Source organism: Gilliamella sp. B2911 (assembly GCF_026536965.1).
In the GTDB taxonomy this organism is placed as follows: Bacteria; Pseudomonadota; Gammaproteobacteria; order Enterobacterales; family Orbaceae; genus Gilliamella; species Gilliamella apicola_E.
On record NZ_JAFNNA010000004.1, the window covers coordinates 57,672 to 173,014 of the forward strand.

General features: G+C 33.8%; 112 protein-coding genes, 3 pseudogenes and 1 other annotated feature (2 of these 116 cut by a window edge). Of the genes and pseudogenes, 40 read left to right on the forward strand and 75 right to left on the reverse strand.

Going from position 1 to position 115,343, the window contains the following annotated elements:
* Positions 1-959: pseudogene (locus J3U27_RS11615) on the forward strand (bifunctional transcriptional activator/DNA repair enzyme AdaA); it begins 93 nt to the left of the window's first position.
* Positions 960-1,181: 222 nt separating this feature from the next.
* On the opposite strand, the gene J3U27_RS05060 reads toward J3U27_RS11615, so the two are convergent.
* From J3U27_RS05060 to J3U27_RS05070, 4 genes are all read right to left on the reverse strand, one after another.
* Positions 1,182-1,532 carry a hypothetical protein gene (locus J3U27_RS05060; RefSeq protein ID WP_267330336.1) on the reverse strand — a complete coding sequence of 117 codons (351 nt, stop codon included), beginning with the start codon at positions 1,530-1,532 and terminating at the stop codon, positions 1,182-1,184.
* Between the two features lie 573 nt (positions 1,533-2,105).
* Positions 2,106-2,783 (reverse strand): hypothetical protein, encoded by a 678-nt coding sequence (locus J3U27_RS05065; RefSeq protein WP_267376983.1) that lies wholly within the window; start codon positions 2,781-2,783, stop codon positions 2,106-2,108.
* A gap of 56 nt (positions 2,784-2,839) precedes the next feature.
* Positions 2,840-3,058 (reverse strand): RHS repeat-associated core domain-containing protein, encoded by a 219-nt coding sequence (locus J3U27_RS11620; protein WP_416380541.1) that lies wholly within the window; start codon positions 3,056-3,058, stop codon positions 2,840-2,842.
* A 124-nt stretch (positions 3,059-3,182) separates the two neighbouring features.
* On the reverse strand, positions 3,183-4,370 hold the full coding sequence (locus tag J3U27_RS05070; protein ID WP_267376984.1) for a CHC2 zinc finger domain-containing protein: 1,188 nt from the start codon (positions 4,368-4,370) through the stop codon (positions 3,183-3,185).
* A gap of 209 nt (positions 4,371-4,579) precedes the next feature.
* On the opposite strand from J3U27_RS05070, the gene J3U27_RS11625 reads away from it, so the two are divergent.
* Both J3U27_RS11625 and J3U27_RS05075 read left to right on the forward strand, forming a co-directional pair.
* Positions 4,580-4,741 (forward strand): helix-turn-helix domain-containing protein, encoded by a 162-nt coding sequence (locus tag J3U27_RS11625; RefSeq protein ID WP_416380536.1) that lies wholly within the window; start codon positions 4,580-4,582, stop codon positions 4,739-4,741.
* A complete protein-coding gene (locus J3U27_RS05075) occupies positions 4,707-4,877 on the forward strand; it encodes a hypothetical protein (RefSeq protein ID WP_267376985.1) in 171 nt (56 codons plus the stop codon). Before J3U27_RS11625 ends, J3U27_RS05075 begins: the two co-directional genes overlap by 35 nt.
* Before the next feature lie 36 nt (positions 4,878-4,913).
* Here the strand turns inward: J3U27_RS05075 and J3U27_RS05080 are convergent, their stop codons facing one another.
* The 20 genes and pseudogenes from J3U27_RS05080 to J3U27_RS05165 form a co-directional block, all read right to left on the reverse strand.
* On the reverse strand, positions 4,914-5,441 hold the full coding sequence (locus J3U27_RS05080) for a hypothetical protein (RefSeq protein WP_267376986.1): 528 nt from the start codon (positions 5,439-5,441) through the stop codon (positions 4,914-4,916).
* On the reverse strand, positions 5,441-6,109 hold the full coding sequence (locus tag J3U27_RS11575) for an RHS repeat-associated core domain-containing protein (RefSeq protein ID WP_324170004.1): 669 nt from the start codon (positions 6,107-6,109) through the stop codon (positions 5,441-5,443). Before J3U27_RS11575 ends, J3U27_RS05080 begins: the two co-directional genes overlap by 1 nt.
* A gap of 392 nt (positions 6,110-6,501) precedes the next feature.
* A complete protein-coding gene (locus J3U27_RS05090) occupies positions 6,502-6,849 on the reverse strand; it encodes a hypothetical protein (protein WP_267376987.1) in 348 nt (115 codons plus the stop codon).
* 353 nt (positions 6,850-7,202) lie between these two features.
* Positions 7,203-7,715, reverse strand: coding sequence for a hypothetical protein (locus tag J3U27_RS05095; RefSeq protein ID WP_267376988.1), 513 nt, complete (start codon positions 7,713-7,715; stop codon positions 7,203-7,205).
* A gap of 12 nt (positions 7,716-7,727) precedes the next feature.
* Entirely contained in the window at positions 7,728-7,994 is a 267-nt protein-coding gene (locus tag J3U27_RS05100; protein ID WP_267376989.1) for a hypothetical protein, read from the reverse strand.
* 77 nt (positions 7,995-8,071) lie between these two features.
* Positions 8,072-8,737: a hypothetical protein gene (locus J3U27_RS05105; RefSeq protein WP_267376990.1), complete on the reverse strand. Its 666-nt coding sequence runs from the start codon at positions 8,735-8,737 to the stop codon at positions 8,072-8,074.
* Between the two features lie 266 nt (positions 8,738-9,003).
* Positions 9,004-9,204 carry an RHS repeat-associated core domain-containing protein gene (locus J3U27_RS11630; RefSeq protein ID WP_416380538.1) on the reverse strand — a complete coding sequence of 67 codons (201 nt, stop codon included), beginning with the start codon at positions 9,202-9,204 and terminating at the stop codon, positions 9,004-9,006.
* 85 nt (positions 9,205-9,289) lie between these two features.
* Entirely contained in the window at positions 9,290-9,628 is a 339-nt protein-coding gene (locus J3U27_RS05110; RefSeq protein ID WP_065734834.1) for a hypothetical protein, read from the reverse strand.
* A 4-nt stretch (positions 9,629-9,632) separates the two neighbouring features.
* Complete coding sequence (locus J3U27_RS11635; protein ID WP_416380542.1) at positions 9,633-9,755, reverse strand: colicin E3/pyocin S6 family cytotoxin; 123 nt, start codon at positions 9,753-9,755, stop codon at positions 9,633-9,635.
* Positions 9,728-10,195, reverse strand: a complete 468-nt coding sequence (locus tag J3U27_RS05115; RefSeq protein ID WP_267376991.1) for an RHS repeat domain-containing protein — start codon at positions 10,193-10,195, stop codon at positions 9,728-9,730. The genes J3U27_RS11635 and J3U27_RS05115 overlap by 28 nt, the downstream gene beginning before the upstream one ends.
* Positions 10,196-10,544: 349 nt before the next feature.
* Positions 10,545-10,901, reverse strand: a complete 357-nt coding sequence (locus J3U27_RS05120; RefSeq protein WP_065734836.1) for a hypothetical protein — start codon at positions 10,899-10,901, stop codon at positions 10,545-10,547.
* 14 nt (positions 10,902-10,915) lie between these two features.
* Positions 10,916-11,395: pseudogene (locus J3U27_RS05125) on the reverse strand (RHS repeat-associated core domain-containing protein); the annotation flags it as partial.
* A 125-nt stretch (positions 11,396-11,520) separates the two neighbouring features.
* Positions 11,521-11,943, reverse strand: a complete 423-nt coding sequence (locus J3U27_RS05130; protein ID WP_267376992.1) for a hypothetical protein — start codon at positions 11,941-11,943, stop codon at positions 11,521-11,523.
* Position 11,944: 1 nt separating this feature from the next.
* A complete protein-coding gene (locus tag J3U27_RS11580; RefSeq protein WP_324170005.1) occupies positions 11,945-12,517 on the reverse strand; it encodes an HNH/ENDO VII family nuclease in 573 nt (190 codons plus the stop codon).
* Positions 12,518-12,587: 70 nt separating this feature from the next.
* The gene (locus J3U27_RS05140; protein WP_267336855.1) at positions 12,588-13,253 is read right to left on the reverse strand and encodes a hypothetical protein; all 666 of its coding nucleotides are present in this window, start codon (positions 13,251-13,253) and stop codon (positions 12,588-12,590) included.
* Between the two features lie 306 nt (positions 13,254-13,559).
* Positions 13,560-14,030 carry an SMI1/KNR4 family protein gene (locus J3U27_RS05145; protein WP_267376993.1) on the reverse strand — a complete coding sequence of 157 codons (471 nt, stop codon included), beginning with the start codon at positions 14,028-14,030 and terminating at the stop codon, positions 13,560-13,562.
* 22 nt (positions 14,031-14,052) lie between these two features.
* The gene (locus J3U27_RS05150; protein WP_267376994.1) at positions 14,053-14,415 is read right to left on the reverse strand and encodes an HNH endonuclease; all 363 of its coding nucleotides are present in this window, start codon (positions 14,413-14,415) and stop codon (positions 14,053-14,055) included.
* 370 nt (positions 14,416-14,785) lie between these two features.
* Entirely contained in the window at positions 14,786-15,469 is a 684-nt protein-coding gene (locus tag J3U27_RS05155; protein ID WP_267376995.1) for a response regulator transcription factor, read from the reverse strand.
* Positions 15,450-16,916 carry a sensor histidine kinase gene (locus tag J3U27_RS05160; RefSeq protein WP_267338610.1) on the reverse strand — a complete coding sequence of 489 codons (1,467 nt, stop codon included), beginning with the start codon at positions 16,914-16,916 and terminating at the stop codon, positions 15,450-15,452. Before J3U27_RS05160 ends, J3U27_RS05155 begins: the two co-directional genes overlap by 20 nt.
* Positions 16,917-16,918: 2 nt before the next feature.
* Entirely contained in the window at positions 16,919-18,271 is a 1,353-nt protein-coding gene (locus J3U27_RS05165) for a vWA domain-containing protein (RefSeq protein ID WP_267376996.1), read from the reverse strand.
* A 250-nt stretch (positions 18,272-18,521) separates the two neighbouring features.
* On the opposite strand from J3U27_RS05165, the gene apt reads away from it, so the two are divergent.
* The 6 genes from apt (at position 18,522) to J3U27_RS05195 (ending at position 26,197) form a co-directional block, all read left to right on the forward strand.
* Positions 18,522-19,067: an adenine phosphoribosyltransferase gene (gene apt / locus J3U27_RS05170; protein ID WP_267330328.1), complete on the forward strand. Its 546-nt coding sequence runs from the start codon at positions 18,522-18,524 to the stop codon at positions 19,065-19,067.
* A 168-nt stretch (positions 19,068-19,235) separates the two neighbouring features.
* Complete coding sequence (locus J3U27_RS05175) at positions 19,236-20,069, forward strand: PRD domain-containing protein (protein WP_267330327.1); 834 nt, start codon at positions 19,236-19,238, stop codon at positions 20,067-20,069.
* A 329-nt stretch (positions 20,070-20,398) separates the two neighbouring features.
* Positions 20,399-21,847, forward strand: a complete 1,449-nt coding sequence (locus J3U27_RS05180) for a glycoside hydrolase family 1 protein (RefSeq protein ID WP_267376997.1) — start codon at positions 20,399-20,401, stop codon at positions 21,845-21,847.
* 4 nt (positions 21,848-21,851) lie between these two features.
* Positions 21,852-23,723, forward strand: coding sequence for a beta-glucoside-specific PTS transporter subunit IIABC (locus tag J3U27_RS05185; RefSeq protein ID WP_267376998.1), 1,872 nt, complete (start codon positions 21,852-21,854; stop codon positions 23,721-23,723).
* Between the two features lie 256 nt (positions 23,724-23,979).
* Complete coding sequence (gene ddaH / locus J3U27_RS05190; protein ID WP_267376999.1) at positions 23,980-24,750, forward strand: dimethylargininase; 771 nt, start codon at positions 23,980-23,982, stop codon at positions 24,748-24,750.
* 37 nt (positions 24,751-24,787) lie between these two features.
* Positions 24,788-26,197, forward strand: coding sequence for a basic amino acid/polyamine antiporter (locus J3U27_RS05195; RefSeq protein ID WP_267377000.1), 1,410 nt, complete (start codon positions 24,788-24,790; stop codon positions 26,195-26,197).
* Positions 26,198-26,208: 11 nt separating this feature from the next.
* Here the strand turns inward: J3U27_RS05195 and J3U27_RS05200 are convergent, their stop codons facing one another.
* Both J3U27_RS05200 and nfi read right to left on the reverse strand, forming a co-directional pair.
* Positions 26,209-26,955 (reverse strand): tRNA1(Val) (adenine(37)-N6)-methyltransferase, encoded by a 747-nt coding sequence (locus J3U27_RS05200; RefSeq protein WP_267377001.1) that lies wholly within the window; start codon positions 26,953-26,955, stop codon positions 26,209-26,211.
* Entirely contained in the window at positions 26,945-27,610 is a 666-nt protein-coding gene (nfi, locus tag J3U27_RS05205; protein ID WP_065563507.1) for a deoxyribonuclease V, read from the reverse strand. Before nfi ends, J3U27_RS05200 begins: the two co-directional genes overlap by 11 nt.
* 60 nt (positions 27,611-27,670) lie before the next feature.
* On the opposite strand from nfi, the gene J3U27_RS05210 reads away from it, so the two are divergent.
* Entirely contained in the window at positions 27,671-28,249 is a 579-nt protein-coding gene (locus J3U27_RS05210) for an IMPACT family protein (RefSeq protein ID WP_267342705.1), read from the forward strand.
* A gap of 270 nt (positions 28,250-28,519) precedes the next feature.
* Here the strand turns inward: J3U27_RS05210 and J3U27_RS05215 are convergent, their stop codons facing one another.
* Together J3U27_RS05215 and J3U27_RS05220 are read right to left on the reverse strand one after the other, a co-directional pair.
* Positions 28,520-29,245: a serine/threonine protein kinase gene (locus J3U27_RS05215; RefSeq protein WP_267377002.1), complete on the reverse strand. Its 726-nt coding sequence runs from the start codon at positions 29,243-29,245 to the stop codon at positions 28,520-28,522.
* Between the two features lie 88 nt (positions 29,246-29,333).
* On the reverse strand, positions 29,334-30,527 hold the full coding sequence (locus J3U27_RS05220) for an MFS transporter (RefSeq protein ID WP_267377003.1): 1,194 nt from the start codon (positions 30,525-30,527) through the stop codon (positions 29,334-29,336).
* A gap of 216 nt (positions 30,528-30,743) precedes the next feature.
* Between J3U27_RS05220 and J3U27_RS05225 the strand changes: the two genes are divergently transcribed.
* From J3U27_RS05225 to J3U27_RS05235, 3 genes are all read left to right on the forward strand, one after another.
* On the forward strand, positions 30,744-31,652 hold the full coding sequence (locus tag J3U27_RS05225; RefSeq protein ID WP_267377004.1) for a LysR family transcriptional regulator: 909 nt from the start codon (positions 30,744-30,746) through the stop codon (positions 31,650-31,652).
* 172 nt (positions 31,653-31,824) lie between these two features.
* Positions 31,825-32,349 carry a GNAT family N-acetyltransferase gene (locus J3U27_RS05230; RefSeq protein WP_267377005.1) on the forward strand — a complete coding sequence of 175 codons (525 nt, stop codon included), beginning with the start codon at positions 31,825-31,827 and terminating at the stop codon, positions 32,347-32,349.
* A 54-nt stretch (positions 32,350-32,403) separates the two neighbouring features.
* Positions 32,404-33,129, forward strand: coding sequence for a rhomboid family intramembrane serine protease (locus J3U27_RS05235; RefSeq protein WP_267336865.1), 726 nt, complete (start codon positions 32,404-32,406; stop codon positions 33,127-33,129).
* Between the two features lie 50 nt (positions 33,130-33,179).
* Here the strand turns inward: J3U27_RS05235 and lolE are convergent, their stop codons facing one another.
* Genes lolE through lolC form a run of 3 tightly spaced genes read right to left on the reverse strand, consistent with a single transcriptional unit; the run spans position 33,180 to position 36,319 of the window.
* On the reverse strand, positions 33,180-34,418 hold the full coding sequence (gene lolE / locus J3U27_RS05240; RefSeq protein WP_267377006.1) for a lipoprotein-releasing ABC transporter permease subunit LolE: 1,239 nt from the start codon (positions 34,416-34,418) through the stop codon (positions 33,180-33,182).
* A 13-nt stretch (positions 34,419-34,431) separates the two neighbouring features.
* On the reverse strand, positions 34,432-35,124 hold the full coding sequence (gene lolD / locus J3U27_RS05245) for a lipoprotein-releasing ABC transporter ATP-binding protein LolD (protein WP_065563449.1): 693 nt from the start codon (positions 35,122-35,124) through the stop codon (positions 34,432-34,434).
* On the reverse strand, positions 35,117-36,319 hold the full coding sequence (gene lolC / locus J3U27_RS05250; protein ID WP_416380076.1) for a lipoprotein-releasing ABC transporter permease subunit LolC: 1,203 nt from the start codon (positions 36,317-36,319) through the stop codon (positions 35,117-35,119). The genes lolD and lolC overlap by 8 nt, the downstream gene beginning before the upstream one ends.
* Positions 36,320-36,472: 153 nt before the next feature.
* Here lolC and mfd point away from each other — a divergent pair, with 153 nt between their 5' ends.
* From mfd to mmuM, 6 genes are all read left to right on the forward strand, one after another.
* Complete coding sequence (gene mfd, locus J3U27_RS05255; RefSeq protein ID WP_267377007.1) at positions 36,473-39,922, forward strand: transcription-repair coupling factor; 3,450 nt, start codon at positions 36,473-36,475, stop codon at positions 39,920-39,922.
* Positions 39,923-39,947: 25 nt separating this feature from the next.
* A complete protein-coding gene (locus J3U27_RS05260) occupies positions 39,948-41,474 on the forward strand; it encodes a DUF945 family protein (RefSeq protein WP_267377008.1) in 1,527 nt (508 codons plus the stop codon).
* Positions 41,475-41,577: 103 nt separating this feature from the next.
* A complete protein-coding gene (locus J3U27_RS05265; protein ID WP_267377009.1) occupies positions 41,578-42,963 on the forward strand; it encodes a DUF945 family protein in 1,386 nt (461 codons plus the stop codon).
* 250 nt (positions 42,964-43,213) lie between these two features.
* Positions 43,214-44,734, forward strand: a complete 1,521-nt coding sequence (locus J3U27_RS05270) for a DUF945 family protein (RefSeq protein ID WP_065734859.1) — start codon at positions 43,214-43,216, stop codon at positions 44,732-44,734.
* A gap of 150 nt (positions 44,735-44,884) precedes the next feature.
* On the forward strand, positions 44,885-46,276 hold the full coding sequence (gene mmuP / locus J3U27_RS05275) for an S-methylmethionine permease (protein WP_065734860.1): 1,392 nt from the start codon (positions 44,885-44,887) through the stop codon (positions 46,274-46,276).
* Positions 46,276-47,202 (forward strand): homocysteine S-methyltransferase, encoded by a 927-nt coding sequence (gene mmuM, locus J3U27_RS05280; protein ID WP_267377010.1) that lies wholly within the window; start codon positions 46,276-46,278, stop codon positions 47,200-47,202. Before mmuP ends, mmuM begins: the two co-directional genes overlap by 1 nt.
* Before the next feature lie 269 nt (positions 47,203-47,471).
* Here the strand turns inward: mmuM and hxlB are convergent, their stop codons facing one another.
* The 8 genes from hxlB to J3U27_RS05320 all read right to left on the reverse strand — a co-directional run bounded on the left by hxlB (position 47,472) and on the right by J3U27_RS05320 (position 54,486).
* Positions 47,472-48,008, reverse strand: a complete 537-nt coding sequence (hxlB, locus tag J3U27_RS05285) for a 6-phospho-3-hexuloisomerase (protein ID WP_267377011.1) — start codon at positions 48,006-48,008, stop codon at positions 47,472-47,474.
* A gap of 10 nt (positions 48,009-48,018) precedes the next feature.
* Entirely contained in the window at positions 48,019-48,669 is a 651-nt protein-coding gene (gene rpe, locus J3U27_RS05290) for a ribulose-phosphate 3-epimerase (protein WP_267377012.1), read from the reverse strand.
* Between the two features lie 15 nt (positions 48,670-48,684).
* On the reverse strand, positions 48,685-49,200 hold the full coding sequence (locus J3U27_RS05295) for a YjbQ family protein (RefSeq protein ID WP_267330311.1): 516 nt from the start codon (positions 49,198-49,200) through the stop codon (positions 48,685-48,687).
* 97 nt (positions 49,201-49,297) lie between these two features.
* Positions 49,298-49,582 carry a PTS sugar transporter subunit IIB gene (locus J3U27_RS05300; protein WP_065563458.1) on the reverse strand — a complete coding sequence of 95 codons (285 nt, stop codon included), beginning with the start codon at positions 49,580-49,582 and terminating at the stop codon, positions 49,298-49,300.
* A gap of 14 nt (positions 49,583-49,596) precedes the next feature.
* Positions 49,597-50,934: a PTS galactitol transporter subunit IIC gene (locus J3U27_RS05305; protein ID WP_065563459.1), complete on the reverse strand. Its 1,338-nt coding sequence runs from the start codon at positions 50,932-50,934 to the stop codon at positions 49,597-49,599.
* A 29-nt stretch (positions 50,935-50,963) separates the two neighbouring features.
* Positions 50,964-51,419: a PTS sugar transporter subunit IIA gene (locus tag J3U27_RS05310; RefSeq protein WP_267330310.1), complete on the reverse strand. Its 456-nt coding sequence runs from the start codon at positions 51,417-51,419 to the stop codon at positions 50,964-50,966.
* Positions 51,409-53,379: a BglG family transcription antiterminator gene (locus J3U27_RS05315; RefSeq protein ID WP_267377013.1), complete on the reverse strand. Its 1,971-nt coding sequence runs from the start codon at positions 53,377-53,379 to the stop codon at positions 51,409-51,411. The genes J3U27_RS05310 and J3U27_RS05315 overlap by 11 nt, the downstream gene beginning before the upstream one ends.
* A 504-nt stretch (positions 53,380-53,883) precedes the next feature.
* Positions 53,884-54,486 (reverse strand): riboflavin synthase, encoded by a 603-nt coding sequence (locus tag J3U27_RS05320; protein ID WP_065734866.1) that lies wholly within the window; start codon positions 54,484-54,486, stop codon positions 53,884-53,886.
* Positions 54,487-54,672: 186 nt separating this feature from the next.
* Between J3U27_RS05320 and crcB the strand changes: the two genes are divergently transcribed.
* The gene (gene crcB / locus J3U27_RS05325; protein WP_065563463.1) at positions 54,673-55,050 is read left to right on the forward strand and encodes a fluoride efflux transporter CrcB; all 378 of its coding nucleotides are present in this window, start codon (positions 54,673-54,675) and stop codon (positions 55,048-55,050) included.
* Between the two features lie 106 nt (positions 55,051-55,156).
* Positions 55,157-55,555, forward strand: coding sequence for a cell division inhibitor SulA (locus J3U27_RS05330; RefSeq protein WP_065734868.1), 399 nt, complete (start codon positions 55,157-55,159; stop codon positions 55,553-55,555).
* A 116-nt stretch (positions 55,556-55,671) separates the two neighbouring features.
* On the opposite strand, the gene J3U27_RS05335 is transcribed toward J3U27_RS05330, so the two are convergent.
* On the reverse strand, positions 55,672-56,295 hold the full coding sequence (locus tag J3U27_RS05335; protein WP_065563465.1) for a TetR/AcrR family transcriptional regulator: 624 nt from the start codon (positions 56,293-56,295) through the stop codon (positions 55,672-55,674).
* Between the two features lie 414 nt (positions 56,296-56,709).
* Here J3U27_RS05335 and J3U27_RS05340 point away from each other — a divergent pair, with 414 nt between their 5' ends.
* On the forward strand, positions 56,710-57,126 hold the full coding sequence (locus J3U27_RS05340) for a DoxX family protein (protein WP_065734870.1): 417 nt from the start codon (positions 56,710-56,712) through the stop codon (positions 57,124-57,126).
* 366 nt (positions 57,127-57,492) lie between these two features.
* Here J3U27_RS05340 and J3U27_RS05345 read toward each other — a convergent pair whose 3' ends face one another.
* Together J3U27_RS05345 and J3U27_RS05350 are read right to left on the reverse strand one after the other, a co-directional pair.
* Positions 57,493-58,647, reverse strand: coding sequence for a hypothetical protein (locus tag J3U27_RS05345; RefSeq protein WP_267377014.1), 1,155 nt, complete (start codon positions 58,645-58,647; stop codon positions 57,493-57,495).
* A 140-nt stretch (positions 58,648-58,787) separates the two neighbouring features.
* Complete coding sequence (locus tag J3U27_RS05350) at positions 58,788-59,339, reverse strand: cysteine hydrolase family protein (RefSeq protein ID WP_065734872.1); 552 nt, start codon at positions 59,337-59,339, stop codon at positions 58,788-58,790.
* A 106-nt stretch (positions 59,340-59,445) separates the two neighbouring features.
* Between J3U27_RS05350 and J3U27_RS05355 the strand changes: the two genes are divergently transcribed.
* The 9 genes from J3U27_RS05355 to hisIE all read left to right on the forward strand — a co-directional run bounded on the left by J3U27_RS05355 (position 59,446) and on the right by hisIE (position 67,258).
* On the forward strand, positions 59,446-59,838 hold the full coding sequence (locus J3U27_RS05355; protein ID WP_065563469.1) for an Lrp/AsnC family transcriptional regulator: 393 nt from the start codon (positions 59,446-59,448) through the stop codon (positions 59,836-59,838).
* Between the two features lie 191 nt (positions 59,839-60,029).
* Positions 60,030-60,155, forward strand: a sequence feature (His leader region).
* Positions 60,156-60,187: 32 nt separating this feature from the next.
* A complete protein-coding gene (hisG, locus tag J3U27_RS05360) occupies positions 60,188-61,087 on the forward strand; it encodes an ATP phosphoribosyltransferase (protein WP_065563470.1) in 900 nt (299 codons plus the stop codon).
* A gap of 4 nt (positions 61,088-61,091) precedes the next feature.
* On the forward strand, positions 61,092-62,390 hold the full coding sequence (hisD, locus tag J3U27_RS05365) for a histidinol dehydrogenase (protein WP_267330307.1): 1,299 nt from the start codon (positions 61,092-61,094) through the stop codon (positions 62,388-62,390).
* A 12-nt stretch (positions 62,391-62,402) separates the two neighbouring features.
* Entirely contained in the window at positions 62,403-63,461 is a 1,059-nt protein-coding gene (gene hisC, locus J3U27_RS05370; protein WP_267377015.1) for a histidinol-phosphate transaminase, read from the forward strand.
* Between the two features lie 8 nt (positions 63,462-63,469).
* Positions 63,470-64,537 carry a bifunctional histidinol-phosphatase/imidazoleglycerol-phosphate dehydratase HisB gene (hisB, locus tag J3U27_RS05375; RefSeq protein ID WP_065563473.1) on the forward strand — a complete coding sequence of 356 codons (1,068 nt, stop codon included), beginning with the start codon at positions 63,470-63,472 and terminating at the stop codon, positions 64,535-64,537.
* On the forward strand, positions 64,538-65,125 hold the full coding sequence (gene hisH, locus J3U27_RS05380) for an imidazole glycerol phosphate synthase subunit HisH (RefSeq protein WP_065563474.1): 588 nt from the start codon (positions 64,538-64,540) through the stop codon (positions 65,123-65,125).
* A 17-nt stretch (positions 65,126-65,142) separates the two neighbouring features.
* On the forward strand, positions 65,143-65,880 hold the full coding sequence (hisA, locus tag J3U27_RS05385) for a 1-(5-phosphoribosyl)-5-[(5-phosphoribosylamino)methylideneamino]imidazole-4-carboxamide isomerase (RefSeq protein ID WP_416380543.1): 738 nt from the start codon (positions 65,143-65,145) through the stop codon (positions 65,878-65,880).
* On the forward strand, positions 65,862-66,638 hold the full coding sequence (gene hisF, locus J3U27_RS05390; protein ID WP_065734876.1) for an imidazole glycerol phosphate synthase subunit HisF: 777 nt from the start codon (positions 65,862-65,864) through the stop codon (positions 66,636-66,638). The genes hisA and hisF overlap by 19 nt, the downstream gene beginning before the upstream one ends.
* On the forward strand, positions 66,632-67,258 hold the full coding sequence (gene hisIE / locus J3U27_RS05395) for a bifunctional phosphoribosyl-AMP cyclohydrolase/phosphoribosyl-ATP diphosphatase HisIE (RefSeq protein ID WP_267377017.1): 627 nt from the start codon (positions 66,632-66,634) through the stop codon (positions 67,256-67,258). The genes hisF and hisIE overlap by 7 nt, the downstream gene beginning before the upstream one ends.
* Positions 67,259-67,333: 75 nt before the next feature.
* Here the strand turns inward: hisIE and cysB are convergent, their stop codons facing one another.
* The 3 genes from cysB to matP form a co-directional block, all read right to left on the reverse strand.
* Positions 67,334-68,305 carry an HTH-type transcriptional regulator CysB gene (cysB, locus tag J3U27_RS05400; RefSeq protein ID WP_267336883.1) on the reverse strand — a complete coding sequence of 324 codons (972 nt, stop codon included), beginning with the start codon at positions 68,303-68,305 and terminating at the stop codon, positions 67,334-67,336.
* A 165-nt stretch (positions 68,306-68,470) separates the two neighbouring features.
* Positions 68,471-71,071 (reverse strand): type I DNA topoisomerase, encoded by a 2,601-nt coding sequence (gene topA / locus J3U27_RS05405; protein WP_267377018.1) that lies wholly within the window; start codon positions 71,069-71,071, stop codon positions 68,471-68,473.
* A gap of 29 nt (positions 71,072-71,100) precedes the next feature.
* A complete protein-coding gene (matP, locus tag J3U27_RS05410) occupies positions 71,101-71,565 on the reverse strand; it encodes a macrodomain Ter protein MatP (RefSeq protein WP_065563479.1) in 465 nt (154 codons plus the stop codon).
* 149 nt (positions 71,566-71,714) lie between these two features.
* On the opposite strand from matP, the gene J3U27_RS05415 reads away from it, so the two are divergent.
* Positions 71,715-73,397, forward strand: coding sequence for an amidohydrolase (locus J3U27_RS05415; protein WP_267377019.1), 1,683 nt, complete (start codon positions 71,715-71,717; stop codon positions 73,395-73,397).
* Between the two features lie 55 nt (positions 73,398-73,452).
* Here J3U27_RS05415 and J3U27_RS05420 read toward each other — a convergent pair whose 3' ends face one another.
* Positions 73,453-74,859, reverse strand: a complete 1,407-nt coding sequence (locus J3U27_RS05420) for a PTS fructose transporter subunit IIC (protein ID WP_267377020.1) — start codon at positions 74,857-74,859, stop codon at positions 73,453-73,455.
* Positions 74,852-75,286 (reverse strand): PTS sugar transporter subunit IIA, encoded by a 435-nt coding sequence (locus J3U27_RS05425; protein ID WP_267377021.1) that lies wholly within the window; start codon positions 75,284-75,286, stop codon positions 74,852-74,854. The genes J3U27_RS05420 and J3U27_RS05425 overlap by 8 nt, the downstream gene beginning before the upstream one ends.
* Before the next feature lie 769 nt (positions 75,287-76,055).
* Here J3U27_RS05425 and J3U27_RS05430 point away from each other — a divergent pair.
* Together J3U27_RS05430 and J3U27_RS05435 are read left to right on the forward strand one after the other, a co-directional pair.
* Positions 76,056-76,895 (forward strand): SDR family NAD(P)-dependent oxidoreductase, encoded by an 840-nt coding sequence (locus tag J3U27_RS05430; RefSeq protein WP_267377022.1) that lies wholly within the window; start codon positions 76,056-76,058, stop codon positions 76,893-76,895.
* Positions 76,892-78,421 (forward strand): AMP-binding protein, encoded by a 1,530-nt coding sequence (locus tag J3U27_RS05435; RefSeq protein ID WP_267377023.1) that lies wholly within the window; start codon positions 76,892-76,894, stop codon positions 78,419-78,421. Before J3U27_RS05430 ends, J3U27_RS05435 begins: the two co-directional genes overlap by 4 nt.
* A 179-nt stretch (positions 78,422-78,600) precedes the next feature.
* Here the strand turns inward: J3U27_RS05435 and J3U27_RS05440 are convergent, their stop codons facing one another.
* From J3U27_RS05440 to J3U27_RS05470, 8 genes and pseudogenes are all read right to left on the reverse strand, one after another.
* The gene (locus J3U27_RS05440) at positions 78,601-79,044 is read right to left on the reverse strand and encodes a hypothetical protein (RefSeq protein ID WP_267377024.1); all 444 of its coding nucleotides are present in this window, start codon (positions 79,042-79,044) and stop codon (positions 78,601-78,603) included.
* Positions 79,045-79,261: 217 nt separating this feature from the next.
* The gene (locus tag J3U27_RS05445) at positions 79,262-79,402 is read right to left on the reverse strand and encodes a hypothetical protein (RefSeq protein WP_267330298.1); all 141 of its coding nucleotides are present in this window, start codon (positions 79,400-79,402) and stop codon (positions 79,262-79,264) included.
* Between the two features lie 293 nt (positions 79,403-79,695).
* Positions 79,696-79,833 (reverse strand): SEL1-like repeat protein, encoded by a 138-nt coding sequence (locus J3U27_RS11640; protein WP_081299558.1) that lies wholly within the window; start codon positions 79,831-79,833, stop codon positions 79,696-79,698.
* Positions 79,834-79,854: 21 nt separating this feature from the next.
* Positions 79,855-80,016, reverse strand: a pseudogene (locus J3U27_RS11645) (tetratricopeptide repeat protein); the annotation flags it as partial.
* 6 nt (positions 80,017-80,022) lie between these two features.
* Positions 80,023-80,187: a hypothetical protein gene (locus tag J3U27_RS05455; protein ID WP_176701545.1), complete on the reverse strand. Its 165-nt coding sequence runs from the start codon at positions 80,185-80,187 to the stop codon at positions 80,023-80,025.
* Positions 80,169-80,780 carry a tetratricopeptide repeat protein gene (locus tag J3U27_RS05460; protein WP_065563485.1) on the reverse strand — a complete coding sequence of 204 codons (612 nt, stop codon included), beginning with the start codon at positions 80,778-80,780 and terminating at the stop codon, positions 80,169-80,171. Before J3U27_RS05460 ends, J3U27_RS05455 begins: the two co-directional genes overlap by 19 nt.
* 326 nt (positions 80,781-81,106) lie before the next feature.
* Positions 81,107-82,306 (reverse strand): tetratricopeptide repeat protein, encoded by a 1,200-nt coding sequence (locus J3U27_RS05465; RefSeq protein ID WP_267377025.1) that lies wholly within the window; start codon positions 82,304-82,306, stop codon positions 81,107-81,109.
* Positions 82,307-82,630: 324 nt separating this feature from the next.
* Complete coding sequence (locus J3U27_RS05470; RefSeq protein WP_267377026.1) at positions 82,631-83,830, reverse strand: tetratricopeptide repeat protein; 1,200 nt, start codon at positions 83,828-83,830, stop codon at positions 82,631-82,633.
* Between the two features lie 586 nt (positions 83,831-84,416).
* Between J3U27_RS05470 and J3U27_RS05475 the strand changes: the two genes are divergently transcribed.
* A complete protein-coding gene (locus J3U27_RS05475; RefSeq protein WP_065563489.1) occupies positions 84,417-85,799 on the forward strand; it encodes an APC family permease in 1,383 nt (460 codons plus the stop codon).
* 120 nt (positions 85,800-85,919) lie between these two features.
* On the opposite strand, the gene J3U27_RS05480 is transcribed toward J3U27_RS05475, so the two are convergent.
* From J3U27_RS05480 to J3U27_RS05515, 8 genes are all read right to left on the reverse strand, one after another.
* The gene (locus tag J3U27_RS05480) at positions 85,920-86,183 is read right to left on the reverse strand and encodes an HPr family phosphocarrier protein (RefSeq protein WP_065734887.1); all 264 of its coding nucleotides are present in this window, start codon (positions 86,181-86,183) and stop codon (positions 85,920-85,922) included.
* 147 nt (positions 86,184-86,330) lie between these two features.
* Positions 86,331-87,266: a phosphatidate cytidylyltransferase gene (locus tag J3U27_RS05485; RefSeq protein ID WP_267377027.1), complete on the reverse strand. Its 936-nt coding sequence runs from the start codon at positions 87,264-87,266 to the stop codon at positions 86,331-86,333.
* A gap of 38 nt (positions 87,267-87,304) precedes the next feature.
* Entirely contained in the window at positions 87,305-87,763 is a 459-nt protein-coding gene (locus J3U27_RS05490; RefSeq protein WP_267338567.1) for a hypothetical protein, read from the reverse strand.
* Positions 87,757-89,061, reverse strand: coding sequence for a phosphatase PAP2/dual specificity phosphatase family protein (locus tag J3U27_RS05495; RefSeq protein WP_267377029.1), 1,305 nt, complete (start codon positions 89,059-89,061; stop codon positions 87,757-87,759). Before J3U27_RS05495 ends, J3U27_RS05490 begins: the two co-directional genes overlap by 7 nt.
* Positions 89,062-89,063: 2 nt before the next feature.
* On the reverse strand, positions 89,064-90,815 hold the full coding sequence (locus tag J3U27_RS05500) for a bifunctional alpha/beta hydrolase/class I SAM-dependent methyltransferase (protein WP_267377030.1): 1,752 nt from the start codon (positions 90,813-90,815) through the stop codon (positions 89,064-89,066).
* A 3-nt stretch (positions 90,816-90,818) separates the two neighbouring features.
* On the reverse strand, positions 90,819-91,436 hold the full coding sequence (locus J3U27_RS05505) for a CDP-alcohol phosphatidyltransferase family protein (RefSeq protein ID WP_267377031.1): 618 nt from the start codon (positions 91,434-91,436) through the stop codon (positions 90,819-90,821).
* A gap of 20 nt (positions 91,437-91,456) precedes the next feature.
* Positions 91,457-95,731, reverse strand: a complete 4,275-nt coding sequence (locus J3U27_RS05510; RefSeq protein ID WP_267377032.1) for an acyl-CoA dehydratase activase-related protein — start codon at positions 95,729-95,731, stop codon at positions 91,457-91,459.
* A 161-nt stretch (positions 95,732-95,892) separates the two neighbouring features.
* Positions 95,893-96,609 (reverse strand): epoxyqueuosine reductase QueH, encoded by a 717-nt coding sequence (locus tag J3U27_RS05515; protein WP_065734181.1) that lies wholly within the window; start codon positions 96,607-96,609, stop codon positions 95,893-95,895.
* Positions 96,610-97,259: 650 nt separating this feature from the next.
* Here J3U27_RS05515 and J3U27_RS05520 point away from each other — a divergent pair.
* Both J3U27_RS05520 and J3U27_RS05525 read left to right on the forward strand, forming a co-directional pair.
* Positions 97,260-98,648: an EmmdR/YeeO family multidrug/toxin efflux MATE transporter gene (locus tag J3U27_RS05520; RefSeq protein ID WP_305082835.1), complete on the forward strand. Its 1,389-nt coding sequence runs from the start codon at positions 97,260-97,262 to the stop codon at positions 98,646-98,648.
* A gap of 224 nt (positions 98,649-98,872) precedes the next feature.
* A complete protein-coding gene (locus J3U27_RS05525; RefSeq protein WP_267330290.1) occupies positions 98,873-99,544 on the forward strand; it encodes an OmpW/AlkL family protein in 672 nt (223 codons plus the stop codon).
* A gap of 43 nt (positions 99,545-99,587) precedes the next feature.
* On the opposite strand, the gene J3U27_RS05530 is transcribed toward J3U27_RS05525, so the two are convergent.
* From J3U27_RS05530 to J3U27_RS05570, 9 genes are all read right to left on the reverse strand, one after another.
* Entirely contained in the window at positions 99,588-102,446 is a 2,859-nt protein-coding gene (locus J3U27_RS05530; protein ID WP_267330289.1) for a valine--tRNA ligase, read from the reverse strand.
* Between the two features lie 182 nt (positions 102,447-102,628).
* Positions 102,629-103,474, reverse strand: a complete 846-nt coding sequence (panC, locus tag J3U27_RS05535) for a pantoate--beta-alanine ligase (RefSeq protein ID WP_267377033.1) — start codon at positions 103,472-103,474, stop codon at positions 102,629-102,631.
* 18 nt (positions 103,475-103,492) lie between these two features.
* Entirely contained in the window at positions 103,493-104,335 is an 843-nt protein-coding gene (panB, locus tag J3U27_RS05540; RefSeq protein ID WP_065563502.1) for a 3-methyl-2-oxobutanoate hydroxymethyltransferase, read from the reverse strand.
* On the reverse strand, positions 104,332-105,177 hold the full coding sequence (locus tag J3U27_RS05545; protein ID WP_267377034.1) for a Rossmann-like and DUF2520 domain-containing protein: 846 nt from the start codon (positions 105,175-105,177) through the stop codon (positions 104,332-104,334). Before J3U27_RS05545 ends, panB begins: the two co-directional genes overlap by 4 nt.
* Positions 105,178-105,577: 400 nt before the next feature.
* Positions 105,578-105,886, reverse strand: coding sequence for a hypothetical protein (locus J3U27_RS05550; protein ID WP_267336902.1), 309 nt, complete (start codon positions 105,884-105,886; stop codon positions 105,578-105,580).
* Positions 105,887-106,025: 139 nt separating this feature from the next.
* Positions 106,026-106,544 carry a hypothetical protein gene (locus J3U27_RS05555; RefSeq protein ID WP_267342900.1) on the reverse strand — a complete coding sequence of 173 codons (519 nt, stop codon included), beginning with the start codon at positions 106,542-106,544 and terminating at the stop codon, positions 106,026-106,028.
* Between the two features lie 709 nt (positions 106,545-107,253).
* Positions 107,254-108,705, reverse strand: a complete 1,452-nt coding sequence (locus J3U27_RS05560) for a hypothetical protein (protein WP_267377035.1) — start codon at positions 108,703-108,705, stop codon at positions 107,254-107,256.
* Positions 108,706-108,986: 281 nt separating this feature from the next.
* A complete protein-coding gene (locus J3U27_RS05565; protein WP_065734189.1) occupies positions 108,987-109,445 on the reverse strand; it encodes a DNA polymerase III subunit chi in 459 nt (152 codons plus the stop codon).
* Between the two features lie 8 nt (positions 109,446-109,453).
* Positions 109,454-110,932, reverse strand: coding sequence for a leucyl aminopeptidase (locus J3U27_RS05570; RefSeq protein ID WP_267377036.1), 1,479 nt, complete (start codon positions 110,930-110,932; stop codon positions 109,454-109,456).
* A gap of 138 nt (positions 110,933-111,070) precedes the next feature.
* On the opposite strand from J3U27_RS05570, the gene lptF reads away from it, so the two are divergent.
* Positions 111,071-112,174, forward strand: a complete 1,104-nt coding sequence (gene lptF / locus J3U27_RS05575; RefSeq protein ID WP_267342904.1) for an LPS export ABC transporter permease LptF — start codon at positions 111,071-111,073, stop codon at positions 112,172-112,174.
* A gap of 10 nt (positions 112,175-112,184) precedes the next feature.
* On the forward strand, positions 112,185-113,249 hold the full coding sequence (gene lptG, locus J3U27_RS05580; RefSeq protein ID WP_220226138.1) for an LPS export ABC transporter permease LptG: 1,065 nt from the start codon (positions 112,185-112,187) through the stop codon (positions 113,247-113,249).
* Between the two features lie 191 nt (positions 113,250-113,440).
* Here lptG and msrB read toward each other — a convergent pair whose 3' ends face one another.
* The 3 genes from msrB to msrA are packed head-to-tail and all read right to left on the reverse strand — an operon-like array spanning position 113,441 to position 115,007.
* The gene (gene msrB / locus J3U27_RS05585) at positions 113,441-113,878 is read right to left on the reverse strand and encodes a peptide-methionine (R)-S-oxide reductase MsrB (RefSeq protein WP_065734192.1); all 438 of its coding nucleotides are present in this window, start codon (positions 113,876-113,878) and stop codon (positions 113,441-113,443) included.
* A gap of 53 nt (positions 113,879-113,931) precedes the next feature.
* The gene (locus J3U27_RS05590) at positions 113,932-114,456 is read right to left on the reverse strand and encodes a cytochrome b (protein WP_267330283.1); all 525 of its coding nucleotides are present in this window, start codon (positions 114,454-114,456) and stop codon (positions 113,932-113,934) included.
* A gap of 2 nt (positions 114,457-114,458) precedes the next feature.
* The gene (msrA, locus tag J3U27_RS05595) at positions 114,459-115,007 is read right to left on the reverse strand and encodes a peptide-methionine (S)-S-oxide reductase MsrA (protein ID WP_065562499.1); all 549 of its coding nucleotides are present in this window, start codon (positions 115,005-115,007) and stop codon (positions 114,459-114,461) included.
* 152 nt (positions 115,008-115,159) lie between these two features.
* Here msrA and J3U27_RS05600 point away from each other — a divergent pair, with 152 nt between their 5' ends.
* Positions 115,160-115,343, forward strand: partial view of a DksA/TraR family C4-type zinc finger protein gene (locus J3U27_RS05600; protein ID WP_065562498.1) — the 5' portion only. The gene runs 89 nt beyond the window's last position; the window shows 184 of its 273 coding nt (coding positions 1-184); its start codon is at positions 115,160-115,162; its stop codon lies beyond the right edge, outside the window.

The window sequence follows — 115,343 nt, forward strand, 5'->3', positions numbered from 1 at the left end:
GTTTTTTGTATTGCTACTTGCCGAGCCAGAAAACCAAAATTTGAAAATGTTGAATTTTTCTCTTCATTCAAATCAGCGCTTGATGCGGGTTATCGACCTTGCAAAATATGTAGACCCACTGAAAACGCTGCACCTGACGAAATAATTAAAGCAATATCATTAATTAGCAATACTCCTAAAAATAAGATTACCGATTATCAATTAAGACAAAATCAATTAAGCCCTGAAATTATTCGCAGATGGTTCAAAAAACACTATGGGATCACCTTCCATGCTTATCAACGAATGTATCGAATTAACAATGCTTTCCAAGAATTAAAATCAGGAAAAAATGTGATTAATACTGCAATGGATAGTGGCTACAACTCCTTAAGTGGATTTGGTTACACCTACAAAAAAATCATGAAAAAATCACCTTCAACTAGCAATCAACAAGACATCATTTTAATTGACCGTTTTACTACCCCGCTCGGCCCAATGTTTGTTTGCGCAACTAGTCTAGGAGTTTGTCTATTAGAATTTGTAGATCGAAGAATGCTAGAGAATTTGAACAACTACAATCTCTACTTAAAATGAAGATTATTTTTGGTGAAAATAAACATATTAAACAAACTAAAGTTCAAATTGCCGAATATTTTAAGGGAACAAGAAAAGATTTTACCATTGCCTTACATACCCCAGGTACGTTATTTCAACAAACCGTTTGGGATTGCTTAAAGCAAATTCCTTATGGCGAATTAACCACCTATAAAAAACAAGCGCAAAAGATTAATAAACCACAAGCAATCCGAGCCGTAGCCAGCGCAAATGGTTATAACCGAGTTGCGATCATTATACCTTGCCATCGAGTAATCGGAACAAATGGAGAACTTATTGGCTATGGTGGTGGATTAGAAAGAAAAAAATGGTTAATTGAACATGAAAATAGAATCATAAAATCAGATACACACTCAAATTAATAACTATTTTTATCTAAAAAATAGATTAATTTAACGAAGTTAAAAGAGTATATTAAAAGGATTGATGAGAACTGCAGGATTGAGGATTCTTAACCATGAAAATAATAGTTTCCTTCAAGTTTTATCGGGTCTTGGCTAATATATAAGCTGGTTGCAGAATTATAATATCGTAACTAATTATGATAAAGCCCCGTTTCATGTTCCAATGTTATAATTTAATTATTAACTTTCATCTTCTATTTCCTCTAAAAATATATCCTGTAGATTTCCATTAAGTTTTTTTCCTTTATATGAAAATTGGAAATCTTCCTCTTGCCCTTTCAGATAACTGACACCGTCAATAATACCTAATAAATTAGAAATTGTATCTGTAATTGATAATTTTAAAAAAGATATAAATTTATCTTTGTCTTTTACATCTAACTTATTATAAAGAGATACTCCATATTTCCATTCCCCTTCTGGTAATTCATCTTGTTTATTATCCAAATTACTTAAATTGTCTTTATAATGATCTAAATTATTTTTTAATACTTCTATAATTATATTATTTACAAATTCTACATCGTTCATATTTATTTACATTTTATTTTAGATTTTTTAAACGCTTCAGGACACACTTCTTTATTAAGCTCTATGAGCTCTTTTAGCTTTGAATTTGGAATATCTGGATATACTCTTTTAAGTTCCCTAATTTCTCTAGCTAATAAATTTTTGCCGTATTAATTCCTTTTATACTCCTTTAAACTACAGTGTTTGTTATAAGATTTTTTATTGTATAACCCTGCTTTAGGAACTAATTTTTAGCTGGTGCTTTTTCTAAATCGTATTTAGGTATAAATTTACTCATTAATCCTCAAGAATTCTTAACTAATTTACCAAAATCTTATTGATTCCTGATGACAAGAATTTAGGTTTTATGCTTAACTCTATTTGTATTATCGAGTAAACAGACCTTTTAGCGGAAACGGAGTGTAAAGGGCTTACGCTCTGCCATTCTACGTTAGATTTTTATAACCTTTTTTTGCTTGTTAAATCCTTACTCCCTAATTCGGAATGAGAACTTTTAGACCAGTTGAATAATATTCTAAATTTAAAAAGCCGACTCATTGAGTAGGCTTTTTTATTTAGTTATTAATGTATTATCTAATTTTCTAAAATAATTTCTCTAATTTCAAAACCAATAATATTATTTTCTTTTAATGCATAAATTAGGTCTTCTGAAAAAAACATACCTTTTCCTTGTATATTAATAATATCATAATGATACTTATTAAGTAGAAATAGATTCAATGCTACTAGATTAAAATTTATCTCGTTATAATCTTGATAACTTTTGAAGTTAACTTTTTCATTTCTTTGTGTGTCATAAAAAATGGATTTTTTTAAATCTATTTCGGTATCAGGAATCATCGGAAAACCTATCAAATAAAATTTATCATTTTCCCATCCTTCAATACCTATATTAATTTTATTTAATAATGATGGGATTTTATACATTTTAATTACATCATAAGCCTTTTCTGAAATTATATAATTTAATCCAAATTCATAAGGCAAATAACTTATAAAATCTGTTCTTTTTATTTTTTTTCGCGTTGGATAATATTTTATTGAAGATATTTGTTCCTCATTAATAGATTTGAAAGTTTTTAAAAAAACTCTGTCTCTATTTTTTAAATTCTCATCAATATATTTGTTAAATTTATTTTTTTCCTCTTTAGAGATGAAAGATTTATTTTCTTTTAATTCTAATTGTGCTCCACCATTATTAATTCCAGTAATTACTGGATCATAAGAAACATCGAATTTTTTATATTTCATTTTTTTCTATATTATTTAAATCTTGTGCTTTTTTAGATACATTTTGTATATAACAACTACCATTCTAAATTTTTTCTAAATTCCTTAAATATCAGATTGGGTATAATATGATGTAAATCCAACCCCAGAGGATCAACCATCGTATTCGAATCATACACATTTGCATAAAAATTTGGGTTGTATCCTTCAAGTTTTATCGGGTCTTGGCTTATATAAGTTCCTGTATTACTGTCGTAATACCTAAACCGATTGTAATAAAGCCCGTCTAAATAGATTTTAAAACAACTTAAATATCAGATTAAGCAAATAACACTATAGTTAAACTATTAAAAAAAAGAAATTCCAATTCGTTAATATTTATGTTGATTTTTTAATTGCGAGTTTTTTCATTTATAAATATTATTGTGAAATAGTTAAAATTTTTACTTCTCCAATTATTATGCTTGTTCCTTCATCAAATGTTATTATTTCTCCTTTGTGTATATCTAAATCATCAGTCAGAAATTCAATAATTACATTCACTTTCTCTCCAGGAAATAACTGTTCTTTGTTTTCTAATTTAATTCTTCCTGAAAATTTATTATTTTTAATATTAAATAAAGGACGGTAGCCATTTGAAAATGGGGATTTTCTTCCTTGTTTGCCTGCTGCATCATTGTCGAGCATAAAAATGATTTCATCCAGTTGCTGTAATTGGCTCACCGCTTCGGTGTGTTCGTCCGTTAAGCCGTTGGTTCCGTACAGGGCAAGGACTTCGACAAGCTCAGTCTGACAAGCATTTTGCACAGTTTCTTTTATCTGTATTAGCGAAGCTGCATCTATAATGCTTTCAGTCAGTATCAGCTTGGTAGTTTCCGGTTTGGGATAATTCGGATATAAGCCCCTGCGGTTCTTTAAGTAAAAATGTTTGCTCTCGCTGTTGTTGTGGATGCTCCGTCCGTAAAGACTTACAGGGTTTCCGGTTTTGTCCCGGAGCATAAAGGTAAGGTAGTGCTTTGCAAATACTTTATAGCTTACGTTTTCGCCTGTTTGGTTATTGGTTTTTTGCAATGGTTGCAGCATCCCTATGTTTACGCATTGTGCTATCAGGCTTTGGTCTTTTCTGCTGCTGTGGTCGAACTGCCCGCTATTGAAGCCGATAAAGCCTTTCAGCTTTTCTATGTTCAAGGCTCTTTGCTTGCAGTACTGCTTCGCCGGTTCGCTGTGCCATACCGATGAGGCAAAGGTTTTTTCTAAGTGCTGTAAGATGCTTGGGTCTGTTGGTGGTTCTTCTTTTAGTGCTGTTCCTTGCTTTACATTATTCAATATTAACCCGCTATTTATCATTGTTTTTGCTTTTTCTATGGCTTCGTGCTTGGTGCAGCTTTCTTTGTACAGGATAAAATCTATTACGTCTATTGCTTTGCCGTGTGTTTTGCAATTGCTACTAAAACAATATACTGTACCTGTCTTTTCATACACCTGCATACTGGGCGTTTTGTCGTTATGGAACGGACAGTTTAATCTTTGGTTCTTATCCGTTCTCAACCCGTAATGTGCCAGTACTGCCGTTATGCTTAAACCCAGTCTTATCGCTGATATGTCCATTGGAAAATTATTTTAAAAATATTTTTTAGACCGTTTACGGCTCAAAGATACTCTATTCGGATTTATCAACAAAATTTATACGGCTTTTTTAGTCCGTAAAAGAGTTTTATATTTGTACTATTAAGTTAAATCAGGAGTTTTATAACCCTTTTAAGTGTTTTTGTTATGGATAGTTTCGGTAAAAGAGTGGCTGCATTACGCAAAGAAAGATGACACAGGACGAGCTGGCTAAGCTCCTCAATACTTCTATCTCGGTAATAGGCAGGTATGAACGTGACGAGATGATACTGGGTATCGAAGTGGCTAAAAAAAATTGCAGGTTTCTTAAATACTACGGTGGGTTATCTGCTGGGAGAAACGGACAAAGCTGACCTGTTTAAAGACCCCGTAATGCTGCAACGGCTGGCGGAACTGGACAATATGCAAAGCGAAGATAAAAACCATATCCTGCACGTGCTGGACGGTTTTATAAAATCTGTAAAACTTAAAAATATCGCTACGCTGTAAAATATTAAAGCCACTCTTTTTGAGTGGCTTTAATTGTTATTCAATAATAGGGCGAATTGGAACAACTCCGCCATTATTATATAATTTATCCAAATAATTTTTCACTTCATCAGACCAATAATACTTGGCGAAAGTCTTGTTTAGTAATGTATACCGACTGTCTTCAGTGTGCATACCATAATTAAAATGTTTTTTAATTTCTTTTTGTAAAATAGAACCATAATGCTTAGCATTTGGACTACGGTTACGATACCATAAAAATGAAGTATTTGTTATCTTAACTTCATTCTTTGTCCAAAAGTTTGTCATATAAATAAAGTCGTTTTTGTCATCAACAAGTGGACGATGATTTAGTAATTTTATTTTTGCTTCATAATCTTCCTTAGTACCAATATTGATAAGGATATTACTATCAACAAAATCCAACATACTGATACTACTTGATACAACTATACCACTTTTCTCAAAGTTTTTATCATTAAAAAAGACAAGGTTATTATTTTCTAAAAAATTATTTACAAATTCAATTATGCATTTTCTGGATGCAACTATATTTAGTTCCATTAGTGACAACTTGTTTTTGGTTTCGGCTTCTTATTTGTTTCTGGATGAGTATAGGAGCGAAAATGCACCCTTTCAGGAACACCATTGGCGTATCTGATTTTATTCAAATCCTGCATAGCTAAAACCTCTCTGGTAACAGGCTTTCCTTTTGCATTAGTCTTTCCTACATTACTCCAATGTGTTTTACCGTCAGCATCTTGCCAAACAATATCAGGACGTATTCCTGATTTATGCCCTCCAGGAGTTTCAAATAATTTTTCTTTTTCGTATCCACCTCCGTATATAATCGTACCTCCATCGGATATTATTTCATCTGCCCAGGATTTGATTGTTTGATTATGAGGTCCTTTTCCTCCCGTTTTAGGTCCACGTTTTGCAAGCCCGAACGGGTCTATCCACGCATTCGTGTCATGGACGTAGCCGTAGAGCTGTATGCCTCCGTGTAATCCAATCGAGTCTTGGCTTATATAAGTTCCTGTATTACTGTCGTAGTATCTAAACCGATTGTAATAAAGTCCCGTTTCAACATCCTCATACTGCCCCAGTTGCCTGAACGGAATAAACAGCTTATTGTTAAAGATATCTTCCCGTATTCTGCCATAGATGTCAAATTCTACCTGCCAAACCTGCTCACCTTTATCATCATAGGCCTGAATCGGTCTGCCCAAATAATCCTATACAATTGAGTAAGACTTGCCCTCGCATAACTTAGCAGTAGGGAGATAGCTTTACACTTCTTAATTTTTAAAATTAAGAATTTAAAACAGCTCGAAAACACTGAAAAAACAAAAAAGCGCTAAATCGCCAAAAATACGTAAAAAAACATTCTCAAACCGCCAAATACAAATTGATAGTTTGTAAAAAGGTGGAAATGTTGAACAGTAAAGGGATTTAAGCAATTTTTATAAATGCGTGACTTTGCCACTCCTTTTTTTGCCCCTTTTTTATTCCGCTTTTAGAGCGGAAAGGAATTAAAAAAACCGCTTCAATCAAAGCGGTTGAACTATTCAAAGTCATTTCTTCTACGAAAAAAAGGTTTTTTAAATCTATTTATATTGTTTTATGGATATGTATCTAAAAAGCCTTTTGGAGTAGGATATTTTGAAAAAAAGGTAACGTAATTTTTATCTAATTCAATATCAAAAATTTTTATGTCTGAATATTCTAATGCAAAATTATACTCTTTTAACTTCTCTTCTAACTCATCTGAAAGTGATATACTAAATAGACTAACACACTCCCAATACTCTTTAATTACATTCTTTATTTCTAAAGAAAAATGATTTTCTATAATTAATGCTTTATAAAAATACTGGTTCTGCTGAACAATATCAGTTATCCTTAAATACTCATTTATATATTTCTTATTTAAAGATATAATTCTATCTTCTTTTCTTGTGATACTCATAATTCTATGAACATTTAAATTTACTTGACAAATTCTTTAAATTGCCATCACTAAATCCATCAGCACTATCAGAATGTATCAATGTTGCATGTGAATACCCTATACCTTTTGAAGGGTTATAAATTACATCAAAACCTTCTTCTCTTATACTTTTTGCATCTATTTCTGCAATATTTCCAGCATTAATAATATTATGTAATCGAGTAGTTTTAGTAAAGCTTCTTTAGTACTACTCGCTTGAACTATTTAAAATTTCAAACCTTATTAAGGTCCTTATCCCCGAGTATGAAGTCGAACTCATAGATAAGCTAAATGCATAGAAAAAATTCAATTCTATAAGTTGGATTTTTAGATTATTTTAAATATCTATCTAAATTTTCTAATAAATAAAAATCTTCTAGGTTTTCTTTATTGTATCCCGTTTTTTCTAAATCTTTTTTTATGTGATTTAATAACTTTAACCATTCTTTGATAAATGCATCTATATCGATAATTAGTTCATTTGATACTTTCTTTATTTCATTAAGTATTTCATTTCCCCCTCTTAATGCAGTCCAATCAGATTTTATCTTAATAGTGTTTTTATATTGCAAACACTCCCATGTTCCAAAGAAAATATTACTTCCCCAATTAATTTTGAATTGTTTCTGATTTTTTAAAGAATTAATTAACAATAAAATATCTTTGAAAATATCTGAAATTTCTGCACATAACCACAATTCTAAAATATAACCATTCCAATACATATAAATTGATGATTCTCTTGTATATGGATAAATTGTTTGTAAAGCTTCATTTATAGTACTATCCTCTTTGTCTCTAGTTAAAAGATTATTAGGGTGGCTTATTAATAATTTAAAATTCATTATGATATCATTTTAATGACAAGTTGATCTTAATTTAGCTTCTTTCCCTTGGGCTATAGGTTCAGCTGTGCAATCTATTGGAAAACCATGAAATGTACTATCTCCATTATTTCTAACACTATCAGCATTTACAGGAAAATCCTTAAATCCACCATGTTCTAATGTATCTGCTAATTTTCCCGCATAATTTAAATCAACTTTATTTCCCCATTTTCCGTGTGGTAAATTCTCTGTATTAACTAAAATTTGAGCATCTTTATTAGATAAACTTTGTAGCATGACATTTCATTCCAGCATATCCATTTTCAGGTTATAAATCCAACCCAAACAGATCAACTTCCGATATATTCTAAATCTTAGATAATAGATATGTTTTTTAATCCTATTAACTCAATTCCTTTTAAGTCCACATTCTTACATTTTTCTATGACTAAATTTTCAATATTCTTCATTTGTTTTATTGTTTCTTTTACGTGAATTAAAGAATTGCAACTTTGAATAAATATAGTTTTGAGTTTATCACATTTTTCAAGCCCCTTAAGTGTAGTAAACTTTCCTTTTATAAGACGTAAGTATTCTAAACTATCAGTTTTGTTTAGAAAATATAAATCTTCAGATTCCACACCACCAATCATTAATCGGTTTAACAACTTTAGATTTTCCCAACCCGTAACTCCAGAATAGTATCCAATATTAAGGTTCTCTAGTTTTGGAAAATTGGAAAGGTCAATAATATCAAAGTCCCAACGTAAATTTTTCAAATTTGATAAATAGTACAAACCTTCAATGTTAGATCTTTTAGTAAGCGGAACTAACCAATGAAAAGTTTCAATGAAGTTTCTATCGTTTAAAAAGTCAAAATTTACAGTCTTTTTTTGATTATCATTTATATCTGTACGAATACAAACATCTTTAATGTTATTTTGTTGAGCATAATCAAGGCCGTCTTTAAGATAATCAAATAAAATTGTTATCCCTTTAAAGATAGATGTTTCGGTAAGATTTACTTTGTATTTTTCCATAATTATATTAAATCAATGACAAGTTATTTGCGCTCTTGATTTTACGTCAGTTTCATAATCAGCTCGTAATTTATCTGCTAACTCTGTTGTTTTTCTTGTAAGTGTGAATTTGTATACCAAGTTGATTTACTAAGCATATAATTGTTTAATTCTCTTTAGGAATATTATGTTTATTTCCCTGTACATATTTATCTACTTGATTAGTTTTGATAGAAATGGAACACTTATTCACCCTGCTTAATCCTTTCCTGTGTATTTGTACCCACTTACGAACAAAAATAAATAAGCTCCTTTAATCCCAACGGTTTAAGCCAAACATGACTGTCATGCAAATACACATAAAAATTCGGGTTATTTCCTTGCAGACTGATGGGGTCTTTGCTGATGTATGCGCCTGTTTCAGAATTATAATATCGGAAATGAGTGTAATTTTTAATAGGAAAACATTTACACTTTTTAACAAGCAAGCGCTCACTATCTATATTATATTCTGTTGCTTAGTTTCTTTCTTCACACACATGCAATATACTTGATTTTGAAAGTTATTTTAGTTTACGCAAATATCACATCTTTTATTCTTAAGTATATATTAGTTATTTTTTCAGAATTTAAACATTCATCATAATTGACTATTTTATAAAAATCATCTGTAGAATTATTACAATAAAATAAAAATATAGTGTGCAAAAAAACATTAAATAATCCTTTTAAAATATCTATATATTCAGGATCATTTATTGAATTATTTTTTAAAAAAAAATCTGTTTTTTTCAATAAAATATTCAGTCTTTTTTCATCAAAATAATTTTCTTTGTCTAATTTATAAATAAAAGTGCTTTTCTTTTCGCCCTCTATTTCATCTAATAAATATTTTTTTAAATTTTCAGCCATTATATTATTTACATTTTCTACCTTTTACTGAGGATTTAATTTTCTCTCCAGTTTCTCCAGATAATGCTCCCTTATGCTTACCTAAGCTATCATATAGCTCTATTTCCGTAATGTATCTAAATGGAATAAATCACCTTTTTTAACATTAGGAAGATCAACCTTTTTAATAACTTCATAAATTTTTGCTCCTTTTAAACTACCCTTAGTAGGTCTAATAGAATCTTTGACCGTATTCCAAAAATAAGAGCTAAATAGTCTATTTCCTCCTGCCATCAACCCAAACGGATCAACTTCCGAATTAGAATCAAACGTATACGCATACAAATTCGGGTTATTTCCTTGCAGACCGATGGGGTCTTTGCTGATGTATTGCCCAGTTTCGGGATTATAGTAACGGAACCGATTATAATAAAGCCCCGTTTCAACATCCTCATACTGCCCCAGTTGCCTGAACGGAATAAATAACTTATTGTTAAAGGTATCTTCCCGTATTCTGCCATAGATGTCAAATTCTACCTGCCAAACCAGCTCACCTTTATAATCATAAGCCTGAGCGGGTCTGCCCAAATAATCCGAAACAATCGAGTAGGACTTGCCCTCATATAGCTTTGCAGTAGAAAGATAGCTTTACACTTCTTAATTTTTAAAATTAAGAATTTAAAACAGCTCGAAAAACACTGATAAAACAAAAAAGCGCTAAATCGCCAAAAATACGTAAAAAAACATTCTCAAACCGCCGAATACAAATTGATAGTTTGAAAAAAGGTGGAAATGTTGAACAGTAAAGGGATTTAAGCAATTTTTATAAATGTGTGGCTTTGCCACACCTTTTTTTGCCCCCTTTTTTATTCCGTATTCTGAAAGAAATAAAAAATTGGTTGGTGCAATACCAACCAATTAATAATAAATTTCAATATTAACTAATCCAATGCCAATATTCGAGAGAAAGCTCGTTATCAATATTTTCTCCAACTAATTGTGTTTTATCACTACTGTTTTGAATAGATAAGTCAAAAGCATAATCGCTTACGCCACTTTCAATAGTGCTTATCAATTTAAAAAGAGAAAGCTCTATACAATACTTTACCCCTTTTTGTAATTGATCAAACTGCTCGGCATCTAATGTTTTTATTAATTCCATTAATGCTTTTTGTTCTTCATCTGGACTTTTAGGAATTTCAATGTTGTTTTTGTAATTCGATACTATATCTAAACCAGTATCTCTACTTGTTTTTACTATTTTTCCAAATACTTCAATTAGATTGTTTTCCATTATTAATACTCTCTTTAATGACAAGTTATTCCATATTTCTGTTTATTCATATCTTTTAGCTTTTCAATAGAGGTTTCAGGTGCGTTTGTATGTGTACGTAACATATCAATATCGTCCTGTAACAACTGTGTTGCTGTCATTTGAGAACGTGCTACTTTATTTTGAGATTGTAGTTTTGTTATTGTGGCGTGTTCAGCATCAGGCAATCTAACTGCAGGAGCATCTCCTGCTAATGCTGTTTGAGGATAGCGTACAACTTGCGTTTTTGCCAATGCTTTTTGAGGTACGTGATGAATACCTAATTTATCTCCTACAACATCTTTTGCTTTTAAATTATCATAAGTATCTACTTCGTATGCAGATGATAATCCAAAAAAATCTACCCAAGCATTACTATCATGCACATAAGCATAAAAATTCGGATTATTCCCTTCAAGTTTTATCGGGTCTTGGCTAATGTATGAACCAGTTTCAGAATTATAATATCGGAACCGATTATGAAAAAGAAGTAAATAATGTAATTCAGAATTTTAAAACTAAAAAGACTTAAAGATAATTTATCTAACGCTTTAAATAGATTAGAAATAACAAGCCAACCTAAAAGGTTGGCTTGTTATTATCAATTTAATTCAAAGATATCTTCTAAAAATTCATTAAAACTATTCCATTCTTTATCAAAATTATTATTTTTTAGTTTATCAATATTTCCACCCTCTATGAGTACAACATGCTCATTTTCTTTATTATATAACAAATAATCTTCTGTCTCTAAGTTAAATAATGAAATATACTTAAAAGGGATTTGTTCTTTCTCATGCAATATCTGTGTGACATTATCATCTGTACTTAAATCTGCTGCTATATCATATAATAAACCATATTTACCATAATATTCATCACTATATTTCGATACAAATTCAAAAAATGCACTATTGGGATTAATGTGGTATTTTGATAAAGTATTTTTATATTTTTCTTGGAACTCTGGAAGAACAGTACCATATTCTTCATCTAAATAGTTTTTAATATTTTGTTTTAACATATTATTTACATCCTATTTTTAATTTTCTTGTTTCTATTTCAGCATTAGCTCTATCTTTCCAATATTGTTTTCTATCAACATCAAAGACTTTTCTATCAACTGGATCATACGGATTAAATTTAGTCCCATCAGGATTAGGAGTTACTCTATATGGATGTAAAGCATTTGTATGTCCATATTGCTGATGTGAAGTAGCTGACAATTCAAATAGAGGTCCATTTGCTTGTTGTTTGGAATGATGTAAATTTATAGATTTGCCATCTGCTCCTATAGGAGCTAGTCCTCCTAAAGCTCTATCTAAATTAGTTCTACCTTTAGAATCAATTAAATCCCAATTTACATCTTGTTGGAAAATTTTGTAAGTATACCCTGTTCCTCCTTTACTAGGATCAGGAGCCGTCCAATCAATAACACTAAAGATATCTAACCCAAACGGATCTATCCATATATTACTATCATGCGTATAGGCATAAAAATTCGGGTTATTATCTATTTTGGCTAATACATAAGCCAGTTTCAGGATTATAGTAACGGAAACGGTTATAATAAAGCCCCGTTTTAAAATTTTCTGAATTTGAAGACAGAATCAACCATTACCTTTAGTGGATAAATACACAAAATTTAGGATAGTAATTTTGAATTAGTTATTTAATAATTCTTATATCCACTTTATTTTTTAAGCTATCTAATAAAGTGTAATCAGAAATTTTTTTACACTTTTCAATCAGTAAATCGTTCAATTTTTTGAGTTCTTTTATGGCTTCTATATTTTCTAAAGCGTTGTTCCGAACCAAAGATAAGTTATTCAAAGGAAGTTTTTCTATTCCTGCTAACGTTTCTATTTTTGAGCTATAGATATGAAGTTTTTGTAACTTTTTTAATTCTGATAGTTCATTAAGATTTACATTGGGAAAGTTTAAAAGTAACAAACCTTGCAGAGAATGTGCTTTATTTATATTTATTAAGCCTTTCCAATATTCACTACCTAGATATTCAATTTTTGGGAACTTTGAAATATCTATTTTAAATTTTTGCTTTTGTTGAAAATAAAGTTTTTCAATCCTCTGTAATGAATAAATTGAATCTAAATTTTTAATATGATCTACTACGCTTACAAAGGATATTATTTTTAAAAAATCACCAACCTTTTCAAACTCTTTAAAATCTACTTCTTTTTTAGATACCCAAATTATTTGAACATGGTTAATTTTTAATTTAGAAGCATATTCTATTCCTTCTTTGAAAGAATCGCTATATATTGTTAGATACTTTCCATCTAAATTTTCTCGTATTTTTTTATCAAATGACATTTGATTCCTTTTACTTTTTAATTATTAAATTTAGCTTGTTTAATATAAAATTTCCTTTTTTATCAAGCACATAATACTAATTTATTTCCTTTGAAATCTTACCCGATGCACCATATATATTTGATCGGATTTTTGTGGATTGGAATACAAATTAAAAAAACAATCGTTCTAAAAACGAAATAATCCTTAAGAATTCCTAACTACTTTATAATATCTTTAATCTACTACTAAATAATAAGAATTTAGGCTTTACCACAAAATGACAAAAACAATCTAACTTTTGGATTGGCTTGTTGTTATTATTTATTATAAATTATAAGCTTCATCTTCTGTTTTCATCCCGTTGATAAATTTTATTAATGAATCTGATATAAAACGTATTGTTGATTCTGGACTATCATCATAGTCTTCTAAATATCCTATATATATCTTATCATCATTAGCATTAATGCAATATGGATATCCTCCATCATCAATAGCAAAAGGTATATAAGATAAAGGAATTAATTTCTTTTCAACCGCTAATGATTGATATAATTCTTCTAATAAAATATCGTTTTCAGATTGTTTATATTTCATGGGTAAAAATAGTTTAACACTAATATCTACATCGTTATCTTCATCTATATAAAAATATTTTTCTCCTTCAATTTCACCTCCGTTATATTGAATGTATAGCTCAACTAAATCTTTTGGAAATTTAAGATTCATTCTTTTACTTACATCCATAATATCAGACTCGGTTAATTTTATTCCTGTATTTATAAATTTTTGCATTATAATGTATCTTCAATATATTTTATTTACATGTAGGATGCCATCCTTGTTTCTTAGAAATTTCGACGGCTTCTTTACTATCATATTTCACACCAAAATGATCTGCAAATTGTCCTGCTGATCCCTTATGTGGATACGAATCAATATGTGTTTGTGTTTTTACTAATTGCATTGTAAATTTTCCTGTTGTTGGGTCAAAATCCGCAACATGATGCCAAGTATAATCTTTAGCATCTTTAGCAGATATACCGGCTTCTTTATAAGCCTGGGTAAAATCAGAGCTTCTTCTACCAGTTAGTTGTATTGTTACAATATTTTTTTGATTTCCTGTTGTTGGAAATAGATCAGCATGCCCAGTAAAATCAACAGTATTTGTTACAGTCATTAACCCGAGCGGATCAACTTGTACATTGCTGTCAAAAACATACGCATAAAAATTCGGATTGTTTCCTGCTAGCCCGATAGGGTCTTGGCTTATATAAGTTGCCTGAATGGAATAAACGACTGATTGTTAAAAGTATCTTCTCGTATTCTGCCATAGATGTCAAATTCCACCTGCCAAACCAGCTCACCTTTATCATCATAGGCCTGAGCGGGTCTGCCCAAATAATCCGATACAATTGAGTAGGACTTGTCCTAGCATAGCTGACAGACACCTATAAAAAACGGGTAACTGTCAGCTCGGGTTTGAGCTAATACATCTAAGATGTTACTTGCATAAAATAAAATTGAACTTCATAAAATTTATATTAAATTTAATGTTTATAACCAATCCCATGAACAGTTTTAATTAAAGTTGGTGTGCATGGATTAATTTCTATTTGTTTTCTTAATTTTGAAATATGTTGATCGAGCGTTCTGCTATTAGGTAAAAAATCATATCCCCAAACATAATCAAAAAGCATATCTCGAGTAACAACCTGATTTTTAAATTGATATAAACACTCTAAAATCTTAATTTCTCTTAAGGTTAATTCGATAACCTGATCGTTTCTTTTTGCATACAATTCGGAAGAATAGACATTTAAATCACCAAATTGAAAATAGTCTTCTTTAGAGCTATTTGAATATTTTGATTTTAAGTAACGTTTGGCTATTGCTTTGATTCTTGCCCTAAGTTCATGAATACCAAATGGCTTATTCATATAATCATCAGCACCGAGCTCTAATCCAATTACTCGGTCGATCTCTTCATCTTTAGCAGATAAAAATAGAATTGGCACATCCTCATTTAATTTACGAATTTCACAACAAACAGAATAACCGTCAAGTTCAGGCATCATAATATCTAAAATAATAAAATCGGGTTGATGTTGATTAAACATTTCAAGTGCAACTTTACCATCATTTGCTTTGATAATCGTATAACCTTCTTTTTCTAGAAGATCTGACATACCATTAAGAATATGCTTATCGTCTTCAGCAATTAAAATCTTCATTTTCTAACTCCATTAAAATAAGTGAAAACGCAATTCCTGGATTCTGATTCATAACTTTAATTTCACCATTGATCTGATTAGCTAACTGATTAGCAATCGTCAACCCTATTCCAGTACCTGAAACCCCTTCGGTTATGGATGAGCTAACCCGATAAAAAGGATCAAAAATCTGTTTTAATAAATGATTAGCAATGCCCTCACCATAATCTCGAACCGTAATTATCACCTGTTTTCCCGATTTAGTTAAAGATAAATCAACTTGCTTGCCCTTAGACGCATATTTTTCAGCATTACTCAGAAAATTATTGAGAATTTGCATTACACTGTCTTCATCCGTATTAACAATACAATCACTTGCAATATTAGTGATATTAAGATGTAACGATTTTGCCTCTAAAATAGGACTAAAGGTATGATATATCTGGTTGATTAGCTCGGTTAAATTAACTGGTTTTATATTGACACTAAGTGGTTTATTAAAACTTAAAACATTTTGAACTAGCCTAGTTAATCTCTTACTTTCAGCACTGATTACATGCAAATAATCAGGAATGGGCGCAGGCTCATCTTCTAGATACTCAGATAACATTTCAGAGTATAGTGTGATATTGGTTAGAGGTGTTTTAAATTCATGGGAAACTTGTCCAACAAAACTAACCTGCTGCTTTGCTAAGCGCAATGTTCGAGTATATTCTCGATAGCTATAGAAAATCAATCCAAGTATTACGGTAATGAAAAGACCAATAACAACAGAACCTAATAAATACAAATTAACAACATTTGGGGAGAAATAATAATAGGTTAAATGCCAATTTTGTAAAGGATAGTCAAGCGATATCAAAATTTCATTATCAGATTTTTCACCATTGGTATAAATCTGTTTATCGCCATCGGATAATTTAAAATTATCATCAAAAGCTTGCTTATCTAATAAATTGATCATATCAAAAGAAAGCTTGATGTTAGAAAGCTCAAAACCAATAATATTATCCGATTGAATTGACCAGTAAATTAAGTGGTTATACATTTGATACCAACCAGAACTTGGTTGAAACTGTTCAGTATGATCTTGTTGATTGAATAAAACAGAATTATCTAAAGCGATGGATTCTACTATCTTATGCCATTGCGAATCATACACATCACTTACAAATAAAATTTTATTTTTATTGATGATAAAAATATTTTTAATATCAGTTTCAGATCCTAATAAATCTTCCGCTTTATCGTTGTCGTCATTAATTTGAAGTGTCAAACTACTCAAATAAGATAGACGCTGATTTAGCAACGATTCAATCGATAACTTGATATTATTTATACGGCTTTTGGCGAGTAAGATTTGGTTGCTTTCTCGTAATAACACTTCGTGTTCTACACTTCGCCAACCTAAATAGCTTATAAACGCTATTAACATCATTAAAGATAAAATCGTTGCTAATCTTTTCATAATTATTTCTTAATTACATTGCTTTTTGACTCAAACTGCTTTTCAGCTGAAATTTTGTTGAAAACGTCTTTATCAGCTTTAGCAGCATCAGCCATAATATTATTTTTTTCAATTTGGCCTCTTAATCTTTGTTTTGCCTCTTCTGAGGATACTGAATTTGAAATTGAGCTAAGTTTTTTACTATTTTCCATAAGAATATCTTCTGCTTCTTGGAACCTACCTAGATTGTGATACTCTAAGGCTTTTTCATTCTCAATGGTTACCTTCTGGATCTCTGATTCAGCTAAAACTTCTTGAATCATTGAATCCTTGACCAACTTTTTATCATCGGTATACGCTACGCTTACAAATTGAGTTTCGTGTTCAGCTTTATTTTTCAATAAATTGTCATATGATAAATCAATTTGAGCTAACGTTTTACTTTGGCCAACTTTTCCTTCCTCAGGGATGACTTCTAACAGTACATATTTTTCTTGATTTGAAAACAATTGATTCATTTTAATCGTAACTTGATTACCTTTGATTACACCATCTCGACCAAGTAAACGCACTGGTTTAACGCCATCTTTCAATTGGATAGTAATCACAACATTTTGAGCAACCGTGGACATCACGTCAGTAAACTCGTGAACAAACATTTTTTCAAGATCAAAAGTATTATTAACAAATACATGATTACCATCACTATAACTTGCGATAGATGACATTAATATTTCATTATAATCTGAACCGATCCCCATTGTGGTAATAGCAATATTCTTTTTAGCCGCAATAATAGCTAATTGAGAAAGTTCAGCTACTGAACTAGGACCTATATTGGCTTGACCATCAGATAACAAAATAATACGATTAACTTTATCTTTCGTAAGTTGGCTTTCAACTTGTTTTATTCCCTTACTCAATCCTGCAAATAAGGCTGTTCCTCCACCTGCAACTAAATTTTTATTGATTAGTTTAATAATTTGTTCTTTATTCTTTACTTTAGTTGCTGGAACAATAACTTTCGCATCATAATCATAAGTAACAATAGATAATGTATCTTCTTCATTTAGCATATTAACCGCAAAAATAGCAGCTTCTCTCGCTTTTACTATGCGATCGCCTTGCATTGAACCTGATTTATCAATAACAAGCGCTAAATTGATCGGCACATGTTTATTAGAGTTCGCTTTTTCACCAGTTAATGAAACTTTTAAATAATTGGTTTCTTCACTTCCTGCCATAATAATAGGTGAAGACAATTCTGAACGGACGTTAATTTGTGAAACTTGTGAACTTGGTAGAATTGTCGTTGCATAGCTAAATAAACTAGACAAGACAAAACCTAACATGACAAATATTTTAATAAATTTCATAGTATTTTCCTTCCTATATAAAGTTTATTCAATTATTCATCAATCGCCAAATAAATTGTCTAAATAATGTATTTAATTGTAAAAAGTTGTAAAAAGTAAAACCGTGATAAAAAACACCTATTAGTACTTAAACTAACCAATCTCTCTATTTTACGGTGCGTTAACTGTTTGTTTATTGCCAGTCTAAAGTGCAAAGGTATATAATAAAAAATTAGTCGCTCTTGAAGAGAATAGTTAGAGAACATTTAAAATGACTCAATCAAAACTTGAACTTATTAAAAATAGCATTATCACAATACCAAATTATCCTAAACCAGGTATCTTATTTCGTGATATCACCAGTCTACTTGAAAACCCTATTGCATTTAAAACATCAGTCGATCTTTTAATTGAGCATTATAAAGATAAAAAAATCGACAAAGTGGTTGGCACCGAAGCTAGAGGTTTTATCTTTGCAGCGCCACTCGCGTTAGCATTAGGCGTTGGTTTTGTACCGGTAAGAAAACCAAATAAACTACCGCGTAAGGTATTTAAAGAAGAGTATCAACTTGAATACGGTACAGATACCTTAGAAATGCATTGCGATGCGATCAAACCTAACGAACGAGTGTTAATTATTGACGATTTACTCGCAACTGGAGGCACCGTTGCAGCTACCGCAAAATTAATCCAAAAAGCAGGTGGTATTGCTCAAGATGCGGCATTTGTAATTAATTTACCTGATTTACACGGGAAAACAAAATTAACTGATTTAGGCATTAATTGTTTCACTCTTATTGATTTTGAAGGTGAATAATAAATAGGGCAAATTATTGCCCTTTTCCCCTACTGTTCTAATTTACGATTTAAAACTAACCTTTTATTACTTCTTGTAACTAAGTAGATATATACTTATTGCATTATCATTGTTACTATAATTAAGAATAAGCAATACCTGTTAAATTATAGTTATTTAGGTAAAGTAATGATTATATTAAAAAAGTTTAACAACAATGCTGTCATGGTGAATAAAAACGGACATGAAGTTGTTTTAATGGGCAATGGACTGGGATTTGGCGTCAGTAAAGGCGATAGTGTTGATGAAAAACGAATCGAAAAAACATTTGTCTTAAATGATATGAATCATCAAATTCTAGTTAACACACTATCCGAAGTACCTGATAACTACATAAAATTGACCGAAAAAATAGTAAGATTTGCGGCAAAAAATCTCGATTGCCAGTTCAATGAATATTTTTATCTTACTTTAGCCGATCATCTTTACCACGCTATATTACGAAACAAATTAGGTAAAAATGTTATTAATCCATTGAAAAATGAAATCAAAAAAATCTACCCAAAAGAATATTCAACAGCGAAAAAAATCATTGACCTAATATTTGAAACGGAAAACATCATTTTTGATGATGAAGAAGCCACCTTTATTACCCTACACTTAGTCAATGGTCAACATAGTTTGTTATCATGTGAATTTGAAGCACAAAATATACCGAGAATGGTAAAAGAAATTGTAAAAATTGTAGAGTTTCATTTTTCTGTTGAACTGAAAAAAGATAGTGTTTATTATGATAGATTCATATCTCATTTGAAAACTTTTATTGAACGAATATTTAACGATAATCAATATATAGAGCACACTAATGATCTCGTTTTTTTCGAGGATCTGAAACAAAAAGATATTAAATGCTATGAGTGTGTAAATAAAATAGTAAATTATATTGAAAAGAAACAAAATATTCATGTAGCAGAGGATGAGAGGTTTTACTTATTTGTATACCTTTATAGAATAACACATTGATAGGATTGTTACTGTCGATAAGACAGGCGATACCAAAATCAATGTTGATAGGATTGTGACTATAGAAAAAAATAGGCGATACCTAAAGCAGATGTAATTTTACATCATGGTTTAGGTATTTTTTTTGATTTAAGGAAACTTAAAAGCTCTAAAATTAAATAAAAGCGCGATATAAATCTCATCTCGCTAAAGCGTTGAGATAAATTACCGATAGCAACGATCAAACTTATTAGGATTGTGACTATATAAAATAGGCGATACCTAAAGTGGATGCAATTATGCATTCTACTTTAGGTATTTTTTTTGCAAAGATAAAAAGGAAAAATAACATGAAAAAAACAGTATTTCCAAATGACTTCTTATGGGGTGGCGCTATTGCCGCAAATCAAATTGAAGGGGCATGGAACGAAGATGGTAAAACGATTGGATTATCTGATTTATTTATTTATAACAAAGATAAGGACAACACAAAATTACATGCAAGTGATATGACCTCACAACAAGTTGAATTTGCTAAAAATGATAAACATGGTTATTACCCAAAACGACACGGTATCGATTTTTATCATACTTATAAAAGTGATTTAAAATATTTAAAAGAAATGGGATTTAAAACACTTCGCATATCAATCAACTGGGCTAGAATCTACCCCACTATCGACACAACAAAACCCAATGAATTAGGATTGAAATTTTATGATGATTTGATTAATGAAATAATAAAAAATGGAATGGAGCCAATTATAACCATTCTGCATTATGAAATCCCCTTATATATCACTGAACAACTTGGTGGTTGGGAAAACAAAAAAACGATTGCACTATATGAAGTCTTTGCAAAAACCATTCTCGACAGATATCACGACAGAGTTCGATACTGGATACCAATAAATCAGATTAACTTAGTCCATATAGAACCTTTTATTTCAATTGGAACCTGCATTGATAAAACCGATAATTATGAATTATCAAAATTTCAAGGTGTCCATAACCAAATGGTCGCAAGTGCATTAGTAAAAAAATATGCTAAGCAACAAAAATTCAACATCAAGATTGGTTCTATGTTAGCCGATTTAACCGCATATCCAGAAAATGCACACCCTGATAACATACTATTAGCTTTAAAACATAATAGGCTGAACTACTTCTATACCGATGTACAATTCAGAGGAGAATATCCCGGATATATTAACCGATATTTTGCTGATAATGACTTAACAATTGAAGTGTCTGAACAGGAAAAAACATTATTAAAAGATAATACATTAGATTTTTTAGCTGTCTCTTACTATTTTTCACAAATGGTATCAGTCGATCAATCAAGAGAATTCTCGACATCTTATGCATCATCAAAGAAAAATCCATTCATTGATGCAACTCCATGGGGATGGGCTATTGACTCAAAAGGATTATACAACTGTTTATCTTGTTACTGGGATAGATACCAAAAACCTATATTAATTGCGGAAAATGGTTTAGGAATGCATGACAAATTAATCAATGAAACCGTAAATGACGATTATCGAATTACTTATTTAAAAGCCCATCTCATTGCCATTAACGAATGCTTAAAAGATGGTGTTGATGTATTTGGATTCTGCGCCTGGGGACCTATTGATTTAGTTAGTGCATCCACTCAAGAAATGGAAAAACGCTATGGCTTTGTTTTCGTCGATATTAATAATACTGGTGAAGGAAGCAAAAAACGCTATCGTAAACAATCATTTCACTGGTACAAAAAAGTCATAGCTACCAATGGGAAGAGTTTAGGAGAATAAAGCAATGGATAATAAAAAACTAGCAGAACAAATTATCGAATTTGTTGGCGGTAAAAATAATATAATCCGAGTTTGGAATTGCATGACACGAATTCGATTTAACTTAAATGATGAAAAGCTAGTTCAAATAGATAATATAAAAAATTTAAACATCGTTATTAATATACAAACAACGCCCTCACAGTTTCAAATAATTATCGGAAAAAATGTAGATGTAATTACAAAAGAAATCAACACCATTTTAGGAAATATAACTAAAGAAAACTACATTTCAAAACCTCAACATAACAAACCTAAAATAACCTTAAAAGGGGTATTTAATAACATTATCGAAACTATTACTTCAATTTTCTCCCCGATTTTACCCGCTATCATCGGTGCCGGAATGATGAAAGTAATATTCTCACTCATCACAATATTCAATTGTTTTCCGCCTACAAGCGGAGTATTTCAAATTTGTAAATGGATTGGTGATTCAGCTTTCTATTTTCTTCCCTTTTTACTAGCGGTTTCAAGTGCAAGAAAATTCAATGTCAACGAATTTGTCGCTCTGTGTTTAGCGGGCGTGCTAATGGCGCCAAATCTACTCGCTGGTGCTGAAAACAATTTGCCATCATTAAATTTTATAGGACTAGCTGTACCCTATATGAACTATAGCGCATCAATCATACCAATTATTCTTTCGGTTTTTCTCATGCGCTACATTGACAAATTTGTAACCCTCTTTTTGCCAAAAATTTTAACGCCTATTTTTCAATCATTAATTGTTTTAATTATCACGGTACCAATAATGCTTATTATATTGGCTCCTTTAGGTTTTTATATTGGCGAATTTTTATCTAAAGGTCTAATTAACCTATTTAACTTTTCTGGTCCTATTGCTGGGGGATTACTTGCCGGCTTTAATCCATTAATTGTGATGACAGGTATGCATTATGCTTTTATGCCAGCAGCCATTCAAAGCATTGAAACTAATGGATTTGATAATTTTTGGCTACCATTTGCGCTAATCAGTAACTTAGCACAAACTGGTGCAATCATGGCAGTGATGTTGAAATACAAAATCAAACAAAATAAATCTATTGCCTTATCCACTGGCATTTCAGCATTCTTTGGAATATCTGAACCTGGATTATATGGTATTACCTTAAAGTTAAAAAAACCTTTATATGCAGCAATGATTGGTGGAGCTGTAGGCGGAATTATTGCAGCATTTTTGAATGTCAAAACCTATGCTTTTACCGCACCAAGTATTTTTGCTCTACCAACTTACTTATCAGAACAAGGGAGTAAACAAGCATTTTATGCTATTTTAATTAGTGGAATAATAACTTTAATTGTCAGTTTTGCATTAACATTAATCTTCAAATTCGATTTGCAGGAAAGACGAGATAACATTAATGAAGAAGAAGCATCTGAAGCTTCGCTAGATATCTATGCACCACTAAATGGCAAAGTTGAAACAATAAAAAATGTACCAGACACCACATTTGCAGAAGAAATAATCGGAAAAGGCGTTGCCATTTATCCAACCCAAGGTATTGTTTACGCACCTTTTGATGGCGAGGTTAGTGTCCTATTTCATACCAAACATGCGATTGGATTAACATCACAATCAGGTATTGAACTCCTGATACATATAGGACTTGAGACAGTTGAATTAGAAGGAAAATATTTTGAAGCTTTTGTTAAAGCTGGAGATAAAATTTATAAAGGTGATAAACTTATTGAATTCGATATCACTAATTTAAAAAATCACGGCTATAATTTACTCACTCCAATTGTTATCACTAATCACAAAGAGTACAAATCAATTGAAATAACTGATATGTCAGAAATAACAAATCAAGATAAATTATTAACAGTAATAAAATAACTCTTAATTTTATTATCTCAATTGATGCAAATTTATTACATAATAGACATGTCATAAAGCGAACAACTTAATGACATGTCTATAAAACACAAAGTTAAAACCTTTAAAGTTTCTCAATTCCTTCAATTCGAACATTACCCTACCCAACCAAAAATGAATAATGAATAATAAATCAAAATTACTGCTTGATTAACCATTTAATGTGAATTATTATTCATAAATAAAGCATAAATATTAAAAAGAGAAATAAATAAAAATGAAAAAATTTAACCATATCATCACCAGAACACCTGCAAAATCCCTAATAAATGGATTAACCTCTGCCAATTTAGGAAAACCAGACTATCAAAAAGCGCTTGATCAACATAACAACTACATTCGAGCATTACAGCAATGCGATGTCGATATCACAATATTACCTGCCGATGAACGATTTCCAGATTCTGTTTTTGTTGAAGATGCCGTGTTATGTACGCCCTGTTGCGCCATTATCACTCGCCCTGGCGCAGTAAGCCGTCGTGCAGAAACAGAAATCATCGTTGATACTATTGAACGATTTTATCCTAATAATGTTGAACACATTACCGCCCCTGGCACTGTTGAAGCGGGCGATATTATGATGGTTGAGAATCACTATTACATTGGTTTATCCGCTCGTACCAATCAAGAAGGTGCCAACCAAATGATTACTATCTTAGAAAAATACGGACTAACCGGTTCAGTGGTGACTTTAGAGAAAGTATTACATCTAAAAACCGGACTTGCCTATTTGGAACACAATAATTTATTAGCTGCGGGTGAATTTATCACTAAACCAGAATTTCAACATCTCAATATTATTGAAATACCAGAAGAAGAGAGTTATGCCGCTAACTGTATCTGGGTTAATGAGCGAGTCATCATGCCGGCTGGTTATCCAATTACTAAAGCTAAAATTGAAGCGCTTGGCTATCAAGTCATCGAAGTTGATACCTCAGAATATCGCAAAATTGATGGCGGAGTTAGTTGTATGTCATTGCGATTTTAATTAAAACTTAACTGAACAATTAAAATAAGAAAACGATATGAATATGCCAGTAAGAAAAAAGCTTGGCATACTCCCACTTACATTAATGGTAGTGGGCAGTATTGTCGGTAGTGGTATTTTTAGCCTTCCTCAAAACATGGCCGAAGGGGCTGGTGCAGGTGCAATTTTAATTGCATGGGTAATAACCTTATTTGGCATGTTTATGCTTACGCGAATTTTTCAGTATCTTTCAATTCGTTTTTACAAAATCAATGAAGGATTATATGGCTATGTTCGTGAAGGATTTGGTGATTATATTGGTTTTAATGCCGCTTGGGGCTATTGGATATCGGCATGGATGTCATGTGGCAGCTATTTAGTTATCCTATTTAGCGCATTAGGTTCATTTGAGTGCTTCAATTATTTTGGTAATGGCACAACTATTCCTGCTGTGATGGCTGGACTTATATTCTTATGGATTATCCATTTTTTTGTCATAAAAGGCATCTATCAAGCATTCTTACTTAATTGTTTAGTGACATTAGCTAAAATTGTGCCTATCTGTCTATTTATTGTTTGTGTCGTTTTAGCGTTTAAAGTTGATACTTTTAACATGGACTTTTGGGGGACACCTCAATTAGGAACCATCCTCAGTCAAGTAAAACATACCATGCTTTATACCGTATGGGTTTATTTAGGGATTGAAAGTGCAACAGTTTATGCCGCTCGAGCTAAAAATATAATTAGTATAAGTCGAGCCACCTTTTTTGGTTTTGCTATTACCAGTCTATTATTAGTCTGTGTTTCGGTACTATCTTTAGGGATCGTCCCACAACACGAACTAGCACAAATGAAAAATCCATCCATGGCCTTAGTGATTGAACATGTTGTAGGTAGTTGGGGAGCTAAATGTATCAACATTGGTTTGATTGTGTCGGTCAGTGGTGGACTATTGTCTTGGTTAATGTTAGCGGCTGAAATGCTGTTCCTTTCTGGCCAAGGAAATCAACATACCGTACCTAGTTGTTTCGGTAAACTTAATAAAAACAGTACACCCGCTAATGCATTGTGGTTAACAACGAGTTTAATTAGTGTACTTATGATTTTGGCACATTTTTATCAATCGGGTTACAACACCTTAATTCAGCTATCAACTTCAATGGTACTCATCCCCTATCTACTATCAGCATTATTCGTGTTTAAACTATCTATAAGGCAACGAAAAAAATATCTATTATTCATCGGTACACTGGGTTCAATTTATGGATTCTGGTTAATCTATGCTGGTGGAGTGTCTTATTTATTACTATCCATGATCTTATATAGTGTTGGATTATTATTCTACCTTTATGCAAGAAAACAAAGGCATCTATCATCTTTCAGTTATTTGCATGACAAAATTTATGCCATAACCATAGTTATACTAGCTATTATAGCGATAATATACTTCTACATTATTCCGCAATAACCAAAAAGGCATTATTTACGAAACAGATAAAAATCAGCCAATAATTCTCTAAATGGTTGAGAATACCTCCCATGGTCATCACGCATACACAATGATTGACTAAGGAAATTATCATTTTGATGAAATGAAAAGGCCATCAGTGCCAACGAAAAATCCTTATCAGCTGAATATTTTACTTGCATTTCACTGCATAAAAATAACCTATTTAACTCGCATAACTGTTTAAATTTATCTGCAACATGATAAGGTAATACTAAACAAAATAATCCATTTGATTTTAATAAACGAATTACCGCATCAATAAGTTGCTGATAGTTTAAACTCTCGGTATAACGAGCCAACTGACGTTCTGTATTTCGACATTCGACTGCTGATTGGAAATAAGGTGGATTAGTTATAATCAAATCATAACAAGCATTATCATCTATTCTAAATTGATTAACATTGATATTTAATGCTCGGATCGTTTGAAAATTAGCATTTAAGCTATTTTGCTGACATTGCATAATCGCTTGCGGATCAATGTCGATCGCATCAATTTGACATGAATGGTTTTCTAAACGCTGGGCAAGCATCAATGCAATAACGCCACACCCAGTACCAATATCTAAAACATTTTGTACATCAGGTTTAATTGGTGCCCATGCACCTAACAAGCAACTATCCGTTGTCACTTTCATGGGACTTTTATCATGAGCAACAAAAAAACGCTTAAAGGTAAATCCACCTTTTTTTAATGGTAGCTGATTATTTGGCATGACTAAACTTTCTAAATAATGGCTTATTGGACGCGATTGCATCAGCCCAACGAGTTGGCTCCGGCAAACGGTAACCGCGTAAACATTGTTTGACCCAATGTAATGCGCTGTCCTGACTGATTCTATGACCTGCGGAAACAAATAACGGATTACAATTATCCTTACTTTGTAAAACCCAACCTATCTGTTCTTGCTTATCAAACAAAGGCGTTACATTTCCCGCTTTTTTCGATTGAGGCTCGAATTGTCCACATAATTTTCTTTTTGCTACACCAATCGTAGGTATATCGAGCAATAAACCTAAATGACTTGCAATTCCTAATCGTCTGGGATGAGCAACACCCTGCCCATCAACCAACAACAAATCAGGTTTGTGCTTAAGCTGTTGCCATGCTTTAAGCAATGCCGGATACTCCCGAAAAGACAAATATCCTGGAATATAAGGAAAATTTGTTTCCAATCGAGCAATATTATATTCAACCACTTCAAAATCAGGAAATGTCAATATCACAATCGCAGCACGAGTTATCATGCCACCTTGTTCAAAACCGACATCCGTCCCACCAATCAATTTTATTGCTGGGTTAAAATCATCCACCAAGCTAACCTGATTGGCTAATTGCTGTTGTGAAAGTTTTAATTGTGCTAAATTAATAGACATTTCAACTCTGCTGAGTATTATTAGTTTCAATAAAATGATTTTACCAGAATAAGTATGCCTTATACATTAGCAAATCCAACCGAATTAACCGAAGAAATAAAAAAAAGTCGCTTTATTGTCAATGCGGCACCCATTATAAATGCGGAGCAGGCTGCACAATTTATTGATAGCATTAGTGATCCAAATGCAACTCACAACTGTTGGGCATGGAAAATAGGACAACAATATCGTTTCAATGATGATGGAGAACCTACCAGCACTGCTGGGCGCCCTATTCTATCAGCTATTGAAGGACAAGATTGCGATCAGGTCGTCGTTGTTGTGACTCGCTACTTTGGCGGAATTAAATTAGGTACAGGTGGACTAATCCGTGCTTATGGTGGCTCAGCAAGCCATTGCTTACAACAAGCTGAATTAATAGAACTTATTGCCAGAACAACCTTAGAATTTCACTGTTACTATAACGAGTGGCCTATCATAGAAAACCGACTGAAGGAACTCGATGCAATTATTGAACAACAAAATTTTGATGCAGAAGGTGTTACAGTCGGCATCGCTATCACACAAGACAATTTGCTCACACTTAAAAAGAATATTAGTGATATTACTCGCGGAAGAGTGATTATTGAATGAAATCTGAAAACTTTTTAAATACCTTCAATAACGTTAAATTTAAATATACTCTTGATTGAAATGACTTCGAAATAGATAAGCATAAAAATAATTTAAATACTGCTTCAATAAATGCACTCAGCACGTTGGAAAATATACAGTTAAAGTAGAGGGATGACGTTTAAAATTAATTTAAATGTTTTTAATCATTCAAAAAATGACCTCAAAAACCCCGCTCCTCAACTTTTTTATCTATCCCTTCAAGGATAGATAATTGCTAGTGATAAATATTTAGTTATTAAACTCATATACACTACCGTCACCCCATGTGCCAATGTAATAACGGCTATTATGATAAGCTAATGCAACAGCTTGAGATAAGTTCGAAACTAATGTCGTCACTTTTTTGCTTTGTACATCAATTTTTCGCACCATACCGGCACCATTATCAACCACTGCCACTACATTTGGTGCAATTCGTACAATACCTACACCTGGGCGACTAAATTCGGCGCCGAGTTCCGTTTGAATACCATTTGGACTGATCATAGTTAGATGTCCACTGTATTGAGAAACAACTAAACTATTATCCGCTAATTGAGTCACGCCAACTGGTGTAGTTAATCCACGAGCAACAATATTTTTTTGTTTTGTTTGAAGATCAAGCGAAACAATTTCACCTGTTGAACGATTAGTGATGAGTAATTGCCCCTGATTAGAAAAAGCGATTCCGGTAGGCGTATGATAACCATCAGAAATTTTTTGTGATTTACCATCACGATTAATTTTTAAAATATAATCATCGCCATAAGATGAAACATACATATTATCTTTTGCATCAAAAACTATTCCAGCTGGTGAAGATATACCTGAATAAAAAGTCTCTTTTTTACCATTAGCATTTATTTTCAAAATTGAATTATTTGACCAATCTGTCACATACATCTCCCCTTTACTATCAAATGCGATTCCTGTTGGAGCATTGAAGTCTGAGGAAATCTTTGTTAAACCAGCCATAGATGACCCTCCATAAAAACAGCAAAATATAAACATCAACATACGCAGTAAAAATTTTTTCATTATTAATTTCCTTATTTATAACACATTAATTTTTAATACTATTTTTAATTAATCGAATCGCAATTAACGCTAGGATTAAATTAACGATAGACAAAAAGACACAAAGTATTATGGCTCCATTCCAAGCTTTATTTTGATAAACAATACCGAGTAAATAAGTACCAATACTACCGCCAGCCAAACAAGCAAGAAGATATAAAGACGAAATAGCACCTCTAGAACTGATTGGTACAATTTTATTTAGCATTGCAATAACTAATGGTTGAATACCAAATACGAATAGGAATAAACAAAAAATACCTAATCCAATAACATATAATGATGAGCTAAATCCGATAGTAACAATCGAGACACATACCGCTAACAGACAGATGATGAATAAGTATTTTTCATTGATGACTTGAGTTAATTTACCAGTGATCATGCTTCCAACAACCGCACTTAGACCAGCAAAATTCAACCAACCTAAAACGGTTGAAGATAAGTAAAAAGGTTCGCCCTTCAAATAAAAAGTGAGTAAAGAAGATATTCCAAGATAAACAAAAAATAGTAAAAAACCGATTACTAAAAAAATAAAGACAGTTTTATCAAGAAATAATTTAAGTGCAGAGAAATACGTACCAATCACACTGGTTGTTGGAGATTGATTTGTTGTTTGCTTTATGCCAAAAGGAATAAAAAGACATACTACAATGATTAATCCCGCATAAATGATAAAAGCAATCTGCCAAGACCAAAAATCAGTTAACATCGCAATCACACTACGGCTAAAAATGATGCCAACAATTGAAGCTGAAATCATAATTCCCATTGCTTGTGGTAACTTATGATTTGGCGTGTTTTTAGCGGTATAAGCAAACAGAGCAGCAGGAACAGCAGCTGCAAAAAAGCCTATTAATGACATAACAACCAGATATATATCAAAACAATCAACGATCACCGATAAAATAAGACAACAAATGGTACCAATACTACCAATCAGAACTAATAACTTTGTTGAAACGTTATCCGAGAGTGGACCATAAATAAAAAAAGAAATCGCATAAAAAAAACAAGATAAACTAAACACATTTCTCGCTTCTAAAATATCAATATGATAACTTTTTGATATTTCTTGAAAGATAAGTTGACTTATATAAACTGAACCGACCAATAGCACAATTAAAATTGCTGACAAAATTAGACTGGATTTTTTCTGTATTGTTTCTTCTTTTAACATAAATTTCATAATAAAGATTGATTAGTTTTCAAGAAGACTATCTGACAAATAATTAATTTAAAAATACATATTTTGTTATACGAAAATCGTATAGCCAAAAATGATGATTAGCAAAAGATGTAAAACTCATTCATAATAACTAAATGATTATCGTGCTAAAAAACTATACGACGATTTGGACACCAAACTAATTGATGTATTAAGAACTGTGTAATTATGGACATTTACAGCAAAAGATTACCGACTATTAAGCAATTACAATATTTCATTGCGGTCTGTGAAGAACTTAGCTTTACTGGCGCAGCCAAAAAACTTGGTATCAGCCAACCTCCTCTTTCAACTCAAATTAAAAATTTGGAAGAAACCCTACAAAGCACACTATTTTTAAGGAACTCTCACAATATTGTATTAACCAATGAAGGCGAAATACTAAAATCTAAAGTAACACAATTATTAAGTGATCTTTGTTCAATGGTTAAATCAACAAAGCATCTAGAAAAAGTTATTATAGGAACAACTAAAACCTTAAGTTTTGACTATATTCCTTATTTCAAATCGTTTTTATCCAAATTTAGTGATGAAACAGAAATATATAAACATAACTATACCTCTAAAGAGCTGCTACTTGAGTTACAAAAAGGCAATATTGATTTTGCCTTTGTTTCGGATTATTCAACTAGAGATTTTACTGAAAACTCAATACTAATCTATCAAGAACCCATGACCTTAGTATTGCCAGCTCATCACCCATGCAGTAAACAAGATAAAGTTAACCTTAATGATGTGATTGATTTACCACTGTTTTGGTTTAAACAACATTTAAATCCATTTTTTTACGACCAGTGTGAAAAGGTTTTCAATAGCTTAAACCACCCACTACATCGTCGTGCCGAACTTGCTGATAATTTATCTATGCTACTGGAAGTTGCATTAGGTAAAGCAATAATGCTTTTACCACAATCGATGACACAAGTGAAAGTCGATGGTGTTATCTATAAAAAGTTGATCAACAACCAAGATAAAAAATTAAAAATAAATATTTATCTGATATGGCGTAAAAACATTAAAACTTCAACAGTCAATCAAGCAATAATTGATTATTTTAATCAGCATAAAATCAGCTAAATTAAACCTCAAAAACCCCGCTCCTCAACTTTTTTTGCTAATTTATTCATTATTGAAATGGTGTCAAAAATGTTGAGGAAAGGGGTTTTTGGTAAATTCTTTTAAACTATTTTTCTTTTTTTAGTTATTAAATCGCCTTTGGTTGCTTGTACATAACAAAGCCATTACAATTATGCAAACTAATCACTTTTCTTTTAAACTTATGATTACTTGTACAGATGCAACTTTAGATGATTTGCCTTTTATCGTGAATGTATATAATTCAACAATTGCTAGTCGCCAAGTAACAGCTGATTTACAGCCGGTGTCTGTTGAAAGTCGTTTAGCGTGGTTTGAGCAGCATAATCCACAAAAACGCCCACTTTGGTTAATCAAATATCAAAATCAACCTTGTGGTTGGGTGAGCTTATCATCATTTTATGGCCGTCCGGCTTACGATAAAACGGTTGAAATTAGTTTATACATTCATCAAGATTTTAGAGGGAAGAAAATCGGTCAAACCATAGTGACTGAAATTGAATTATTTGCTAAGCAAATTGGTATCGAAGCCATACTTAGCTATGTTTTTGGGCACAATACGCCTAGCATAAAACTATTTGAAAAACTTCATTATCAACATTGGGCACTACTCCCCAAAATTGCCGAACTTGATGGCGTCAAGCGTGATTTAGTTATTTTAGGTAAGCATCTGGATTAACACATCTATCTAACTTAGTTATGATTTATTTTTTTCAAAAGGGATACTCCACACATGGGCAATCTAAGAAATCTTCAATATTTATTTCAACAAGCAAAAATTACGAGTATTTTAGTTCTGCTTAATGTTGCATGGTTTGTTATTTCTCATCTACTTGATTCTCGTGGTTTTTCAACATATATGGAAAACGCCTTCTTGATTGACTGGGGTGCTGATGTTGCTCAGTTAACTTTTTCTGGTGAATATTGGCGTTTATTTACCAATATCTTTGTACATGCAGGATTAGCTCATCTTGCTATGAATATGTTAGCATTATGGAGTGTTGGGATTGTTTTAGAACGATTGATCCCACCATTTTCTTTTATTGGTATCTACTTATTGTCCGGCTTATTTGGTAGCTTAGCGAGTGACGTTTCAACCATTCGTCATAGTGTTATTAGTTGTGGTGCTTCGGGGGCTATCTTAGGTATTATCACTGCACTGCTTGCCTATTCACTCATCAATCGTACCGATCTGCAAGAGATGCCTATCAAGTCTATTGTAATCAGTTTATTTCTGACTCTGGGATTAGGTTTGTTACCTTCTATTGACAATATGGCGCACATTGGTGGTGCGATTACAGGGTTTATTCTAGGTGGGATAGTTACGGTCTGTTTGAAAAAATTTCGCTATCAAAGCAATATTTACACTCTATTAATCTTAATCCTCTTTGCGGCATCGTGTTTGCTGTTATATTCAATTTATCAATATTATAAAACAACATATGGTTTTAATTATTAAAAATAAAGGCGCAAATTGAACTTTGCGCCTTTATTATTTTATCTAATTTATTAATAACTACTTAGCACTCGAGCCGGATCAATTTTATATGCTCTTCGAGCTGGGTAGTAGCTGGCAATCAAACTCAATAACATTGCCGTAATAAACACAATGACAACATCAAACAGATGAATTTCGGATGGTAAAAAATCAACAAAATAGATGTTGCTATTTAAGATTTTATGTCCCATCATCGACTCAAACAAACCCATTATGTTTGAAAGTTGCCATGAAACGATAACGCCAAGCACCACGCCAATCACACTACCAATCAAACCTGAAATTACACCATACCAAATAAAAATACGTTTTATAAGATTATTGGTTGCGCCAAGTGTTTTAAGAATAGCGATATCTCGTTGCTTATCTTTAACTGCAATAACTAGCGTCGATACTATATTAAAACAAGCAACGCCAATTACGACAATCATCGCTAAATACATAATTTGTCGAATCATTTGAATATCACGATACATAAATCCAAATGTACGTTCCCAACTATTAAAATCGAGATTTTCTTCAAGATTCAAGGTTGCCTGGCCAATAATATCACTAGCTTGATAAACATTATCTACATTGATCATCAATCCTGTGACACTGTCACCAATATTGAGTAGCTTTTGTGAATCAGTTAAAGGTAATAAAGCCACATTGTTACTCAATGAACCACTAAGATCTAAAATACCATGTACTTGTAAACGAACTCGACGAGGTGGTTTAAGTTGTTCTGGATTGTTTGAAACCGGAATAAGCAAAGAAACCCACTGCCCTTCTTGAACTGCAAGTGATTTAGCTAAACCGGCACCTAAAATGATTTGTTGATTATCTGCTTTAAAATCTTGCCATTTATTATTAAGTACATAATTAGGTAATGCACTTATCTTCTTTTCTTGTTCTGGGTCAAGTCCTTGTACTTCAACCGCACCAAGCTTGCTACCATTTTCAATCAATCCCGTAAAACTAACAAACGGCATGGCAGATACAATACGTTTATTTTCTTGCAGTTCAGTTTGAATATGCTCCCAATTTTCCAAATTGCCCATATGAGAATAAACTTGTCCATGAGGCACGACCGATAAAACTCGATCATTTAATTCACGCTCAAAACCATTCATGGCACTTAAGCCAATGATCAGCGCAGCAATACCTATAGCAATGCTCAGAGTTGAAATAATTGATATCAACGAAACCATACCGCTTTTACGGCGTCCTTTACGGAATTTTATGGCTGTGATTAATGATAAATTCATAATTCATTTACCTTTATTTCACCGAATGAGACAACTGCCCATCACTCATAATCAATTGATGATCGAGTTGATTTGCTAAAGCGAGATCATGCGTAACCACTAAAAAAGCCGTACCATGTTCACGATTAAGTTTTATCAGTAACTCAAAAATTGAATCAGCTGTTGATTTATCTAAGTTACCCGTTGGTTCATCAGCCATCACGAGTGCCGGATTATTAATCAACGCTCGTCCTATCGCAACGCGTTGACGTTCACCACCTGATAGTTCAGATGGACGATGATTAGCACGTTTAACTAGATTTACCGACTCTAACATCGCCATAGCGCGTTTTTTAGCTTCGCTAGGCGAAGTGCCTCCAATCAACAAAGGCATTGCTACATTTTCAAGCGCAGTAAAATCAGGCAATAGATGGTGGAACTGATATACAAATCCAATTTCTTGGTTACGCAAATGTGCTTTTTCTTGTTCTGATAAGCGATTCAGTTGTTGAGATTTAAATGTGATTTCACCTGAAGTTGGTTTGTCTAATCCACCAAGCAAATGCAACAAAGTACTTTTACCTGAGCCAGAGCTACCAATAATTGCCAGCAATGATTTAGGATAGATATCAAACGAGACATCTTTTAATACCTCGGTCACCATTTTGCCTTCTTTATAGGTTTTATAGAGATTTTTAGCTGAAAGAAGTGGCTGTGAATTATTCATAACGTAAAGCCTCGGCTGGTTGGATATTGGCTGCACGATATGCAGGATAAATAGTTGAAATTAGCGATAACATAAGTAATCCGAAAATAATAAATATAATTTGTGCAGGTTCAACTAGCGTTGGTAATTCAATACCAGCAAAGGATAAACCAAGCACCGACATCAACTCATTTAAATATGAGGCTAGTAACAAACCAATGGCGCTACCTAATAAAGTTCCAATGACACCTGAACTAGCACCTTGAATAATAAAAATCAGCATAATCTTAAAACGTGATAAACCCTGCGTTTTTAATATGGCCACTTCGCCTTGTTTTTCCATAACTAATAAGCTAAGCGAAGTAATAATGTTAAATGCCGCAACAATTACAATTAAACTAATCAACAGCCCCATCACATTTTTTTCCATCTTAATAGCTTGGAACAGCTCACCACGTTTTGCTCGCCAATCGGTAAACACCAAGTCTTCAGGTAATGGATTTTTTGTTACTGACGAAATTTCAAGTGGATGAGCTAAAAATAGACGCCAGCCACTAATATTATTAGCAGGATAACGTAATAAATTTCTAGCATCAGTTTGATTGATATAAATTAACGCTTGATTGATATCATGATTAACGGAAAACAACCCGCTCACGGTAAATAAACGTTGGGAAGGAATACGCCCTACTGGTGTAATCTGACTGGCATCGGTGACCATCAAGCGAATCTTATCGCCAACTATCACTCCTAATTGATCGGCTAACGTCTGCCCTAATATTACATTATAGCTGCCTGCCTGTAAGGTATCGATTGAACCAGCATAAACATAATCTTCAATCGGATCGTGGTCGTCAGCAGTAATCCCCATTAAGGTGCTGACCGTGATACTTTGTTGACTTTGTAAAACCACATCACCTGTAATAATCGGCGTTATCCGCTCAACACCTTGGATATTTTCAAATTGCGATGAAGTGATAATACTAGAATCAATTTTACCTGTTTTAGAGGTAATTTGTGCTTGAGGAAAAAACTTTAAGATACTATTTTGCATCTGCTCTTCCAGCCCATTCATTACCGACAATACCACAATTAAACCGATAGAACCAAGCATGATTCCAATCATAGATAGCCAGGAAACAAATCGGCCAAAACCATCGTTTTTTTGCCCATATACATAGCGTAAACCAATATAAAATACTAATGGACGAAATATCTTTGACATAATAGTTATTAAATACCTGAAGTTTTCAATCAACTTTTTAAATTTTAGTTGCTTATCATACAGGATTAAACAGTTATAGAAAACAACCATATAATTACGTTATAATATCACGATAACTTTGTCGCAATTATCTATTATTCCAACATGCCTAATAATATTTCTAGCATCATTCCTAAAAAATCAGGTGAAGTTAAACAAGTTGGTCAACTTGTCGGTTCTTCATTATCTCAATTTTGTGCGCAAGTCATTGACGCACATGATGGTTTAGTGGTGATTGTTACAGATGATATGCAACAAACAACTCGTCTCCATGAAGAGCTAAAACAATTTTCACACTATCCGTCGATCTTCTTCCCCGATTGGGAAACGCTTCCTTATGATAGCTTCTCACCGCACCAAGATATCGTGTCAGAACGATTATCTTGCCTTTATAATCTAGGGCATTTGACCAAAGGTGCATTAATCTTACCAATTAATACGCTTATGCAAAAAGTTTGCCCGCAGAACTATTTAGGTGGGCATGTCTTTATGATGAAAAAAGGCTTAGCCATAAGTCGGGAAAATCTACGCTTGCAACTTGAAAATGCGGGTTATCGTTCAGTTAGTCAAGTCATGGAACATGGTGAATATGCTACTCGCGGAGCATTATTTGATATCTATCCGATGGGCAGTGAAAGCCCTTACCGTATTGATTTCTTTGACGACGAAATAGACAGCATTCGGACCTTTGATGTCGAAACTCAACGGACTCTCGATGAAATTACCGAAATTCAACTACTACCTGCTCATGAGTTTCCTTTTGATAAAACATCAATAGAATTGTTTAGAAGCCAATGGCGAGAGAGATTTGAAGTAAGGTTAGACCCTGAAAGTATCTACCAACAAGTTAGTAAAAATATTTTACCAACTGGTATTGAGTATTGGCAGGCATTATTCTTTAATGAACCGCTCACGCCACTATTTAGCTATTTTTTATCTAATACACTGATCATTAACACTGCTAACATCGAACAGTTTGCTAATAAATATTGGCAAGATATTACTCAGCGTTATGAGAGCAGAAAAGTCGATCCTATGCGACCGCTTTTAGAACCAACAATTATTTGGTCAAAAACCGATGAAATCTTTGCTCATTTCAAACACTATCCACGAATTACGGTTTCACGCGCTCAAATCACTGAATCGAACAAAAGTATTAATTTACCATTTAGTTTACTGCCTGAAATGGCTATACAGATTCAGCAGAAAAATCCCTATTCACATTTTGAACAATTTACTCAAAATTTTAATGGCAGGATTATTTTTTCAGTCGAATCAGAAGGTCGAAAAGATGCATTGCTAGAAATATTAGGCCGTATAAGAATACATCCAACCACCATCACTCAACTTAGCCAACAATCGGATAATCGTTATTGTTTAATGATTGGTGCTAGCGAACAAGGTTTTATCGATCATCAACAAAATTTGGCCTTTATTACTGAAAACGAATTATTGGGCCGTCGAGTTATTCGTCGTAAGAAAGAGAACAAGCAGGCAATTAATACTGACAGTTTAATCCGTAGTTTAGCAGAATTAACACCCGGTAAGCCTGTTGTGCATCTTGAGCATGGTGTTGGTCGCTACGCTGGTTTAACCACATTAGAAACAGGTGGTATTACTGCTGAATACCTTATTTTACTTTATGCCAATGATACTAAACTCTATGTACCCGTTTCATCGCTAAACTTAATTAGCCGTTATTCTGGTGGTGATGAAGAAAATGCTCCACTCAATAAATTAGGTACTGATGCATGGAGTAAAGCTAGACAAAAAGCTGCCGAAAAAGTACGAGATGTTGCAGCTGAATTGTTAGATATTTATGCTGAACGCGAAAGTAAGCCAGGCTTCGAATTCAAACAAGATCGTGAACAATACGAGCTGTTTTGCCAAGCTTTTCCTTACCAAGAAACGGAAGATCAGCAAAATGCCATTGGTGCTGTTATTGGTGACATGTGCTCACCTTATGCTATGGACCGATTAGTTTGTGGTGATGTTGGTTTTGGTAAAACCGAAGTGGCAATTCGTGCTGCATTTTTAGCGGTGATAAATCATAAACAAACCGCAGTCTTAGTCCCGACTACTTTACTTGCACAGCAACATTATGAAAGTTTTTGTGATAGATTTGCCAATTGGCCAATACGCATTGAAAGTTTGTCACGATTTAAAACCGCTAAACAGCAACAAGCTATAATTCAAGAACTCGCTGAAGGTAAAATCGATATTGTTATTGGTACCCATAAACTTTTACAAGAAGATGTAAAATGGAAAGATTTAGGGCTTTTAATTGTTGATGAAGAGCATCGCTTTGGTGTTCGCCAAAAAGAGCGTATTAAAGCGATGCGAGCCAATATCGACATATTAACCTTAACGGCTACCCCTATTCCTCGAACGCTAAATATGGCAATGAGTGGTATGCGTGATCTCTCAATTATCGCTACACCACCTGCTCGCCGATTAGCGGTAAAAACCTTTGTTCGAGAATATGATAACTTAGTTATTCGTGAAGCCATCTTGCGTGAAATTTTGCGTGGTGGTCAAATTTATTACTTACACAATGACGTATCAGATATTGAAAATGTGGCTGAAAAGTTAGCTGAATTGGTACCTGAAGCACGAATTGCAGTTGGTCATGGGCAGATGCATGAACGCGATTTAGAGCGCGTAATGAATGACTTTCATCATCAACGATTCAACTTATTGGTGTGTACTACCATTGTCGAAACCGGAATCGACATCCCTAATGCTAACACCATTATTATTGAAAGAGCCGATAAATTTGGTTTAGCACAATTACATCAATTGCGTGGTCGAGTTGGACGCTCATATCACCAAGCTTACGCTTATTTATTAACACCACACCCTAAATTACTAAGTAAAGATGCTAAAAAACGTCTTGATGCTATCGCTACATTAGAGGACTTAGGTGCTGGTTTTGCTTTAGCTACACATGATCTTGAAATCCGTGGTGCAGGCGAATTATTAGGCAGTGATCAAAGTGGGCAGATTGAAACAATTGGTTTTAACCTTTATATCGAATTACTTGATGATGCCGTTAAATCTCTTAAGGAAGGCAAAGAACCGACTCTTGAATCATTACTCAATAATCAACAGACCGAAGTTGAGTTACGATTACCAACGTTGATTCCTGATGATTTCATCCCCGATGTCAATACTCGATTGTCACTATATAAGCGAATTGCAAGCATCGAAAGTTTAGATGAATTAACCGATATTCAAGTCGAAATGCGCGATCGCTTTGGTCAGCTACCTGATCCGGTACTTTTTTTATTAGAAACAACGAAAATCCGTTATCAAGCACAAAAATTAGGTATTACAAAAATTGAATTTGGTGAAAAAGGTGGTTTTATTGAGTTTGGATCTAACAACAAAATTTCAGTTGATTATTTAATTGAAACAATTCAAAAATCACCAAAAAATTATCGCTTGGAAGGAACAAATCGATTAAAATTACTCAAAGCTGATTTAGAGCGCATTGAACGCATTGATTATATTAAAAATTTATTAGCGGATTTTGCTGAACATCAAGAAAAATAGCTCGAAATATACAGGAACATAAGAATTGAAAAAAACAATATTAACCATTATTACTATTGCTATATTCACCATTATTACTATATTAGGCTATATTTGTATTGCATGGCATACAGGTATCGTAATAGAAAAGGAACTATACAATACGTTACCCGAAACCGTTGCAAAATTTAACAATGCGCAAAATATCTTTAAGTTAAACATTTCCCATTCTAATCATGAAAGACATCTGTTTTCAACCAAAACACACATCTATATGACGTTAACACCCAAAGATGGAAGTTCAGAGGATGTATTAACGTTAGCTGATAAAGATTTTACTATTCATCATGGACCATTCCCAATTGCAGCTTTAAAACAAGGTATATTTTCACCACAACAGGCTTGGATTGATTATGAAATCAGCCAAGAAGCTAAACCTGCGTTATGGGAAGCTATGGGAAATCAACCATTTATTACTGGCTACATTAGTTTGGATTATAGTAATAATCTGATCATGAAACTTTTTAGTCGAAAATTTAGTGAAAAAAGGGAATTCGAAACTAATATTAATCTTGAATACGAATTAGGTAATGGTAGTTTTACATTTATTAGTAATAATGATTCCCCTATACCTTCGATAATGCTGGATTTAGATAGATTTCACACCAAAAAAGCTAATGTATATTTCACTTTAGATAAGCTTCACATTGAGTTTGCTGGCGAAAAACAATCAACAAATACTCATTATTTATTGAGTTTAGATTCTTTAAATACAAATCTAAGAGATGCTTTTTTCAATCCTGATTATGACTTTACTAAGTCCGATAATGACACTTTCTTAATAAACAATCTAAAAGTAGATAGCACTATTGATTCCAATAATCAAAATATAACCTTACAAGCTAACCTCGATAAGTTTACCTTAATTCCTGAGTCAGACGATAAACGACCTGCTATAAAATTAAATAAAATTTCAGTCAATCAGAAAGTTAATTTTGGTGATAGCCGTACTCTAAATGGCTTTTTTAGCGGTAGTATTGACTCGATCTTATATGGACAACAAGAGTTAGGCAAAGCAGAAATAAATATTGATTATCAAGGTTTAGATAAGGCGGAATTTGGTGCAGCGTTTATCGATGAAGATACTCAATATAATCAACCTATCAATAGTCGATTTGAGTTAAAAAAATTAAATTTACATAATGATAATGGTGACATCAATATCAAAGGCTTACTTGATGTTACTAATCTTAGTAAAATTTATACAATTAACGATCCGTTTGATAACATCAATAACTTTACATTACACGTGAACGCCCCGCTTAACGTACTAGCGCGTACATTTGCTCAATATCATTCGCCTAATAATAGTGGTATAACAGAGGATCAATTTAATAAATCTAAAAAAATAGTCCAAGACATATTGGCACATATGTCTAATGATTCGCCATTATTTACCTTTAGTAAAGACGGAGAGCAAGGTTTATTTATCGATATACATCAAGATAGCAATGATGTTAATATTAATGGAAAAATTTATAATAAAAGTAATGTGTTGGAACTATTTAAATAACTATGAATTAAACGCGATTAGGCTTAAACCCGAAGTAAGAAAACAGTAAAAATTATTAATTTTAAAAAGTAATTAACAAGTAATAGAAATCAAGAGAGTAAAAATGAAGAAAACAAAATTAGCAGTTGGTGTTATTGCAATATTAGGTTTGGGGTATGTTGGTACTGCATGGTATACCGGAAATGTAATAGAAGATGGTCTTGATAGCACATTAAAAAATTTAACCCAAGAAGTTAATAGCTTACAAGATAATTTTGAGGTACAAATCACGCATACAAATGACGAAAAAAGCCTCTTCTCAACTAAAACACACATAAAATTAGCTGTAACAAACATTGAAAACTCAAAAACAGTTGTATTATACGATGATGATGTGATTATTCATCATGGTCCTTTTCCAATTGAAGCGTTAAAAAATGGCGTATTCACACCACAACAAGCTTGGGTTGAATTTCAAAATAGTGAGCAATTTAATCCTGATTTATGGAAAAAAGCGGGTAATCAGCCATTTATGAAAGGTCATGTAAGCCTATCTTATTCTGACTTCATAAACTATAACATATCAACTCAACCAATTGTATTTGATTTGAAAGATATCGGAGTTGAAGATGCTGATGGTAAACTTGATCTTGGTGAGATAAATTGGCGTGCTTCAGGAAACATTAATTTTGTTGCCCCATCAATTTCGATTGAAGCAAGTAAAATTAATTATCAACATGATGCAGATAATCAATTAAAAATAACCAATTTAAAAGTTGTTAACGATGCAGATTTTCAAAATAAATATACTTTAAATGCTAGCGTTGATGATTTCTATTTTAATTTTGAATCGGCCAGAGATACACCAGAAATTTCTCTGAAAAATTTAGCTTGGAATTATGAGTTAGAAGCAAAAGAGAGTGGCTTAAATGGTGATTTTGCATTCAAGATTGGTTCATTTAAATATGGTAAACAAGACATAGGTAATGGTTCGTTTGAATTTGATTTTGAAGGATTAGATAAATCTTTTTTAGAAATTTACCCGGAAGCAGCGCCGTTTTTAGCTAAAATAAAACATAGTTCACCTAATACCAAAATGAACTTCAAAAAAGTCAATTGGCACAATGCAGCCGGTGATTTTAACTTCAGTGCATTTTTTGATGTTTCAGATTTCACTATAATGTCAAGTTTAAGATTGGCTCAAAATATCGATCAACTTAACCAATTTAAAGTAAATCTTGATGCACCATACAAAGTTATAGCACGTATTAAGACTCAATTTGATAATCCAGAAAATGAAAATATTTCTGAACAACAATTTGAGTCTGATGCTAAACAAATGCAATTCATCGTTGAAAGATCTTTTAATAGATCTCCATATCCAGCAATTTTATTTAAAAAAGGAGATGTGGAAGGTATATTCACTGAAATTGAATACACTAAACAAAGTGGTCAATTCAACCTTAATGGCAAAAAAATGAGTTTTCAAGAGCTTCAAAACCATTTTTAAAAGTTAAACTTTTTATCACTAATTTATCCCGCCACCTTTTGGCGGGATAGCTTCTAAAAAATAATTTATTTGCAAATCCGATACATATTATTTGATTAGTTATATCAAATCGCAAAATGAAGTTTTTGATTAAACAATGATAGATGTAAATTTATAGAATTTATTAAATTTTGAAATAACATACTTAATATAGTTAAATAAGTCTTTAAAAAATATCATTAGAAAATAAGAATATTATAAGTGAATATTAATGAAAAAAAGCATCTTAATTATAATGTCAGCACTAGGACTTGGCTATATTGGAATTTCATGGCATACAGGCAATATTATTGAAAGAGAATTTGATAATAACCTTCAATCCTTAACCGAAAAAGTTAATAGCTATCAACAATTATTTGATATTACGATTAATAAAAGCCATTATCAAAAGAATATTTTTTCGACAAAAGTTCACTTAACTTTTACCTTATCCCCTAAAAATCAATCTCAAAAAAGTACCCTAAAAGTATTTGATGATGATTTAACTATTTATCATGGTCCCTTCCCCACTGCAGCTTTGGCAAATGGTGTTTTTACTCCAAAATTTGCTTGGATTGAATATGAAATGGGTAAAATAAACTCGCCAGAACTTTGGAAAATTGCGGGTAATAAACCTTTTATAACAGGTCATGCAAGCATCGGATATGGGCAATATCTAATTGTTAAATTAGCGACAAAGGCAATCAAATTGAATCATTCGAAATTAGAATTTTATATTTCAGATGTTATTTACAATTTAGAAAGTGGAGAAGACAGAAATCAACTCATATCGACATTAAAATTTGATAATTTAACACTTTATAAAAATAAACAGGATGCTATTTCATTTGAGCAGTTTATCTTAACGGCAAAACCAAACCAGGATCAGATAGAATATAAAATGAACCTTGGTAACTTACACATAAACGTTGGCACGATTAATCGATTTCTATTTGATATAAGCAATATTGAAAATAAAGGCCATTATGCTTTCAATATAGATGAACAAGAAATATTTACCATTCCTAATATCGATTCAATAACAAATATTGATAAAATCAAATTCACTTCGACTTATGTTCCACCAATTGCAATTAATAATTTAAACATAAAGCAAAGTAGTAAACTTAATGATAATCTCACAGTAGATGGTTATTTTATAACAAATATTAATTCAATTACTTATGGCAATCAAAATCTAGGATCAGGAAAATTAGATATTAATTATGAAGGCATAGATGGTGAAGATTTGGGATATCCAATCGATCCAATAGCCAAACAAAAATGGCTTTTTGATAATTTTCTCACCCCTTCTAATCGAAAAATTTCATTAAATAATTTAAGTTGGCACAATGATGAAGGCGATATAGCAATCCGTGCTTTAATTGAAATAACCGATGATATCTATAAGTACCGTAATATAGATAAAATAAAAGCCCTCAAATGGAATATTGATATACCAATTAAAGTATTAGGACGTATTAAAGCACAAACCAACAATCCTATAGACAATAACGTTCAGTTGGAAGAGATACAAAGTAGTAGTCGAGAACTTTTTATAATTTGTCATCAATTTTTAAAGGATAATCCATTATTTACATTTGATAAAAACAATGAAAAAGGAATCTATTCCAACATTGATTACAATTTAGAACGAGATAAAGATGAAGTTGATGTTAATGATAAAAAATTAAATAAACAAGATTTCTTTAATCAGCTGATTAGAACAATGCGTTTATTAATAGTTAAATGATGACAAAAATATCGCTTATATTAATCGTATCTATTACAATTAAGAGCAATCATCCAAATAAATGTCATGATATAAATCATTGAAAATTTAAATCATAATTCAACTTACTTAGAATTATGGATTCTTTTACTTTAACTAAAAATAAATTTTATGAATAAACATTCTTCTGTTAGTAATGAAAATCAATTTAAACGCACCATGAAAACTCGGCATTTAATTATGCTATCTTTAGGTGGTGTAATTGGGACCGGTCTATTTTTTAATACCGGTTATATTATTGCCACTGCTGGCGCAATTGGTGCAATCATTGCCTATTTAATTGGCGCATTAGTCGTTTATCTTGTCATGTTATGTTTAGGTGAACTTGCTGTGGCTATGCCTGAAACAGGTGCCTTTCATACCTATGCATCACGATTTATCAGCCCTGCTACAGGCTATACGGTAGCCTGGCTTTATTGGTTAACTTGGACTGTCGCATTAGGATCAAGCTTTACCGCTGCCGGATTGTGTATGCAATACTGGTTCCCGCAAGTCCCTGTATGGCAGTGGTGTTTAGTTTTTTGCTTAGTCATTTTTATGTTGAATATAATTACTGCACAATTTTTTGCCGAAAGTGAGTTTTGGTTTTCGATAATAAAAGTCATCACTATCGTAGTATTTATCATTGCCGGAAGCGCAGCTATTTTTGGCATAATTCCGATGAAAAATGATATGCCAGCTCCATTTTTACATAATATTACCGAGTATGGCTGGTTCCCAAATGGTATTACGCCAATAATTATGACCATGGTATCAGTTAATTTTGCTTTTTCTGGAACCGAACTTATTGGTATAGCTGCTGGTGAAACTCATCAGCCTGAAAAATCGATTCCATTAGCGATTAAAACCACTATTTTCAGATTAATCATCTTTTTCGTCGGTACAATTTTTGTATTAGCAGCGCTACTACCAATGGAGCAAGCTGGTGTAATCAAAAGTCCATTTGTTGAAGTGTTCGAAAGTATTGGTATCCCCTATTCGGCTGATATTATGAATTTTGTTATTTTAACCGCTATTCTATCAGCCGCTAATTCTGGTCTATATGCTTCTGGTCGGATGTTATGGTCATTATCCAATCAAGGCACATTACCTAAATACTTTAGTAAACTAAATAAAAAAGGTATTCCAACCACAGCTATTGCCGTTAGTATGATTGGCGGTTTATTAGCGCTGTTTTCTAGTGTCATCGCCCCAGATACGGTGTTTGTCGGCCTAACCGCGATTTCTGGATTTGCTGTGGTGGCGGTTTGGTTAAGTATTTGTGCTTCTCATTACTTTTTTAGAAAACAACTTTCATCTTCTGACATTGAAGGTCTCAAATATAAAGCACCTTTATACCCATTAGTACCAATTTTAGGCTTTATTCTATGCTTAGTTGCTTGTGTTGGTTTGGCATTCGATCCAGAACAGCGCATCGCGCTTTATTGTGGTATTCCATTTGTGGTGTTTTGCTATATCGCCTATCATGTTACCCGAGCTTATCAACAACGAGTAAACCGATAATGTCTAATCCAATATCATTCAACCAAAATATTATAATTGACGGTGCTTTAGCTAGTGAGTTACAGCGCCGTGGCTGTGATCTTAATGATAGTTTGTGGTCAGCCAAAGTATTAATAGAACAACCCGATCTGATTAGGCAAGTTCATTATGACTACTTTAAAGCTGGTGCAGATTGTGCAACCACTGCCAGCTATCAGGCATCACCTTTAGGGTTCGCTAAAAAAGGGATATCTTTAGATGAATCTATAAAGCTTATCAAAAAAAGTGTCGAGCTGGCTCAACAAGCAAAAGAGCAATATTTAACTCAGATTGGTAAAAATAAACCACTATTTATAGCTGGTTCAATTGGTCCTTATGGTGCTTATTTAGCTGATGGTTCAGAATACACAGGCAACTATCAATTAAGTGAAGAAGAATTTATCGAGTTTCATCAGATCCGAATACAAGCACTCATCGATGCAAAAGCCGATATCCTAGCTTGCGAAACCTTACCCAATTTTGCTGAAATTAAAGCGCTTGTTAAAGTACTGAAACAGTATCCAACAATGACAGCATGGTTCTCATTTACCTTAAAAGATGCTAATCACCTTAGCGATGGTACCCCGCTAAAAGAAGTGATCGATTATCTAAATAACGTTGATCAAGTGGTTAGTGTTGGTATTAATTGCATTGCCTTAGAAGAAGTAACTGCCGCATTAACCGTATTACAAACCTTAACTAGAAAACCTTTGATTGTTTATCCAAACTCAGGTGATCAGTATGACCCAACTACCAAACAATGGCATAAAAATCACCAACACAACTGTACTTTCAAAAACCAATTACCAACTTGGTTAAAATTAGGTGCTAAATTGATTGGCGGATGCTGCCAAACTACACCTAAAGATATTGCAGAAATTGCTGACTATTTAAAAAATATTAAATAGTGATTCAATCTGTAAGGGATAAAATCGCTGTTAATTGAATAGATAAATTAATAGCGGTTTAACTTTTTAAGAGCTATTTGCATTCTCATCCCCTCAAAAACCCCGCTCCTCAACTTTTTTTGAATCAAAAAACCCGTTCCTCAAAATTTTATAAAGATATTAAATACTATAATGTTAACTATCCCATATAGTGTAGATGCAATGGACTTGCCTCCAAAAGCATCCGTCACTAATTTGGGTTTGAGATTTGGAGTTTTTTAGACTCAATGCTATTCAATATTGGCATGTCGATTTTTCATTGATTCTGGCGTTTGATTCAAATCTTCCATTAGGCTATAAATGATGCTGTCATAAGTCAGCAGAGATAGTTGTTCAAAGGTACTGCCCATAGGTTGATTTAATTGAACAACATTGATTGGAATTGCAACAATGTTATCAGCTAGTTTTGCTAAACTTGAGTTGTTGTTGGTGGTAAATAGGATTATTTTAACGCCGATTGCTTTTGCTTGATTAGCATAAGCGATGAGGCTTTTAGTTTCCCCAGAATTAGATCCTAAAATCAATAAATCGCCAACGTTTGCTTTAGGTTTGCTGATTTCAGTTATTAAACTCACATTTAAACCTAAATGCATTAATCGATTAGCAAATGCACTAATCATTAATCCTGATCTGCCGGTTCCAGCTAAAAAGATATGTTTTGCGGAAATAATAGCGTTTTTAAATTCCTGAAGTTGATCTTCATTTAAATTGCCTTCCTGCGCTGATATTTCTGTCAATATATTGCTAAGTACATTTCTGATAGTCACTGTTTTATTCCTATTTTATTGCCATTTTTAACTTTTCTATATTGTTTTCGATGGCATTATTTTTAAAGATGAATCCACCCGATACAATGCTATTTGCCCCAGCGGCAATGCATGGTGATATAGTTTGGTCAGTAATATTGCCATCAACTTGGATGTCGTAATAATAATTACCTTTTTGTTTTTCACGGGTTAATTGTTCAATTTTTTGTAAGGTAAAAGGTAAAAAGCTTTCATTTTTTTGACCAGGATTGACTGTCATAACGAGTACCAAATCAATAAAAGGTAAGAGTAGCTTAAGGTTTTCAATGGGTGTGCTTGGATTGATAGCTATTCCAGCTTTGATATTGTTACTTTTTATTTTGTTGATAATGAATGAGTGATGGGCTGTTGCTTCGTAATGAAAGGTGATGATATCAGCTTTAGCATCAATAAAATCTGCTATGACTAACTCAGGCTTCTCGACCATAAGATGACAATCTAAAATGAAATCAGTATGTGTTTTTAAATCTTTGACAAAGCTTGCATTAAAACCAAGATTTGGTACATAGTGATTATCCATCACGTCAATATGTAATTGACGAATACCCAATGATTTCAATTTTTCCAAGTTTTCTTTAATCTGATAAAGATCAGAATTAAATAGTGATGGAGACAGTATCATAATTATTCCCTCTTATTAACAGCCCATCAACATAAAATTGACATTACGTTTTCGTTCACGAAGCGCATCCCAGTCAACAAAATAGATTTTTCCTAATTGCCCTAATAGTGGCGAACCATCTTTAATGATCAACACCAATGAGAAATGACCAAAAAGTGATGATTTGATATGAGCATCAGTATTTAGCATAACCCATTTTTCTGCTGGATAATTGGGATCACTAAGTCCTAAACCAAATTCAACATGCTTTGGACCTGGGCTGTTGTACTGATTTTCACTGGTCATGCGTGGTACAATTTTTTCTAAGGTATTGTTGATATCGACATGAAGAAACTCATCCCCAAAAAAATTAGTGTCATGCATACATTCTTCAAAAAATAGTGAGCAAGTTGTATGTGTGGTAGCTATGGTTAACTGACCATTTTCGATATTGGATTGCTTAACAAATTGATTTAATTCTTCAGTAATATCATGGTAAGAGTGTCTGCCAGCAACAGTATTGATTTCAATGGCATGATGAATAATTTTCATATTGCTTTATTCCTTATTGCAGCCTCATTAACTTTGTTATTTCAGTTAACGAAAGTCAATGAGGCGGTCGTTATAAATACTTTATGATGCTTTTCAATTAAATAGCTAAACGTTTTTTTAACTCTGCAAAAAACTCATTCAATCCTACACCAGTAAGTAATGGTAAACCGTTGATGACTTTAGCCTTAATTGAATCTGGTACGATGGTGGTACTCACCACAACGTCATAAGAGTCGATTTTATTAAGTTCATCAGCAATTTTAGATTGATAAATTTTCACTTGATCTGTTAATTTTTCATCACTAAGCCATTTAGTAACTTTGCTTACTGCAATAGTTGAAGTTGCATGACCTGCACCACACATTATGAGTAAATTTTTCATATGACTATTTCCTTTTAATACATTTCAATTTTTTTGATTTTGTTAATATAGATAAGCAAGCAAAGGATTACGAGAGCTAAACCAATTAAGCCAAGGTATCCGATATGGGTTAATAACAGTACAAATAGTGTTACAGGCCATAATCCACATAAAATTACAGTAACAATACCAGCTGTACCTACATCATAATTAGCTAGATGGAATACATCAGTGATGACTGGTGCAAGCCAAGTTGCCATATATAGGCAGATAACTAGGTAAATGGTGCCACCAAGGATTGAACGAATAATATTACCTTTAAAGAACGGTACCATTAAGCAGATGCCAAATGCATAGAAGGCTAAATCACCAAAAGGTAGTACTTTGTTACCCGGTAAGATCAAAGCAAGTAGTAATGATACAGGCACCATGATTAACGCAGTTGCCATTACCGCAGGATGACCAACAGTTAACGCGGCATCCATTCCGATGTTTACTTGTTTTCCATTAAGTTTTTTGCTAGTAAATTCACGCGCAGCGTCAGCAACAGGAAGTAAGCCTTCCATAAACATTGCAACCATTTTTGGCATAATTTTCATGATTGCAGCAGTTGAAATACCTAGCTGACCAATTTTTGGAACATCATAATTGGCTAAAATCCCTACAACAATACCGATGATTAATCCGATAACAACAGTATCACCAAAGATACCAAAACGTTTGGTTAGCGTTTCTGAATCGGCATTTAATTTATTTAAACCTGGAATTCGGTCAAAGATCCAATTTAATGGGATTGCGACAATTGCACCCGATAATGCCATGAGGTGAGTAATAGCAATGCCAGGATAACCAAAAAATGAGCTTATTGGTTTCTGTAATAGATCGGCTAAAAACCATTGCAACATTACTGCAGTTATACAGCCAATGATACCAACCCAATATTCACCTGTGACTGAATATGCCACTAAACCTAGGAAAATCGCAAACCAGAAATTCCAGATATCGACATTTAAAGTTCGAGTCCAACCGAGTGAGATAAATAAGAAATTGATAATTAATGATGCTGGAATTAGCAATAACCCCAATGTAGTTGAGAATGCCAATGGCCCACCTACTCCACAACCAATATCCATAATACTTAATGATGTTCCATACTGTTCACCCATTTTTTGGATGGCAACACCTAAAGTGTCAGATAGTAAACCGATAACTAATCCAAGACCAACGATACCGATACCGACGGTAATACCCGACATTATCGCTTTGGAAAAACTGACTCTAAAAAATAAGGCTATGATAAAAATGATGATTGGTAAAAAAACCACTCCACCAAGATCTATTAACCATTGAAAAATATTAATGACACTATCCATTTGTAACTCCTTGATAAAATTAATCAACCCTATTTAACGCCTGCGCTATTTAAAATAGAGGTAAATTCGTTAATTGATTGACACTTTTCTAATAATTTTATTTGCTCATCATTTTGAAATAAGCCAATAAGGTTTTGTAAATTTTCAATTTGCTCATGTGGCTGCTTCATTGCTAGCATAAAAATGAATTTGACTGGGATTTGTTCTTTATCATCAGTCATACCAGAAAAAATGATTGGATTTTTTAGGGATGCAAAGCAAATTTGTGACTGATTAACTTTTGAAGAATCAGTGTGTGGTATGGCAAAACCGACGGAATTAATTAATAATCCTGTTGGATATTGTTTTTCTCTTTGCAAAATTCCATCTAAATAGTCTTGTTTAACAATTCCATGTGAAAATAACATTTGTGCCATTGTTGTTAAGATCTCTTCTTTAGTTTTTGCCTCAATATTGAATAGGCATAAATGCTGATCAAAGTACATTCTTGATTCCTCTTTGATTGTCCAAAAATAGTTTAAGTTGTTTAAAGTTTGTGAGATTTTTTAAGGATGAAATTGCCTGTTTATTCGAGACTATTTCATAAATTTCAGTGAAAACGTCATTAATACTATTAATATTGTTCTCCGAAAGACTAACCATGATAATGATGCTGACATCAATCATGCCCCATTTGATCGGTTGTTTTAAGGTCATGATTGATATGCTTGATTTGATAACAAACATTGGTGAACCATGTGGTAAAGCGATCCCGTTTTCAATCGAGGTATCACCGATTTCTTCACGATATAACACTGAATCACGATAGTTTTTAGTTACAAATCCTTTCTCTTCAAGCTTACTTATCAGTAAGTTAAGGCATTCATTTTTGTGTTGAATATCAACGTTTAATTCAATTAAATCGGCTTTAACGAATTTAGCTGTTGTTGGATAGTAATTGTCTGAAAAATCGGGTTGTTTATTAAGAACATAGTTGGCGTAAGCTTGGATAATATTTTGGTAATCTTGATTGTTTAATAATGACGATATTTTGACAATTGGTTTATTAATGTTGTTGATATCAAGTGTAGTGATGATTAAATCGACATTACTAAGTTTGGTCGAATTTAATTTTGAGACAGAATAGACTTCGATATTATCTTTCGACGGTAAAAGTTTTCGTACTTTATTTAAAATTAAGTTTGATGATGAGCATCCATATTGGCAAATAATGACAATATTATTTGCATCCGCGGCTTTATCTAAAGCTATTTGAAAATGAATCAATAAAAATGAGATTTCATGATCATTTAAATGGATGTCAAATTTACGTTCTAAGTCAGAAAGTGCATACCATAACACACTAAATAATTTAGAATATTCTTGTTTTATCTCGTCTAGTATTGGATTTATAATACGGATTTTCTTTTGTAAACGAGTAATCATCGATGGAAAATGTGACAATAAAGAGTTAAACAATTTACTATCACCCGTTAAATCTACATTCTCAATATCACCAATTTTTTTTATGATCCTGAAGATAATTTGTTCATAAAAACTGTCATCAACAATGATATTTTCATCAATGATTCGATGAGCAAAAAACAGTTTGCTTAAATATTTAATATCATTGGTTGGAAACGCCACCTGAAAAGTTGACTCAAGTGTTTTTGCCAATTCCGAGGCAATTAAGTAGGATTGCATATATCGAATATGATTAAATAAAAAATCATTTTCTTCAGGAATTGAATATCCCAAACACAATCTCTTAAGTTGTATGGTAATTGATATCAGTAGCGAAGATAGATAATGCTCAGTAGATTGTACAACGACCGATTCAAAACGTTCAAACAGTAATCGATTTATCTGTTCAAACGAATCATCCCCAATAAAGGATTTCATCAATTGATTTAGATAATAGTCATCTTGTTTGTGAATATATAAGGAGAAAAAATGTTTAATCGCTCGTTGTATTTGATTTTCATTACCGTCAACATGAATTCCTTTGTGAGTGACGGTTAATACGATATTTTCTTGTTCAAGCGCACGATTAATAAATTCGATATCTTTGTGTAATGATGTTTTACTGACTAAATAGTCAAAAGATATTTGCTCAAGTGATACGTTTTCACTATTTAATAAACATCGTTTAACAATATCTAAGCGACGGTATTCAGGACTTAATCGCCGTGATTTTTTATTAAAATAACTGTGACTATTTTTTTGTTCTAAATAATTAATTATTGTTTCTAAATCCGTTTTTTGACCTAATAAAATTAATCCTTTACGAGGTGACTTTTCGATTCGAATATCCATATTCGGTATCGTTTTTAAACGTTCGTTTAGTTTTTCAATATCGCAATATACGGTTTTAGTTGAAATTAATAATTTTGAACTAAAAAAAGCAGCCGGTTTAAATTCTGACTGGCTAAAAAGTAGTTTAAGTAATTTGATCTGTCTTTCCATTACTCAACTCCTTTTTCTATATGTAATACCTTCATGATGATTTAAAGTATAGTTAGATAAATAAATAAGACGATTACATTTTTTTCCAGATTAATCTGGAATCAAATGTGATAATAACCAATGTTGAAAAGTCTAATTGCGTGAATAGCAATCTTAAAGTGGGGTATTTTTCTTAATCTAGATGATTATAAAGGTCTTAATAGTGAGGTAATACATTTAGTCATTTGACATGAAATTACTATTTTATATTTCTTTTTAATGAATAAATTAAGAATGATGATTATTTGGATGATTCATTTCAGATAGTAAAGCATATCTTTAATATTTTCATCCTATTAAATAGCTGAGTTTATTTTTTTAAAAGAGATAAATGTTTGTAATATCTTATATTATAAGTTAATTCAATAATAATGGTTTGATGCTTTTAATAGTTTGCTTTTATCTCAATAAAAAGTCTATTTTTCGCAATAAACCATTATTAAATAATCTTTTGTGCTCAATCATTTATTTTGCTAATACGCGTTCAACCGTATCGACAATAGCTTGAGTTTGTGAATCAATTTCGATATTAACACTATCCCCTACTTTTTTGGTATCCAGAGTAGTAATCGATAAGGTTTCTGGGATCAGATGAATGTTAAAATGGTTATCTTTAACCTCACCAACGGTTAAACTTGCGCCGTCTATACCAATAAAGCCTTTATATAGCACATATTTCATAAATTTTTCTGGCATAGCTAAGGTCATTTGACAGTTGGTAGCTGTTTTTTGGATATCAATAATGGTTGCAGTACAAGAGACATGTCCAGACATTACATGCCCACCTATTTCATCACCATATTTAGCACTTCGTTCAATATTAACAAAGTCGTTTTGCTTCTTATTGCCGAGAGTAGTTAAAGCAAGGGTTTCTTGCATAATGTCAAAGGTTACGCAGTCATTTTCAATTCCGGTTACAGTTAAGCAACAGCCATCATTTGCTATTGATGCCCCGATTTCAATATTATTTGTTAAGTTGTGTGGAAGTTTGACTTTATAGGTTCTTAATTTGTCCTGATCTGTGATACAAATAATCTGACCAACACCTTGTACGATTCCTGTAAACATTATCATAACCTTTATATTTAATCATTTAGCTAAATATTTTAGCGCAAACCAGTAAAAAATAATAACGATTGAAATCGAATATTTAATATATTTAATAAATGAATGATTTTATCTTCAAAAAGATATCCAATTGGATGCTCTACTGATATGATCAGGTTTAATTTATGATTTAAAGGTTGCCCATTTATGTTGAAACTTATTTTAGCTATTTCAATCGGTTCAGTTTTCGGAGGATTGCTTCGCTGGTTCTTATCGTTAAAATTAAATGTCATTGCTTTTGCTATTCCTTTAGGTACATTATTTTCTAATTTGATCGCTGGTTATATTATTGGTTTTGCAATTGCTTTTTTTAATCATGCAAATCTCTCTGCTGAGTGGCGATTGCTGATAATTACAGGTTTTTGTGGTGGGTTATCTACTTTTTCAACATTTTCAGCTGAAATTGTTAATTTTCTTCAAGAAGGTCGTATTGGTTGGGGATTAGCGACCATTGCTGTTCATGTTACTGGCTCAGTTTTAATGACATTTTTAGGCTTTTTTACCTATCAATTTTTTCGTTCATGAAGGTATATTAACCCAAAACAATATAAAAAATGATCACAAATAGTATTTACAACCTCAAATTACTGTATTAATATACACTGTATATGTAAACAGTATCGAGGTTTTTATGCTTATTGAACATTCTTCACCACAACTTATGGCTATCAATTTTGAAACACCCTTTCAACAGGTGTTACAACAACAGCGACCTTTATTACGTTCATTTAATAAAGAGAAAAAATGGCAATTATGGCTATCAGATCGTCCGATGCTGAAACGTTCATGGGTGAATACTGCTGGACTAGATAAAGAAAAAGTTGTTCATTTAGCTAATTTGAATAATGAAAATTTAGTATCTACTATTGAGAAAGCATTACAAAGTAAAACCTGTAGTTATGTAGTTGCATGTGTTAATGATCTTAATGAGCAAGATAAACTGCGTTTACAACAAGCTGTTTTAACCAGCAATACCTGTTTGTTTTTAGTTCACGATGAACAAAACCAACAACCAATTCAGTACCATTAAAAAAATATCTGTTTCTAAAATTTATAGATATAAAAGAAAGACACTGTCTAATATGGCAGTGTTTTGAATGATTTTTCGTTTTTAAAAACTTAGAAAGGAAATAGGAAAAAAACACGTTAAGTGTTAGCATCATTTTTCGCTTGATTAATGATAGCGTTAGCTATCCATTGAGAAAGCGATATAATATATGAATCATCTAAATTCCAAACATCTTTTAAAACCGTTATTTGCGAACCACAGATGATTGATATGGTATAAATGACTTTATTATATTGCTCTTCACTAAGCTGTGATTGTAACGGTTGTAATAATTTCGAAATTACCTCTTTACGATTTTCCCGTACTCGTTTTGTTGTATTAGGTGCTGATTTAGAACGCTCATTAGCCCATTGTTGCAAAGATAATCGCATCGTCGCTCTTATAGCACCTTCATGTTTTATCATTTCAGTATAAGCAAACGATATGAATTCATTAACTCTTTGGCTTATATTTTGTTCGTCTGTATGCCATTGTAAAATAGGATCAAGTGAACGATTAACCACTGCCGATATCAGATCATTTTGTGTTGGAAAATAGCGATAAGCAGTCGATCTTGAGATTCCTGATTTATCAGCTAACTCAGTAATCGTAGGTTCAATTCCATTTTCTAATGAGTCCAAAGCAATCTCTAATAGTCGCTCATAATTCTTTTTTTTAAGACTTGTAAAGTTGTTCAAAGAACTAGTTTCAAATTTGTTCATAACAGTGTTTTTTGACTTATATTAATTTTACTCCATTTCTTTCATTTTAAATAATAAATTATTAATTGTGAAATATTTTAAAAAAATGAGACTAAAGTCTCATTTTTGATATATAATGTTACCCAATAAAATTTGAATGTTTAGAAACATAATTTAGGCAAACAAATTTAAATACCAATTCTATTCGACACCAACAATAAGTAAGTAATACCGGTGCGACATTAGTCGCACCGCTATTTTATCGCAATTAATAGTACTAATTCATATTGATAAGAAGAACTTTAATATTTTAATGTTCCTTTACTATTGATTGTTAACTGTGAGACAATCTCACATGCAGTATCCTATGTTTCAAATAAGTAATAGATATATAAGATTTTTATTATTTTGTTAACTTAATATAGGAAACACACAATGAAAGAATATCAAACTGATGTAGCTGCTTTCGTATTACGAATTGCTTTAGGTATGATGTTTTTAGCTCATGGTTTTACAAAGTTACTTGTTCTAACACCAGAAGGTACCGCAGAGTATTTTCACACTCTTGGTTTTCCTGGGTTCTTTTCTTATATTGTAATCGTTTTTGAAATTGGTGGCGGTGCATTGTTGCTATTAGGTATTCTAACTCGCGCTGTTGCATTGATAGCCTTTTTTCAACTAGCAATAATAACTATTGTGCATTGGGCTAATGGTTGGTCATTTACTAATCCAGGTGGTGGTTGGGAATATCCAGCATTTATGTCTTTAACTGCTTTTAGTCTTTCATTGCTTGGAACCGGCAGATTTAGTGTTCTATCTGGTAAAAAATATCCACAAATTATCGAGTCATAATATGTTAAATTTCTAGGAAAGGTAAAAGTGATTACCTTTCCTCTAATTTTAATTTATCGCTTAAATAAATAGTTCAATCTAGTTTTAATAATGGCTTATTTTTCCTATCGATATTGTTTATTACTCTTCCCTATCTTAACATTCAGATAATTATATTTTATTTAAACCAGTTATGTTTATATAATCTATTTTATTAAACATATTACACTACAATTTTTTGATTGTTTATTTATTAATAATAAGAAAACTATAATCTGTATATTCTCGGTAAATTTATCAAAGCATTGAAAGCTTTATCTGAAATCAATCCATAAAATATAAACTAACATCAATCGGCAAGTAATTTGAAACTATTTAACTAAAGTCTCAATCCACCATATCTTGCTTGTCACTTAGACTCTCAATAAAATCTTCAACTACTAAAGCGGCTTTTTGAGCGCCTTCTAAATATTTATCAATGAACTCTTGGTTGTAAATGGGTTCCTCTCCATAATTGGCTTTATTATCATGATTAATAAATTCATAGTGAAGTGATACTTTAAAATCCCCTTTATATTCATAAATATAATGACATGCTAAATCCTTATCAATTGAACATTTAATTACTAAAGGTTCAGATTGAATAGGTAACCAATTTGGTTGGGGAACAATTAGAATATTATTATTTTTAAATCTATACAGAACTATATTATTGTCAAATTGATTACTCTCTATAAATTTATTATAACAATAATCGCAGTTTTCTTTACTTTTTGCATACTCTAAGTTTTCTTGAAATATTTTAAATGAACTGTCATCAGAGCTATTCTTATTAGTTCTAAAAAAATCAATATCTAAATTGTTAAATTGTAAATTTTCATTTTTTATATTATTGCAATAAGCAGTTAATGCTTTGGATGTTGGATGAAGGCAAATATCACTCGAGTCAATTCTAATATCACTAATTTTATCAATTTTATGAGCTACATCATTAGAAAACTTCTCGCAAAATTTTCTTTCTGAAACATTAGCACTATTATATCCTTCAATAACCCAAAATGGTGAATATTTAGAATTCGGATAAATACGTAAGATTGTATCTTTGGACAGTTCAACTAAACGTCCATTTTTTTTGCACTCGCTACTTGGTCTATTTTCTAAATACTTAGTCACGCCAGGTACTATGATTAAATAAGTCGGCCAAAAGAAAGTACAAAATAATGGTAATAATATATAACTCAATAGAGAAGCCAATTTATGTCTTGAACCAAAATATTTTTTCGTTTCTGATTGGCAAAAACGAATGATAAGCGGAAAAACAATAGCTGAAAGAAAAAATACAAAAAACTCTAAATTAGCATTGATTGAAATATAAATAGCTAAAGCCAAAATTATAGTTGCAAGAATTGCTCTAATAATTCGATTCATTCTTGCAAAGATAACTATGAACGACAGAACATAAAAGAAATAAAAAATTGGCAACAAGAATAATAATATAATAACCTCTCTTGCTACATGATGCCCTCCAACGGATTGAAACATGTATATACCTCTAACAGAATAATTAATATCAAATTATTTTGATATCAGCTAGTATTATCACAGATAAATATTAATGTCAAAAATAAGAATTTTTATTTCAATTATTAAAGTTTAAGATAGTATTTCAGTTATTCACTTCATTAAATTTTTTGTATAAACGATTCACACTTCATTACTGTTGCAAACTTCATTAATGCAGACATAAAACTATCATGAACTACTTGAGAAGCAATTATATTGCCATTAAAGCTAAGATCACGAGTAGTACAAGCATCATGAATCAAAATTGGTTGATAATTTAGTTCAAATGCACAACGAGTGGTGGAATCAACACACATGTGACTCATCATTCCACAAATCACTAATTGTGATATACCTAATTGCTCTAACTTCTGTTGTAAATGAGTTTGGTAAAAGCTATTTGGATATGCTTTTTGAACAATAAATTCATTATGCTCTTCAAGAGGAAGTAATTTAGAATGTAACTGACTTCCGTAGCTATTTTTTACAAAAAAAGCGGCATTAACATCTTGATTAATGTGCTGTATATAAATAATCGGCAATTGCTTTTGACGGAAATAATTTTGTAACTTTAAAATATACTTCAACGTCTGTTCGGTATTATTTAATGGGTATTTTCCCTCAGGGAAATAATCATTTTGCACATCAATAATTATTAATGCTTGCGTCATTTTGCTCTCCTTTATAATGTTTTATGTTATTATTCTGCAGGTATTAACTTTTAAATAACATAGTAAATTGAAGGAATTAACAGCAGTTCGCTTTCAAAATGAAAATATGGATAAAAAAGATCGCGCTATATTAAATGAGTTAAAAGAGAATAGTCGTCAATCTTGGCGAGAGATTGGAGAGAAGGTATTCTTGTCAAGCCAAGCAGTTGGTCAACGTGTGCAAGAGTTATTAAATAATCATATTATCGAAAAATTCACCATTAAAGAGCAAAAATCTCAATTACAATTTATTACTATTTATATGAATTCAAATCAATTTGAATCGTTTGAAAAGTTAGTAAAATCTTTTGATGAGGTTTCCGAATTTTACAAAATTACTGGTGATGGTTGTTATATGATTGTCTGCCACTTTGAAAATAATAGTCTAGAGAACTTCTTAAATAAAATTGCTGATTATAGTCGTTATAAAGTCAGCCATAAGTTAAAACAAATCTTATAATTAATCGTAAAAATAAATGATTAAATATTTATATTTGATAAGTCATTATGGTTAATAATAATCGCTTGCTTACAATTTATTTCAATAAATTAACAAAAAGATATTGCTCATTAATCGTTTCTGTTATATTTTGTACAACAGTTAAATTTAAAGGTTTTAATTTTTATGAATTGTTTTTGTATGACTAAACACCATCATCACCATCATTCCTGAATAGTCTTCGGGCGATTGGTGCTGGAAGACAAATGGTCTTCCGGTGATTTCGCAAAAGCAAATAGAGAACCCTCGGAAGATCAAACTTCCGAGGGTTTTTTGTTTGTGGTTAATAATTTTATTTAGGGAGAATAACATGTTGGATAATTCACGTTTACGTATAGCAATGCAAAAATCAGGACGTTTAAGTGATGAGTCAAAAAAATTACTAGCTCAGTGTGGTATCAAAATTAATCTACAAGAGCAACGTCTAATTGCTTTCGCTGAAAATATGCCAATTGATATTTTACGCGTTCGTGATGACGATATACCAGGCCTTGTGATTGATGGCGTAGTTGATATTGGTATTGTGGGCGAAAATGTTTTAGAAGAAGAAGTTCTAGATAGGCAAGCTGAAGGTTATAATCCACAATATAAAAAATTACGTAGACTTGATTTTGGAGGATGTCGTTTATCTATTGCCGCCCCTCGTGACTTTAACTATACAGGTCCTGAGTGCTTAAATAATTTGCGTGTAGCAACAACTTATCCTCACCTACTCCGCCGTTATCTCTCTCAATATAATGTAAGTTTTAAAACTTGTTTGCTTAATGGTTCTGTTGAAGTGGCTCCTCGAGCTGGTTTAGCTGATGTAATTTGTGATTTGGTATCAAGTGGTGCAACTCTTGAGGCCAATGGTTTACAAGAAATAGAAGTCATTTATAAATCTAAAGCATGCTTAATTCAACGTGAAGGTGAAATGTCCTGCACTAAACAAGCCCTAATCGATAAAGTGATGACTCGAATTCAAGGTGTAATTCAAGCTCGTGAATCTAAATATATTATGCTTCACGCTCCAACAGCAGTTTTAGATCAAGTTGTTTCGCTATTACCTGGTGCAGAAAATCCAACTATTTTACCATTAACCGGTGAGCAAAATCGGGTAGCATTACACATGGTTAGTACTGAGTCATTATTCTGGGAAACCATGGAAAAACTAAAAGCATTAGGTGCTAGTTCAATCCTTGTATTACCAATTGAAAAAATGATGGAGTAATCAAATGAAGCTTTCTTATTGGCAAAATTGTTCTAAAGAACAGCAAGCAGAATTATTAACTCGCCCGGCAATTGCTGCCTCAGATTCTATTAGCCAAGTGGTTAAAGATATTTTGACACAGGTTAAACAAAATGGTGACCAAGCCCTCAAAGCATTGAGTAGTAAATATGATAAAACTCAAACCAATCAAATTAAATTAACTGAAGATGAGATAAAAACAGCAACTAGTCGTGTCAAATCGGATTTAAAACAGGCAATGCAATTGGCTGTAAGCAATATTGAAAAATTTCATCAGGCACAAGTAAGACAGACCATAACAGTTGAAACTATGCCTGGTATCAAATGCCAGTCAGTCACTAGACCTATTGATTCTGTTGGTCTCTATATACCAGGAGGTTCTGCTCCTTTATTATCAACTGTTTTAATGCTCGCTATTCCAGCTAAAATTGCTGGTTGTCGTAAAGTGATTTTATGCTCACCTCCCCCAATTGCTGATGAAATTTTGTATGCAGCTGAACTTTGCGGTGTAACAGAAATCTATCAACTAGGTGGGGCACAAGCGATTGCTGCAATGGCATTAGGTACCGAGTCAGTTCCAAAAGTCGATAAAATATTTGGCCCTGGTAATGCTTATGTTACTGAAGCCAAACGTCAAGTAAGCCAACGTCTTGATGGTGCAGCTATTGATATGCCAGCAGGCCCTTCTGAAGTATTGGTCATCGCCGATAGTTCTGCTAATCCATCTTTTATAGCTGCTGATTTACTTTCTCAAGCTGAACATGGACCGGATTCACAAGTGGTACTACTTACTCCTGATGAGAAGATTGCACAGGAAGTTTCGATTGAGGTTGATAAACAACTTATGCAACTATCGCGCCAAGATATTGCTGAAAAAGCGTTGAAAGAAAGCCGACTTATTGTAACCAACGATTTAGAAGAATGTGTAGATATCAGCAACCGTTATGGGCCTGAGCATTTAATTATTCAAACTAAAAATGCGGATCAACTGGTTGATAAAATTAATAGTGCCGGTTCAATATTTATCGGTGATTGGTCACCAGAGTCTGCTGGCGATTATGCATCAGGTACAAATCATGTATTACCTACTTATGGTTATACCTCAACTTATTCAAGCCTCGGGTTACCAGATTTTCAAAAACGGATGACTGTACAAAAATTAACGCCTGATGGATTGAAAGCGATAGGTACAGCAGTTGAGCTAATGGCACAAGCTGAGCAACTGACTGCACACAAAAATGCGGTAACGATTCGCTTAGCTAAACTTAATGCTGATAATAAATAATAGGTGGATAAAATGGATATTAATCAATTAGTCAGAAAAAACGTACAAAAGTTGACACCTTATCAATCAGCCAGACGTATTGGTGGTAAAGGTGACGTGTGGTTAAATGCCAATGAATACCCTGTTGCCCCCAATTATCAGTTAACAGAACAAACATTAAACCGTTATCCAGAAGCACAGCCTGAACATGTTATAAATGGTTATGCGCAGTATGCAGGAGTTCGACCTGATCAAGTGATAGTTAGCCGCGGTGCTGACGAAGCGATAGAGCTATTAATGCGTGCTTTTTGTGAACCTGATACAGATACAATACTTTACTGTCCACCAACTTATGGTATGTATCAAGTCAGTGCTGAAACTTTAGGAATAAAAACTAAAACTGTACCGACCAAATCAGATTGGCAACTTGATCTTGAAGGAATTAAGCAAAATATTGATAGTGTTAAATTAATCTATGTTTGTTCACCAAATAATCCAACTGGTAATTTAATCAATCAAGATGATATTAAAACATTACTTAATATAGCCGAAGATCGAGCGCTAGTTGTGATTGATGAGGCTTATATTGAGTTTTCGCCTAATTCAACGGTAGTCAGTTGGCTTAAAGACTTTCCTCACTTAGTGATTTTACGCACCTTATCAAAAGCATTTGCACTTGCCGGCTTACGTTGTGGATTTACTTTAGCTAATAAGCCAGTAATCGACGCGTTACAAAAAGTGATCGCTCCATATCCATTAGCTACACCTGTAGCTGACATTGCCACTCAGGCATTGAGTAAAGATGGTATTAATACGATGAGATTGCATGTCATCAATCTGAATAATCAAAAAGAAAAGCTGGCTAAGCATCTTTCAGCACTGCCTATAGTCGAAAAAGTTTATCCTAGTGAATCAAATTATTTATGTGTTAAATTTCAGAGTAATAAGGATGTATTTCATAAACTTTGGAATGAAGGCATTATATTGCGTGACCAAAGTAAATCAATTGGTCAAGATGGTTTTGTTCGAATTTCGATTGGTACTCAAGCTGAATGTGAAGCAGTAATAACAGCACTTAAAGTCATAATATAGGAGCAAGTATGTTACAAAAATATTTATTTATCGATCGTGATGGAACATTAATTGTTGAACCTCCTATCGATTTTCAAGTTGATAGTTTCGAAAAACTTGAATTTGAACCTAATGTGATACCCGCATTACTTAAATTACAAGCTGCTGGTTATAAATTAGTTATGGTGACCAATCAAGATGGTTTAGGCACCAGCAGCTATCCACAAGCCAAATTTGATGGCCCTCATAACTTAATGATGCAAATATTTGAATCACAAGGCGTCAGATTTGAAGAAGTTTTAATTTGTCCACATTTTCCTGAGGACAATTGTGAGTGCCGTAAACCTAAACTAAAACTGGTGCTTCCTTATTTAATGAATGGCAACTTAGACAAACAAAATAGCTATGTAATTGGTGACAGGGTCACTGATATCCAGCTTGCAGAAAATATGCAAATAAAAGGGTTACGTTATGATCCAGTAAATCTTAATTGGAACGAAATAGCTCAACGTTTAACCACAGCAGATCGTTATGCAAAAGTCGAAAGAAACACCAAAGAGACTAAGATTTTAGTTGAGGTTTGGTTAGATAGACAAGGTGGTAGCCAAATTAATACAGGTATTGGTTTTTTTGACCATATGCTCGATCAAATTGCTACTCATGGTGGCATTAAACTCAATATCCAAGTTGAAGGTGATCTTCATGTTGATGATCATCACACCATTGAAGATACTGGCCTTGCTTTAGGTGAAGCGCTAAAACAAGCTCTTGGAGATAAACGTGGAATCACACGCTATGCATCAGTTATTCCAATGGATGAATGTTTAGCAAAATGTGCAATAGATATTTCTGGTCGGCCTTACCTTGTATTTTCGGCACAATTTAGTGATCCTAAAGTTGGAGATATGAGTACACAAATGGTAGAGCATTTCTTCTACTCTTTAACTTATGCTATGGGGATCACCTTACATATTGAAACATTGGGAAATAATGATCATCATAGAATCGAAAGCTTATTTAAAGCGTTTGCTCGAACACTTAAACAAGCAATTAAAATTGAAAGTGATAGATTACCTAGTTCGAAAGGAGTGCTATAGATGAAAATTGTCATTCTCGATACAGGCTGTGCAAATCTTTCATCAGTAAAATACGCAATACAACGACTAGGCTATAATCCAATTATTAGTCTTGAACCTGATATTGTGCTTGAGTCGGATAAACTCTTTTTACCGGGTGTGGGTTCCGCATCTGCAGCAATGAAAAAGTTAAAAGAACGGAATTTAATCGAGCTGATAAAAGTTTGCACCCAACCTGTATTAGGCATCTGCCTTGGTATGCAACTTTTGGCCGATTATAGTAATGAAGGGCATGTCCATACGTTAGGTATCATTCACGAAAAAGTCTCTGAAATTCCTGATTGTGGACTACCACTACCGCATATGGGGTGGAATCAAGTTAACCCTAAAGCTGGCCACCATTTATTCCGAGATATTCCTAATGGTGCTTATTTTTACTTTGTACATGGATACGCCTTACCATTATGCTCATCAACTATCGCAGAAACCAATTACGGCGAAAGCTTTACAGCTGCCGTACAAAAAGACAACTTTTACGGTGTGCAATTTCATCCAGAGCGTTCTGGCTCAGCCGGTGCAAAATTACTAAAGAACTTTTTGGAGATGTAAAAATGGCAGTTTACCCTATTATTATTCCTGCTCTTGATTTAATTGATGGCACTGTGGTTCGATTACACCAGGGTGATTATGAACAAAAACGTGATTATGGTAATGATCCTTTAACTCGATTACAAGACTATCAGAGGCAAGGAGCTAAATTACTACATTTAGTTGATTTAACAGGTGCTAAAGATCCAAAAGCTCGGCAAATCACATTAATTAAAACACTGATTAATGGTGTCCAAGTTCCAGTACAAGTTGGAGGAGGAATTCGCAGTGAAGATGATGTTAAAGCCCTTCTCTCTGCTGGTGCAGCACGAGTTGTTATCGGTTCAACTGCAATTAAAGATCCCAAATTAGTAAAAAAATGGTTTGAAAATTATGGACCTGAATCTTTGGTATTAGCATTGGATGTTCGTATTGACAAATATGGCAATAAAAATGTCGCTATTCATGGCTGGCAAGAAGATTCTAAGCAAACTTTAGAACAAGTAATTGAGGATTACTTACCTTATGGCTTAAAACATGTCCTTTGTACTGACATTTCAAAAGATGGTACATTAACTGGTTCTAACATAAGCTTGTATCAAGAAATTAGCAAAAAATACCCAACTATTGATTTTCAAGCTTCTGGTGGAATCGGACAGTTGAACGATGTAAAGGACTTAAAAGACAGTGGTGTTGCTGGTGTCATTGTGGGTCGGGCATTACTAGAAGGTAAATTTACAGTTCAGGAGGCAATTTCATGTTGGCAAAAAGGATAATACCTTGCTTGGACGTTCGTAATGGTCAAGTTGTTAAAGGCGTGCAATTCCGTAATCACGAAATCATTGGTGATATTGTACCATTAGCTAAACGCTATGCGGAAGAAGGTGCAGATGAACTGGTTTTCTATGATATCACTGCTTCATCTGATGGGCGTGTGGTTGATAAAAGTTGGGTGGCTAAAGTTGCTCAAGTTATTGACATACCCTTTTGTGTTGCTGGTGGTATAAAAACGGTTGAAGATGCTGGGCAGATTTTAACTTATGGAGCAGATAAAATTTCAATTAACTCCCCTGCTTTAGCTAACCCAAACTTGATTACTCAATTAGCTGATTGCTTTGGTGTGCAATGTATCGTGGTAGGGATTGATACTTGGTATGATAAAGATTCAGATAGTTATCACGTTTATCAATTTACCGGTGATGAAAAGCGAACTGTAGCCACCAAATGGAATACAATTGATTGGGTTCAAGAGGTCCAAAAGCGAGGTGCCGGTGAAATTGTATTGAATATGATGAACCAAGATGGTGTTCGTAATGGTTATGATCTTAAGCAACTTAAAACGATTAGAGAAGTTTGCCAAGTACCACTGATTGCTTCTGGCGGTGCGGGTACTATGGAGCATTTTTTACAAGCTTTTAAAGAAACTAATGTTGATGGTGCTTTAGCGGCTTCAGTCTTTCATAAACAAATTATTAATATTGGCGAACTTAAACAATATTTAGCTCAACATGGAGTAGAAATACGATTATGTTAACTCAACATTCCCAAATACAGATAGATACAAAATCACTTGATTGGCAAAAAATCGATAATTTAATGCCAGTTATTATTCAGCATTATATTTCTGGTGAAGTGCTCATGCTGGGTTATATGAATCAGGAAGCTTTAGCTCAAACTCTAAGTAGCGGAAAAGTAACGTTTTATTCTCGAACTAAACAACGTTTATGGACCAAAGGCGAAACCTCAGGCAACTTTTTAAACGTGGTTAATATCTCAACCGATTGTGATAACGATACGCTGTTAATTTTAGTCAATCCGATTGGACCAACTTGTCATACTGGAACAAACAGCTGCTTTAAGAATTCTAAAACTGAATGGGGCTTTCTATACGATTTAGAACAATTACTTGGCTCTCGTAAGCAAGCTGATCCTAACACCTCTTATACTGCAAAACTCTATCATGATGGTACTAAGCGTATTGCTCAGAAAGTCGGAGAAGAAGGTGTAGAAACAGCCCTTGCTGCCACTGTACGAGATAAAGAAGAATTGAAAAATGAATCGGCAGATTTGATTTACCATCTATTAGTCTTACTACAGGATCAAAATCTACCACTCCAAGATGTGATTGGCATTTTAAAAGCTAGACATAAATAATATTAAAAAGAAACCAAGCGAGGCACAATCTTTGAGCTTGGTTTCTTAAAATACATTTCAAAATGACCTATCGATTTATCTAACAGGTAATTTAACTCCATTAAACATAGCTTGCACTGCTACATTGTTTTCACAAAGACTAATTTTATCTATTGTTTGTCTATTTAAATGTGGAGAAAATTGACTAATAAAATCATACATATAATTACGCAAGAACAGAGATCGCGCAAAGACGATATAAGTTGTACTGTAAGGGAATATATGGCCGGCATTTAGCACCACAAATTCACAATCTGAACTTTCATCAACCGCCATTTTAGCCACAATGCCAACACCAACACCTAATTTGACATAGGTTTTAATCAAATCAGCATCAGTAGTGCTAAATACAATATTTGGGACTTGATTAGCTTTAATAAATGCCTGATTAAGATCGGAACCATCATTAGAAAAATCATAACTAACTAATGGATATTTAGATAGCTCATCAATTGTAACTAAACTGCTTTTAGCTAAAGGGTGATCTTTCATGACAATGACAGCTTGGTTCCAATGATAACAAGGTAATGCAATCATATCATCACTAAGATCTGATAAATCGGTCACGATAGCAAAATCAGCTTGTCCAGTTTGTACTTGCATCAGGCATTGAGGAGATGACCCTTGTTCCATATGAAGAGTGATACTCGGGTACTGTTGCATAAATTGTTGGATAACAAGAGGTAAAGTATAACGAGCTTGAGTATAAGTGGTTGTTATCGTTAATGAGCCTTGATTTGGTTGACTAAACTCTTTAGCTAAAATTTTAATATCTTGTGCTTTATTCAAAATATCACGGGCTAAAGCTATAATCTGCTCACCAACTGGTGTAACTTCTGAAAGATGTTTACCTACACGGGTAAAGATTTGTACATTTAGCTCATCTTCCAATAATTTAATCTGCTTACTTATTCCAGGTTGAGAGGTATAAAGTTTTTCAGAGGTAAGCGATACATTGAGATCATTATTAACAACCTCAACAATATAACGCAGCTGTTGCAACTTCATGACAAAGGCTCCTTTAACTATATACCTTTCCCTTTTCTCAAAAAAAACTTGAGGAAAGGGGTTTTTTAAGGTAATTCCCTTCACACCTTACCACAAAAACGGCTTTTTATATTAAACAGCTACTGAACCTGAGCTATTCTTTATAAAATGATTAAGTGTTATTACCTATTTTTTACTATTAACCCATTTACCATGAACATATTGCATGACCCAACCAGTAGATTTGCCGTTAACTTCAGAAGTAACATACTGTTCTTTATTCTTTCGGCTATAACGAACAATACTTGGATTACCATTTGGATCATGGCTTGGTGCTTCAGTTAAATAAATAAATTTTTCTGGTAAACGATATTTAAAGCGTTGTAACTCTTCAACTAATGGTGCACGAGTTTCCCGTGATTTTGGGAAATTATGCGCTGCTAAAAATATACCTGATGCACCATCTCTAAGGACAAAATGTGCATCTGATTTAGTACATTGTAATTCAGGCAAATCAACTGGATCTTCTTTAGGAGGAGCCACATCACCATTTTTCAAGATTTTACGTGTATTTTTACAATCTTGATTAGTACAGCCCATATAGAGTCCAAAACGACCTGATTTAAGGTGCATTTCTGATCCACATTTTTCACATTCGATAATGGGCCCATCATAACTTTTTACTTTAAATGTACCCTTTTCAACCAAAGAACCATCACAAATAGGATTATTACCACAAATATGTAGCTTACGCTCATTATCAAGCAGATAACTATCCATAGCGGTATGACATTTAGGGCAACGCTTAAGTGCTCTTAAAGCGTTGGTTTCAGCTGTTTCAGCTTCTTCCAAAATGTTTAAGGTTTCATGTTCTGGAATTAAGTTAATTGTCTGCTTACAACGCTCTTTTGGCGGTAATGCATAACCAGAACAAGCTAAAAACACGCCGGTTCCTGCAGTTTTAATCCCCATTTCACGACCACAATTAGGACATTTAATTTCTGGTGTTAAAACTAAAGGATTTAATTGCATTCCACCATGATCTGGATCTTGTTCAGCGATTTCAAGATGCTGGCTAAAATCTTCAAAAAATTGATCTAAAACTTCGCGCCATTCTTGTTTTTTATTAGCGATCTCATCAAGTGCATGTTCCATACGAGCGGTAAAATCATAACTCATAAGATCATTAAAATTTTCACTTAATCTATCGGTAACAATTTCACCAATTTTTTCTGCGTAAAAACGACGATTATCTAATCGTACATATCCACGATCTTGAATAGTTGAAATGATCGTTGCATAAGTAGAAGGACGGCCAATTTCTCGTTTTTCCAACTCTTTTACTAAAGAAGCTTCATTGTAACGAGCAGGTGGTTTAGTAAAATGTTGATCTGGATTTAAGCTAAGTAACTCTAAAATATCGTTGACAGATACAGCGGGTAACATTTTATCTTCATTGTTTTTACTCAACTGAGATTGTACTTTTGTCCAACCATCAAAACGTAAAGTACGACCTTTTGCTTTTAAAGTAAAATCCCCAGCTTTAACAGTAACAGTAATTGAGTTATATTCAGCTGATGTCATTTGACAAGCAACAAATTGACGCCAAATTAGTTGATATAACTTAACAGCATCAACCTCAACATCACTCAGACTTGTAGCTTGTATATTAACATCAGAAGGACGAATAGCTTCGTGCGCTTCTTGTGAGTTTTTCTTACTGGTATAAACATTCGGTGATTTTGGTAGATATTTATCACCATAATTTTCACCAATATAATCTCGGACCATCGTTAATGCGTCTTGACTCAAATTTGTAGAGTCGGTACGCATATAAGTAATATAACCTGCCTCGTATAAACGCTGTGCTAACATCATTGTCTTTTTCACCCCGAAGCCAAGGCGAGTACTTGCAGCTTGTTGTAAAGTCGACGTAATAAATGGCGCAGTTGGATTACTTTTAGTTGGCTTTTCTTCAATATTGGTTACTTGATATTGTTTATTATTTAGCTCTGCTAAAGCAATATCAATAGCAACCCGATCTTTCGGTTCAAACGCATCATCTTTATAATGCGTAACTTGCATAGTTAGTTTTTCTTGATTAGTTGTTTTTAAGTCAGCATAGAGCTCCCAATATTCTTCAGGAATAAAGGCATGGATTTCACGTTCACGTTCAACAACTAATCGTACCGCAACGGATTGGACTCGACCAGCTGACAAACCTCTTGCTACTTTTTTCCAAAGTAATGGCGACACCATAAAACCAACTACGCGGTCCATAAATCGGCGTGCCTGCTGAGCATTAACACGATCCATATCAAGCATAGCAGGATGCTTAAACGCATTTTGAATCGCAGTTTTAGTGATTTCGTTAAATACAACACGTCGATATTTATCATCATCACCACCAATAACATCTTTTAGATGCCACGCGATGGCTTCCCCTTCTCTATCCAAGTCGGTTGCGAGATAAATCATATCCGCATCTTTGGCTAACTTTTTAAGCTCATCAACTACCCGCTCTTTACCGGGTAAAATTTCATAATGAGCTTTCCAACCATTATAAGGATCGACACTCATACGATCGACTAAGATCTGCTTTTCAGATCGTTTTACTTTCTTCTCGGCTTTATCTTTGCTGGTTTTTTCATTGCGGTGGCTACTACCACTAACTGGAAGATCTCGAATATGCCCCACGCTTGATTTAACCACGAAATCTTTGCCAAGATATTTATTAATTGTTTTTGCTTTTGCTGGTGATTCCACAATAACAAGGGATTTTCCCATAATTAAACCTATTTATCCTGTAGTTTAAGTTATTTACTGTCTAAATTAACATCAAGTAATGACAGTAAATCATCTTTAATTGTCGACACTTTACTTGCATACTGCTCTTTTTGCTCTGCATCTTCAATTAATTGTGTAATTGTTTGTGACAACGTACATCCCCGGCGTTTAGCTAAATTAGCTAATCTTTGCCAGACTAGAAATTCTAAATCAATAGACTTTTTACGTGTATTTTGCTGCTCGGCATTAAAATGTCGTTTTCGTCGCGCCCGAATGGTTTGCTTCATGCGGTTATCTAAATCGGGATTTAAATGCTGCTTAATCCAATCAACGACGGCTGTCGGTTTGTGTTCTAATAACAATAGTTCATTTACGGCTTGTTGAGCTGCACTCTTTTCAACATAACGAGTGATAGGCTCCCCTTCTAAATGTCTTTTTACTAAATAGTGCCACTTCCAACCGCATTCAAGGTTTTCTAATTGTTGATATTTCATAAGCTCACCTTGTGACGCTGTAACTAAATACGTTAGTTGTAGCATAATCTTGACACACAATAAAGAAAATTATTGCATTTGACAAATTTTTTATAAATCTGCTATCGTTCGCCTATCATTTTGAACTTCTACTTAAGGAATTACAAATAATGGCAAAAGCCGATGTTATTTATATTAATGGTTACATTTACACTGCTGACGAGCATGATACCGTTTGTGAAGCGCTTGCAATTAAAAATGGCTATATTATTGCAACTGGTACCACACAAGAGATAAATAACTCCCAATATGTTGATAATTGTACAATAATTCATGATCTACTAGGTAAAACAATGATGCCTGGCATAATTGATGCTCATCTACATACCTTTTGGGGCGGTATGCAATTATCATCATGTAATTTAAATTATCAAAGTTTAACTGTTGATACTACCTTAGCCATTATTCAAGAATATTTAGATAATGATTCCGCAGACAATAGTAAAAATTGGTTACAAGTTCGTGGCTGGTTACGCCAAGAAGTGTTACCAATCGGAACCGACATTACCCGCTTTGATCTTGATAAACTTAATACCACGCGCCCTGTAATTCTGTTTTCAAATGATTGTCATACGCTTGTTGCAAATAGCATTGCTTTAGAAAAATTTGGACTTGACCGTAATACGCCAGAGCCTTCTGATGGAAAAATTGGACGCACTGAAGATGGCGAATTAAACGGTATATTAGAAGATGCCCCTGCTATGCGCGCGTTTGACAGCATCTCTAAAATTACCGATGAACAAGCAGTAAACATAGCTAAATTATCACAAACTGAATTAAATAAGCAAGGTGTAACGTCAGTTATGGATGCACGCATCACTGAAACACAAGCCGATGCATATCTAAAATTACAACAACAAGATCAGCTCTCAATACGTTTATTTGGTGCACGTGAATTACCACCTGATGATGTCGGTTCTATTGAAGATATTCCTGCTGTTATTGATCGCGTTAAACAATTTGCTAAGCGTTATGATGATAAAAACTGGCAACCTAAGCCAGGTATAAAAGTATCGCATACCAAATTATTTGTCGATGGAGTGATGCAAGCACCATTAATGACAGCTCGCTTACTAAAACCTTATCAATTAGAAAATGAAAAAGATCGTCTCGGTGATCTATATTATTCAACAGAGATGTTAGATGCATTAATACTCGAATCATCTAAAGCTGGATTTCATCCTCACATGCATACTGTTGGCGAAGGAGCAATTGAAGTTGTTCTTAACGCGATTGAAAAAATGCGAAAAACACTACCAGATGCGGATATTCGTCCAAGTACTGCACATAATGAACTCAGTGCAATGCATCAATTTGCACGTTATAAACAATTGAAAACCAGTGTAGTATTTTCATTCCAATGGGCTGGCTGTAGCTCAGCAATGGTAGAACAATACGAAACCTTATTTGGAGCCGAACGCTATAATGGTTTAGAAGCCCACGGTCAGTATATAGATGCTGGAGTCACTTGTGCGTTTGGTAGCGATTGGCCAATTGATCCACTTAATGAATGGTATGATTTCCAAATTGCCATGACCAGACAAATTGATGCACAGCACCCTCGTTTAAATAGTGACCGCAACTTAACAGCGACCGAAGTCCTACGCTGTGCAACAATTGGCGCCGCTTATGTGTTAAAACAAGATGATTATATAGGCTCTATAGAAAAAGGAAAATTTGCAGATTTAATTATTTTAGATCGTAATCCATTTACCATTGCAGCAACGGATATTCAAAATGTCAAAGTATTAACTACGATTGTTGGAGGGAAAACAGTTTATCAACACGCCTAATAATCGTTAAAAAAATTTATTACCCCGCCTATTAGTCGGGGTAATTTTTCAATGATTAATCAGCATCAACGATAACATCGCCTTCCACTGCTGGTTTTCGAGAAAAATGTAAAATCGCAGCAATAATAAATGCTCCGATAAACATATCAATGACATACCATAATGCACCTTTGGTTACACCACCTAACGCAACTAAACCACCAAATGCAACTAATGAATCAATACCATTAATCATGCCTAACATTCCCGCAACTGCTGTACCAACAACGATCGCAATAATAATGCGTTTTGGATCTTTAGCCGCAAATGGAATCGCCCCTTCTGTAATACCAGCTAGGGATAAAAAGAACGCAGTAATACCAAACTCTTTTTCTTCCTTAGTATATTTAGAGCGAGACACAATCAAAGAAGAAATAGCCAATCCTAAAGGAGGAATTGCACAGCACATACGAAATACACCATTAGGACCGTAAACACCTTCTGCCATAGCTGCTAATGTAAAGGCTGTAGCTGCTTTACTACATGGTCCGCCCATATCTAGCGCTGCAAGAACACCAATTCCTATACCTAAAAATGCTGCGTTAAATTCAGACATGCCTTTTAAAGTTTCGACCATTGCTTTTACAAACCAATCAAGCGGATATGACAAGCCATAAATATAAATAGGAGCCATAACTAATAAGGTCACAGTTGGAATAATCATAACAGGCATAACCGAGGCAATAACTGGATGGACTTTAACTGTTTTAAACCATTTTACAAAATAACCAATTAAAACACCGAAAATCATAGCACCAATAAAGCCTGTACTTACATGATTAGCACCAATTGGATTATTTACTACATATCCCATAATAAATGCTGGAGCTAAAGCGGCATTTCCACCAATCGAATAAGCCATATATGCCGCAAGCACAGGTACCATCATTGCAAAGCCATAAAACGCAACTTGCTGTAAATCGGCAAAGAATTGATTACTTGGTAAAATAGTGTCACCAGTTACATGACCTGTCATTAACACTATTGAAAAAAGAATACCTGAAGCAATAATAACTGGTAAAAATTTACTGATACCGGTATTTAATGACCTAAATATTTCTTTTCCAATACTCTCCTTAACTTCTTTTTTTGATGATAGTGCTTCAGCATTGTTAAAAATATTAACCGTGTTTTTAACCGCTTCACCGGTGCTGACCTTAATCACATTTTTAAAAGGTTCTAACCTTTCAGCATTATCAATAGAAATATCTGTTGCTAACAAAATCACATCAGCACTTTTTAAATCTTGTTCTGTTAAAACATTATCAATCCCTGCTGCGCCTTGTGTTTCGACCTTACAATCCCATCCTCGCTTTTTAGCTTCATTTTCAATTTTTTGTTTAGCAATATAAGTATGAGCCATACCCGCTGTACAGGCACATATGGCCACAATTTTTTTATTTTTTAGCGATTCTTTACTCATATAAACCTCGAATTAATTTTGCTACAGTTTGAATATCACTATTTAACAGTTCTTCAATAAAATCATCATCAGCCAAATTAGATGCCAATTTAGCAATTATTGTCAAATGCTCTTTATCCGCATTTTGTGGAGCGCCAATCATTACCACTAACTTAACTTTATTTTCATTATTCCAAATTATTCCTGGATTATACTTACCTACCACAATAAATGGTGTTTTCACTGCGCCACTTTTAGCATGAGGCAAAGCAATATCTGTTAGTACATCTGTATCCATTTCTTTTTCATGATTCATAAGATCTTGGAAAAATTGTGTGACATTGTTTAAATACTCGTTACTGTTTTCTGCCATTAATTTGATCACTAATGATTTATCTTGAGCAAGATTATCAGTTAGTTCGACGGGAATAACCGGAATTAAAGCCATAAATAAGTCCTCTTGATAATTATTTAGTATAAAATTTTAGTAAAATAAAGATATACAAAACAAATATATAACGTTCATTTTTTATTGACACTTAATTTTTTGATTAAATAATTTGATCTTGCTCACAAATATGAAATATTTAAAATTTATTGATGATTAAAGTAATCATTACTTTCAATAGCAAATTATCACACCGAATAAAACTAGTTGATAAAAATTAACTGCTGAGCAGCAACCAATTATTGCGTTATAAAAGAAGTAAAAATTCTAGATGTTGAGAATAACATTCTAAAAATCTCACATGTACTTAACCAATTATCAAATATTAAGATAACATGCTGGCTTTTAAAATTTGTGCTGCATTGAAAAGTAAAGCTTGCATTCGAATTGCATAATCAAAGATTTATAAATCAGTGAAATATGGAGTAATGTTATTACAATTTAAAGCATCATCAAGGGTTTAAGCAATCATTTGTTTTCAGCAGATAATAATACTTGAACGTTTAAAAGAATAATCTTCAAGTTTATTAAGCTTTACATTCAACTCTGATGCAGCAAAATTTTTAATAGGGGAAAAGCAATCTAATAAATAACTTGCTTGAAATACTGACAGTTAGAAATTAATACAATAATTTCAAGTTTCTTAAGGAAGGTCTGTTTTTTATTTAGATATAAACTTTAAAATCAACTTATTTTAAAAAACATTAACTTGTTGACTGATTGAATGTTTACCTTATACTATGCGCAATTGTTTACCGGCAGTACAAAAATGTTCAACTCCTCAAATCTTCTTAATTGTGTACTCTTTCCAATCGTTAAGCCTAATTATTCAAAATTAAAATGCCAATTAGAAAATAAAGTGATTGTCATTACCGGCGCTAGCTATGGAATTGGTGAAAGTCTGGTTAATCTTTTAGCCAATATTCAATGTCATCTTATTTTAGTCGCTAGAACACATGATAAATTAATAAATATACAGCAGTCATTAGCTCACAAAAAAGCTAAGATTGATATATTTTCGGTTGATTTGCGCGAATCGGAACAATTGGATAATTTAATTACTAATTTACAGCGATACTCTGTTGATATCTTAATCAATAATGCTGGCAAATCAATTTGTCGGTCAATACTGCAATCATTATCACGTATGCATGATTTTGATAGAACGATGAAGTTAAATTATTATGCACCGGTCAAACTCTGCTTGGCGTTAATTCCCCAATTACAGCGTAATCAAGGGCAAATTATTAATGTTTCTGCCATAAACGTACTTTTAGCCCCAACGGCTAATTGGGCTGCTTATCAAGCCTCAAAAACGGCCTTTGACCAATGGTTAAGCTGTGCAAGGCCAGAATTGGAAAATCAGAAAATCAATGTTTCAACAGCTTATTTACCTCTTGTTAAAACACGAATGATTGAACCTACTAAGATTTATAAGAGATTTCCTGCCTTACAAGCTGATAAAGCTGCAGCCATAATCTGTCGTTTATTACAAACAAAAAAACATCAATATAAACCATGGTGGACTATCATAGTTCAACTTGCCTCATTATTTTTTAATAATATTTGGGTTAAATTGAACCGTTATTTTTTGAAGAAAAAGCTATGATAAAACTTATTAAAGCGCTGTATAAAAAGAAATTATTAACTTTATTAGGCATTTGGCACTTATTAAATAGCATTCATATTGTTGGTATCAATTTAATGGCGTTGCTTTATGTTCGTCAAAAACTTTCTCCTAACCAAATTGCTATCGATGAGAACGGCACTGGCACTGATTATCGTACCCTTTTTAATCAATCTCAGCACCTTGCCAAACAATTAGCAATTAATTTTAAAATAAAGCGTCATCAAAAAGTCGCTATTATAGCGCACAACCACCTACTCTTAGTTCATACTTTATTTGCTATGACAAGATTAGGCGTTGATGTTTATCTTATCAATACTGAACTGTCGACAAATCAACTTAAGTCCATTCACGAAAATGTCGGTTTTGACTGGATAATTCACGATCCAGAAATAGCGTGTTTATCAAATGTAAAAAGCTTACCCATTTATCATGAAAGCCTTATGTCAATTCACTCTCTATTAGTTTCGACCTCGACAATTGATGTAAAAATTAAAACGACCCACTTCTCAAAAATTACTGTTTTAACGAGTGGCACAACAGGCCGTTTTAAATTAGCAGCACGCGATAGTAAGGCACAAAATTTTATTAGTCCATTTTGTCAACTACTGGTGAAACTAAATCTTTTCCGTTATCAAAAAATCTATATTGCAACGCCTATTTATCATGGGTTTGGCATGGCAAGTTTATGTATCGCTGTGTTATTAGGTGCAACAATGTTTTTAACAAAAAAATTTGATAGTCAAAAAGCATGTGGGTTAATTGCGAGTAACCAAATAGAGGTGGTCACACTTGTTCCTTTAATGTTAAATAGGATGTTGAAATGCTCTAAACATCAACTCACTAGTTTAAAATGTATTATTACCGGAGGAGCGCCAATTACAGCAATATTAGTTGATCAAGTCATTACTACGCTTGGAAAGATATTATTCAATTTGTATGGCACATCAGAAGCAGGTATTTGCATGATTGCCTCGCCCGATGATCTCTCTATCAAACCTGAAACCATTGGTAAACCGCTGAGAGGATTATCAACTAAATTACAGAAGCAAAACAATGCATCACAAAAACACCATGAGCTGTTTATTAAATGTGCTTGGTCAACTGTAGGCAACTATTGGGTTTCAACAGGAGATTTAGTCTATCAAGATGCTGACGGTTATTACTTTTTAGCAGGTCGAGTTGATGATATGATTGTTTCAGGTGGTGAAAATGTTTATCCATATGAACTTGAACACTGCTTATCAACTCATCCGGAAATTAATGATGTAACAGTGATAAGTGTGCCGGATGAAGAATTCGGGCAAAGATTGGTCGCCTTTATTGTTTTAAATCCTAATACCGAACAATCCGAAACTAAAATACAGGACTGGCTTAAATCAAAAATAGCCCGTTATCAGATGCCCAAAAAAATCATTTTTATCGACGAACTACCTATGACAAGTATTGGAAAAATAAACCGTAAAAAATTACAAAAGCTATTTTTTAATCATTTAAGTAATGCATAACACTTAGTTAGCAATAAATGAACTGTTGTCCATTATTATATTCTAATAAAAATTTTTCTTAGAAAGGTATTATGAATTTGTAGGCGGCGCTATTTAACCTCTACTTTGAGTTACTCTTCTTGAAAAATAAGCCTGAAAAGTTGACTGGTTTATTTCTAGTTTTCAGTATTTATTTATGGTTAACGTCCTAAAAAAATATCTTTACTGGATCTAGAACCCTCATCTTTAATTTGTTTCTTCTTTTCTATTAAATAGTTATTTGCTTTGATATATATATCTTTATCGCATTCAATGTTTAAGATTAATTTATTATTACTTTTATTTATGACGAGAAAATGATTATCCTTATAATCAAAAATAATATTTTCTACCGATGTAGCACCTTTATTAAAATTAGATAAATTATAATAATATCTGAAAGTTACATATTGTTTTGAGATATGAATATAACCATACTCTTTTTCATCAACTTTAGCAAAAATTTTTAATGTTAAAGAATCCTCATCTTCAATTTTATCATATTGATAGGATTTTATATAAAACTTAGGGCTAGTAAATGAGCACGTAAATAACAAAGATATTATTAAAAAAGTTATAACTGAAATTACCTTAAAGATTTTCATTTCATTATACCTGCTGCTTAAGATGCACTATACATAGAACTTGCACATTGTCTTTTGAGCAAATTATATCCTTTTGTTGTATTTACCACATCATAATTATCAACATACATTTTTAAAATTAGACATTTGCATATCATCTACATCAAAACTTGTTCCTTTGAGACTAACGAACGAGAAAAACAAAACTTGAATTAAAAGAAAAATTTTTCCATTATGCCTATCCCTCTATTTTTAAATTTAAATCTTCTGGTGCTATGAAGATAGTTTCTTTGAAACCAACGCCTTTAGATGCTCCAACCAAAACTTTCTTTATTATCTTTTTCAACTCACCAATACCCATTCTAATTAATATATCCATAGCTTTTCTAGATATTAAAAGACCGTCCCCGAAGGGATTAACGAGAGTATTATAATCATGCGTATAAGCATAAACTTTGGTTAGCTTCCTTTTAGTTTTATGGGATCTTGGCTTATATTGGTTCCGGTATTACTGTCATAATATCGGAACCGATTAGATAAGCTGAAGCGTTGAAACTTTAAAAGGATTATGCATTACCATTCTAACACGAGTTGTTTTACTCATTCCGTCAGTTTAAAAATCAGCACTGGCGAGATATCAACACCATATATCTCCTTATATAGAAATAATATTTATTTCATTCCTTTATGAAGGATATAGCAACTTTCTTTAAATTTTAGCTCACAAGCTTGTTCAAAATACTTTTTAGCTAAATCACTATTTTTTTCAATTCTATCACCTTTATAATACATAACACCTAAATTATGCATTGCTTGAGTGTCACCATTATCTGCTGCTTTTGTGTACCAATATAATGCTTTTTTTTTATCAACTTTGACGCCCTCACCTTCGTCATACATGCGTGATAAACCATATTGCGCAATAGAACCCCCTTGTTCCGCTGCCTGAGTAAGCCAATATAGCGTTTTTTCAGTATTTTCTTCGACGCCGTCGCCGTTCTAATACATAAATGCTAAATTAAACTGAGCATCTTTATCTCCCTGCTCAGCCTCAGTGTTACAAGCAATAAAAGCTTTATCAAAAGCTTTTTGTTCGAAATAGGTAGCGCAATTATTAGCGTAAGCCGTGGTCGATAATAATGCTGTTAATACAACATATACCAATATAGCGCTTTTTCTTTATTTCCTTCATGATCAAGCATCCAGGTTAAACCACTGTGCTCCGCATAAACAAACCCTTGTTTAGTAGCTTTAGTGTACCAATAGAGCACTTTTTTTCTATTTTTATCGAAATCGAACGACCGCCCTAATTCATATTGAGCAACAATAAATCCTTGCTCTGCTGCTTTAGTGAGCCATTTTTCACGTTCAAACCTTCTGGATAAATCATATTGTGCTTGAACAGATCCGGCTTCCGCTGCTTGAGTGAGCCAATAGAGTGCTTTTTCTTTGTTTTCCTCGACTCCCTCACCTTCTTCATACATGCGTGATAAACCATATTGCGCAATAGAAACCCCTTGTTCCGCTGCCTGAGTAAGCCAATATAGTGCTTTTTCAGTATTTTCTTCGACACCGTAACCGTTGTAATACATAAATGCTAAATTAAACTGAGCATCTTTATCTCCCTGCTCAGCCTCAGTGTTACAAGCAATAAAAGCTTTATCAAAAGCTTTTTGTTCAAAATAGGTAACGCAATTATTAGCGTAAGCTGTCGTCGATAATAATGCTGTTAATACAACAAATAGTACTTTTTTCATTAGTTTTCCTTAAATTCCTAAAATATAATAATTTTTTTTATTTTGCCTGCTGGCAAGAAAAGAACAAAAATACGCTTACTATCTATTACTTGTTAACAATGTACTTTTAAATCGCTTATCGGTATATGCAGTTGATAAAATGACTAACACGCCAACCCAATATCTTGAGCCGTATTAAAATGTCACTGTTAAGCTAATTTATATCAAAAAAGTGATTGTGTTAACAGAATAAATAACATTTTGAGTCTATATAAAAAAAGAACTGCCTTAATATATGAGGCAGTTCTTTTAACATGTTTCTAATTTGCATGACTTATGAATAATGTTTATTTGATTCCTTTGTGAAGGATATCGCAACTTTCTTTAAATTTTAACTCACAAGCTTGTTCAAAATACTTTTTAGCTAACTCGCTATTTTTTTCAATACCATCACCTTTATAATACATAACGCCCAAATCATGCATTGCTTCAGTGTTACCATTATCTACAGATTTTTTATACCAAAATAGTGCTTTTTCTTTATCGACTTCGATCTCGTATCCTTTGTCATACATATGTGCTAAACGATATTGTGTTTGACTAAGCTCTTTTTTCATTGCGTTACTGAGCCAATATACCGTTTTATCTTTATTAACTTCGAGACCGTCACCTTTGTCATACATTTCTGCTAAATCATATTGCGCTTGAGCAATTCCATATTCTGGTACATCGCTTTTTCTAGGTAACCTCTTACGTAGTTCTGCTATAACATCGTCACTTTCATTATTCAAAACTGCTAAATAATACTGCGCCTCAACAAATCCTTTTTTTACTGCTTTCGTGTACCAATATACTGCTTTCTCTTTATTGACCTCAACACTGTCTCCTTTATCATATCTCTTTGCTAACTCGAATTGCGCCCTACCATCCCCTCGTTCCGCAGCTTTTGTATACCAATACACCGCTTTTTCTTGATTGACTTCGACACCGAGCCCATAGTTATAAATGTTTGCTAATCCAATTTGTGCAGAAATAAGCCCCTGTTGCTCAGCTTTAGTATACCAATATAGCGATTTTTCTTTATTACCATGTTGCCCTAAATCATATTGCGCAACAACAAATCCTTGCTCTGCTGCTTTAGTGAGCCATTTTTCACGTTCAAACCTATTGGATAAATCATATTGTGCTTGAACAGATCCGGCTTCCGCTGCTTGAGTGAGCCAATAGAGTGCTTGTTCTTTATCGACTTCGACTCCCTCACCTTCTTCATACATGCGTGATAAACCATATTGCGCAACAGAAACCCCTTGTTCCGCTGCCTGAGTAAGCCAATTTAGTGCTTTTTCTGTATTTTTTTCGACGCCGTCGCCGTTGTAATACATAAATGCTAAATTAAACTGAGCATCTTTATCTCCCTGCTCAGCCTCAGTGTTACAAGCAATAAAAGCTTTATCAAAAGCTTTTTGTTCGAAATAGGTAGCGCAATTATTAGCGTAAGCCGTCGTCGATAATAATGCTGTTAATACAACAAATTGTACTTTTTTCATTAGTTTTCCTTAATTTCCTTAAATATAATAATTTTTTTATTTTGTCTGCTGGCAAGAAAAGAACAAAAATACGTTTACTATCTATTACTTGTTAACAATGTACTTTTAAATCGCTTATCGGTATATGCAGTTGATAAAATGACTAACACGCCAACCAAATATCTTGAGCCGTATTAAAATGTCATTGTTAAGCTAATTTATATCAAAAAAGTAATTGTGTTAACAGAATAAATAACATTTTAAAGCTGTATAAAAAAGAACTGCCTTAATATGTGAGGCAGTTCTTTTAACATGTTTCTAATTTGCATGACTTATGAATAATGTTTATTTGATTCCTTTGTGAAGGATATCGCAACTTTCTTTAAATTTTAGCTCACAAGCTTGTTCAAAATACTTTTTAGCTAACTCGCTATTTTTTTCAATACCATCACCTTTATAATACATAACGCCCAAATCATGCATTGCTTCAGTGTTACCATTATCTACAGATTTTTTATACCAAAATAGTGCTTTTTCTTTATCGACTTCGATCTCTTCACCTTTGTCATACATATGTGCTAAACGATATTGTGTTTGACTAAGCTCTTTTTTCATTGCGTTACTGAGCCAATATACCGTTTTATCTTTATTAACTTCGAGACCGTCACCTTTGTCATACATTTCTGCTAAATGATATTGCGCTTGAGCAATTCCATATTCCGGTCCAGTGATTTTTCTACCTAACCTTTTACCTAGTTCTGCTATAACATCGTCACCTTCATTATTCAAAACTGCTAAATTATATTGCGCCTCAACAAATCCTTTTTTTGCTGCTTTCGTATACCAATATACTGCTTTCTCTTTATTGACTTCAACACCGTCTCCTTTGTCATATCTCTTTGCTAACTTTAATTGCGCCCAACCATCCCCTTGTTCCGCAGCTTTTGTATACCAATACACCGCTCTTTCTTGATTGACTTCGACACCGAGCCCATAGTTATAAATGTTTGCTAATCCAATTTGTGCAGAAATAAGCCCCTGTTGCTCAGCTTTAGTATACCAATATAGCGATTTTTCTTTATTACCATATTGTCCTAAATCATATTGCGCAACAACAAATCCTTGTTCTGCTGCTTTAGTGAGCCATTTTTCACGTTCAAACCTTTCGGATAAATCATATTGTGCTTGAACAGATCCGGCTTCCGCTGCTTGAGTGAGCCAATATAGTGCTTTTTCTCTGTTTTCCTCGACTCCCTCACCTTCTTCATACATGCGTGATAAACCATATTGCGCAATAGAAACCCCTTGTTCCGCTGCCTGAGTAAGCCAATTTAGTGCTTTTTCTGTATTTTCTTCGACGCCGTCGCCGTTGTAATACATAAATGCTAAATTAAACTGAGCATCTTTATCTCCCTGCTCAGCATCAGTGTTACAAGCAATAAAAGCTTTATCAAAAGCTTTTTGTTCGAAATAGGTAGCGCAATTATTAGCGTAAGCCGTCGTCGATAATAATGCTGTTAATACAACAAATTGTACTTTTTTCATTAGTTTTCCTTAATTTCCTTAAATATAATAATTTTTTTATTTTGCCTACTGACAAGAAAAGAATAGGCTTACTCTCTATTACTCGTTAACAATGTACTTTTAACTGGCTTATGCGTATGTGGAGTTGAAAAAATTGTTAACACGCCAATTATTGGATCACATAAAAATTTCACTATTATTAGAAAAGTATTTAACCATAATATTCCTATAAATATATTTTCTCATTACTTTAAATCAAATCCTTAATATTTCCCTTTCTTCAGAAATTAAAAATGCGATTTATTTTTATAGGCAAATAACCTTGGTTTAATCTATTTTTATTCTTATTCATAATAGAGAGCTTAACCTAAATATAAATCACTTTCTTTGAGTCTAAAAAATCTATTTTTATTAAGAATTGTTCAGAAATAATTCATATTAAATGGTTAAATCCAGAATTTACTAAATTAAATGTCAATATAATAAAAATTAGCTTGCATAATTATGATAATGTGGCAGAATTCCCTGCCGCTTCAAGCGGGTAAAAGGCAAAACTATACTTAGTAGTTTTTTATTGTTTTTTGGGACAGAGGAGCAAAAATAAATCATGTCCGCAATAAAAATGAAACGAGTTTTAACCACACCTGCATTAATTGCATTTGGTTTAGCTTATATGGTTCCTTTAGGGATCTTTACCACTTATGGGGAAGTTACCGTTGTCAGTAATGGACACTTACCTATAGCCTACATCATCACCCTTGCCATGATCTTTTTCACAGCATTGAGTTACTGCCGAATGGCAAATAAACTCCCTATTGCTGGTTCGGCGTATACCTATGTACAACGAACTTTTGGTGGAAAAGTTGGTTTCTTAGTTGGTTGGGCACAAATTCTTGATTACCTATTTTTACCAATATTAAATTATTTGGTTTTAGGAATATATCTACATGAGCACTTTGAGAATATTCCAGCCTATGTATTTGTATTAGTATCGATTATGGGTGTCAGTATATTAAATTATCTTGGAATAAAGTTAATCAATTGGGCCAATATCACTTTAAATTTATTTCAAGCGTTATTTATCGTATTGTTTATTATTATAACGTTAATAAATGTTGATTTAACACCCGAAGCAATGCTCAAACCAATATCAGTTACACCAGATGACTTTAGTGGTTTATTTTCCGGAGCCGCCATATTATGCCTTGCATTTTTAGGTTTTGATGCAATAGCGACACTGGCTGAAGAATCAAATGAAGCGAAAAAAACCTTACCAAGAGCTATTATTGGCACCGTACTTATTGCTGGTTGTATATTCCTAGTTGTTTCCTATTGTGCGCATTTAGCGTATCCGCAATGGACTGATTTTGTTGATAATAGAGATACAGCGAGTTTGGATGTAATGCACAGAGTTGACAGTATAAGTCATTTAACCAATATTCTTGGCAATTTTGGTAATGATTTTATATATAATTTCTTCCAAACAGCATATTTAACTGGTGTATTTGCCTCAACAATGACAGCACAAACTAGTGTATCTCGAATTTTTTATGCTATGGGACGTGAAGGTGTATTACCTAAACGAATCTTCTATAGAATTCATCCACGTTTTAGAACACCTTACTTATCAATAATTTTTGTTTCTATTTTTTCATTATTCTCTTTGGTTCTTGATTTAACCTTAGTGATATCGATGATAAGTTTTGGTGCATTAGTCGCTTTTACCTTTGTCAACCTATGCGTTATCAAAAGCTACTTAGGCGGTGAAACCAAGAAAACAGTGTTGATGCTATTAAAATATGGACTAATGCCTGCAATTGGTTTACTACTTTCGTTGTGGCTATGGACTAGCCTTGAATCGACAGCAATGATGGTTGGATTGATATGGTTGGCTTTTGGATTCTGTTATCTACTTTATTTAACTAGATTTTTTACAACAACATTACCATCAATTGATCATTCGGAATTGGATTCAATTATCAAAGATTAGATAATTCTATTAGGTCTACTTAAAAGTATTTAGTTCATGCCCTTTAAAAATAATCCCGTCGACCAAGGTCGACGGGATTTTCATTTTTAAGTAATAAAACTTGATTAAAATCGCTTAAAATTATTCACCAAAACCTGTAGCAAATAATTCACGGATTTCATCCATAGCTGCTTTTTCATCTTCACCATCACAGATGATTTCAACAGTTGAACCACCTTTAACGCCAGCACCAAGTAAACCCATCATACTTTTTAATTTAATAGCTTTATCGTTATAAACAAGTTCAATTGATGATTTATAACGACCAGCTAATTTAACAAGTGTCGTTACTGGGCGGGCATGTAAACCAGTTGAATTTTTTACTACCATTTGCTCTTTTAGCATATTATATGTCCTTACTTATATCTAACGTTAATACGATACCTGTATTTATATCATAAATTCATTTTTTTTGCTCTTTTTTAGCGTTAATTTTTGAAATTTATTCATAACATTCTGATTATTAATAGCTGTTTATTAATAATACTAAAATTACTCTACCCAGAAATATCTCACCACATGGAAAAAAATTGGAGCAGCAAAACAGATTGAATCGAAGCGATCAAGTATTCCTCCATGACCACCTATAAGCCTTCCCCAGTCTTTTACACCCCGATCACGTTTGATGGCAGACATCACTAATCCCCCAAAAAAACCCAAAAGTGTAATCATTAGCGAAATTAAGCCCGATTGCAGAAAAGTAAAAGGCGTGATCCAAAACATACATGCCCCAATAAAACTGGCTGATAAAATACCGCCAACAAACCCTTCTATCGTTTTCGCTGGTGAGACATTTGGGCTAATTTTATGTTTTCCAAATAATTTTCCAAAAACGTATTGCAATACATCTGATAGCTGAACGACGAGTACTAGATAAGCGATTAACAACAGGTTACGACCTTGATAATTTTCGATGTCTAACACTAATAATGCTGGCACACATGAAATACAATAAACCGTAATCATCAATCCCCATTGTACATCCGCTATTCTTTCTAAAAAAATTCGGGTCGATCCTGTAATTGTAGCAAATATTGCCAGGAACAAAAACGCATAAACTGGAATAAAGATACTGAATAGACCATACCAAGCATAAGCGACCAAAATATATTGCACAGGTAAAGCGATACCAAATGCAAAAATTAATGCAAAATAGTCGTAGCGATTAATCGGTGTTAAAATAAGAAATTCACGTAAAGCTAAGCCCGAAACAATAAAAAACAAAAATATCACTGCCAATTGACCTAACCAAAAAGCTCCACCAATAATGGCTACCATCACCCACCATGCATTAATTCGAGCATTTAAATTATCAATACTGGGGGATTTGAAGCGGTATTTTAGAAGCTGACCAATTATCGATGCCACTAACAAAAACAAACCGATGCCCAAAAACAATAAAAATGTATCATATTGATAATGGGACATCTTAATTCTCCTTGTGTGTAATGTTACAAAAAAATCCGTTAATTATTGATAATACCATTAATGACAGCAAAAACGATTAAACAATTTTGTAATAAAAATAAAATTATTTGGAATCTTAACAGCGATAAAACTCCCTTTTGGCGATCATCCACTGTCCTTAATGTTGGAGCATTAATGAGTTTTAAATTGATTAACGCCTTATCCATCGCCAACAACTCATTTTGCAAATGGTCTGAATGATTGGCTAAATATTCAAATAACTTTTTATCAAAAGCGACTCTTATAGCGTAATATTTACTTACTAAACCAAGGAGAAAAATAATCAAACAAAAAATGGTTAAAGCCCCTTCCCCAAAACTTATCAAAGCAACAAAAGCACCCAATACGGATAAAAGCATAGAATAAATATCAATCTGTCTGCTAATTGATAAATAATGACAAAATATCTCCAAATCGGTTTTGCTAATACTATTTTGCAATGGGTCCGAACTTAACATCTCCCTATCCCTTCTTTAATCGTTGAAAACCAATTGGATAAAATCAATTGTTGTTGGTTAGATATAACAATCGAATTCCGACAGGCTTTTACTTTATTTATTGCTTCTTGTAGATTATTGGCTCTTTTCGTCCATAATAACCACGCAATCACAGCGGTTGCACTTCTAGAATAACCTAAAGCACAACAAACTAATAATTTACCTTGTTGATGATAAAGTTCAATAGTTTTCGCGGCTTGTTGACACTCTTCCTGCGAAAGTGGGGTCATATCTAAAACGGGAATAAGAGTATATGCACCTTTAAAATGCCCAATTGGTAACTCGGCGCACAAATCTACTACCGAATTATAATGATTTTGCTTTAAGCTTTGACTGGATGGAATGCGGCCTAAATAAACTTCATCAACGATCAAATCATCAGTTTGATGTCTGATTGTCCATATCCTTGAATTTAGCCACATAATGATAAAATATGGGAAAAAAAGCAAAATAACGGGAAGCTTAAAATGGCCATTTTGTTGTTTTTGAAAGCCTGATGAGAACAAATAATTAGCAGCAACCAATAACAAAGCACCAGTCAACCATAATAGAGCCCATACAGAATAATAGACAACAACGGCCAGTGATAACAAGCTCAAACCAAAATAAATCAATGCCCAGCAATAGCTTGACGGTCGATGTTTTATCTGTTTTTCTCTCTTATCCGGCCATAACCAAATACAAAAACACCCAACCCATAATCCAGTTGGAATATCAAAAAAATGATGCTGCCAAGTGGTTAGAACTGAAAGTCCTATTAACAAGCACCAAATATGTAAAAGATAACGACTCAATCCACGAAAATAGTTAGCGTAAAACTGCCATAAAATTACTAATAACGTAATATGTAATGAAGGAGCTTGATTAAATGGCTTATCAAATCCCATCAAAATATCAAACATCAATCCAAAAAATCCGTCCAAAGCCGGACGATCAAAATAGAATTTCAGTGGAAAAAGCAAAAAACAAATAATACAAATGACTTGCGCCGTTAACAGCCGTAAACCAAGAGTCTTAAGAGATTGCCATGAAGATGTTAGTAAAATGGCAAAACCATACATGAGATCGATAGACCAATAAGGAACAATCGTCCATGGCCAAAGTGGAATATTACGCTCCCAACTAAAAAACAGACTCGGTACCCCCTCACGTTGAGACGTAAACCAGTTAGCAAAATTGTAACTAGTAAAAAAGAACACCGATAAACCGACTAACCATATACACTTATAAAAGTTAAGTCGGTTAAATACTTTTAGCATAATTAACTCGAATTTCGTTGTGCAAGCGAAACGGTAAAAATACCCCACTGATCTACCAACATGGTAACTTTAGTAAATCCAGCTTCCTCAACTAACTGATCCATCTCAAGCTGAGTCCGTCGTCGCATAATCCATGCTTTCCCTTCTCGATGAGAGGTTAAAGCTCTAGCAATAAATTCAAGTTGAGGATGCCAAGGTTGATTGGTATAAATTAAATATCCCCCTGCTGGAATCACATCGGACAACCCTAACAAAGATTCACGTAATAACTGATTATCATCAAACAATTCATATAAACCTGAAACCACCGCTAAATTAGGTTTTGGAGATAGTTGTGACAGTTCATTACGACTAAATGCATCACCTTTTTCAAAACGAACAATATCACTTAAACCTTGTTGTTCTATGAGTATACGCCCATCACGAATATTGATATCACTATAATCACGTAATAAAACCGAATTTGGTTTATGGGCAATTTGATTAATCGTTTCAAGAATGTAGCGACCATGTCCTGCAGCTATATCAACAATGTTGACTTCATCAGATTGTAGCTTTTCAATAGTTTGCTTTAACAATTGCTCTAAATGGTTTTTACGTTGTCGAATACCCCGCCAGCCAATAGATTGCAAATAGAGATAATCAAAAAATTGACCGAGTTTAGAGGAACCAGAAGGTTCATTTCGATAAACATAATCTAGTGTACTACCCGAATCAAATCCTGTTTCTAAGCCTAGCTTGATACCATCCGACATTTTACCAGCATGTTTTAAGGTCGCTCGAACACACTTCCAATACCATGACTTAATCCATCCAGAAGGCGGTAATGCTAATTTATCGGTTTCCATGCGAGTATAACCAACTCGATCAGCATTTGTTAATACCGGAACATTGGGTTGATTTGCAAAACAGCCTTGTATAAACCGCCTCGCCCTATCGATAGCCATGTAACGATCTTTCTCGCCAAACGTATCGTGATAAAATTTTGGTAAGATATGGAACTCTTTTTGGTTTGTTCCTAGATTATCATAAAAGATTTTCTGTGGTTTACGACGCACCACAAAATCAGAGCCAGAAACGAGTAATTGAGTGGGAACAGTAATGGCGTTGGCATCTTTAACAATTCGATCTGATACCGCATAAAGATCAAGCAATAATCTAGCTGAAATAGGTCGAGTAATTAATGAATCTTTATTAAAAGATTCAGCCCGACTAGTATCATGCGTTAATAAATTCGGTTTGACATAACTATTTACGAAAAAATTTCCTTTTAGATTATACAGTAACTTAAGTCCTGGCACAGCTAATGGTACATATAACTTAACGCTAAATGCTGGTGATCCTAAAACCAAGGCACGAATATTTGGCACATAATCATGCACCCAAGCGCTTGCAATTACCGCCCCCACACTTTGAGCGATAATGGCAATATCTTGCATAGTCAAAGAGTATTCCTCAATGATATGCTTAATAAAACAATCAGCATCTTTAATTAGCGTGGCAAAATTGGGAGCATCACCACGCTCACCTTCTGATTGACCGTTTCCTCTCGCATCCCAAGCAAAAATATGAAAGTCAGGTAAATCAAGTTCATCAGCCAAATGGGCTACTCGTCCAGAGTGTTCATGACCTCGATGAAAAAGTACAATTGCTTTTGAAGTCATTTGATCATTAGTCTCGACAGCTGGCCAATAACGATAGAATAATTGACAACCATCATGACTAATAAATGTTTTTTGCTGCTGTTCACGCATAAGCTAATCCTTGATACTTGTTGATTCTTGCAATCCCTTCCTAACTCTATTAACTACCGTAATTAATAACAAAAAGATAATTAGCCACAATACAGTATTAAGCCAATCAAGTGGTAACAAATAGGTAGAAATGCCTAAACTTATTAGGCTAAAAACAAAAGCCCGATCACTTTTACCCATGGGGCCATCATAACGTCGTGTGCTACCAATCATCACACCGAGTACTCCAGCAAACTCAGTTAAAAAAGATAACAAAACGACTAAAATAACTAAACTGTTATTGACCTGATTCAATTGAGTAAAGATTAATAGTAATACAGAATCAGAAACCACATCACAAATCTCGTTTAAATACGAACCAAGATTTGATTTTTGGTTATATTCTCTTGCTAGCATACCATCAATCGCATTGAGTGCCATCCTAATAAACATCCATAATGGTATTAACAAAAATAACCATAGATGATCTGCAAAATAACCAACAAACATAGCAACTAATATCGACCCAACACAAGCACCTAATGTCACCTGATTGGCAGTTATTTGTGAATCATAGAGCAACTTCACATAAGGACGAAGCAATGCTTGAAAGCGCGATTTTAATTGATAAATAGAAAACATTTTCGTCCCTTAATACATAATTAAACAATACGTTGTAATTGAGTATACTTTAATGAACTCACCATAAAATGCAAACGGTTAAGCACATTAACTTCACCTGCGCCATCATCAAAATCCAAATAAAGCAAATTAAGTTTTGGATTAAGGTCACGCATACGTTTCTCTACCCCTTTTGAAACAACATGATTAGCAATACAGCCAAACGGTTGTAGACTAATCACATTATTAATACCGTGTTGAGCAAAAGTCATAATACCAGCTGGAATTAACCAACCTTCACCATATTGATTAGCTAAACTAAGAATTTCTTCCGCTTTTGTCGCCATATCACGAATATTGTGGAATGGTTGATAATATTTAAAGCCCGACAAAATCTGATTAGTTTGATCAATGTACTTCTGCGCTACTTTTTCAAAAAAGTGAACAAAATAAGCAACAAAACTCTTGTTAATAATATAATTATCAACATTACTATCATAGTTAACAAAAGACTGAGCAAAAAACTCGATCATTGGCGGAATAACCGGTTCTATTCCCTGTTCGACTAGCCAATCTATACTATTTTGATTTCCGAAACCGTTATATTTAACGTAAATCTCCCCAACAATTCCAATTTGAGGGCAATCTTTATTTAAGGTTTCGATTTGATTGAAATGATCGACAGCTTCTTTTAACAGCAAAAAGATCGCCTTTTTGCCTTTATGTTGATTGATAATTTGTTGTAACTTTCTAATATAAAGTTCTTTCAACTGATTAGCTTGCTGTTTATATTTTGCTCTAGGCGCAATCGAATAAAACATCTTTGAAATCGAATCGGCAAACAGCATAGCAAAAAAAGTTGTTGGTAATGTTTTCAGCCAGTTAAGTTTAAAGCCTGGTTGTTCGATTTCATTAATATTACCTGTACTTAGCGACACAATCGGAATATCTTCATAACCATTACTAATCATTGCTTTCTTAATTAAAGAGAGATAACTACTCGCCCTGCACTGGCCTCCTGTTTGGGTAATACCGATAGCCACTTCATCACGCTGATATTTACCTGAATTTAGCGCTTTAATAATATCTCCAACAATAATCGTTGCTGGATAACAAATCTCATTATTACAATATTTAAGTCCCCACTCGACCGAACTTTTGTCTGGTTTTGGAAGGATTTCAAGCTTATAGCCAGACAAAGCAAAAATTGGAGGTAACAATGGAGAATAAAAATCTGAAATAAATGGCGCCAATATAGTACGGCGCTGTTTGTCTTGCTTAGCAAAAATAGTCGTATTTTTACGCTTAACTATTTTTAATGGTTGTTGATGATTCATGCGGATTGATTCAATAATCGAACGCAAACGCAAACGTACTGAGCCAGTTGCAGTGATCTCATCGACACGAATAATCGTACATGTTTTACCTTTGGATTCTAAAATCGCCTTACACTCATCGGTAACAATTGCATCAGGACCGCACCCAAAAGAGTTAAGTTGCACAAACTGAATATTTTTGGGTTGCTCAGCAACAAAACTTGCTGCTGCATACAATCGATTTGGATAACTCCATTGTGAACAGATTTGTAACTCTGGCGATAATCGACTGATTTCACCCAACACGGAATCCTCGGTTATGACATCACAACCTAACGCATTTAAAATCTCAGGTGTTTTATGATTAATTAAACTATCGCTATGGTAAGGTCTACCCGCTAAAATAAACACATAACGACCAGTCTCTTTAGCATTATTCAACACCTCAACAGCTTTTTTATTCAGTGATTGTTTATATTCAGCTTGAGCAACTAGTGCATCTGCAAAAGCCTGACTCGCCACATTTTTAGGAATACCGAGCGACATTAAATAATTGATACATCCTTTTTTCAGTAACTTCTGATCACTAAAATTAATTACTGGATAATCCAACGGCACATTATATTTCGTCTTTGGATTGATCGCGCTATTTATCACCTCAGCATAACTACTCACAATCGGACAGTTATAACTATTAATTGCATTATCAAAATGGTCAGACTCAAATACCACCATCGGCATAAAAATGCGATCAACCTTCTGCTCGATCAACTCCAAAATATGGCCATGAACAAGTTTGGCAGGAAAACAGATGCTATCTGACATCACGGTACCTGCCCCTTTCTCATAAAGATCATATGTCGAATAGGGTGAAAGCGTCACATTTATTCCACTTCTAGTTAACAACGTATGCCAGAATGGAAAATTTTCATATTGCCCTAAAACACGAGGGATTCCAATATGGAGTTTAGCGTCAACATTATGCGTATTAGCTCTATCGAATAACAATGCATTCTTATAATCAAACATATTAAATGCATTTTTATTTTGATGCTGATTATTGCTTAAAAAACGCTCACACTTATTACCGGAATAATAACGTTGACCATTAGCAAAGCGATAAATCATAATATCGCAATTATTCTCACACCCCTTACAGCGTGAAGGTTTAGCTTTATTATCTTCAGCTTTCTGTAGATTATCTAAGCCAATAAACTGCGAAGGTGTTTGATTATTTATATAATGATTTTTCGCAACTAGCGCTGCACCATAAGCCCCCATCAATTCAGGAATATTGGACGTAGCGATTTGAGCACCAGTTAACTGCTCTAAAGCACGAAACACAGCAGGATTCTTAAAAGTACCACCTTGAACCACAATATGATCGCCCAGCTTACGCATATCATGAAGCTTAAGCACTTTATGAATCGCATTTTTAATCACCGAAAAAGCAAGTCCAGCTGAAATATCGCCAACAGTCGCATTTTCACGTAGTGCTTGTTTCACTTTAGAGTTCATAAATACCGTACAACGCGTTCCTAAATCACAAGGATTATTGGATTTACACGCTGCATCAGCAAAATCAATAGTATTGGAATTAAGGGATTTAGCAAAAGTCTCAATAAATGAACCACAACCTGACGAACAAGCTTCGTTAAGCTCAATATGATTCACCACGCCATTAGCTATAAAAATAGCTTTCATATCTTGACCGCCAATATCCATGATGAAACTCACCTTAGGGTCGATATGTTTAGCCGCGGCAAAATGAGCCATTGTCTCAACCAAACCATCATCGATGGCAAAAGCTGCTTTCAATAACTCCTCACCATAACCAGTAACACCAGTACGAACAATTACAATCTCTTTACCAGATGCCTCAATCTCATCCTTAAGTACCGTTAACCCTTTAATTAATGCCTTGATTGAATGACCATTATTGGGTGCATAATAGGTAAAAAGTAGCTCATCATTCTCACTAATTAGCGTAATCTTAGTAGTTGTTGAACCACTATCGATACCTAAATAAGCGTTTTGCTTTTGATAAGAGGTTAAAGCTAGGCGAGGAATTTCGATATATTTGCGTTTTTGTTGCCAATCATTAAATGATAGCGACTGGTTAAATAACGGTTTTAAGCGAAAAGATTGATTGACTTGAATCTTATTTGACGCACTTAGTCTATCAATGAAATCATTGATAGTAAGTTCACTACGTTCAATAGCATGGATTGCCGCTCCCCAAGCCGACAATAATGTAGGATGCTCTGTAGTAACAATTTGTTCCTCATTTAACTTTAACGTTTCTAATGCGGCTTTGCCTAAAGTTGGAATAAATGAAAACGGCCCGCCAATCAGCATCACTTTTGGCACAATGTCATAACCACGCGCTAGCGTATTCACTAACTGAATACAAACTGCATGTAGAACAGAGTAAGCAATATTTTCTTTGGAAACATTACGGCTAATTAAATTTTGCACATCGGTTTTCGCAAACACACCGCAACGAGAAGCGATTGGGTAGACTTTATCGTGTTTGGTTGCAAGCAGGTCAAATTCCTGCACAGGGGTATTAAGTAAAGTTGCCATCTGATCGATAAAGGCACCGGTTCCTCCAGCACAGCTCCCATTCATACGAATATCGGGCGGACGATCAGGAAAAAAGAAGATCATCTTACTATCTTCCCCACCGATATCAATTAGAGTTCGCACCTCAGGATATTTTCGTTGTACCACTTCCGATGCTGCTACAACTTCCTGAATAAAAGCGATACCGGCCTTCTCAGAAATCCCCATCCCAGCAGAGCCTGTCACCTTAACCGACACAATAGCATCATCACCAATCTGCTGTTTAATTTCATCTAAAAGGGCTAAAGCGGTATTAACAATATGGGTGTTATGACGAACATAATTGGTATAAATAAAATTATCCTGTTCATCGAGTACAACACACTTAGCTGTTGTAGAACCAACATCCAATCCAAGCCTATATATTTTTGGCATAAACAAACTCACATTTTGCAAAATTAGACTTAACCAATAATAGGATTACAAATAATAATTATTCTTCTTTTATAAAATTATTATAGCGAAATCTTTCAGATTTTTAATCAATTTGTTAGGGAAATGACATTTTGGATGTTTTGAAGAGGATCAATATCGAGTTATACTTTCTCTAGCCCTTGCTTAGCGATAGCAATTACATTCTTCAGATCGACACCTTGTGCTTTTGCAGCAAAAATACAACCGCAATAACATTGACGATAAACATCGTACTCCTTACAAAGTTCGATAGAACGCTTATAACCATTATTCTTTTTGAAATCGGAAGGTAAATAATTAACTGAAAAAATTTCCTGAATTTCGAAACCAAGTTGGTTGATTTTTTGACTATTCTTTTTAGGACTCAGCGTTAACGCACTAGCAAAATAATCAAAGCCCAACTCTTGCGCCTTAATCGCCGCCAAATCTAACCGCATCTTATAACAAAGATGACACCGCTCACCACCTTCTGGCGCATCACGCAAATGCTCTACCTGTTTAATAAACTCAGCCGGTTGATAAGGTGCTTCTAAAAACTGCACCTGGTTGCCAGTCTTTTGATTAAAGTCAGCAATAAACTTCTGTTGAACGACACTGCGATACTCATATTCCACGCGGGGATGAATATTTGAATTGGCAAAATAGATCGTGATATCAGCATACTGTGCTAAATATTCCAGCACATAAGTACTACATGGTGCACAGCAACTATGGATTAACAACTTAGGTCGAGCCGATGCCAACTGCCAATCAGCAATCACTTCTTTTAAAATTGAATCATAATTCACTTTATTATGAGGATTTAATTTTTCGAGAATATCTTTGGCGTTGATTAACATTCGTACTCTTTAACGTTTGCTTAAGTAAATAATGGAAAATAAGGCAGCTATAATATAGCGAACTGAAAAAGCGTTCAAGTTTAAGGCGAAAAGATCGCTTTTTGGAGAAAATTAAAGCTTCAAAAACCCCGCTCCTCAACTTTTTTTTGTGATTATCTCTTCTTATTTCAACATTACTTTTTAAACACTTAAAAAAGATTTATGACCTTTACTTAATTATGTGTTGAAATTTTACTATAGCCAAATCATATTTTAATGGATTAAGTTTGATCTTCACGCACTGAAATCATATAAAGATAAGCTATCTTTTTACATAATCACTATAAATGTGTAGTGAAAATTTCATCCTTTTATAATTTGGTGATTAAGATTTAGTTACTTAGAAAAAAGCATCTTCTTCAAGCACCACTTATAACAAGTTCTCTAGAAAAACGGCAATAAGCAGCACTAAAATTACCTCATCATTTAATTTTTAATCTTAAATATCATAGATTAAAGAGACAATGCACTGACAATGTTGAGTATTATATCAATTAAAATTGATAGCCATTTTTTTAAAACATAATTTCATTTTTATCACATAAAGGCGTTATAATAGCCACAAATTATCGAATAAAACTTTAGGCCTTAAATTGGATGTTCTAAGTCGATTGAAGAATCTTCAACTTTATAAAAAACGACGTTCAAACAATGTGCTATTCTGGCGCGAAATATATCCTTTAGCAATGCCAATTCTGATTGAGAATTTGTCTGTCATTTTAATGGGTATATTCAGTACTTTTTTAGTAAGTTGGATTGGTAAGGCCGAGATGGCTGCCGTCGGTTTGGCCGAAAGCTTTAATATGATTGTGATGTCCTTTTTTATGGCGGTTGCACTCGGAACATCCGTCGTAGTCGCGTTTAGTTTAGGACGACATAATCGTAAAAAAGCGGTAGTAGCAGCAAGACAATCTATTACGCTATTAGTAATAATCTCAATTTTACTATTTCTGTTCGTTGAGTTTTCAGGATATTGGATTGTTGAGATTATTGCCGGTAAGGCTGATCCTGAAGTTAAGGAATTAACACTAACCTTTCTAAGATTAACCGTTTTAGGTTACCCCGCCCTTGCCTTTATTTTAGTTGGTTGTGGCGCTTTGCGTGGCGCTGGCAATACTAAAATTCCAATGTATTTAAATATCCTTATGAACATTCTGAATCTATCGATTAGTTATGTACTAATTTATGGTGCTTTCGGTTGGCAAGGACTTGGGTTTATCGGTGCAGGTATTGGTTTAACTACATCTCGTTATTGTGGGATGTTTTTTATTTTGTTGGTGTTGACCATCAAACCAAGCCGGGCATTATTTATCCCACTTCGCAGTTATTTTCATTCATTTAATGGCAAGATACTGATTGATATTTTAGGGATTGGTATTCCGGCTAGTGTTGAGTCGGTGATGTTTAATATTGGAAAATTACTCACGCAGACCTTTGTTGCTGGCATGGGCACATCGACTATTGCGGCAAACTTTATCGCATTTTCAATTGCTGGGTTGCTTAATTTGCCAGGTGGAACACTTGGCGCAACCTCAACCATAATTGTTGGTAAACGCATTGGTATGGGGCAAATCTATCAACCAACACGGCAACTTAAGTATATCTTTCATTTAACCAGTTTATTACTCTGCTTTTTAGCGTTTTTATCCATTCCGTTCGCTGGATTATTAAGTTCGCTCTATACCGATGATCAGGAAGTTATCGAAATTTCCAAACATTTACTTTGGTTTAATGCCTTATTTACCCCATTCTGGGCGTCATCCTTTGTTTTGCCATATGGTTTTAAAGGGGCGAAAGATGCTAGCTATACCATGTGGGTCGCTATCGGTAGTATGTGGATGTGCCGTATTGTAGTAGGCTATATTTTTGGTGTTTATTTCGGCTTTGGTGTGATTGGTGTTTGGTTTGGTATGTTCTTAGATTGGATTATACGAAGCATCTTCTTTTATCATCGACTTATCAGTGGCAAGTGGCTTTGGCGTCATCAAAAGCGAATTTAAATCAAATTGACCTATTGAATCTGAATCAATTGAACAAAAAGCACTATTAATTAATTCATCTAAAAAATCTACCATATCATTACTCATGTTATGGTGCTAAGATATTCATCAATACCTTTAGGTAATTGTTAATCCTTTTAAGCTTTATATTAAAGAACGGTCTGTTGATGAAGCATATATCACGCTCAGTTAGCAGTTTATATAAATATAATAAGGAGATAAAAATGAGAGTATCGTCAATTGCTATGCTAGTTACTTTCGGATTAGCAAGCTCAGCCGCTCTAGCGCATAGTGCCGACCAAATAATCATCCGTGGTGGTCCTGTCTATGTTCATCCTCAAGATAAAAGTGATCATGTTAAAGTAGGTGGTGCAAAGAGTGATCTTAAGGCTAAAGCCGATAATGACACGCAACTAGGCCTGAATTTTCAATATATGATTACTGATAATTTTGCTATTGAATTATTAGGTGCCACACCTTTTAGTCATCAAGTGAAACTTGGCGGTGGTAATTCTACTGGTTTATCCGGTGCTCATTTAGGAAAAATTAAACATTTACCACCAACATTGAGCGCCCTGTGGTATCCGCTTGATAGTAGCTATGAGTTCCAACCTTATGTTGGCCTTGGTGTTAACTATACTTTCTTTTTTGATGAAAAACTTAGTGGTGAAGCTAAGAAAGCAGGCTTTCATGGCTTAGACTTAGATAATTCCTGGGGCTGGGCTGCACAAGTGGGTGCTGATTATTCTTTAGATGAGAATTGGCTAATTAACGCGCAAGTCCGTTATATCGATATTGAAACTAAAGCTAAAACTCATTTAGGTAATACTAAAGTCACGGCAAAATACGAACTCGATCCTTGGGTTGTGATGCTCGGTGTCGGTTACAAGTTTTAATCATAAAAAAACCTCTCATATGAGAGGTTTTTTATTGATGTTCTTAAAGACTTTTTATTGCTTCATACTGCTCTTGTAATTTAGCTTTGTCAGCAACATAGCCTTGTTGTTTTTCTTTCTCTTTAGCCACTACAGCTGCTGGTGCTTTATCAACAAAGCTGGCATTGGAAAGCTTGTTATCAATACGTGCAATTTCGCCTTCAATGCGAGCTATTTCTTTTTGAAGTCGAGCTAGCTCATCATCTTTATTGATCAAACCAGCCATTGGAATAAGTAGCTCTGCACCATCAACCAATTTGGTTACCGATAATGGCCCTGCTTCACCTTCATCTAACAAGACAATTTCTGATAATCTTGCTAAAGACTCTATAAAGGTGACATTGTCACTAATAATACGATGCACCGTCGGTGATGCTTTTCTGATCAATAATTGTAACGGTTTGCTTGGCGCAATATTCATTTCAGCACGAATATTACGAACCGCGATAACGGCATCTTTAATCCAATTGATATCAGCAACTGCTTCATTATCAACTAATTTGCTATCAAAGGCTGGCATTGGTTGTAACATAATAGTATCTGCTTTGATGGCCATTAATGGTTTTACACTTTGCCAAATAGCTTCAGTTATAAATGGAATGATTGGATGAGCCAAACGCAAGAGTGCTTCAAGGACTGTTACTAACGTATGACGAGCTGCTCGTTGTTGATTTTGCTCGCCATTAGCTAATACTGATTTGGTTAACTCCAAATACCAGTCACAGAACTGATTCCAAGTAAATTCATATAAGATATTAGCCGCTAAATCGAAACGATAAGTATCAAATGCTTCGCGGTATGTTTTCACCGTTTGATTAAACTCCGCTAAGATCCATTTATCCGCTAATGAATACTCTAAATCACCACCTTTAAATCCACAATCGTGATCTTGAGTGTTCATTAATACATAACGGCTAGCATTCCATAGTTTATTACAGAAATTACGATAACCTTCTAAACGTTTTAGATCCCAATTAATATCACGACCAGTGGACGCCAGTGCCGCTAAAGTAAAACGTAATGCATCAGTACCGTGGGCTTCAATGCCATTAGGAAACTGTTTTTCAGTACGTTTGGCAATTTTTTCAGCAAGCTGTGGTTGCATCATGTTACCAGTACGTTTTTCTAATAAATCGGCAAGTGATATCCCATCAATCATATCTAAAGGATCGATAACATTCCCTTTAGATTTTGACATTTTTTGCCCTTCTTCATCACGAATCAAGCCAGTTACATAAACTGTTTTGAAAGGTACTTGAGGTTTGCCATGTTCATCTTTGATGAAATGCATCGTCATCATAATCATTCTTGCGACCCAGAAGAAGATGATATCAAAACCAGTTACAAGAACATTCGTTGGATGGAAAGTCGCTAAATCATCGGTCTTTTCTGGCCAACCTAAGGTTGAGAATGTCCACAGCGCTGATGAGAACCAAGTATCAAGTACATCATCATCTTGTGATAACTCGATATCAGCAGATAGACCGTTTTCACGGCGAACTTCAGCTTCGTCACGACCAACATAGACATTACCTTGATTATCATACCAAGCCGGAATTCGGTGTCCCCACCATAATTGGCGCGAAATACACCAATCTTGGATGTCATTCATCCATGAAAAATACATGTTTTCGTACTGTTTAGGTACAAATTGAATATCGCCATTTTTTACGGCAGCTATTGCTGGTTCAGCTAAGACTTTAGCGCGAACATACCACTGATCGGTTAACATTGGTTCAATGACCACGCCACCACGATCACCATAAGGAATGGTGAGATCATGTGGTTCAATTTTTTCTAAAATACCTTGAGCTTCACACTCTGCAACAACTAATTTACGTGCAGCAAAACGTTCTAAATTTTGGAATTGTGTCGGAATCTCAGTTGAGTAAGCGGTGCTTGACTCACCATTAGTATCAAATACTTCTGCTTGCGTACGAATCTCACCATCAAAGGTAAAGATATTAATCATCGGTAATTGATGACGACGCCCTACTTCATAGTCATTAAAGTCATGAGCAGGTGTGATTTTTACACAACCGGTACCTTTTGTCATATCCGCATGTTCATCGCCAACAATAGGAATACGACGATTGACAAAAGGTAATATAACAAATTTACCAATGAGATCTTTATAACGAGGATCTTCAGGATTAACCGCCACACCAGTATCACCAAATAGTGTTTCAGGACGAGTCGTTGCGACAACAAGATAATCTTTACCATCTGCCGTTTTCGCACCATCCGCTAATGGGTAACGCAAATGCCACATTGATCCTTTAACTTCACGATTTTCAACTTCAAGATCTGAAATTGCTGTGCGTAATTTTGGGTCCCAATTCACTAAGCGTTTACCGCGATAAATCAAATCTTCTTGATAAAGTCTTACAAAAACCTCTTTAACAGCATTAGAAAGGCCTTCATCCATCGTAAAACGTTCACGATCCCAATCAACAGAATCACCTAAACGTCTCATCTGCTTAGTAATACTTCCACCTGATTCAGCTTTCCATTGCCAAATTTTTTCAATAAAGGCATCTCGACCATAATCATGGCGAGTTTTATTTTCTTCAGCGGCAATTTTACGTTCTACCACCATTTGGGTAGCAATACCTGCATGGTCAGTACCTGATTGCCAAAGCGTGTTATTACCTTGCATACGGTGATAGCGAATTAATGCATCCATAATAGTTTGTTGAAATGCATGTCCCATATGCAAACTACCCGTTACGTTTGGTGGTGGAATAGCAATGCAATAACTAGGCTGAGATTTGTCACCATTAGGCTTAAAGTAACCACTTTCTTCCCAATGTTGATAGATAGGTTGTTCGATTTCTTGTGGATTATAAGTCGTATTTTTCATAATAAAGGCATCAATCCTAATTCAAGGCATAAAAATGGCTATTATTCTACAGTAAAAAGACATAACAATAAATTGCTAGACGAATAAAGTCGTTGATTAAATCGATTTTCCTAGACGATAGGAATATGGTAAACAAAAGATCGCTTGTCGATAAGCGATCTTTTATCTCAATAAATGGATTGTTAATGATGATAAATAAAATTATCGATCAATCTAGTTTTACCAATATAAACCGCTAAAGCGCATAGACTATCTTGCTTTAATACATCAACATTGGTTAACGTTGCAAAATCAACAAATTCAATATAGTCAATTTTAGCTAATGGTTCATTATTTATCACGTTTTGCATGGCCTTCAAGATGGTCGCAACTGATTTTTCACCCGCTTTGATCATTTGCTTAGCCTGTTCAATTGAACGATATAAGCAAATAGCGGCTAGGCGTTCTTGTTCAGACAAATAGCTATTGCGCGAACTTTTAGCCAGTCCATCACTTTCACGCACAATCGGGCAACCAATAATTTCGATGGGAATATTGAGATCTTGTACCATTCGTTGAATGACGGCTAATTGTTGCGCATCTTTTTGTCCAAAATAGGCACGATCAGGTTGAGTAATATTAAATAGTTTGGTGACAACTGTACAAACACCTTTAAAATGTCCTGGTCGCTTTTTTCCACAAAGCGCATCAGTTAAACCATTAACATTGACATAGCTATTGAAATTCGCATCATACATTTCATCGGCGGACGGACAAAAAATCAAATCAACGCCCATTTGCTGACAGGCTTTTTTATCTCTTTCTAAATCACGCGGATAGCTAGCTAGGTCCTCTTTAGGACCAAACTGCATTGGATTAACAAATATTGTAACAATCACTCTTTGATTATCTTTTTTAGCACTAGCCATTAAGCTTTGATGACCTTCATGCAGATAACCCATGGTCGGCACTAAACCAATACTTTCGTCATTGTTACGCCATGATTTAACCTGATCGCGGACTTCATCGATAGTGGTTATAACTTTCATGTTTATTATCCTTCCAAGCTAGTTTGAAAATTCAGATTTGAGTTTGGTCATGATCTCATCATCAATAGCAAACTCATGAATAGGTGCAGGGAATTGTTGCTGTTTAACTTCTTGGCAATAATCCGCAAATGCCTGTTTCATTTGATCACCCATTGGGGCAAAAGATTTAACAAATTTGGACGATACACCATCATACATAGATAACATATCTTGATAGACTAAAACTTGCCCATCACAACCATGACCAGCGCCAATCCCAATAGTAGGAACGCTAACAAGTTCAGTTATAAATTTAGCTAAATCAGCAGGTACACATTCGAGTAAAATTGCCGCAGCGCCTGCCTGTTCAACAGCTAAAGCATCTAAAATAATCGCTTTTGCTGCTTGATAATTTTTACCTTGTACTTTGTAACCACCCAATGCTAATACTGATTGCGGCATTAAGCCAATATGGGCAATGACAGGAATTGAGGCTTGAGCGATCATCTTAATATGCTCACAAAATGCTTGTCCACCTTCAAGCTTCACCGCCTGAGCATTCCCTTCTTGTATCAATCGTCCAGCATTATGCACGGCATCATAAACAGATGCATGGTAAGACATAAACGGTAAATCGGTTACAACCAATGCTTTTTTAGCGCCTCTGGCCACGGCTTTAGAGTGATGGATCATATCGTCCATAGTGACTGATACTGTGCTTTCATAACCCAGCATAACCATACCTAATGAATCACCCACTAATAAACAGTCGACACCGCTATCATCCATCAATTTTGCTGTCGTATAGTCATACGCGGTTAGCATGGTGATCTTTTCTTGATTTTGTTTGCGTTGTTGTAAAGTCAAAATTGTATTTTTCAAGGTAACAGCTCCATTTCTAATTGATGATAATCCCTATCCGGATGTTTTTGACGACTGATATTAACTAATATTGTCGATAGTTGTTGATATAACGGTTTAATATCATTCGGTAAGTTGGCAAGATGTTGTTTTATCGTTTTGATATCATTTCGTTCAACAGGACCTGTTAATGCTTCGATTGGTCCTACATTACAAATATTTTTAGCATTATCTAAAAACAGTGTATGCCATGCTTGTTGGCAAAAACTGCTATCTAATCCACATTTTTCTAGCATATCACTGCCCACTTGAGCTAAGGCGACTACATGATTACTCAACATCACACAAGCTGCATGATAAAGCGCTTTATGTTCTGCTGATAATATCGCTATCGGATTACTCAAAGGCGACAATAATTTTTGTAATGCCGGTAATAGCGTTGGATCAGCTTCTAAAGTAAAAGATATTTTTTCCATGCTTTTATAGCTGGTAAAACGATCGTAGATAGCCGATAAAGGATGGAAAGAAAACGAGAGTGGATGAACAGTTTGTTGAATGGTGAATATTTGTGAAGTTAGTAAACCACTGCAATGACCAATCCATTTATCATTGATAGGTAACTGACTAAGTGACTGCCAAACCAGACTAATTTGACTATCTGGTACCGTTAAAAAGAGACAATCACAATTATCAACTATGCTTGGTAACGTTAAATAGGTTTTGCTCTCTGTAAAATCACTTGCGATTTTCGCTTGGTCCACATTACGACTATAAAAACCAGCAACTTGTAAGCCATTGTGTTTAAAATATTTAGCCAGCGTACAACCTACTTTACCCGCACCGATAAAACCAATATTCATCATAAATAACAAAATTTAAACAAAGCGGCATTATAGCCTAATTTGATTGAGATTCAATTTTTAACCCAAAAACAAGATAAGATTCAAGAACTACTCACTAATTAAACCTCAAAAACCCCGCTCCTCAACTTTTTTTCTCATCAATTTTAAAAAGCAATATATGCGATTCAGCAAGAACTACTCGCTAATTAAACCTCAAAAACCCCGCTCCTCAACTTTTTTTTATTAATTTTAAAAAGCCATACACGCGATTGATAAAGATTAATAATAATCTGGAAAAGTTAAATATCGTCATCCCTGAATTATCATAATGCAATCCTATAAATAATAGATAACATATAATTTATTATTCTTTCCCAAATTATTTGCACATCTTTTTGATGAATTTGCATCTTCTTTTTTCTTAATCTTTTTTATCTTTCCTGTTTTCTGAATTAAGTTGTTTTTTACGTTTATCTTCTTCCAATTTTTTCTTTTGTTTTGATTCTTGTAGGTTTTTGAAAATATGATAAAAAATGACACCAACAGCCATGACGAATAGAAAAAAGATAAATATAGAAGGATCATCTCCATCGCCACCCCTTGAAGGGTGTCTAGAGGAATAATGCGTATGAATTCGTGGGGTATAATAACTTCTGTAAGCCCTAATCCCATACGCATTTTGTATCAGAGTAATAAAAAAAACTAAAGCTACTATTATTTTCGTTTTCATTATTTGTACATCCTTGTAAAGACCAAATTATCCTTAATCCAATCAATCTTAATCTTTTGATTATTTGATACTAAAAATCCTTTTAATTCTAAATACAATGCATCTTTCTACAACAAAAAAACGCAAAAGGAAGTTAAATTCAAGGTACACGTTTACAAGTAGCTTCAATATTAAATTCCATAAAGGTTCTTCTTGGATCACAATGTTCGTATTTTGTAAATGAACTCTCTTTTAATTCATCTTTTGAAATAAACTTATACTCAATTTCAGTTATAATATTATTGATTTGATCTATCGATTCACATTCAATTGCACCATTGAGTTTTGCGTAGTTATCATCAGGAGAAATAGGCGCAATAAACGCATAATATTTTGTTTCTACTTCGAACCCTTCTTCCTGTTTCTTAATAAACGCTACATAACCTGTATTATTGAGTGTATAAGATTGTATTCCTTTCAATTTTGAGTCGTAATAATGATAGCTTGTACCGCGACTATCGTCGACTTTACAATCCCAAGTTCCTTCTAGCATTTCAGCAGTAACTTTTTGTCGCTCTTGACAACCAACTAGAGTCAATAATGATATTGATAGCACCAATAAATTTTTAAACATTTTACTTCCTGTATAGAATTGGCTATTGTCTATTATAACAAACAATTTAATAAATTCTTCATTAATTTAATAAGTTAAACATAGCGACAATATTATTCATAGTTGTAATTTACATACAATAAAGCTTTGCCAACCTTCGACTAAGGTCTTTTTATAATTTGTGATGCTGATAGGATTTTGAAATTTTATTGAGCAGATTTTCCAGCTCCTGATGCTGTCTTTATATAGTATTACTGATGCTAAAACTATCTTGCCACATCAGATATAGCCATTCCTTGTAATAATAAATTTATTGATAACAACCTTATTTTTATAAATTTAAGAACATAAAATTAGGATGGTTTTTAGGTTAAATCTAGCTTCTTTGTAGGTTTTATATCTTTATCGTGCTTGCGATTTTTATTGTTCTTCAATGGGGACAACGTCAATAATATCGCGATATACGCCAGTAAATTCAGAGTATTGCTCTTGTATTGTATTTAATATTCCACTGTTATTTTACAAAATTAAAAATACAACTTTGCGCCTTAATAAAGTTTGCATAATTAGGTAGTCAAGCATCCTGAAAGCGATGGTGAGATACGCGTTGGTATATAGACTTTTTACAAAAAGCAAAGCAGAAGAATTACAAATTCAATAAGGCCGAGTTTGTGAGTGGATTAATGGTTATACAAAGAAAACAGATTGTGAGATTAGCTATAAAAAAACCTTATAACAAAAATTCCTATAAGGTTTTTTTACTCAACAACGATGATTACCAAGCCACACAACTGCTTAAGAAATTATTGAAAGTATCGACTCTGAAACCAACAACGCCGGTACCTGATTCAACTACGTAATGATTATCGGGGCTATGGACGGTCGCAGCCCAATAATATGCGTCACCATAATCACTATCATAAACTATCCAATCACTATCCGGATAATATTCCCTGGTTACCTTACCCCATTCAGAGAATAAACCGCCAATCCATTCGGTAGTCGCACTGTTTCGGTAGCTAATCTTCCTTCGGTAAATTTCGCCAACCCCCGGTACTCCATTTTCCCAGTTAATTTGGTTGCCTGATGCGTCGACAGTACGATTAGAGTTTGTAAAATCCCATACTGCCGGTAGATTGTATCTACCATTTAAGGTGTTACAACGATCAGAACTAGCAACCCAACTTTCGGAAGGACCATCCGGGAAGGCGATCATCCAGCGTTGAATAAAAAATGAATAAAATGCATGAGTTTTGTTGCGATCGGCGTACAATTTAAAAATTGAAGGTACAAAAGTACCACCATTGGTTGCAGCTGAAGGCCCTTTTAAGGTCACTCGCAATTTTCCGTTATGCTCACTTAAGGCTAAATGTACCCCAGTTCCACCAAGAGATGAAACGTTAGTACCATTGATATCGATAACTTCAGCAACACTTAAGCCAGCAAGTTTAAGGTCGAAAAATAAGTTGTTAGATCCAATCGTTGGAAAATTGTTTCCCGGATTATCGGTATCATTTATCGTAAAGCCCTTACCTCTAACCCAAGTGTTATCTACATCACCTTCATTGTTAATATTCGGTTGTGCATAACAAAATTTAACCCCAGAAGCGACTTTCGGGTACATATAATAAGCGTGTTGTTCGCCGATAAAAGAACTTTGGTTAGGAATACCATATTGCGTGCTGATCGTGCCATTGTCAGCAGATATCAATAACTTAAAAGGGGCATCACAAGGATCTAATACAGCATTTTGATTATTTTTAACAAAATTGGTTAGATCATTACCGTCACCGTCAGTCCAGTTTACCAGTAAATCGCCAGTTATTACCGGGTTATTATCGCCGTCATCATCACCCCAAAAATTAGAATTGAGGATGACATCTTGAATCGGTAGTCGAGGGTAATTCGCGTTTTGCGAAGGCAATGTGACGATAGTTTTTATATCGGAGAATTTGACATCTTCGTTATCAAATTTAATCGGATGTTCAGTCGATGAGGTATCAGTATGCGCAGTGATTTCTTCACCATTGGGTAATGTGATTGACAACAAAGGGGATAGATACTCCGATTTGGTTTGTCCATTATCAAATGATACATAAGGTGGGTAACCTTCGATACTTTTTAAGGTGGATACCGAGATTGACGTAGCTGAATTAGATATAGTAAGCAAGCCTAAAGTTGATAGTAATATCTTTTTCTTTTTAAGAAGAAAATTGTATTTGAACATATTTTAGTCCTTTTTTGTTACAACTTGTTTTTTATTGTTTTTTTTATTGTATTTTGATCTTTCCTGATCTTTTCGAGAGTATAAATTAAAGATATTTGTTAATCAATTTGTTATACCTATCGTATTAGTCAGAGAAAATTAATCTTGGATATTTTTTGAACACAATCTTGAGGATTTGGATTTAACGCTACAGTGATGAAGAGAAACTACATAAATATTACAGGTATAATCGACTCAACTACTGGAATTCCCCATCTCTTTTACTGATAAATCTAGCAATGCTAGCTAATTAAGATCGGAATGGTTTTAAGATTAAAGCCTGCTTGTTTATAGGTTTTATACCTTTCACGGGCTAGCGATTTTTGTTGTTCTTCGATGGGGACAAAGTCAATAATATCGCGGTATACACCAGCAAATTCAGGGTATTGCTCTTGTAGATTGATAAGTAAGTGACGTGAACCATTGCTACTGCGCTTTTGTGGCCAACAGATTTCGACAGGTGATCCGCTTTTCAGGCCTTCGCCAGCTAGATTATGGGGAACAAAATTTTCAGTATCGAGTTGCCATAAATATTCATCAATACGTTCAGCTTGAGCTTGATCTTGACAGGCCACTAACACACGTTGCCGATTTTGCCATGCTTCAACAATTTTTTCACACGCTAGCTTTTCTTTGAATAAAACCCCGGCTTCATTGGCTGGGGTTGGGTTTTCAAGTAGATAAAATATCACTTTTTTCATGTGTTTACTCATTTTTGGTTAAGTAAGTATTGAATTAACATCGCGACTGGTCTGCCTGTAGCACCTTTGTTTGCACCCGATTTCCAAGCTGTTCCTGCAATATCAAGATGTGCCCATTGGTATTTTTCAGTAAAGCGAGATAGGAAACAAGCGGCTGTAATCGTTCCTCCATCTCGACCACCAGCATTGACAATGTCAGCGCAGGTTGATTTGATTTGTTCTTGGAAATCACTATCAATCGGTAATGACCACGCTTTGTCTCCTGCTTGATTTGAGGAATTTACCAATTGTTCAGTAAGCTCTGCGTTATTACCCATCACGCCAGTGTAATGATGACCGAGTGCAATGATACAAGCACCAGTAAGTGTAGCAATATCAATCACAGTCTTGGGTTGGAAACGTTCAACATAAGTTAAAGCATCGCATAATACTAAACGACCTTCTGCATCGGTATTAATGATTTCAACGGTGGTGCCCGACATGGTGGTTAAGATATCACCAGGACGGTATGAATTACCATCTGGCATATTTTCACAACCAGCCATCACGCCAACTACGTTGATAGGTAGTTTTAATTCAGCCACAGCTTGCATTACACCAAACACAGTGGCGGCACCGCACATATCATATTTCATTTCATCCATACCGGCTGATGGTTTGATGGATATGCCTCCTGAATCGAAGGTTAATCCTTTACCAACTAATACATATGGTTTGGCTTTTTTGTCTTTGGCACCATGATATTCTATGACCGTCATAATTGATTCGTTGGCTGAGCCTCGTCCAACCGCTAAATAAGCGTTCATGTTGAGTTTAGCAAGCTCTTTTTCACCTAAGCATGTCACTTTCAAGCTTGAATGCTGTTTACCTAAACTTTTGCCCTGCTCTGCTAAGTATTTAGCATTGCCGATGTTAGATGGCATGTTGGCAATGTTTTTGGTACTGACAATAGCATTTGCAATAATTTGTCCTTGCGATAATTGACTTTCTACATGCTTGATTGTTTTTTTATCGCTATAAAGTAGCGTTACTTTTTGTAAGCTTGGTTTTTCTGATTTTGTTGATTTGAATTGGTCAAAACTATAGGTTAATTCGCTAGTAATTTGTGGTAGTTGTTTAGCAATTTCACCACTTATTGCAGGATTTAGAGTCAGAATGTCCCAACTTATATTTTTAACTTGTTTTGTTATTAACTCTTTTGTAGCTGCTTGTATCATTTTTTTTGCAGCGTTAATATCAAAATGTTTTGCTTGGCCACACCCTACAACTAATATTTTCGGAGAATTCGGGCAAGCGTATAAAAAGGTGGTTTTACCTAATTCGCAGTTAATGTCACCTGACTTGATCAGCTGACTAATCATACCCTTGGTTAATTCATCTATATCCTTGATTAAACTAGTTTGTTTCTTGCCTAATTGGACAGTTACCACTAAACATTCTTCTTTTTGTAATGTGATTAATGAGCTGTTTTTGATTGAGTATTTCATAGCGTTCTCTTGTAAGATTTTTATGGTGAATAGTAACATTTTATCGGTTCATTAAACGATAGCAACAAAAAGATAACGAAACAACGCAAATCAGATTATAATAGTGCGATTTGATAAAACGGATAGATAGGTAAAAAAGTGATAATTCGCCGATATTTAATTAAAGAGACGATGAAAACACAAGGTGCAATACTGTTTATTTTATTGCTAATTTTCTTTTCTCAAAAATTAATCAGAATTTTATCCAGCGCTATTGATGGCAGTATTCCACGTGATTTGATTATGCCACTTTTAGTGTTAGGTGTGTCGAATATGGCTGATCTTATTTTGCCACTAAGTCTGTTTTTAGGTGTGCTTGTTACCTTTGGTCGGCTTTATTCGGACAGCGAGATGGTCGCAATGCATGCATGTGGGATTAAGAGAAGACTTAACTATCAGGTTGTGCTATTTCTGTGTGTGATCACCTGTATATTCACAGCACTCAATAGCCTTTGGTTTGGGCCTTGGTCTAGCGTGAGACAAGATCAGCTAGTCGAAAATGCCAAGATCAATCCAAGTTTAGCCGGTTTATTAGCTGGCCAATTTCAACAAACACCTGATGGCAACTCGGTAATTTATATTGGTAATGTTGATCATAATAAGCTAGATAACGTATTTATAGCCCAAATCAATCCGAAAAATGCTCAACGCCCTTCTATTATTATTGCTAATAAAGGGAAAACTGAAGAAGATAAAGATGGTAATCAAATCATCACACTTGAAAATGCAAATCGTTATGAAGGCACGGCACAATTAAAAGATTTTAGAATTTCAAATTTTCATAACTATTTAGGTATTATTAAACCTAAGGAGCTAGAAAGCAATGTTGATGATGATAAAGTGGATGTTCAGCAATTAGGATTGCTTGAGCTTCGTGAAAATCCAACACCGAAGGCTAATGCTGAATTTTATTGGCGATTGACGTTGATAATTTCGGTTCCTTTGATGGCTTTTTTAGTGATTCCATTGAGTGTGTCAAATCCAAGACAAGGAAGGCTTGCACAAATTTTACCAGCGTTACTGCTTTATTTAGTCTATTTTTTACTTTCTAGTTCGGTTAAAGCTAATGCTGGTAAAGGTCGCTTAGATCCCGCTTTGTGGTTTTATCTGATTAATCTAGGGTATTTTGTTCTGGCTTTGATTTTAAATTGTTGGGATAACTTATTTATGCGTAAACTTCGTTTAAAATTTATTGCGTCTTAAGGGGATAACGATGTTTTCGATTTTAGATCGCTATATTGGTAAAACTATTTTAAATACCATTGGCATTTGCTTATTTTTATTAATTAGTTTGTCAGGAATTATTCGTTTTATTGACCAACTTAGAAAAATCAAAGTTGATTATGATGCCTTGTCAGTTGGTTTTTATTCTTTGCTAATGGTACCTAAAGATATAGAAATATTTTTCCCTATGGCAGCACTTTTAGGCGGGTTAATCGGTTTAGGGATTTTAGCTTCAAGAAGCGAGCTTATTGTGATGGAAACTTCAGGCTTTAGCCGTTTTAAAATTGCATTAGCTGTGATGAAAACTGCTCTCCCTTTAGTGCTTATAACAATGGCAATTGGTGAATGGGTTGCTCCTATCAGTGAACAAACCGCTCGTAATATGCGCTCAGAAAAGCTTTATGGTAATTCTTTATTAGCTCAACAAGGTAGTTTATGGGCGAAAGATGGTAATGATTATATCTATATCGACCATGTTAATAATGATAGTTCTATCTCAAATATTGATATTTATAAAGTTGATAAAAATAAATTACTATCGATTACTCATGCTGATAGCGGAGTGTTTGAAAATGGAAGTTGGACGTTATCACAAATCGAGATGAATGATTTAACCAATCCACAACAAATAACTGGCACAAACTCACTTACTATGCAATGGAAAACTAATATCACACCTGATAAGTTGAGTATTGTAGCTTTTGACCCTGATTCATTGTCAGCATCAGGACTCTATCAATATTCGCAATATTTGAAAAATTCGGGCCAAGATACAAAATATTATGATTTGTTATTTTGGAAAAAGCTGATTAAACCCGTTTCAGTTGCAGTGATGTTGTTGTTGGCCTTATCTTTCATTTTTGGACCATTACGAAGTGTATCTATGGGTATTAGGGTGATTATAGGTATTACTTTTGGCTTTATCTTTTATATCGCCGATAATCTTTTTGCTCAAGCCAGTATTGTGATGGGTATTTACCCTATCGTTGGCTCCATGATAACTAGCTTTGTGTTTTTGTTAATCAGTTATATTTTATTTAAAAGAAAAAATTAAATTATAGCTTTGATCTCCTACGATATTGGCATATAAACTTGATAAGTTATATGCCAATTTCATCCGCAATATTCTTCAAAATTTCCTTTACGTATACCAATTAAGTTAAACAATGATTTTGTAGGCTTCAGGCTAAGGTTGATTGGTTTAGTTCGCACCCTTTATTTAAATAAAGGATGCGTAAGATTAATTTATTTAAACAATTTTAAGTAGTCGCCATAGCCTTGAGCTTCTAATTCTTCTTTTGGTATGAACTTTAGCGCTGCTGAGTTGATACAGTAGCGCAATCCTCCTAAAGCTGCGGGCCCATCATTAAATACATGACCAAGATGTGAATCAGCTTCTAATGAGCGGACTTCTATCCTACGCATTCCATGGCTGTTATCTTCCTTTTCAACAATTTGTTGCTGTTTAATCGGTTTAGAGAAACTTGGCCAACCACAGCCTGAATCAAACTTATCTAGTGAGGTAAACAGTGGTTCACCAGAGACGATATCAACGTAGATCCCATCGCGGTGGTTAGCGTTATATTGATTATCAAATGGAGGTTCTGTACCATTTTGCTGCGTAACATGATATTGCATTGGTGTTAGTGCTGATATAGCTTTATCTTTCATTGATTTGTTCATGTTGTATCTGCCTCACGTTATAAATGTGATATAAATAAACGTTTAAATTTGTGTTAATCATTGCTACTTAACATTGATTGCAATACTTTATCTTTAACCCAAAAATAGTGGTACAACGCACCTAATACATGAAATATAACTAAAATAGCTAGTACATAAGAACTAATCAAATGTAATGAATGAAACATTTGGTGATATGGCATATCAATAGCAGGGATCGATATTAAACCAAATATATTAAGGTCCCTTCCACTCATTAAATACCCCGATAATGGCGTAATTAGCAGTAAAAGGTAGATCACTCCTTGAGTGGATTTTGACAAAATTCGTTGCAGTTTTTTGTCTTTCGGTAAGACATCAGGCACACCTTGACTGCGGATCACCATAATTCGCCATATTGTTAATAGCAAAACAAGCACTCCAAAGGATTTATGTAATAAATAGACTATTGCCATTCCACCTAATATATGTGACATTGTCACTTTAATTAAAAGGAGCATGGTTACTATTATGACAAGTAAAGCCGATGTCCAATGAATCCATTTTTGTTTACTGCTATATTGCGGGTACTTTTGCATATTTACTCACTTTTGGTTGTTGACTTATCTTGCCAGTTATCTGCAATAAAATTAGCTCGTCCAGATAATTGATAATAACGGTTATAATTTTCTGGCTGTTTTTTATAGTAATCTTGGTGATACGCTTCGGCGGGATAAAATATTGCTGCCGGTTCTATAGCAACATCAATCGGATGATTAAATCGTTTGCTTTCTTCAAGCGCTTGTTTAGATGCGATCGCTTGCTGTTGTTGTAATTTGTTATGATAAAATATTACTGGACGATAAGAATCGCCACGATCGGCAAATTGTCCTTGCGAATCTGTCGGGTCAATTTGTTGCCAAAAAATATCCAGTAATTTTTTATAGCTGATCATCGTTGGATCAAAGGTAATTTGCACCGCTTCTGTATGGCCTGTGTTGCCTTGGCAAACTTGTTGATAAGTTGGATTTTCCGTATGACCACCAGTGTAACCTGAGATCACATTAATAACGCCTTCATATTTGTCGAAAGGTTTTACCATACACCAGAAACATCCACCTGCAAATGTTGCTTGTTCATATTGTTGCATAAAAACCTCCAATTAACTTACATTAACAGAAACGATCTTTATAAAAAATACAACACTTACTTTGCTTTTTAAATGATGTGTTCATATTACTTGAAACTGGTCAAATAAGCACCATATTATTCATCTAATATAAATTTTTAGGAGGTGTAATTATGGCTAGTGGCTGGGCATCTGACGATGCCGTTAACCAACAGATCGAAAGTACAATCACAGATGCTATCGAAATCGCCAGACGCCAACTAAAACACGATAAACCTAGTGCCGAGTTTTGTGTTGAATGTGGCGATACTATTGCAAAAGCCAGACAAATTGCCTTACCAGGTGTGCAATACTGTT

What these genes read in the sequence shown, in the direction of transcription:
- J3U27_RS05485 (WP_267377027.1), bottom strand. Translation starts at nt 87,266, where the DNA reads ATGTCCCATTATCAATATGATACATTTTTATTGTTTTTGGGCATCGGT.
- J3U27_RS05480 (WP_065734887.1), bottom strand. Translation starts at nt 86,183, where the DNA reads ATGCTAAAAGAGCAAATGGTAGTAAAAAATTCAACTGGTTTACATGCC.
- J3U27_RS05570 (WP_267377036.1), bottom strand. Translation starts at nt 110,932, where the DNA reads ATGAAATACTCAATCAAAAACAGCTCATTAATCACATTACAAAAAGAA.
- J3U27_RS05295 (WP_267330311.1), bottom strand. Translation starts at nt 49,200, where the DNA reads ATGAAAATTATTCATCATGCCATTGAAATCAATACTGTTGCTGGCAGA.
- lolD (WP_065563449.1), bottom strand. Translation starts at nt 35,124, where the DNA reads ATGAATAATTCACAGCCACTTCTTTCAGCTAAAAATCTCTATAAAACC.
- J3U27_RS05515 (WP_065734181.1), bottom strand. Translation starts at nt 96,609, where the DNA reads ATGTTAATCAACGCCAAAGATATTCTCGAAAAATTAAATCCTCATAAT.
- J3U27_RS11640 (WP_081299558.1), bottom strand. Translation starts at nt 79,833, where the DNA reads ATGCATAATTTAGGTGTTATGTATTATAAAGGTGATAGAATTGAAAAA.
- J3U27_RS05335 (WP_065563465.1), bottom strand. Translation starts at nt 56,295, where the DNA reads ATGAACAAATTTGAAACTAGTTCTTTGAACAACTTTACAAGTCTTAAA.
- J3U27_RS05565 (WP_065734189.1), bottom strand. Translation starts at nt 109,445, where the DNA reads ATGAAAAAAGTGATATTTTATCTACTTGAAAACCCAACCCCAGCCAAT.
- J3U27_RS05495 (WP_267377029.1), bottom strand. Translation starts at nt 89,061, where the DNA reads ATGCTAAAAGTATTTAACCGACTTAACTTTTATAAGTGTATATGGTTA.
- J3U27_RS05185 (WP_267376998.1), top strand. Translation starts at nt 21,852, where the DNA reads ATGGATAATAAAAAACTAGCAGAACAAATTATCGAATTTGTTGGCGGT.
- J3U27_RS05195 (WP_267377000.1), top strand. Translation starts at nt 24,788, where the DNA reads ATGAATATGCCAGTAAGAAAAAAGCTTGGCATACTCCCACTTACATTA.
- rpe (WP_267377012.1), bottom strand. Translation starts at nt 48,669, where the DNA reads ATGATACTGTCTCCATCACTATTTAATTCTGATCTTTATCAGATTAAA.
- J3U27_RS05110 (WP_065734834.1), bottom strand. Translation starts at nt 9,628, where the DNA reads ATGGCTGAAAATTTAAAAAAATATTTATTAGATGAAATAGAGGGCGAA.
- J3U27_RS05220 (WP_267377003.1), bottom strand. Translation starts at nt 30,527, where the DNA reads ATGTTAAAAGAAGAAACAATACAGAAAAAATCCAGTCTAATTTTGTCA.
- J3U27_RS05080 (WP_267376986.1), bottom strand. Translation starts at nt 5,441, where the DNA reads ATGGAACTAAATATAGTTGCATCCAGAAAATGCATAATTGAATTTGTA.
- J3U27_RS05490 (WP_267338567.1), bottom strand. Translation starts at nt 87,763, where the DNA reads ATGTTAAGTTCGGACCCATTGCAAAATAGTATTAGCAAAACCGATTTG.
- J3U27_RS05235 (WP_267336865.1), top strand. Translation starts at nt 32,404, where the DNA reads ATGGGCAATCTAAGAAATCTTCAATATTTATTTCAACAAGCAAAAATT.
- J3U27_RS05060 (WP_267330336.1), bottom strand. Translation starts at nt 1,532, where the DNA reads ATGAACGATGTAGAATTTGTAAATAATATAATTATAGAAGTATTAAAA.
- matP (WP_065563479.1), bottom strand. Translation starts at nt 71,565, where the DNA reads ATGAAATATCAACAATTAGAAAACCTTGAATGCGGTTGGAAGTGGCAC.
- J3U27_RS05415 (WP_267377019.1), top strand. Translation starts at nt 71,715, where the DNA reads ATGGCAAAAGCCGATGTTATTTATATTAATGGTTACATTTACACTGCT.
- hisH (WP_065563474.1), top strand. Translation starts at nt 64,538, where the DNA reads ATGAAAATTGTCATTCTCGATACAGGCTGTGCAAATCTTTCATCAGTA.
- J3U27_RS05095 (WP_267376988.1), bottom strand. Translation starts at nt 7,715, where the DNA reads ATGAATTTTAAATTATTAATAAGCCACCCTAATAATCTTTTAACTAGA.
- J3U27_RS05180 (WP_267376997.1), top strand. Translation starts at nt 20,399, where the DNA reads ATGAAAAAAACAGTATTTCCAAATGACTTCTTATGGGGTGGCGCTATT.
- J3U27_RS05160 (WP_267338610.1), bottom strand. Translation starts at nt 16,916, where the DNA reads ATGAAAAGATTAGCAACGATTTTATCTTTAATGATGTTAATAGCGTTT.
- J3U27_RS05445 (WP_267330298.1), bottom strand. Translation starts at nt 79,402, where the DNA reads ATGGATATATTAATTAGAATGGGTATTGGTGAGTTGAAAAAGATAATA.
- J3U27_RS05425 (WP_267377021.1), bottom strand. Translation starts at nt 75,286, where the DNA reads ATGGCTTTAATTCCGGTTATTCCCGTCGAACTAACTGATAATCTTGCT.
- msrB (WP_065734192.1), bottom strand. Translation starts at nt 113,878, where the DNA reads ATGAACAAATCAATGAAAGATAAAGCTATATCAGCACTAACACCAATG.
- J3U27_RS05315 (WP_267377013.1), bottom strand. Translation starts at nt 53,379, where the DNA reads ATGGAAAGACAGATCAAATTACTTAAACTACTTTTTAGCCAGTCAGAA.
- hisG (WP_065563470.1), top strand. Translation starts at nt 60,188, where the DNA reads ATGTTGGATAATTCACGTTTACGTATAGCAATGCAAAAATCAGGACGT.
- J3U27_RS05420 (WP_267377020.1), bottom strand. Translation starts at nt 74,859, where the DNA reads ATGAGTAAAGAATCGCTAAAAAATAAAAAAATTGTGGCCATATGTGCC.
- lptG (WP_220226138.1), top strand. Translation starts at nt 112,185, where the DNA reads ATGTTTTCGATTTTAGATCGCTATATTGGTAAAACTATTTTAAATACC.
- J3U27_RS05440 (WP_267377024.1), bottom strand. Translation starts at nt 79,044, where the DNA reads ATGAAAATCTTTAAGGTAATTTCAGTTATAACTTTTTTAATAATATCT.
- J3U27_RS05175 (WP_267330327.1), top strand. Translation starts at nt 19,236, where the DNA reads ATGATTATATTAAAAAAGTTTAACAACAATGCTGTCATGGTGAATAAA.
- hisB (WP_065563473.1), top strand. Translation starts at nt 63,470, where the DNA reads ATGTTACAAAAATATTTATTTATCGATCGTGATGGAACATTAATTGTT.
- ddaH (WP_267376999.1), top strand. Translation starts at nt 23,980, where the DNA reads ATGAAAAAATTTAACCATATCATCACCAGAACACCTGCAAAATCCCTA.
- J3U27_RS05345 (WP_267377014.1), bottom strand. Translation starts at nt 58,647, where the DNA reads ATGTTTCAATCCGTTGGAGGGCATCATGTAGCAAGAGAGGTTATTATA.
- hisD (WP_267330307.1), top strand. Translation starts at nt 61,092, where the DNA reads ATGAAGCTTTCTTATTGGCAAAATTGTTCTAAAGAACAGCAAGCAGAA.
- J3U27_RS05460 (WP_065563485.1), bottom strand. Translation starts at nt 80,780, where the DNA reads ATGAAAAAAGTACTATTTGTTGTATTAACAGCATTATTATCGACGACA.
- J3U27_RS05320 (WP_065734866.1), bottom strand. Translation starts at nt 54,486, where the DNA reads ATGTTTACAGGAATCGTACAAGGTGTTGGTCAGATTATTTGTATCACA.
- topA (WP_267377018.1), bottom strand. Translation starts at nt 71,071, where the DNA reads ATGGGAAAATCCCTTGTTATTGTGGAATCACCAGCAAAAGCAAAAACA.
- J3U27_RS05505 (WP_267377031.1), bottom strand. Translation starts at nt 91,436, where the DNA reads ATGTTTTCTATTTATCAATTAAAATCGCGCTTTCAAGCATTGCTTCGT.
- apt (WP_267330328.1), top strand. Translation starts at nt 18,522, where the DNA reads ATGACTCAATCAAAACTTGAACTTATTAAAAATAGCATTATCACAATA.
- J3U27_RS05560 (WP_267377035.1), bottom strand. Translation starts at nt 108,705, where the DNA reads ATGTTCAAATACAATTTTCTTCTTAAAAAGAAAAAGATATTACTATCA.
- J3U27_RS05310 (WP_267330310.1), bottom strand. Translation starts at nt 51,419, where the DNA reads ATGTACTTTGATCAGCATTTATGCCTATTCAATATTGAGGCAAAAACT.
- mmuP (WP_065734860.1), top strand. Translation starts at nt 44,885, where the DNA reads ATGAATAAACATTCTTCTGTTAGTAATGAAAATCAATTTAAACGCACC.
- J3U27_RS05145 (WP_267376993.1), bottom strand. Translation starts at nt 14,030, where the DNA reads ATGCAAAAATTTATAAATACAGGAATAAAATTAACCGAGTCTGATATT.
- J3U27_RS05065 (WP_267376983.1), bottom strand. Translation starts at nt 2,783, where the DNA reads ATGAAATATAAAAAATTCGATGTTTCTTATGATCCAGTAATTACTGGA.
- J3U27_RS05270 (WP_065734859.1), top strand. Translation starts at nt 43,214, where the DNA reads ATGAAAAAAAGCATCTTAATTATAATGTCAGCACTAGGACTTGGCTAT.
- J3U27_RS05105 (WP_267376990.1), bottom strand. Translation starts at nt 8,737, where the DNA reads ATGGAAAAATACAAAGTAAATCTTACCGAAACATCTATCTTTAAAGGG.
- crcB (WP_065563463.1), top strand. Translation starts at nt 54,673, where the DNA reads ATGTTGAAACTTATTTTAGCTATTTCAATCGGTTCAGTTTTCGGAGGA.
- J3U27_RS05265 (WP_267377009.1), top strand. Translation starts at nt 41,578, where the DNA reads ATGAAGAAAACAAAATTAGCAGTTGGTGTTATTGCAATATTAGGTTTG.
- J3U27_RS05545 (WP_267377034.1), bottom strand. Translation starts at nt 105,177, where the DNA reads ATGATGAATATTGGTTTTATCGGTGCGGGTAAAGTAGGTTGTACGCTG.
- J3U27_RS05355 (WP_065563469.1), top strand. Translation starts at nt 59,446, where the DNA reads ATGGATAAAAAAGATCGCGCTATATTAAATGAGTTAAAAGAGAATAGT.
- J3U27_RS05465 (WP_267377025.1), bottom strand. Translation starts at nt 82,306, where the DNA reads ATGAAAAAAGTACAATTTGTTGTATTAACAGCATTATTATCGACGACG.
- J3U27_RS05140 (WP_267336855.1), bottom strand. Translation starts at nt 13,253, where the DNA reads ATGTCATTTGATAAAAAAATACGAGAAAATTTAGATGGAAAGTATCTA.
- J3U27_RS05225 (WP_267377004.1), top strand. Translation starts at nt 30,744, where the DNA reads ATGGACATTTACAGCAAAAGATTACCGACTATTAAGCAATTACAATAT.
- J3U27_RS05165 (WP_267376996.1), bottom strand. Translation starts at nt 18,271, where the DNA reads ATGAAATTTATTAAAATATTTGTCATGTTAGGTTTTGTCTTGTCTAGT.
- mfd (WP_267377007.1), top strand. Translation starts at nt 36,473, where the DNA reads ATGCCTAATAATATTTCTAGCATCATTCCTAAAAAATCAGGTGAAGTT.
- J3U27_RS05510 (WP_267377032.1), bottom strand. Translation starts at nt 95,731, where the DNA reads ATGCCAAAAATATATAGGCTTGGATTGGATGTTGGTTCTACAACAGCT.
- J3U27_RS11625 (WP_416380536.1), top strand. Translation starts at nt 4,580, where the DNA reads ATGACACAGGACGAGCTGGCTAAGCTCCTCAATACTTCTATCTCGGTA.
- J3U27_RS05550 (WP_267336902.1), bottom strand. Translation starts at nt 105,886, where the DNA reads ATGAAAACGAAAATAATAGTAGCTTTAGTTTTTTTTATTACTCTGATA.
- J3U27_RS05200 (WP_267377001.1), bottom strand. Translation starts at nt 26,955, where the DNA reads ATGCCAAATAATCAGCTACCATTAAAAAAAGGTGGATTTACCTTTAAG.
- J3U27_RS05210 (WP_267342705.1), top strand. Translation starts at nt 27,671, where the DNA reads ATGCCTTATACATTAGCAAATCCAACCGAATTAACCGAAGAAATAAAA.
- msrA (WP_065562499.1), bottom strand. Translation starts at nt 115,007, where the DNA reads ATGCAACAATATGAACAAGCAACATTTGCAGGTGGATGTTTCTGGTGT.
- J3U27_RS05155 (WP_267376995.1), bottom strand. Translation starts at nt 15,469, where the DNA reads ATGAAGATTTTAATTGCTGAAGACGATAAGCATATTCTTAATGGTATG.
- mmuM (WP_267377010.1), top strand. Translation starts at nt 46,276, where the DNA reads ATGTCTAATCCAATATCATTCAACCAAAATATTATAATTGACGGTGCT.
- J3U27_RS05350 (WP_065734872.1), bottom strand. Translation starts at nt 59,339, where the DNA reads ATGACGCAAGCATTAATAATTATTGATGTGCAAAATGATTATTTCCCT.
- cysB (WP_267336883.1), bottom strand. Translation starts at nt 68,305, where the DNA reads ATGAAGTTGCAACAGCTGCGTTATATTGTTGAGGTTGTTAATAATGAT.
- J3U27_RS05300 (WP_065563458.1), bottom strand. Translation starts at nt 49,582, where the DNA reads ATGAAAAATTTACTCATAATGTGTGGTGCAGGTCATGCAACTTCAACT.
- J3U27_RS05475 (WP_065563489.1), top strand. Translation starts at nt 84,417, where the DNA reads ATGTCCGCAATAAAAATGAAACGAGTTTTAACCACACCTGCATTAATT.
- J3U27_RS05070 (WP_267376984.1), bottom strand. Translation starts at nt 4,370, where the DNA reads ATGGACATATCAGCGATAAGACTGGGTTTAAGCATAACGGCAGTACTG.
- J3U27_RS05590 (WP_267330283.1), bottom strand. Translation starts at nt 114,456, where the DNA reads ATGCAAAAGTACCCGCAATATAGCAGTAAACAAAAATGGATTCATTGG.
- J3U27_RS05305 (WP_065563459.1), bottom strand. Translation starts at nt 50,934, where the DNA reads ATGGATAGTGTCATTAATATTTTTCAATGGTTAATAGATCTTGGTGGA.
- panC (WP_267377033.1), bottom strand. Translation starts at nt 103,474, where the DNA reads ATGAAAGTTATAACCACTATCGATGAAGTCCGCGATCAGGTTAAATCA.
- J3U27_RS05090 (WP_267376987.1), bottom strand. Translation starts at nt 6,849, where the DNA reads ATGAGTATCACAAGAAAAGAAGATAGAATTATATCTTTAAATAAGAAA.
- J3U27_RS05430 (WP_267377022.1), top strand. Translation starts at nt 76,056, where the DNA reads ATGTTCAACTCCTCAAATCTTCTTAATTGTGTACTCTTTCCAATCGTT.
- J3U27_RS05525 (WP_267330290.1), top strand. Translation starts at nt 98,873, where the DNA reads ATGAGAGTATCGTCAATTGCTATGCTAGTTACTTTCGGATTAGCAAGC.
- J3U27_RS05150 (WP_267376994.1), bottom strand. Translation starts at nt 14,415, where the DNA reads ATGACTGTAACAAATACTGTTGATTTTACTGGGCATGCTGATCTATTT.
- J3U27_RS05100 (WP_267376989.1), bottom strand. Translation starts at nt 7,994, where the DNA reads ATGCTACAAAGTTTATCTAATAAAGATGCTCAAATTTTAGTTAATACA.
- hisF (WP_065734876.1), top strand. Translation starts at nt 65,862, where the DNA reads ATGTTGGCAAAAAGGATAATACCTTGCTTGGACGTTCGTAATGGTCAA.
- hisC (WP_267377015.1), top strand. Translation starts at nt 62,403, where the DNA reads ATGGATATTAATCAATTAGTCAGAAAAAACGTACAAAAGTTGACACCT.
- J3U27_RS05215 (WP_267377002.1), bottom strand. Translation starts at nt 29,245, where the DNA reads ATGGCTGGTTTAACAAAGATTTCCTCAGACTTCAATGCTCCAACAGGA.
- J3U27_RS05120 (WP_065734836.1), bottom strand. Translation starts at nt 10,901, where the DNA reads ATGGAAAACAATCTAATTGAAGTATTTGGAAAAATAGTAAAAACAAGT.
- lolE (WP_267377006.1), bottom strand. Translation starts at nt 34,418, where the DNA reads ATGAATTTATCATTAATCACAGCCATAAAATTCCGTAAAGGACGCCGT.
- J3U27_RS05340 (WP_065734870.1), top strand. Translation starts at nt 56,710, where the DNA reads ATGAAAGAATATCAAACTGATGTAGCTGCTTTCGTATTACGAATTGCT.
- J3U27_RS05435 (WP_267377023.1), top strand. Translation starts at nt 76,892, where the DNA reads ATGATAAAACTTATTAAAGCGCTGTATAAAAAGAAATTATTAACTTTA.
- J3U27_RS05470 (WP_267377026.1), bottom strand. Translation starts at nt 83,830, where the DNA reads ATGAAAAAAGTACAATTTGTTGTATTAACAGCATTATTATCGACGACG.
- J3U27_RS05130 (WP_267376992.1), bottom strand. Translation starts at nt 11,943, where the DNA reads ATGTTAAAACAAAATATTAAAAACTATTTAGATGAAGAATATGGTACT.
- J3U27_RS05500 (WP_267377030.1), bottom strand. Translation starts at nt 90,815, where the DNA reads ATGCGTGAACAGCAGCAAAAAACATTTATTAGTCATGATGGTTGTCAA.
- hisIE (WP_267377017.1), top strand. Translation starts at nt 66,632, where the DNA reads ATGTTAACTCAACATTCCCAAATACAGATAGATACAAAATCACTTGAT.
- J3U27_RS05330 (WP_065734868.1), top strand. Translation starts at nt 55,157, where the DNA reads ATGCTTATTGAACATTCTTCACCACAACTTATGGCTATCAATTTTGAA.
- J3U27_RS05530 (WP_267330289.1), bottom strand. Translation starts at nt 102,446, where the DNA reads ATGAAAAATACGACTTATAATCCACAAGAAATCGAACAACCTATCTAT.
- J3U27_RS05230 (WP_267377005.1), top strand. Translation starts at nt 31,825, where the DNA reads ATGCAAACTAATCACTTTTCTTTTAAACTTATGATTACTTGTACAGAT.